This window comes from Streptomyces sp. NPDC059989 (genome assembly GCF_042736975.1).
Classification (GTDB): Bacteria; Actinomycetota; Actinomycetes; order Streptomycetales; family Streptomycetaceae; genus Streptomyces.
This window is the reverse complement of record NZ_JBHWUO010000024.1, coordinates 1-111770: the sequence shown is the minus strand read 5'-3', so window position 1 is coordinate 111770 and position 111770 is coordinate 1. Positions and strand designations below refer to the sequence as shown.

Annotated in this window: 109 protein-coding genes, 1 tRNA gene and 4 pseudogenes (1 of these 114 running past the window's edge); 61 read left to right on the top strand and 53 right to left on the bottom strand. The window is 70.3% G+C overall.

The genetic code is table 11. From position 1 onward, the window contains the following. From ACFWBN_RS22535 to ACFWBN_RS22520, 4 genes and pseudogenes are all read left to right on the top strand, one after another. Positions 1-212 carry the 3' portion of a DUF3052 domain-containing protein gene (locus tag ACFWBN_RS22535; protein WP_385178673.1) on the top strand. The gene continues 199 nt to the left of window position 1, outside the view, so only the last 212 of its 411 coding nucleotides appear in the window; its start codon lies beyond the left edge, outside the window; it ends in the stop codon at positions 210-212. 140 nt (positions 213-352) lie between these two features. Further along, positions 353-683, top strand: a pseudogene (locus tag ACFWBN_RS22530) (PaaX family transcriptional regulator); the annotation flags it as partial. A 170-nt stretch (positions 684-853) separates the two neighbouring features. Continuing rightward, on the top strand, positions 854-1201 hold the full coding sequence (locus ACFWBN_RS22525) for a hypothetical protein (protein ID WP_385178672.1): 348 nt from the start codon (positions 854-856) through the stop codon (positions 1199-1201). Positions 1202-2267: 1066 nt separating this feature from the next. Beyond that, a complete protein-coding gene (locus ACFWBN_RS22520; RefSeq protein WP_385178671.1) occupies positions 2268-2435 on the top strand; it encodes a hypothetical protein in 168 nt (55 codons plus the stop codon). Positions 2436-3390: 955 nt separating this feature from the next. Here the strand turns inward: ACFWBN_RS22520 and ACFWBN_RS22515 are convergent. Continuing rightward, positions 3391-3918 (bottom strand): hypothetical protein, encoded by a 528-nt coding sequence (locus ACFWBN_RS22515; RefSeq protein ID WP_385178670.1) that lies wholly within the window; start codon positions 3916-3918, stop codon positions 3391-3393. Positions 3919-4259: 341 nt separating this feature from the next. Then, positions 4260-5195 carry an AraC family transcriptional regulator gene (locus tag ACFWBN_RS22510; protein WP_385178669.1) on the bottom strand — a complete coding sequence of 312 codons (936 nt, stop codon included), beginning with the start codon at positions 5193-5195 and terminating at the stop codon, positions 4260-4262. 93 nt (positions 5196-5288) lie between these two features. On the opposite strand from ACFWBN_RS22510, the gene ACFWBN_RS22505 reads away from it, so the two are divergent. The 7 genes from ACFWBN_RS22505 (at position 5289) to ACFWBN_RS22475 (ending at position 12284) form a co-directional block, all read left to right on the top strand. Further along, on the top strand, positions 5289-6221 hold the full coding sequence (locus tag ACFWBN_RS22505) for an NADP-dependent oxidoreductase (RefSeq protein ID WP_385178668.1): 933 nt from the start codon (positions 5289-5291) through the stop codon (positions 6219-6221). 424 nt (positions 6222-6645) lie between these two features. Further along, complete coding sequence (locus tag ACFWBN_RS22500; protein WP_385178667.1) at positions 6646-7185, top strand: ArsR/SmtB family transcription factor; 540 nt, start codon at positions 6646-6648, stop codon at positions 7183-7185. A gap of 17 nt (positions 7186-7202) precedes the next feature. Beyond that, the gene (locus ACFWBN_RS22495) at positions 7203-8495 is read left to right on the top strand and encodes an MFS transporter (protein ID WP_385178666.1); all 1293 of its coding nucleotides are present in this window, start codon (positions 7203-7205) and stop codon (positions 8493-8495) included. A 293-nt stretch (positions 8496-8788) separates the two neighbouring features. Then, positions 8789-8863: transfer RNA gene (locus tag ACFWBN_RS22490), tRNA-Trp, on the top strand. Positions 8864-9306: 443 nt separating this feature from the next. Beyond that, positions 9307-10491 (top strand): FG-GAP repeat domain-containing protein, encoded by a 1185-nt coding sequence (locus tag ACFWBN_RS22485; RefSeq protein WP_385178665.1) that lies wholly within the window; start codon positions 9307-9309, stop codon positions 10489-10491. Between the two features lie 167 nt (positions 10492-10658). Next, positions 10659-11555 carry an alpha/beta fold hydrolase gene (locus ACFWBN_RS22480; RefSeq protein ID WP_385178664.1) on the top strand — a complete coding sequence of 299 codons (897 nt, stop codon included), beginning with the start codon at positions 10659-10661 and terminating at the stop codon, positions 11553-11555. 183 nt (positions 11556-11738) lie between these two features. Next, complete coding sequence (locus ACFWBN_RS22475) at positions 11739-12284, top strand: GNAT family N-acetyltransferase (protein WP_385178663.1); 546 nt, start codon at positions 11739-11741, stop codon at positions 12282-12284. 38 nt (positions 12285-12322) lie between these two features. On the opposite strand, the gene ACFWBN_RS22470 is transcribed toward ACFWBN_RS22475, so the two are convergent. Then, positions 12323-12877, bottom strand: a complete 555-nt coding sequence (locus ACFWBN_RS22470; RefSeq protein ID WP_385178662.1) for a TetR/AcrR family transcriptional regulator — start codon at positions 12875-12877, stop codon at positions 12323-12325. Positions 12878-13193: 316 nt separating this feature from the next. Here ACFWBN_RS22470 and ACFWBN_RS22465 point away from each other — a divergent pair, with 316 nt between their 5' ends. The 9 genes from ACFWBN_RS22465 to ACFWBN_RS22425 all read left to right on the top strand — a co-directional run bounded on the left by ACFWBN_RS22465 (position 13194) and on the right by ACFWBN_RS22425 (position 23052). Next, on the top strand, positions 13194-13724 hold the full coding sequence (locus tag ACFWBN_RS22465; protein WP_385178704.1) for an HPP family protein: 531 nt from the start codon (positions 13194-13196) through the stop codon (positions 13722-13724). Between the two features lie 108 nt (positions 13725-13832). Continuing rightward, on the top strand, positions 13833-14471 hold the full coding sequence (locus ACFWBN_RS22460; RefSeq protein ID WP_385178661.1) for an HD domain-containing protein: 639 nt from the start codon (positions 13833-13835) through the stop codon (positions 14469-14471). A 94-nt stretch (positions 14472-14565) separates the two neighbouring features. After that, a complete protein-coding gene (locus ACFWBN_RS22455) occupies positions 14566-16080 on the top strand; it encodes a vanadium-dependent haloperoxidase (RefSeq protein ID WP_385178660.1) in 1515 nt (504 codons plus the stop codon). Then, entirely contained in the window at positions 16073-16486 is a 414-nt protein-coding gene (locus ACFWBN_RS22450; protein WP_385178659.1) for a cupin domain-containing protein, read from the top strand. Before ACFWBN_RS22455 ends, ACFWBN_RS22450 begins: the two co-directional genes overlap by 8 nt. Before the next feature lie 152 nt (positions 16487-16638). Beyond that, on the top strand, positions 16639-17115 hold the full coding sequence (locus ACFWBN_RS22445) for a cobalamin B12-binding domain-containing protein (protein ID WP_385178658.1): 477 nt from the start codon (positions 16639-16641) through the stop codon (positions 17113-17115). Beyond that, the gene (locus ACFWBN_RS22440) at positions 17112-18491 is read left to right on the top strand and encodes a methylaspartate mutase (RefSeq protein ID WP_385178657.1); all 1380 of its coding nucleotides are present in this window, start codon (positions 17112-17114) and stop codon (positions 18489-18491) included. The genes ACFWBN_RS22445 and ACFWBN_RS22440 overlap by 4 nt, the downstream gene beginning before the upstream one ends. A gap of 5 nt (positions 18492-18496) precedes the next feature. Next, positions 18497-20389: an FAD/NAD(P)-binding protein gene (locus ACFWBN_RS22435; protein WP_385178656.1), complete on the top strand. Its 1893-nt coding sequence runs from the start codon at positions 18497-18499 to the stop codon at positions 20387-20389. Next, positions 20386-22059, top strand: a complete 1674-nt coding sequence (locus ACFWBN_RS22430; RefSeq protein WP_385178655.1) for an AMP-binding protein — start codon at positions 20386-20388, stop codon at positions 22057-22059. The genes ACFWBN_RS22435 and ACFWBN_RS22430 overlap by 4 nt, the downstream gene beginning before the upstream one ends. Before the next feature lie 96 nt (positions 22060-22155). Next, complete coding sequence (locus tag ACFWBN_RS22425; RefSeq protein ID WP_385178654.1) at positions 22156-23052, top strand: LysR family transcriptional regulator; 897 nt, start codon at positions 22156-22158, stop codon at positions 23050-23052. Positions 23053-23212: 160 nt separating this feature from the next. Here ACFWBN_RS22425 and ACFWBN_RS22420 read toward each other — a convergent pair whose 3' ends face one another. The 6 genes from ACFWBN_RS22420 to ACFWBN_RS22395 form a co-directional block, all read right to left on the bottom strand. Then, positions 23213-24055 (bottom strand): SAM-dependent methyltransferase, encoded by an 843-nt coding sequence (locus ACFWBN_RS22420; RefSeq protein WP_385178653.1) that lies wholly within the window; start codon positions 24053-24055, stop codon positions 23213-23215. A gap of 199 nt (positions 24056-24254) precedes the next feature. Then, the gene (locus tag ACFWBN_RS22415; protein ID WP_385178652.1) at positions 24255-24848 is read right to left on the bottom strand and encodes a hypothetical protein; all 594 of its coding nucleotides are present in this window, start codon (positions 24846-24848) and stop codon (positions 24255-24257) included. A gap of 38 nt (positions 24849-24886) precedes the next feature. Beyond that, positions 24887-25108 carry a helix-turn-helix domain-containing protein gene (locus tag ACFWBN_RS22410; RefSeq protein WP_385178651.1) on the bottom strand — a complete coding sequence of 74 codons (222 nt, stop codon included), beginning with the start codon at positions 25106-25108 and terminating at the stop codon, positions 24887-24889. Then, positions 25108-25593: a DUF2975 domain-containing protein gene (locus ACFWBN_RS22405; protein WP_385178650.1), complete on the bottom strand. Its 486-nt coding sequence runs from the start codon at positions 25591-25593 to the stop codon at positions 25108-25110. The genes ACFWBN_RS22410 and ACFWBN_RS22405 overlap by 1 nt, the downstream gene beginning before the upstream one ends. Before the next feature lie 62 nt (positions 25594-25655). Next, positions 25656-27116 (bottom strand): PE-PGRS family protein, encoded by a 1461-nt coding sequence (locus ACFWBN_RS22400; RefSeq protein WP_385178649.1) that lies wholly within the window; start codon positions 27114-27116, stop codon positions 25656-25658. Between the two features lie 101 nt (positions 27117-27217). Continuing rightward, positions 27218-27880 carry a deoxynucleoside kinase gene (locus ACFWBN_RS22395; protein ID WP_385178648.1) on the bottom strand — a complete coding sequence of 221 codons (663 nt, stop codon included), beginning with the start codon at positions 27878-27880 and terminating at the stop codon, positions 27218-27220. 711 nt (positions 27881-28591) lie between these two features. On the opposite strand from ACFWBN_RS22395, the gene ACFWBN_RS22390 reads away from it, so the two are divergent. Then, a complete protein-coding gene (locus tag ACFWBN_RS22390) occupies positions 28592-29431 on the top strand; it encodes a hypothetical protein (RefSeq protein ID WP_385178703.1) in 840 nt (279 codons plus the stop codon). Positions 29432-29481: 50 nt separating this feature from the next. On the opposite strand, the gene ACFWBN_RS22385 is transcribed toward ACFWBN_RS22390, so the two are convergent. Further along, positions 29482-30201 (bottom strand): hypothetical protein, encoded by a 720-nt coding sequence (locus ACFWBN_RS22385; RefSeq protein WP_385178647.1) that lies wholly within the window; start codon positions 30199-30201, stop codon positions 29482-29484. 154 nt (positions 30202-30355) lie between these two features. After that, a complete protein-coding gene (locus tag ACFWBN_RS22380) occupies positions 30356-31189 on the bottom strand; it encodes a hypothetical protein (RefSeq protein WP_385178646.1) in 834 nt (277 codons plus the stop codon). Positions 31190-31379: 190 nt separating this feature from the next. Between ACFWBN_RS22380 and ACFWBN_RS22375 the strand changes: the two genes are divergently transcribed. The 3 genes from ACFWBN_RS22375 to ACFWBN_RS22365 all read left to right on the top strand — a co-directional run bounded on the left by ACFWBN_RS22375 (position 31380) and on the right by ACFWBN_RS22365 (position 35167). Next, on the top strand, positions 31380-32636 hold the full coding sequence (locus tag ACFWBN_RS22375) for a hypothetical protein (protein ID WP_385178645.1): 1257 nt from the start codon (positions 31380-31382) through the stop codon (positions 32634-32636). A 74-nt stretch (positions 32637-32710) separates the two neighbouring features. Then, entirely contained in the window at positions 32711-33442 is a 732-nt protein-coding gene (locus ACFWBN_RS22370; RefSeq protein WP_385178644.1) for an SMI1/KNR4 family protein, read from the top strand. A gap of 1089 nt (positions 33443-34531) precedes the next feature. After that, complete coding sequence (locus ACFWBN_RS22365) at positions 34532-35167, top strand: DUF7003 family protein (RefSeq protein ID WP_385178702.1); 636 nt, start codon at positions 34532-34534, stop codon at positions 35165-35167. Positions 35168-35513: 346 nt separating this feature from the next. On the opposite strand, the gene ACFWBN_RS22360 is transcribed toward ACFWBN_RS22365, so the two are convergent. From ACFWBN_RS22360 to ACFWBN_RS22350, 3 genes are all read right to left on the bottom strand, one after another. Beyond that, positions 35514-36236: a hypothetical protein gene (locus tag ACFWBN_RS22360; protein WP_385178643.1), complete on the bottom strand. Its 723-nt coding sequence runs from the start codon at positions 36234-36236 to the stop codon at positions 35514-35516. Between the two features lie 113 nt (positions 36237-36349). Beyond that, a complete protein-coding gene (locus ACFWBN_RS22355; protein WP_385178642.1) occupies positions 36350-36787 on the bottom strand; it encodes a hypothetical protein in 438 nt (145 codons plus the stop codon). Between the two features lie 353 nt (positions 36788-37140). After that, positions 37141-37563 (bottom strand): DUF6223 family protein, encoded by a 423-nt coding sequence (locus ACFWBN_RS22350; RefSeq protein ID WP_385178641.1) that lies wholly within the window; start codon positions 37561-37563, stop codon positions 37141-37143. A gap of 196 nt (positions 37564-37759) precedes the next feature. On the opposite strand from ACFWBN_RS22350, the gene ACFWBN_RS22345 reads away from it, so the two are divergent. Continuing rightward, complete coding sequence (locus ACFWBN_RS22345) at positions 37760-38887, top strand: sensor histidine kinase (protein WP_385178640.1); 1128 nt, start codon at positions 37760-37762, stop codon at positions 38885-38887. Continuing rightward, positions 38884-39546, top strand: coding sequence for a response regulator (locus ACFWBN_RS22340; RefSeq protein ID WP_385178639.1), 663 nt, complete (start codon positions 38884-38886; stop codon positions 39544-39546). Before ACFWBN_RS22345 ends, ACFWBN_RS22340 begins: the two co-directional genes overlap by 4 nt. A gap of 87 nt (positions 39547-39633) precedes the next feature. Here the strand turns inward: ACFWBN_RS22340 and ACFWBN_RS22335 are convergent, their stop codons facing one another. After that, entirely contained in the window at positions 39634-40293 is a 660-nt protein-coding gene (locus ACFWBN_RS22335; protein WP_385178638.1) for a TetR/AcrR family transcriptional regulator, read from the bottom strand. Positions 40294-40390: 97 nt separating this feature from the next. Between ACFWBN_RS22335 and ACFWBN_RS22330 the strand changes: the two genes are divergently transcribed. Then, on the top strand, positions 40391-41320 hold the full coding sequence (locus tag ACFWBN_RS22330; protein WP_385178637.1) for a zinc-binding dehydrogenase: 930 nt from the start codon (positions 40391-40393) through the stop codon (positions 41318-41320). A gap of 103 nt (positions 41321-41423) precedes the next feature. After that, the gene (locus ACFWBN_RS22325; protein ID WP_385178636.1) at positions 41424-41927 is read left to right on the top strand and encodes a GNAT family N-acetyltransferase; all 504 of its coding nucleotides are present in this window, start codon (positions 41424-41426) and stop codon (positions 41925-41927) included. A gap of 28 nt (positions 41928-41955) precedes the next feature. Here ACFWBN_RS22325 and ACFWBN_RS22320 read toward each other — a convergent pair whose 3' ends face one another. The 6 genes from ACFWBN_RS22320 to ACFWBN_RS22295 all read right to left on the bottom strand — a co-directional run bounded on the left by ACFWBN_RS22320 (position 41956) and on the right by ACFWBN_RS22295 (position 45600). Further along, a complete protein-coding gene (locus tag ACFWBN_RS22320; RefSeq protein WP_385178635.1) occupies positions 41956-42432 on the bottom strand; it encodes a hypothetical protein in 477 nt (158 codons plus the stop codon). A 22-nt stretch (positions 42433-42454) separates the two neighbouring features. Then, a complete protein-coding gene (locus ACFWBN_RS22315) occupies positions 42455-42955 on the bottom strand; it encodes a MarR family winged helix-turn-helix transcriptional regulator (protein ID WP_385178634.1) in 501 nt (166 codons plus the stop codon). Positions 42956-43021: 66 nt separating this feature from the next. After that, complete coding sequence (locus ACFWBN_RS22310; protein WP_385178633.1) at positions 43022-43408, bottom strand: hypothetical protein; 387 nt, start codon at positions 43406-43408, stop codon at positions 43022-43024. A 75-nt stretch (positions 43409-43483) separates the two neighbouring features. Continuing rightward, positions 43484-43633 (bottom strand): hypothetical protein, encoded by a 150-nt coding sequence (locus ACFWBN_RS22305; protein ID WP_385178632.1) that lies wholly within the window; start codon positions 43631-43633, stop codon positions 43484-43486. 190 nt (positions 43634-43823) lie between these two features. Further along, on the bottom strand, positions 43824-44801 hold the full coding sequence (locus ACFWBN_RS22300; RefSeq protein ID WP_385178631.1) for a teichoic acid biosynthesis protein C: 978 nt from the start codon (positions 44799-44801) through the stop codon (positions 43824-43826). 220 nt (positions 44802-45021) lie between these two features. Beyond that, entirely contained in the window at positions 45022-45600 is a 579-nt protein-coding gene (locus ACFWBN_RS22295) for a nucleotidyltransferase domain-containing protein (RefSeq protein WP_385178630.1), read from the bottom strand. Positions 45601-45747: 147 nt separating this feature from the next. Between ACFWBN_RS22295 and ACFWBN_RS22290 the strand changes: the two genes are divergently transcribed. Then, the gene (locus ACFWBN_RS22290) at positions 45748-46806 is read left to right on the top strand and encodes a hypothetical protein (RefSeq protein WP_385178629.1); all 1059 of its coding nucleotides are present in this window, start codon (positions 45748-45750) and stop codon (positions 46804-46806) included. 103 nt (positions 46807-46909) lie between these two features. On the opposite strand, the gene ACFWBN_RS22285 is transcribed toward ACFWBN_RS22290, so the two are convergent. From ACFWBN_RS22285 to ACFWBN_RS22260, 6 genes are all read right to left on the bottom strand, one after another. Beyond that, positions 46910-49867 carry a hypothetical protein gene (locus ACFWBN_RS22285; protein ID WP_385178628.1) on the bottom strand — a complete coding sequence of 986 codons (2958 nt, stop codon included), beginning with the start codon at positions 49865-49867 and terminating at the stop codon, positions 46910-46912. Further along, positions 49868-51727, bottom strand: coding sequence for an HSP90 family protein (locus ACFWBN_RS22280; RefSeq protein ID WP_385178627.1), 1860 nt, complete (start codon positions 51725-51727; stop codon positions 49868-49870). Positions 51728-52060: 333 nt separating this feature from the next. Then, entirely contained in the window at positions 52061-52939 is an 879-nt protein-coding gene (locus ACFWBN_RS22275) for a hypothetical protein (protein WP_385178626.1), read from the bottom strand. Between the two features lie 362 nt (positions 52940-53301). Next, complete coding sequence (locus tag ACFWBN_RS22270; RefSeq protein WP_385178625.1) at positions 53302-53811, bottom strand: hypothetical protein; 510 nt, start codon at positions 53809-53811, stop codon at positions 53302-53304. 174 nt (positions 53812-53985) lie between these two features. Then, positions 53986-55548 (bottom strand): multicopper oxidase family protein, encoded by a 1563-nt coding sequence (locus tag ACFWBN_RS22265; protein ID WP_385178624.1) that lies wholly within the window; start codon positions 55546-55548, stop codon positions 53986-53988. 94 nt (positions 55549-55642) lie between these two features. After that, the gene (locus tag ACFWBN_RS22260; protein WP_385178623.1) at positions 55643-56284 is read right to left on the bottom strand and encodes an SRPBCC family protein; all 642 of its coding nucleotides are present in this window, start codon (positions 56282-56284) and stop codon (positions 55643-55645) included. 167 nt (positions 56285-56451) lie between these two features. Between ACFWBN_RS22260 and ACFWBN_RS22255 the strand changes: the two genes are divergently transcribed. Then, positions 56452-57108, top strand: a complete 657-nt coding sequence (locus ACFWBN_RS22255; RefSeq protein WP_385178622.1) for a TetR/AcrR family transcriptional regulator — start codon at positions 56452-56454, stop codon at positions 57106-57108. A gap of 23 nt (positions 57109-57131) precedes the next feature. On the opposite strand, the gene ACFWBN_RS22250 is transcribed toward ACFWBN_RS22255, so the two are convergent. Both ACFWBN_RS22250 and ACFWBN_RS22245 read right to left on the bottom strand, forming a co-directional pair. After that, entirely contained in the window at positions 57132-58352 is a 1221-nt protein-coding gene (locus ACFWBN_RS22250; RefSeq protein ID WP_385178621.1) for a cytochrome P450, read from the bottom strand. A 241-nt stretch (positions 58353-58593) separates the two neighbouring features. Further along, complete coding sequence (locus tag ACFWBN_RS22245) at positions 58594-59541, bottom strand: GlxA family transcriptional regulator (protein ID WP_385178620.1); 948 nt, start codon at positions 59539-59541, stop codon at positions 58594-58596. Positions 59542-59790: 249 nt separating this feature from the next. Between ACFWBN_RS22245 and ACFWBN_RS22240 the strand changes: the two genes are divergently transcribed. The 3 genes from ACFWBN_RS22240 (at position 59791) to ACFWBN_RS22230 (ending at position 62129) form a co-directional block, all read left to right on the top strand. Then, positions 59791-60837 carry a nuclear transport factor 2 family protein gene (locus tag ACFWBN_RS22240; protein WP_385178619.1) on the top strand — a complete coding sequence of 349 codons (1047 nt, stop codon included), beginning with the start codon at positions 59791-59793 and terminating at the stop codon, positions 60835-60837. A 187-nt stretch (positions 60838-61024) separates the two neighbouring features. Then, complete coding sequence (locus ACFWBN_RS22235; protein WP_385178701.1) at positions 61025-61588, top strand: hypothetical protein; 564 nt, start codon at positions 61025-61027, stop codon at positions 61586-61588. A 136-nt stretch (positions 61589-61724) separates the two neighbouring features. Further along, positions 61725-62129 carry a hypothetical protein gene (locus ACFWBN_RS22230; RefSeq protein ID WP_385178618.1) on the top strand — a complete coding sequence of 135 codons (405 nt, stop codon included), beginning with the start codon at positions 61725-61727 and terminating at the stop codon, positions 62127-62129. 29 nt (positions 62130-62158) lie between these two features. Here ACFWBN_RS22230 and ACFWBN_RS22225 read toward each other — a convergent pair whose 3' ends face one another. Both ACFWBN_RS22225 and ACFWBN_RS22220 read right to left on the bottom strand, forming a co-directional pair. Further along, positions 62159-62281: a hypothetical protein gene (locus tag ACFWBN_RS22225; protein ID WP_385178617.1), complete on the bottom strand. Its 123-nt coding sequence runs from the start codon at positions 62279-62281 to the stop codon at positions 62159-62161. Between the two features lie 348 nt (positions 62282-62629). After that, positions 62630-63760: an FAD-dependent oxidoreductase gene (locus ACFWBN_RS22220; RefSeq protein ID WP_385178616.1), complete on the bottom strand. Its 1131-nt coding sequence runs from the start codon at positions 63758-63760 to the stop codon at positions 62630-62632. 296 nt (positions 63761-64056) lie between these two features. On the opposite strand from ACFWBN_RS22220, the gene ACFWBN_RS22215 reads away from it, so the two are divergent. The 3 genes from ACFWBN_RS22215 to ACFWBN_RS22205 all read left to right on the top strand — a co-directional run bounded on the left by ACFWBN_RS22215 (position 64057) and on the right by ACFWBN_RS22205 (position 66487). Next, positions 64057-64500: a hypothetical protein gene (locus ACFWBN_RS22215; protein ID WP_385178615.1), complete on the top strand. Its 444-nt coding sequence runs from the start codon at positions 64057-64059 to the stop codon at positions 64498-64500. A gap of 74 nt (positions 64501-64574) precedes the next feature. Continuing rightward, positions 64575-65699, top strand: coding sequence for a hypothetical protein (locus ACFWBN_RS22210; RefSeq protein ID WP_385178614.1), 1125 nt, complete (start codon positions 64575-64577; stop codon positions 65697-65699). 65 nt (positions 65700-65764) lie between these two features. Then, positions 65765-66487, top strand: coding sequence for a DUF6461 domain-containing protein (locus ACFWBN_RS22205; RefSeq protein WP_385178613.1), 723 nt, complete (start codon positions 65765-65767; stop codon positions 66485-66487). A 9-nt stretch (positions 66488-66496) separates the two neighbouring features. Here ACFWBN_RS22205 and ACFWBN_RS22200 read toward each other — a convergent pair. Beyond that, positions 66497-66901, bottom strand: a pseudogene (locus tag ACFWBN_RS22200) (alpha-L-fucosidase); the annotation flags it as partial. 484 nt (positions 66902-67385) lie between these two features. Here ACFWBN_RS22200 and ACFWBN_RS22195 point away from each other — a divergent pair. Both ACFWBN_RS22195 and ACFWBN_RS22190 read left to right on the top strand, forming a co-directional pair. Next, complete coding sequence (locus tag ACFWBN_RS22195) at positions 67386-68369, top strand: alpha/beta fold hydrolase (protein ID WP_385178612.1); 984 nt, start codon at positions 67386-67388, stop codon at positions 68367-68369. A gap of 115 nt (positions 68370-68484) precedes the next feature. Next, entirely contained in the window at positions 68485-69594 is a 1110-nt protein-coding gene (locus tag ACFWBN_RS22190; protein ID WP_385178611.1) for a winged helix DNA-binding domain-containing protein, read from the top strand. A 206-nt stretch (positions 69595-69800) separates the two neighbouring features. On the opposite strand, the gene ACFWBN_RS22185 is transcribed toward ACFWBN_RS22190, so the two are convergent. Together ACFWBN_RS22185 and ACFWBN_RS22180 are read right to left on the bottom strand one after the other, a co-directional pair. After that, entirely contained in the window at positions 69801-70295 is a 495-nt protein-coding gene (locus ACFWBN_RS22185) for a hypothetical protein (RefSeq protein ID WP_385178610.1), read from the bottom strand. A 22-nt stretch (positions 70296-70317) separates the two neighbouring features. Then, positions 70318-71481 carry a PP2C family protein-serine/threonine phosphatase gene (locus ACFWBN_RS22180; protein WP_385178609.1) on the bottom strand — a complete coding sequence of 388 codons (1164 nt, stop codon included), beginning with the start codon at positions 71479-71481 and terminating at the stop codon, positions 70318-70320. Positions 71482-71612: 131 nt separating this feature from the next. Here ACFWBN_RS22180 and ACFWBN_RS22175 point away from each other — a divergent pair, with 131 nt between their 5' ends. From ACFWBN_RS22175 to ACFWBN_RS22155, 5 genes are all read left to right on the top strand, one after another. Continuing rightward, positions 71613-72305, top strand: coding sequence for an MFS transporter (locus ACFWBN_RS22175; protein ID WP_385178608.1), 693 nt, complete (start codon positions 71613-71615; stop codon positions 72303-72305). A gap of 132 nt (positions 72306-72437) precedes the next feature. After that, positions 72438-73115: a serine/threonine-protein kinase gene (locus ACFWBN_RS22170; RefSeq protein ID WP_385178607.1), complete on the top strand. Its 678-nt coding sequence runs from the start codon at positions 72438-72440 to the stop codon at positions 73113-73115. After that, positions 73027-74061 carry a WD40 repeat domain-containing protein gene (locus tag ACFWBN_RS22165; RefSeq protein WP_385178700.1) on the top strand — a complete coding sequence of 345 codons (1035 nt, stop codon included), beginning with the start codon at positions 73027-73029 and terminating at the stop codon, positions 74059-74061. Before ACFWBN_RS22170 ends, ACFWBN_RS22165 begins: the two co-directional genes overlap by 89 nt. Beyond that, a complete protein-coding gene (locus tag ACFWBN_RS22160) occupies positions 73986-75437 on the top strand; it encodes a WD40 repeat domain-containing protein (protein WP_385178606.1) in 1452 nt (483 codons plus the stop codon). Before ACFWBN_RS22165 ends, ACFWBN_RS22160 begins: the two co-directional genes overlap by 76 nt. A 188-nt stretch (positions 75438-75625) precedes the next feature. Next, the gene (locus tag ACFWBN_RS22155; protein WP_385178605.1) at positions 75626-76033 is read left to right on the top strand and encodes a hypothetical protein; all 408 of its coding nucleotides are present in this window, start codon (positions 75626-75628) and stop codon (positions 76031-76033) included. Between the two features lie 130 nt (positions 76034-76163). Here the strand turns inward: ACFWBN_RS22155 and ACFWBN_RS22150 are convergent, their stop codons facing one another. Beyond that, complete coding sequence (locus ACFWBN_RS22150; protein WP_385178604.1) at positions 76164-76952, bottom strand: SDR family NAD(P)-dependent oxidoreductase; 789 nt, start codon at positions 76950-76952, stop codon at positions 76164-76166. Between the two features lie 131 nt (positions 76953-77083). On the opposite strand from ACFWBN_RS22150, the gene ACFWBN_RS22145 reads away from it, so the two are divergent. The 3 genes from ACFWBN_RS22145 (at position 77084) to ACFWBN_RS22135 (ending at position 80021) form a co-directional block, all read left to right on the top strand. Beyond that, the gene (locus ACFWBN_RS22145; protein WP_385178603.1) at positions 77084-77680 is read left to right on the top strand and encodes a TetR/AcrR family transcriptional regulator; all 597 of its coding nucleotides are present in this window, start codon (positions 77084-77086) and stop codon (positions 77678-77680) included. A gap of 168 nt (positions 77681-77848) precedes the next feature. Beyond that, positions 77849-78127, top strand: coding sequence for a hypothetical protein (locus ACFWBN_RS22140; protein WP_385178602.1), 279 nt, complete (start codon positions 77849-77851; stop codon positions 78125-78127). Positions 78128-78248: 121 nt separating this feature from the next. After that, positions 78249-80021, top strand: a complete 1773-nt coding sequence (locus tag ACFWBN_RS22135) for a hypothetical protein (protein ID WP_385178601.1) — start codon at positions 78249-78251, stop codon at positions 80019-80021. A gap of 72 nt (positions 80022-80093) precedes the next feature. Here ACFWBN_RS22135 and ACFWBN_RS22130 read toward each other — a convergent pair whose 3' ends face one another. Further along, positions 80094-80936: an EamA family transporter gene (locus ACFWBN_RS22130; RefSeq protein ID WP_385178600.1), complete on the bottom strand. Its 843-nt coding sequence runs from the start codon at positions 80934-80936 to the stop codon at positions 80094-80096. 184 nt (positions 80937-81120) lie between these two features. Between ACFWBN_RS22130 and ACFWBN_RS22125 the strand changes: the two genes are divergently transcribed. After that, positions 81121-82008 carry a LysR family transcriptional regulator gene (locus ACFWBN_RS22125; RefSeq protein WP_385178599.1) on the top strand — a complete coding sequence of 296 codons (888 nt, stop codon included), beginning with the start codon at positions 81121-81123 and terminating at the stop codon, positions 82006-82008. Between the two features lie 55 nt (positions 82009-82063). Here the strand turns inward: ACFWBN_RS22125 and ACFWBN_RS22120 are convergent, their stop codons facing one another. Continuing rightward, positions 82064-82546: a MarR family winged helix-turn-helix transcriptional regulator gene (locus tag ACFWBN_RS22120; protein WP_385178598.1), complete on the bottom strand. Its 483-nt coding sequence runs from the start codon at positions 82544-82546 to the stop codon at positions 82064-82066. A gap of 105 nt (positions 82547-82651) precedes the next feature. On the opposite strand from ACFWBN_RS22120, the gene ACFWBN_RS22115 reads away from it, so the two are divergent. The 3 genes from ACFWBN_RS22115 to ACFWBN_RS22105 all read left to right on the top strand — a co-directional run bounded on the left by ACFWBN_RS22115 (position 82652) and on the right by ACFWBN_RS22105 (position 85174). Further along, positions 82652-83401: a dienelactone hydrolase family protein gene (locus ACFWBN_RS22115; protein WP_385178597.1), complete on the top strand. Its 750-nt coding sequence runs from the start codon at positions 82652-82654 to the stop codon at positions 83399-83401. Positions 83402-83453: 52 nt separating this feature from the next. Next, positions 83454-84083, top strand: a complete 630-nt coding sequence (locus ACFWBN_RS22110) for a class I SAM-dependent methyltransferase (RefSeq protein ID WP_385178596.1) — start codon at positions 83454-83456, stop codon at positions 84081-84083. 767 nt (positions 84084-84850) lie between these two features. Continuing rightward, positions 84851-85174, top strand: coding sequence for a hypothetical protein (locus ACFWBN_RS22105; protein WP_385178595.1), 324 nt, complete (start codon positions 84851-84853; stop codon positions 85172-85174). A 463-nt stretch (positions 85175-85637) separates the two neighbouring features. On the opposite strand, the gene ACFWBN_RS22100 is transcribed toward ACFWBN_RS22105, so the two are convergent. The 3 genes from ACFWBN_RS22100 to ACFWBN_RS22090 form a co-directional block, all read right to left on the bottom strand. Then, entirely contained in the window at positions 85638-85769 is a 132-nt protein-coding gene (locus ACFWBN_RS22100; RefSeq protein ID WP_385178594.1) for a hypothetical protein, read from the bottom strand. Positions 85770-85888: 119 nt separating this feature from the next. Further along, a complete protein-coding gene (locus ACFWBN_RS22095) occupies positions 85889-86506 on the bottom strand; it encodes a hypothetical protein (RefSeq protein ID WP_385178593.1) in 618 nt (205 codons plus the stop codon). Between the two features lie 249 nt (positions 86507-86755). Continuing rightward, positions 86756-89806, bottom strand: coding sequence for a CHAT domain-containing protein (locus ACFWBN_RS22090; RefSeq protein WP_385178592.1), 3051 nt, complete (start codon positions 89804-89806; stop codon positions 86756-86758). Between the two features lie 34 nt (positions 89807-89840). On the opposite strand from ACFWBN_RS22090, the gene ACFWBN_RS22085 reads away from it, so the two are divergent. Then, complete coding sequence (locus tag ACFWBN_RS22085) at positions 89841-90188, top strand: hypothetical protein (protein ID WP_385178591.1); 348 nt, start codon at positions 89841-89843, stop codon at positions 90186-90188. Between the two features lie 4 nt (positions 90189-90192). Continuing rightward, positions 90193-91104 (top strand): hypothetical protein, encoded by a 912-nt coding sequence (locus ACFWBN_RS22080; protein WP_385178590.1) that lies wholly within the window; start codon positions 90193-90195, stop codon positions 91102-91104. 96 nt (positions 91105-91200) lie between these two features. Here ACFWBN_RS22080 and ACFWBN_RS22075 read toward each other — a convergent pair whose 3' ends face one another. Beyond that, entirely contained in the window at positions 91201-92205 is a 1005-nt protein-coding gene (locus ACFWBN_RS22075) for a BtrH N-terminal domain-containing protein (RefSeq protein WP_385178589.1), read from the bottom strand. A 388-nt stretch (positions 92206-92593) separates the two neighbouring features. Between ACFWBN_RS22075 and ACFWBN_RS22070 the strand changes: the two genes are divergently transcribed. The 3 genes from ACFWBN_RS22070 to ACFWBN_RS22060 all read left to right on the top strand — a co-directional run bounded on the left by ACFWBN_RS22070 (position 92594) and on the right by ACFWBN_RS22060 (position 94827). Beyond that, entirely contained in the window at positions 92594-93325 is a 732-nt protein-coding gene (locus ACFWBN_RS22070; RefSeq protein ID WP_385178588.1) for a hypothetical protein, read from the top strand. 105 nt (positions 93326-93430) lie between these two features. After that, positions 93431-93946, top strand: a complete 516-nt coding sequence (locus ACFWBN_RS22065) for a hypothetical protein (RefSeq protein WP_385178587.1) — start codon at positions 93431-93433, stop codon at positions 93944-93946. 65 nt (positions 93947-94011) lie between these two features. Then, positions 94012-94827 carry a hypothetical protein gene (locus ACFWBN_RS22060; RefSeq protein WP_385178586.1) on the top strand — a complete coding sequence of 272 codons (816 nt, stop codon included), beginning with the start codon at positions 94012-94014 and terminating at the stop codon, positions 94825-94827. Between the two features lie 31 nt (positions 94828-94858). Here ACFWBN_RS22060 and ACFWBN_RS22055 read toward each other — a convergent pair whose 3' ends face one another. From ACFWBN_RS22055 to ACFWBN_RS22045, 3 genes are read right to left on the bottom strand one after another with little or no spacing between them, the layout of a single operon-like run. After that, entirely contained in the window at positions 94859-95176 is a 318-nt protein-coding gene (locus tag ACFWBN_RS22055; RefSeq protein WP_385178585.1) for a hypothetical protein, read from the bottom strand. Next, positions 95173-95658, bottom strand: a complete 486-nt coding sequence (locus ACFWBN_RS22050; protein WP_385178584.1) for a hypothetical protein — start codon at positions 95656-95658, stop codon at positions 95173-95175. The genes ACFWBN_RS22055 and ACFWBN_RS22050 overlap by 4 nt, the downstream gene beginning before the upstream one ends. 4 nt (positions 95659-95662) lie before the next feature. Continuing rightward, entirely contained in the window at positions 95663-96253 is a 591-nt protein-coding gene (locus ACFWBN_RS22045; RefSeq protein ID WP_385178583.1) for a DUF998 domain-containing protein, read from the bottom strand. A 298-nt stretch (positions 96254-96551) separates the two neighbouring features. Between ACFWBN_RS22045 and ACFWBN_RS22040 the strand changes: the two genes are divergently transcribed. From ACFWBN_RS22040 to ACFWBN_RS22030, 3 genes are all read left to right on the top strand, one after another. Continuing rightward, positions 96552-97022, top strand: coding sequence for a hypothetical protein (locus ACFWBN_RS22040; protein WP_385178582.1), 471 nt, complete (start codon positions 96552-96554; stop codon positions 97020-97022). Positions 97023-97236: 214 nt separating this feature from the next. Continuing rightward, positions 97237-97725 (top strand): GNAT family N-acetyltransferase, encoded by a 489-nt coding sequence (locus tag ACFWBN_RS22035; protein ID WP_385178581.1) that lies wholly within the window; start codon positions 97237-97239, stop codon positions 97723-97725. A 231-nt stretch (positions 97726-97956) separates the two neighbouring features. Continuing rightward, positions 97957-98679, top strand: coding sequence for a DUF4232 domain-containing protein (locus tag ACFWBN_RS22030; RefSeq protein WP_385178580.1), 723 nt, complete (start codon positions 97957-97959; stop codon positions 98677-98679). Between the two features lie 124 nt (positions 98680-98803). Here the strand turns inward: ACFWBN_RS22030 and ACFWBN_RS22025 are convergent, their stop codons facing one another. Beyond that, positions 98804-100135: a hypothetical protein gene (locus tag ACFWBN_RS22025; RefSeq protein ID WP_385178579.1), complete on the bottom strand. Its 1332-nt coding sequence runs from the start codon at positions 100133-100135 to the stop codon at positions 98804-98806. A gap of 258 nt (positions 100136-100393) precedes the next feature. Here ACFWBN_RS22025 and ACFWBN_RS22020 point away from each other — a divergent pair, with 258 nt between their 5' ends. Continuing rightward, positions 100394-101011 (top strand): hypothetical protein, encoded by a 618-nt coding sequence (locus tag ACFWBN_RS22020; RefSeq protein WP_385178578.1) that lies wholly within the window; start codon positions 100394-100396, stop codon positions 101009-101011. A gap of 10 nt (positions 101012-101021) precedes the next feature. On the opposite strand, the pseudogene ACFWBN_RS22015 reads toward ACFWBN_RS22020, so the two are convergent. Beyond that, positions 101022-101791 (bottom strand): annotated as a pseudogene (locus ACFWBN_RS22015) (phosphotransferase). Positions 101792-101935: 144 nt separating this feature from the next. On the opposite strand from ACFWBN_RS22015, the gene ACFWBN_RS22010 reads away from it, so the two are divergent. Then, positions 101936-102289, top strand: coding sequence for a VOC family protein (locus ACFWBN_RS22010; protein ID WP_385178577.1), 354 nt, complete (start codon positions 101936-101938; stop codon positions 102287-102289). A gap of 185 nt (positions 102290-102474) precedes the next feature. Next, positions 102475-102636, top strand: coding sequence for a hypothetical protein (locus ACFWBN_RS22005; protein ID WP_385178576.1), 162 nt, complete (start codon positions 102475-102477; stop codon positions 102634-102636). A gap of 82 nt (positions 102637-102718) precedes the next feature. Here ACFWBN_RS22005 and xdhC read toward each other — a convergent pair whose 3' ends face one another. The 7 genes and pseudogenes from xdhC to ACFWBN_RS21970 form a co-directional block, all read right to left on the bottom strand. Then, on the bottom strand, positions 102719-103528 hold the full coding sequence (xdhC, locus tag ACFWBN_RS22000) for a xanthine dehydrogenase accessory protein XdhC (protein ID WP_385178699.1): 810 nt from the start codon (positions 103526-103528) through the stop codon (positions 102719-102721). Position 103529: 1 nt separating this feature from the next. Beyond that, the gene (xdhB, locus tag ACFWBN_RS21995; RefSeq protein ID WP_385178575.1) at positions 103530-105962 is read right to left on the bottom strand and encodes a xanthine dehydrogenase molybdopterin binding subunit; all 2433 of its coding nucleotides are present in this window, start codon (positions 105960-105962) and stop codon (positions 103530-103532) included. Further along, positions 105959-107422: a xanthine dehydrogenase small subunit gene (locus tag ACFWBN_RS21990; RefSeq protein ID WP_385178698.1), complete on the bottom strand. Its 1464-nt coding sequence runs from the start codon at positions 107420-107422 to the stop codon at positions 105959-105961. The genes xdhB and ACFWBN_RS21990 overlap by 4 nt, the downstream gene beginning before the upstream one ends. 437 nt (positions 107423-107859) lie before the next feature. After that, complete coding sequence (locus tag ACFWBN_RS21985; protein ID WP_385178574.1) at positions 107860-108213, bottom strand: UBP-type zinc finger domain-containing protein; 354 nt, start codon at positions 108211-108213, stop codon at positions 107860-107862. Next, positions 108210-109709, bottom strand: coding sequence for an ATP-binding protein (locus tag ACFWBN_RS21980; protein WP_385178573.1), 1500 nt, complete (start codon positions 109707-109709; stop codon positions 108210-108212). Before ACFWBN_RS21980 ends, ACFWBN_RS21985 begins: the two co-directional genes overlap by 4 nt. Then, positions 109706-111382, bottom strand: a complete 1677-nt coding sequence (locus ACFWBN_RS21975; protein ID WP_385178572.1) for an FAD-dependent oxidoreductase — start codon at positions 111380-111382, stop codon at positions 109706-109708. Before ACFWBN_RS21975 ends, ACFWBN_RS21980 begins: the two co-directional genes overlap by 4 nt. 304 nt (positions 111383-111686) lie before the next feature. Continuing rightward, positions 111687-111770 (bottom strand): annotated as a pseudogene (locus ACFWBN_RS21970) (lytic transglycosylase domain-containing protein); the annotation flags it as partial.

Genomic DNA, 111770 nt, shown 5'->3' with positions numbered 1-111770 from the left:
ACGGAGACCTCGTCGATTGCCTGGTCGACGCCGCCGACGGCCTTGAGGGCGGTGCCTTCATGTGGCTGCTCACCCCCAAGGAAGGCCGCCCCGGTTACGTGGAGCGTGAGGACGTCGAGGACGCCGCCGCGTCGGCCGGATTCCAGCAGAGGAGGTCTGCCACCCCCTCCCCCGGCTGGAACGCCTCCCAGCTGATCGCGCCCAAGCGGTAAGCAACAGCCCCGCACCGGCACGACGGTGCCCGCCCACCAGCCCTGAGGGTGGGCGTCCGCCCTTGGTGGCGGAACCCGCCCAGATCTAACCAACCGCTGCCACCACACCACCCATTCATTGGCCTGCTGGGCGCGGCACCGGCGTGGACGCTCCGCCTGTCCGCTAGTCGGTGTCCCGGCTGAAGCGGCGCGGTTTCCTGCCCGAGGGCGCGGCGGACGGCGCGGCCGCGTACTGGCTCTCCGAGGAGGCCCGCGAACTGCTGGAGGACGGCGACCGGCGGATCTACGGGGCTCCGCGCCGGTCCGAGGAGTGGCTGCTGGCCGGTCTTCTCCGTCCCCGAGCAGGAGCGCGCCAAACGGCACCTGCTGCGCTCCCGGCTCGCCCGGCTCGGCTTCGACACGGTCTCGCCGGGCGTGTGGATCGCCCCGGCCCACCTGTACGGGGAGACCCGGCGCACCTTCGACCGGCTGCGGGACGTCGGCGCCGGGTTCGTGGAACCGTATCCGCGGCCGGGGCGTCACCTGGTCCTATGACAGGAACCGAACACCCCCCGCACAGAGTCAGAGTCGAACCCATGCCCACGGATCCGGCGCCTGCCCCTGCCCCAGACAGGTCCCGCACGTGGCCGGGCGTCCTCTCGATGATCGCTTCCGGGCTGCTGGGCGCCGCGGCCGGATGCCTGGCGATCGCCCTCTCGTCCCGCGCACGCGCCTACTGCGACGCGGGCTGGGACTCCGGTGGTGTGGCCGAGCTGACCTTCCTGCTCCCGGTCCTGGTGGTGGGCTTCGCGGTGTGCGCCGTGGTGGTCGCGAAGCTCACGCCGCGCCGGCACCCGCTGCTGCGGATGGTGCCGGTGGTGCTCGTGCTGGGGTTGCTGGTCATCTGGTTCTTCGCCGTCGAGGGCACCCTGGACGGGTATCCGGGGGATTCGAGGCTGTGCGGGCCGGACAACGTGCCGCCGTGGTGGCCGGGGTGGCTGCCCGCGTGAGAAGCGGGTGCGGCGGCGTCGGACAGGTGACGCGTTCACCGTGCGGCAGTCGGCGCCGCTGACGTCCTGCGCGAACCTGTCAGCCGCCTGACGGTGGTCCGGGAGGCCGCTCAGACTGAGGCCGGCAGATCCGCCGTGCTGTCCGTACGGCAATTGCAAGCTCCGCTAGACACCCAGGTCCGCAGCGGACCGGACAAGCCTGAGCGGGGCACCGCGGCCGGCTCAGCGCCTGCCCCCAGCTCCCGTACGGAGTTCAGCTCGCACGCCTCTCCGGCCCCTCCACCGCCACTCCGCCCTCCAGTCGAACCAGTCGCCGCCCGGACCTACGGGCCGCCGACACCCAGACCGCCCCGGCGTACTCCCGGTGCAGCACGCTGGTGCGCGGCTCATGGAGCGACATCGGCTTCGGCCGCTCAAGGAGCGCCGCGTAGTGGTCGGCCGGCCTTTCGCTGTCCGCCGACACGACCGCAGAGGGGTGATCTTGTATTACGGCAGTTCGCGAACCTCCCGAGCTCGTCGCTCGCTCGCGCACCTTGTCGCCCTCGTCAGGAGACTCAGCGACGTCATCCTGAACACCCGCACCACCGCCACCGCAGCGGCGAGACGCCTCGCCGCCCTCTCCTCCACGACGACACCGCCACCCCCTGAAAGCCCAGACGCGTGTCCCAGTCGCGCAGGCCGGACCGGGCGGGATTGACGTCGAAGACCGGGAGATCGCACGCAGAACATCAAGTCAGTGCAGCCAAACACGCCTCGAAAACCCGCCCCGTCTGAAAAGGCACCAGCCCACCGCCCCGCGGGCAGAAGCCACCGGGCTCCGGACGAGCTGTAAAGCGTGACCTGATCCGCGCCGTCAACGGCTTCATCACCGCCTGCGCGGTGTCCGGGCGTGGAGCCTGGAGGCCATTCATAAGCCTGAGTGATCGGTTCCCGTGGAACTTTGGTGTTGATGAGCGCGGCGCGGGGCCCAAGGATCTACAGCAGGCCGAGAGCGCTGTTCGGGACGCCGTCGATCACGTCGCCCTCGCGGCGCGTCGCTCACTCACCTACAGATCCGGAGCACGCCTTGACCACCGTCGACACCGAAGACATTCCCGCCACGTCCGCCGACGAGAGGGTGCCTCTCCACCACACCTTCACCGACCAGGACACCTCCCTCCTCGACGACCTGGTCGCCGGCGACGGGACAAAGGTCCACTGGAGATACCGCTTGGGCGACGGGCTCGGCGGCTGAAAGGGCGGTCCGTAACGCATGGAGCAGTAAAGGGTGACGTGAGATCCGGCTCGTCCACCGGCAGCCAGGTGACGAAGACGTCCATGTCGCCCTCGCGGAGCCTGGCGAAGGGCTCGACGTACGGCGCCCGGCGCAGCTGCAGTTCCCACTCCGGATGGCGGCTCCGGAAGGTCTCCCAGTAGCGGTGGAGGGCGGGCACGTTGAAGGGCAAGCATCCCGACGCACAGACGCGCGGTCTTGCCTCGGGCGGCCATCCGAGCGCGGTTCGAGGCTCTCGTGCAGGCTGACGTAGACCGGCTGCAGATCCGTACGCAACTGTCGGCCGACCGGGGTCAGGCCGATCCGGCGTCGGTTGGAGCGGTCGAACAGCAGGCCGCCGAGTTGTCGCTCCTGACGAGTTAGGCGCGGGCCAGGGTGCCGATGCTGTCGATATGGACGATGTGCGGGTGAGCTAGCGCGCCGACGATGTCGGGGAACCCGTCGGCGGGCAGGGCCGCGGCGACGGCCACGCAGCACCTCGGCCCAATTCAGCGGCCGGCCAATGGTCCAGGGGCTAGAGAACAAGCTCAGTGCTTCCTGGGGATGTCGGTTCCGGACGGGCATACCGCGCCCGGACTGCTTCCACGATGTCGTGCTTGTCTGCTCAGTTGCCGGTAGCACGTAGGACACCCAGTGGCGTCTCTGACGACCGTATCTAGGCGTCGGGGTCCAGCGACGGCTGGGGTAGGCGACGAGTCGGAGAAGGTGCAGTCAAGAGGTCAGCGCACACATGGTCCGGACTGGGACGGGGCTCAGGTGGCGAGGGCGGGGCGTGGGGGTGCTCATCAGCAGGGGCCGTAGGCGTGGGCCGTCGGAAGGTTCGGCCGGCAGGCGTCACGCCGCGCGGTACGAGGCCGCAAGGGAAGTCGGCGGACCCCGGCCCGGGTGAGGCTGGGGTCCGGTGGGGCAGTGCGGGTCAGCGGGCCCGGATCGCTCCGCGGTCGATGAGGTCCTGGATGTAAGCCGGCCAGTCCCCCTCCAGGCTCGTGGTGATCGCGGCGTGGACGTCGGCCCGTACCTGTGGGGTGACGTGTTCGACTTCGCCGTTGCTGTAGTGGAGGCGTAGGCCCTCGCGGCTGGCGTCGCACAGGATGGCGTGGGCCTTCTGCATCAGCGTCATGTAGAGCTGCGGGACCTGGGCCCCCACCAGTTCGTCGATGACGGCCTCGTAATCGATCCCGAGCGCACGCCAGTCCTTGCCGTGCCTGTCGAGCCAGAGGGTGATGTCGGAGAAGAAGACGGCCTTGCCCGGCCCGTCGGCTCGGTCGCGGGCCAGACCCGTCGCGAGGTCGAGCGCGGTGCCGGCCTCCTTGCCGACGAGGTTGCGAGGGATCGTCTGCGGGGCGATGGCCAAGGCGCACTCTCCCCAGCCATCACGGGTCTGCTCCGGCCAGGGCAACCCCAGCACGAGCCAACCATCCGGATACAGCAGCGTGTTGCTCACCGTATTCTTCCCCCTCGGTGGTGATGGTCCGTGTGCTGGGTCGATCCTTCCGCGCGGCTGTGGCGTGGACAAGACGCCCTCCGGCCGCCCGGTCTGGAACCCGCCTCTGCCACGGCGTCGCCTGGACGCTCGTGCACCTGATCGAGACTGCTCCCGGCCCGGTGCCGTCAGCAACGAACACTGCACTTCGGGTCTCATGCCCGAATGATCGTCGCCCCCTGTCGTTCCTGGACAAGCTGCCCCGTTCCGTTCACCTGGCGGCCTTTCCTGCCGGCAGCGGCTCTGTGGGAAAGGCGATCGCTTCGTCAAACGGGATGCGTGCTCAGGTTTGCCGCTCCGGATCAACTGTTCCGCCGGTACGCTCCGGGTGCGGTCCCGTGCGTGCGTTTGAACGCGTTGGCGAAGGCGAACTCGGATGCGTAGCCCACCTGGGCAGAGATGGATCTCAACGGTGCGTCCGAAGTGCGGAGCAGGCGTGCTGCCGTGGCCATCCGCCACCAGGTCAGGTAGCCGAGGGGCGGTTGGCCGATCAGCAGGGCGAAGCGTCTGGCGAACGGTGCCCGGGAGAGTCCGGCTTCCGCAGCGAGTTTCGCCACGGTCCAGGGTGCTGCCGGGTCTCGGTGGATGGCGTGGAGGGCGGCGGTGACCGGTGGGTCGTTCAGTGCGCCGGCCCATCCGGTGGTTTCTCCTCGGGCGGGCTGTTCGGTGAACCAGATGCGCAGGATGTACAGCAGCAGTGTGTCCAGGAGGGCGGGGACGATTGCGTCCGTGCCCAGACGAGGGTTCTCCAGCTCGGCGGCCAGGAGTTGCACGGCTGAGCGCAGTTCAGGATGACGGCCCGAGTGTGCCGGCAAGTGGATCAGATCCGGGAGGGTCAGCAGCAGCGGGTGGGTGCGGGACGGGTCGAGTTGGTAGGCCCCGCAGAGCACTACGGTGACCGGACCGCCATCTCCGCTCCGGTCGACGCTGTCCGCGGCGTAGGCGTCGTACGGCTCGCGGTCGTCGGGTCCGCATGCGGGAGCCGTCACGAGGGATGCGGGGCTGTCGGCCAGGGTGTGCCCGCTGCCGTGGGGAAGGAATACCACGTCGCCCGCGCTCAGTTGGACGGGTTCCCCGTTCAGAGGCAGTAGCCAGCAGGACCCCTGCAGGATGACCTGGAAGCCCGCCGACCCGGGGACGGAGGCGAACTCCTGTCCCCACGGGGCGTGCCACCGCACATGCGCCGACCGGGGCCGGCCGGTCCGTGTCACCGCGACTATGTCGCTGAGTACATCCATGCGCCGAGAGTACGGGTGGGTGCGAGACGCACGCGCATGAACTGGGCAGTCTGGCACATGGATCGTCTCCGAATGCGGTCGTAGATTCGCGGCATGACGATGATGAAGACCGCGCGCATCCACGAGTATGGCGATACCTCCGTGATCCGCTACGACGCCGTCCCCCGTCCGCGGCCCGCCTTCGGTGAAGTGCTTGTCCGTGTCGCCGCGACCTCGTTCAATCCCACCGAAGCCGCTCTGAGAGCCGGGCTGTTGCAGTCGTTCTTCCCCGCGGAACTGCCTTACACGCTGGGCTGGGACCTCGCCGGCACCGTGACCGAGATCGGCCCGGGGACGGAGGGCTTCGCCGTCGGCGACCAGGTCATCGGGCGACTCGACGGCGGGGGTGCGGCTGCCGAGTACGTCCGCGCGCCCGCTGCCGTGCTGGTCGCCGCGCCGGCTTCCATCCCTCTCGCGAACGCTGCGGCCCTTCCCGTGGCCGGTCTGACGGCCTGGCAGGCGGTGTTCGAGCACGGGAAGGTGGGCGCTGGTCAGCGGGTGCTGGTGAACGGCGCGGGTGGCGGCGTCGGAGGCTTCGTGACGCAGCTTGCCACGTATGCGGGGGCGGAGGTGATTGCCACGGCCAGCCCTCGGAGCACCGAGGTGGTCCTGCGGCATGGGGCGGACCAAGTGATCGACTACACCGCAGGGCTGGTGAGCGCCGCGCTCGACGGCCCGGTGGACACCCTGCTCAACCTGGTCCCGCTGAGCCCACCGGCCGCCGCAGCTCTGCCACCTCTGGTGAAGCGCGGCGGGAGGATCATCTCGATCGCAACCCCGATCGAGCCGGCTGCCGACGCCGGGGTGAGCGCGATGCACATGGTCGCCCGCAACGATGTCGCACATCTTGCGGCGCTCGTGGAACTCGTAGACGCGGCCACGCTCAGCATCGACATCAGCGAATCACGGCCACTGACCGACCTCGCAGACGTCCACCACCTCAGCGAAACCGGACGGACCCGAGGCAAGGTCATCATCATCCCTTGAGCCCAGGTGACCGGCCCTTGATCTCGGGTCCCGCGCCGGCCGGTCGCTGGGCACGTTCCCGTGTACCTGGCCGAGCAAGGCCGAGCACGGCGCCGGCTCCATCAACCGGCCCCCGCCCGACCAGCTCGCACCACCACACATCCTCAGTAGACCGGGCGGAAGCCGTCGACAGATCGGGCCGTCTGGGTCGGCGGGCGGCCAGGTTGATCGGCGTCTCTTCGCCGGCGGCGCGGCCGGCCGGAAGGTTCTGGGCCGAGGTGGCGATCAGGTCGGTGGGCGTGCAGTCGAGGATGCCGCAGTCCCGGTGCGCACGAGTGGCTCGGAGGGCGCGGGAGCGAAGGCCTCGCGTACTGAACAACCGATTCCGGAAGCCCGAACGAAAATTCCCTTGCCTAATGGTCAAGAAGTGTTGACCATTGGGGACATGCCTACCGATGATCTTCCCGAGACGTTCCACGTCACCACTGACGAGCAGCTACGCGCCGTTTCCAATCTCACGCGCCACCGGATCATGGCCGTGCTCCGCTTCGAGCCCGCGACGATTACGCAGATCGCCGAGCGAGTGGGCCTCGCGAAGGGGAGTTCCAGCTACCACGTACGGCTGCTGGAGCGGGCCGGCCTGGTGAAGGTGGTGCGAACGCGGAAGGTCCGGGGGGTCACCGAGCGGTACTACGCAATGGCCGCGCGGGCGATCGTGCTGCCGGATCCGGGCGAGGGAGGGCCGGATGTGCTGATGCGGCATGCGGTGGCGGACCTGGAGGCAGCGCCGGTGGATGGCGAGCGGCACGTGCGGATGGCGCATCTGCGGCTCACCGAGGAGCAGTTCGCGGAGCTGGGGGCGCGGCTGCAGGCGCTGGCGGACGAGTACCGGGAGCTGTCCGATCCGTCGCTGCCGGACGCGTCACTCGTCTTCGCACTGTTCCACCCGGCATCGCGCGAGCAGGTCGAGGGGGACGCCAAGTGACTTCAGACGTTCGGAAGTTGCCGACCGGGTTCGGACGGCTGTGGACCGCGCAGACAGTGTCCTCGCTCGGTGACGGGGTGACGCATGCCGCGCTGCCGCTGCTCGCGCTGACGTTGACGCGGGATCCGATGGCGCTCGCCGTCGTCGCGGCCGCCGGAACGCTGCCGTGGCTGCTCTTCGGGGTGCTCGGCGGTGCGCTGGTGGACCGCTGGGACCGTCGGCGCACGATGTGGGTCACGGACGCGGCACGTGCGGTGCTGCTCGCGATACCGGCGGCAGCGGTCGCGCTCGACGTGCTGAGCATCCCACTGCTCGCGGCCGTCGCCTTCCTCCTCGGCCTCGGCGGACTCTTCTTCGACACCGCCGCCACGGCCTTTCTGCCGGATCTGCTCGGCCGCGACCCCGCGCTGCTGGAGCGCGCCAACTCCCGCCTGCGCGGCACCCAGACCGCCGCGTCCGGCTTCGCCGGACCGCCCGCCGGCAGTGCCCTGCTCGCGCTCGGGCGGGCGGTTCCGCTGCTCGCCGACGCGGTCTCGTTCGCGGTCTCCGCACTGCTCGTACGGTCGCTGCCTGCCGTACCCCGGCCCGTACCGCAGGCCCGTGAGTCGCTGCTGCGGCAGGCGCGGGCCGGCGCCTCGTACGTATTCCGGGATCGGTTGCTGCTCGGACTCGCGCTGCGTCCGGCGGTCGGGAACATCGCCTTCGTCGCCATGGAGACCGTCCTCGCCCTCTTCGCCCACGACCGGCTCGGCATCGACACCTTCGGCTTCGGCCTGCTCCTCACGGCGGAGGCCACCGGCGGTCTGCTCGGCGCGGGCATCGCCTCCTTCCTCGGCCGACGACTCGGCACCGGCGCCGCGCTGACCTGCACGGCCGCAGTCGAGGGACTCGCCATCCTGGGCCTTGCCGCCGCCCCGAACCCGTACGTCGCCGGCCTCGCCCTCGCCGTCTGCGGAGCGGGCGTGGGTGCCACGATGGTGCTCGCCCCCTCCCTCCGGCAGACGATCGTCCCCGCCCATCTGATGGGCCGGGTCGCCTCCACCTCCCGCATGCTCGGCATGTGCGCCGCCCCGTTCGGCGCCTTCCTCGGCGGCTGGCTGGCCACCGCCTACGACGTACGCACCCCGCTCTACACTGCCGCCGGCCTCCTCCTCACCATGACTGCCGTCACGTCGACCATGACGAGCAACCGCCGGGTTGAGGCGGCGCTGCGTGCCGCCGCCCAGGCCGATGATCCAGATCACCCGAACTCCCGGGATCGCGTTCAGGAGCGTGCCACCTCTCCAGGGGCGTCAGTCGATCAGGCTTGAGGCTTCGGCGACTACGGGAATGTCGCACGCTTCACATGACGCCCCCCACCAGCTGGACAGACGCCATGGAGTGCGGCACGGCGCGAGGCGTACGCCAACGACCAGGACACCGGGGGGGCCGGCACGCCCCAGTGGGGGCACCCGCCCGGTTCTCTACGGGCGGCATCATGATCCCCCGAAACCGGCGCGCCTGCCGCGACCGGCTCGACGCCGATCGGCTCCGCGCACTCGCCAAGCCGGGGATCGTCTGGGCACGGTGAGGACGGTGGGTCTGCCTAGGATGTCGGGTGGGCGGAGCCGTAGCGCAGAGGTCGACGCGCGCGGTCTCCAAAATCGCGAGGACGCCGGTTCAAATCCGGCCGGCTCCGCCCACACCGGGCTGGACGGGACAGGGCCGGCCCAGCCCAAGCGCCCAGGGCCTGGATGTGCCCAATTGGGCACAAGCGATCATGCGGAGCGGCAGCGGGTTTCGTCGGCCACACCCCGTGCGGTGCCCCGGCGTCCAGCAGTACGGGCAGCCGTGGCCCCGTGGGGGACTTCTGGCCCGGCAGCTTCGCCACCCCGAACATCACGATCCGCCTTCAGTAGCCGCATCCAACGCTCCTGGTCCGCCTTCGCCCGAGCGCCTGACGCCAGGCGCCGGCCGGCACCAACACACAAAACCGCACTGTCTCTCAAACCACTGTCACGAAACGAAACCGAGAGATCGCAACGGATGGAGGGGGGGGAACCGTTCACGCATGGGTGCGTGTCTCCGAGCACACAGCAAGACGTGTCCGGGCGGGCCCCGGCTCGATCCTCAGGGGGGATCTTGACTTCATCGCACCGCGGACGACTGCGTGCACTGGCCGCCGGCGGCGTACTCGCCCTGGCCGCCGGCGTCCTGGCCGCCGCCCCGAGCAGCGCAGCCCCGCAGCACCTCATACCCGGCTCCGCCCCCGCCCGGCCCGCGGCGGGCCCGGCGGCGGATTCGGACTCCGAGGCCGCACCGCGCAGCGACCGCCAGTACCCGAGCGTCGTCCTGCCCGGCCGCGCCACGCCCCTCGCGCGGGTGGCCGCCGCGGCCCCGCCGCGGCATGACGTCGACGGCGACGGCATCAGCGACATGATCGTCATGGAGTACGACCAGAGCACGGGCGTCTACCTGTCGTCGATCTCGTCCTGGAGCGACTACGCGATCTACAAGACCGATCCCGAGTCCTCGTTCAAGGACCTGCTGCCGGTCGGCGACGTCGGCGGCACGACCAAGGCCGAGCTGCTCTCCCTCTCCTTCGACGGCGTGCTCACGCTCTACGAGGCCGGTCTGAAGAGCACGTCGGCGCCCCTGTGGTCCGGCCGCGGCTGGCAGAAGTACAACCGCCTCGTGGCCACCGGCGACGTGACCGGGGACCACCGCCCCGACCTGCTGGCCCGCGACCACGCCGGCGACCTGTGGCTGTACACCGGCACCGGGAGCGTCAGCAACCCCTTCAACACGCGGGTCAAGGTCGGCTCCGGCTGGGGGATATACGACCAGATCGTCGGCGCCAGCGATGTCGACGGCGACGGCCTCGGCGACGTCCTCACCCGCACCCTGACCGGCGAGCTGTGGTTCCACAAGGGATCCGGCAGCGCCACCGCCCCCCTCAAGGCCCGCGTCAAGGTCGGCACCGGCTGGAACGCCTACAACGCGATCGTCGGCGCCGGCGACTACTCCGGCGACGGGCGGCCCGACGTGCTCGCCCGGGACACCTCCGGCCGGCTGTTCCTCTACAAGGGCACGGGGACGTCCACCGCGCCGTTCGCCGCCCGGGAGCAGGTCGCCACCGGCTGGAACGTGTACGACATGCTGGTCGTGCCGGGTGACATCGACGGCGACAGCAAGGGCGATGTGCTCGCCCGCCTCCCGAGCGGCGACATGTACCTGTACACCTCAACGGGCAACGCCGGCACCGCGACCTTCACCGCCCGGGTGAAGTTCGGCACCGGCTGGAACATCTACAAGAACATGATCTGAGTCGCGTCGCCGCCCGGTCGCGAAGCGGCGACGGCGCGGGCCCGTCCACCGGCACCAGCCGGCGGGCAGGCCCGCGTCCGTTGGGCTGCCGTGGCCCGTGGCCCGTGTCCGTGTGCCCCGAAGAAATTGCACCGGAGTGCGATGCGGGGCCGTGCAATGATCACGCGATGACCTTCTCATCATCAGGACGGGTTGCGACCCCGGTACTGGACATCGCCTACGAGTACGCGGGCGAACCCGATGCCACGCCGGTGATCCTGCTCCATGGATTCCCCTACGACGTAAGGGCGTTCGACGGCGTTGCCGCGGACCTGGCCGACCAGGGTGCCTACGTCCTCGCACCGTATCTGCGTGGCTTCGGGCCGACCCGGTTCCGTGACGGTACGTCGGTGCGCTCCGGACAGCAGGCAGCGCTCGCCCAGGACCTGTTCGACTTCATGGACGCGCTGGACATCGGCAGCGCCGTCGTCGCGGGCTACGACTGGGGCGGCCGGGCCGCGTGCATCGCTGCCGCCCTGCGTCCCGAGCGCGTCCGCGGCCTGGTCACGGTGGGCGGCTACAACATCCAGGACCTCGCCCACGCCGGGGAACCGTCGTCCCCGGAATGGGAGCGCACCTACTGGTACCAGTACTACTTCCACTCCGAGCGCGGGCGCCTCGGTCTGGAGCGCAATCGCGATGAACTGTGCGAGCTGCTCTGGCGCACCTGGTCGCCGACCTGGGCCGGTGCGAGCGCGGCCTTTGCCGCCAGCTCCGCGAGCCTGCACAATCCCGACTTCGTCGACGTGGTGATCCACTCCTACCGGCACCGGTTCGGCCTGGCCGAGGGCGACCCCCGCTACCAGGAACTCGAAGACCTCATCGCCGCCCAGCCGCCGATCTCCGTGCCCACCGTCGTGCTCGAAAGCGGCGACGACGGCGTATGCGGTCCGAGCGCGGCAGAGGACCGCGACCACTTCACCGGGCCGTACGAACACCGGCTCCTGCCGGGAGTGGGACACAACGTTCCACAAGAGGCCCCCGCAGCATTCACCGACGCCGTGGCCGGCCTGCTGGCCCGTTAGGCAGGCCGCGTCGACCGCGTTTGCGAGTTCGTCTCTTACCTACTCGGGGGAACCTTGCCTTTCACGCACACGGCCGAGGCCGCACGAGCATGGGTCCACGGTTGGACCGCTTCGCGCAGCGCAGCCGAACCTGTGCCCCATGCCTGGGGTTTCACCATCGACGTCGGCCTACCCGGACACGTCATGCGCCACGTCCTGCATTCCGCGGACGAAGCGACCGTTCGCAAGGTCACCGAGCACGCCACCGCGCCCGGTGTCTGGCTGAAGGCATTCGTCCCACCGGAAACACTCGAACCCTGGCTTGCCCCCGGCTGGCACCTCGCCGGTGGAGCCGGCTACCTGATGTCCGCCCCGCTACCCAACGCCCACGCCCGGGCCCGGGCCCTGACCGAAACACCCGACGGTTACCGGGTGACCACCTGGACTCGTGCCGGCGTCACCCGCGCCCTGGTGCGCACCGCCGACGGCGCATTCGCCGCGCGCGGCCAGATCGCCGTCACCGGGCTCAGCGCCGTCGTCGACCAGGTGGAGACCGACCCGTCCCACCAGCGCCGCGGCCTGGGACGCCTGGTGATGCATCGGCTCACCGCCGCCGCCGCGGGGCAGGGGGCCACGGCAGGCGTACTGGGCGCGACGCCGGAAGGCCGAACCCTCTACGAGACGATGGGATGGCGCACACTGGCCCCGCTGACGGGCGCCATGCGGGGTCCGGACTCGTCCGAGACCTGATCGAAGATCAGAACCTGGGGGCACGGAAAACAGCCCGCTCAACGCCGGCACAGCAGCTCCGCCATCTCGCGCGCCTGCCGCGCCGGCAGGGGGCCGGGTGAGAGTGCCGCCACCGCCGTCGCGCCCTCGAAGAGGATCAGCAGCTGGTCCGCCAGCTCCGGAGAGCGGGAGCCCGGCTCCACGATCCCGGCCAGCACGGAGCGCAATTCCGCCCTGTGACGGCGTACCACCTCCAGCACACCGGCCGGACCGGAACCGAGTTCGCCCCACGCGTTGAGGAACCCGCAGCCTCGAAAGCCGGGTTCCGAGCACCACTCGGCCAGCCAGTCGAAGACGGCCGGCAGCGGATCCGAGGGCCGGGCCGCCACCGCTGCCCGAAGGCTCGTCGTCCAGCGGGCGGCGCGGCGCTCCAAGTAGGCCGCGACCAGTACGTCCTTCGCCGGAAAGAGCCGGTAGAGCCGCTTGAGGGGGACCCCCGAGGCCGTGCGGATCCGGTCCATTCCCACGGCTCGGATGCCATGGGCGTAGAACAGTTCTTCCGCCGCGTCCAGCAGGCGGGTCCGGGCCTTGTCGTCGTCTTGAGGGTCGTTCATGGGGCGTCAGCGTAATACGAGTCCCGCCGGGAAGAATGAACCTTCTGCCGTAGCGGCGCATAAGCGGAGTGCCCCATTGGGGCAAGCACAGGGAACCGCGGAAAAACCTATGGCCTGAAACATCTATGCCCCCCATCAGGCTCCCTATTTGCCCACCCGGAGCGTTTCGATCTAGCTTCAAGGAGCGGAACAGCCGAGGTCGGCGGGACATTGTGGTCCGGTCGCCGATTCCCGGCCGAGGTTGCCGGGCCGGTTCGTTCGGCCACCGGCAATCGGTATTCCGCATTCCATTTCTGCTCGAAAAGGGAGAGGTGTCATCAGCGTGCCCAGCACCCAGACCGCATCAGCGGCGGACCGGACGGCACTGTCCAGCAAGGCTCCGCCCCGGCCGCCGTGGGCCACGGTGGCAGTCGCCACCGCGGCGGCGGTTTCGGGGCTGGTCGCCCTGGTCGGTCTCGGGTTCGTCATGGGACAGGCCCTGCTCATACCGCCCCTCGCGGCGAGCGCGGCCCTCGTCTTCGGCGCACCCGCCCTGCCGCTGGCGCAGCCACGCAGCGTGATCGGCGGTCAGCTGTTGTCCGCCTGCGTGGGGTTCGCCGTGTACGCGGTCGCCGGGAGCTCGCTCTGGGCGGCTGCCGTCGCCGGCGGTATCTCCCTCGGGGTCATGATGGCCGCCCGAACCCCGCACTCGCCGGCGGCGGCGACCGCCGTGATCGTCGTCCTCACGCGGCCGGACGCGTTCCTCTACCTGCCGCTGCTCGCCCTCGCGGCAGCCCTGCTGGTCCTCGTGGGCGTGCTCGCCGCACGGCTGCGCCCGGGGCCCGCGTACCCCACGTACTGGTGGTAGCAGGCGGCCCCTGTGCGGCCTCTGCCCCGGGCCCGGCCTTCCCCCAAGGGCCGGCCCCTCCCCCGCGCCCATCCCTTCCGCTTACAACCAGTCAAGAGGTAGTCGACTATGACCCTTCGTATCGCAGACGTCGAGATCCCGGACAGCCGGCTCGCCAAGGAGGCCACCGAGCTGATCCGTGAGGCGACCGACGACCTGATCTACCACCACTCGCGCCGCGTCTTCCTCTGGGGCTCCCTCCAGGGACGCAACCGCAACCTCGCCTTCGACTCCGAGCTGCTCTACGTCGGCGCCATGTTCCACGACCTCGGCCTGACCGAGCCCTACCGCGACAACGACCAGCGCTTCGAGATCGACGGAGCCGACGAGGCGCGCAAGTTCCTCCTGGCCAACGGGATCGAGGAGGACCGGGCCCGGGTGGTGTGGGAGGCGATCGCACTGCACACCACCCCCGAGATCCCCACCCGCATGGCCCCCGAGATCGCCCTGGTCACCGCCGGAGTCGAACTCGACGTCCTGGGCATCGGCTACCACGACGTGTCCGACGAAGTCCGTGCCGCGGTCGTGGCGGAGCACCCCCGCCCCGACTTCAAGCGGAACATCGTCCAGGCGTTCAACGACGGCATCACCCGTCGCCCGGCCACCACCTTCGGCAACATCAAGGCCGATGTGCTGGAGCGCCTCACCCCGGGCTACGTTCGCCCCAACTTCGTGGAAATCATCGAGAACTCCCCCTGGGCGAACTGAAGCCCCTGGCGACCGAAGCCCACGAAATTCCGTGGGCCCCGATGAATTCCGCATGAACTCCGTACCTACTCTCTCCAAGGGATTTCCGAGAACCATGGCAACTCGCCACGCCACCCTGTCCCGCAGAATGAGCTGGGGCGTCTCCTCAGCCATCGCGGCCGCCCTGCTCACCACCACCCTCACCTCACCGTCCTACGCGGGCACCCCGGACGCGTCCCTCGACGGGCGCGGCGGCGACAACGCGGTCCTGATCTGGAACCGGCAGATCGCCACCGCCCTGAACGTGAACAACCAGGGCTCACCGCACCCCACTCCGCCCCCCGTCGGCGCACGCACCTTCGCCGTCGTCCACACCGCGATCTACGACACGTGGGCCGCGTACGACCGCCGGGCCGTGGGCACCCAGCGCGGCGGGGAGCTGCGCCGCCCGTGGGCGGAACGTACCGAGGCCAACAAGCGGAAGGCGGTCAGTTTCGCCGCCCACCGGGCGCTGAGCGACCTCTTCCCCTTGCAGCAGGCCTCGTTCGACGAGCAGCTCCGCGCGCAGGGCTACGACCCGGCGGAGGCCAAGTCCCAGGCCCCGACGCCGGGTTCGCCGGCCTCCGTGGCGGCGACGGCGACCGACGCACTCCTCACGGTGCGCCACGCCGACGGATCGCAGCAGAAGGCGCAGCCGGCGTACGCCACCCCCGAGGGCTACTACCAGCCGGTCAACCCGCCCCAGGACATCAACGCGTTCGACAAGGCGGCCCTGGTCGCTCCGGACCGCTGGGCTCCCCTGACGGTCGGCGGCTCGACCCACAAGTTCATCACCCCGCACTTCGCGACGGTCAAGCCGTTCGCGATCGACGACCCGGCCGCGTACGTCCCGCCCGCGCCGCCGAAGTACGGCTCCGCCGAGGCGAACGCAGCCATCGACGCACAGATCCAGCGCAACGCGAACCTGACCGAACGCCAGAAGGCCATCGCCGAGCACTGGCAGTACCGGGGCAGCAGCTCCTCCTCGATACCGCAGGAATGGGCGGCCTTCGTCTCCAAGCGCGACCGCCACTCGCTCGACGAGGACGTGAAGATGTACTTCGCGCTGAACCTCGCGCAGGGCGACGAGGCAGTCGTCGACTGGAAGACCAAGGTCGACTACGACTACGCCCGCCCGATCACGATGATCCGCTACGCCAAGGCCGGCGAGCAGATCCAGGGCTACGCCGGCCCGGGCAAGGGAACCCAGACCATCGACGGCTCCCAGTGGCGGCCCTACCTCAACACGCCCGCCTTCGCCGCGTACGGATCGGGCCACAGTGGCTTCACCGCTGCCGGGGCCGAGACCCTGAAGCAGTTCACCGGCTCCGACCGCTACGGCGCCACCGGGACGATCAAGGCCGGCAGCTCCAAGATCGAGACCGCTGCCCCCGGCCAGGACATCGGCCTGAAGTGGAACACCTTCAGCGCGGCCGCGCAGGAGGTCGGAGAGTCCCGCCTGTGGGGCGGTGTGCACTGGGAGTTCGACCACACCGTGGCCGACGAGCAGGGCCGCAAGCTGGCCCGTGACGTCTGGGCCAAGAGCCAGAGCTACATCAACGGAACGCACAAGGAGACAGTCGGTGGCTGAGATCGAGTACATCAAGAACGTGTTCCGCAGCGGGTTCGAGCTGAAGGACATCGAATGGTCGACCTGGGCCGAGCCCGGCCGGGTCGGAGTCGAACACCACGTCCTGTGGGCCCCCGACGCGGAAACCGGCGAGGACTCCGTGGGCCTGCTCCTGCGCTTCCCGCCGACCGCCCACGGCGACTTCCACGAGCACACCGGCTACGAGCTGATGCTCGTACTGGACGGTCAGCTCGACCACAGCGACGGCACGTCCTTCGTCAAGGGCGACCTCGTCGTGGAAGGCCCGGGCACCGAGCACCAGATGTCGAGTAGTTCGGGCTGCACCGTCCTGGCCATCCGGACCCGCCCGGCCGAGGCCCGCGAGCCGCAGAAGCCCATCCGCGAGGTCGTCTCCGCCGCTTCCTGACCTCGTACACAACCTCGTGAACATCGTTGTACACACCGCCTGAGGTCCCTCGGGACCGGCAGGTGAGAGCGGCGTGCTCCGGGCGTCCTACCGCCCGGGGCACGCCCCATCGACCGGACACAGCACCACGGCATCCCTGGGAAGTGACACACATGATTCTGGACAGGCCCCCACAGGATATCTCCCCGACCCCGGAGCGGAAGAGACGAGTTCTGGTCTCCAGCACCTCATCGGACTCCCACACGTGGAACCTCGTCTTCCTGCAGATCCTGCTGGAGGAGATGGGCCACGACGTGGTCAACATAGGCGCCTGCGTGCCCGACGAGCTGCTCATCGCGGAATGCGAACGCGTCCAGCCGGACATGGTCGTCATCAGCAGCGTCAACGGCCATGGATTCCTCGACGGCAGGCGCCTGATCTCCCGCCTGCGCCGCACCGAATCGGTGTCCCGGCTGCCCGTCGTGATCGGCGGCAAGCTCGGTACGCGCGGAAGCGAAGGCGAAGGCTTCGGCCCCGCGTTGATGGACGCCGGATTCGACGCGGTCTTCGAGGACGGCGAAGGCATCGGCAGCTTCCGCGACTACCTCGCCATGACGGGGGCGCCCGGAGTTCTGGAGCCCGTCGCGTGAGCGTCGTCGCTCCCACGGAGCCGCCCCCCTTCCCGCGGGTACGGTTCGGCTCCGCGGTCCGGACCGCCGCGCAGCAGGGCCGCCTCGTCGTCCAGCCCCGCATGGGCATGCCGACCGTGGCCGAGATGCGCCGGGGCCTCGCCGCCGTCCAGGCGGCCCGCGCCACCACGGTCGGCACCATCACCCTCGACAGCTACACGAGGGTGGGTGACCACGCATCGGCACGCCAGGCCCTGGCCGCCGGCAGCGACCTCAACGGCTTCCCGATCGTGGCCCACGGGGCCACGACCACCCGGAAGATGATCGACAGCCTCGGCGATCCCGGGTTCGCCATCCAGGTGCGCCACGGCTCCCCGCTCCCGCTGGGCATCGTCCGCGCGCTGCTCGACGCGGGACTCGACGCGACCGAAGGCGGCCCGGTCTCGTACTGCCTGCCCTACAGCCGGACCCCGCTCCACGAGTCCGTCGATGCCTGGTCCCGTAGCTGCGCGCTCCTCGCGGAACGCGTCGAAGGGGCCCACCTGGAGAGCTTCGGCGGCTGCATGCTCGGCCAGCTGTGCCCACCCTCCCTCCTGGTCGCCCTGTCCGTTCTGGAAGGCATCTTCTTCCGGCACCACGGACTGACCAGCATCTCCCTGAGCTACGCGCAGCAGACCAGCTTCGGCCAGGACGTGGAGGCGCTCGCGGCCCTGCGTCGGCTGGCCGGGGAATTCCTCACCGGCACCGAGTGGCACGTCGTGCTCTACACCTACATGGGCGTCTTCCCGCAGACCTCCGAGGGCGCCCTGGACCTGCTGCGCAGCAGCGCCGTTCTGGCCCGGGTGACGGGGACCGAGCGGCTCATCGTGAAGACCCCGGCGGAGGCCCACCGGATCCCCACCATCGCCGACAACGTACAGGCGCTGGAGGAAGCCGCCCGGGCCGCCTCGACGGTCCTCGACGGCGCCGCCCCGATCAAGACGCCCGGCCTGCTGGGCGCCGACCCCGTGAGCGCCGACCCGGCGGTGACCGACGGAGCCGAAGCGATGTACGAGGAGGCGCGCGCCCTGGTCGACGCCGTCCTCGAACTCGACACGGACCCCGGCCCCGCCCTGCTCAAGGCCTTCCGCCGCGGCTACCTCGACGTCCCGTACTGCCTGCACGCCGACAACGCGCAGCGCTCCCGCGCCTACATCGACGGCGAGGGCCGGCTGCAGTGGCTGTCCGCGGGCGCCATGCCCGTCCGCGCCGTCCCCCCGACCCGCGCCTCCCGGCTCACCGCCGACGGGTTCCTGCGCATGCTCGGCCACGTGCAGCGCAGTTTCGACGGACCTGCCCTCGACCGCGCGGACGCCGGCCGGCACGCGCTGGGCCCGTCCCATTCCCAGAAGGGCTGACCCCGATGACCAACCATACGACCGCCCCCCTGACACTCGCGGTGATCGGCACCGGACCGCGCGGGATTTCGGTCCTGGAGAGCCTCGCCGTCCAGCTGGCCGCGTCGGATCCGGCGCGCCCGGTACGGATCCACGCCATCGATGGTGTCGAAGTGGGCGCCGGCCGTGTCTGGCGCACCGACCAGGACGACTGGTACACGATGAACACCGTGGCCGGCCAGATCACCATGTACTCCGGCAGCCCGGACGGCGGCCCGTGGCGGCCCGGAGCCGGCCCCTCCCTGGAGGAGTGGTCGCGCGCCGAGCCGGGTGAGGTCCCGCTCCACACGGACGGCTACGCCACCCGCCGCACCTACGGGCGCTACCTGCGGTCGGTCTACCGGACCATCGAGGAGCACCTGCCCGCCCATGTCGAGCTCATCGGCACGAAGGCCCGTATCACCTCGCTCGCCGCACGCCCGGTGGGCGGCTGGTTCCTCGAAGTCGACGCCCCGCCCCACCTGATCGCCGCCGACCAGGTGCTGCTGGCCACCGGCCACCCGAGGAACACCCCCGACGCCTTCGAGCAGCGGATGCTCGACTTCGCCGCCGGACAAGGCGGCCGCGTCCGGTACGTGTGCGGCGACTCCGCCGCCGACATGGACCTGGACGAGAGCACCGTCGCACCGGGCAGCACGGTGGCGATCCGCGGCCTCGGCCTCTCCTTCTACGACGTGATGCTCGCGCTCACGGTCGGCCGTGGCGGGGAGTTCAAGCGGACCGCCCGAGGAGACCTCACTTACCTGGCGAGCGGCCGCGAGCCGCACATCGTGGCCGGCTCCCGCAGCGGACTGCCGATCCCGGCGCGCGGCGTGAACCAGAAGGCTCCCGACCACACGCACCGCCCCCGGTTCCTGACGAAGGAGGCGGTCGCCCGGGCGCGCACCCGCCGTGCCGGCCGCACGGGCAGTGGCCAGTTGTCCTTCGCCGAGGACGTCTTCCCCCTGCTCCTGCTGGAGCTGGAGGAGGTCCACCGTGAGGTGTGGCGGCGCAGCGGCGCGGATGGCCCGCCCCCCGAGCTGGACCTGCGAAGGCTCGCGCGCCCCTTCGAGGGAGAGACCTTCGCCGGCCCCGGCGAGTTCACCGACCGGCTCCTCGCGCTGATGCGCGCCGACCTGGCGGAGGCCGCTCTGGGCAACAGCCACGGACCGCTGAAGGCGGCTCTCGACGTCCTGCGCGACATCCGCAACGTCGTCCGCGAGGCGGTGGACTTCGGCGGGCTGCTCCCGCGGTCCCACGAAGAGGAGTTCGTGCTGGACTTCCTTCCCGTCAACGCGTTGCTGTCCGCCGGCCCGCCCGCCGAACGGGTCGAGCAGCTGGTGGTGCTGATCGAGTCCGGAGTGGTGGAGGTGGCCGGTCCCGGGACACAGTTCACCGCCGACGAGGAGAGCGGCCGGTTCCGGGTGGGCTCCGCGCAGGTCGAGGGCTCGGTCCGGTTCGCGACCACCCTGATCGACGCCCGCATCCCGACTCCGGACCTGCACCTGGACGGTTCCGCGCTGATGACCGGCCTGGTGACCCGCGGCATCGTGTCGGAGTACTTCCGCACCGGCCCCGACACCGGGCCGCCCGTCCCGACCGGCGGCCTGAACGTGACCACGGCGCCCTTCCGGGCCATCGCGGCGGACGGCAGGGTCCACGACGGGCTCTACGCACTCGGGATACCCACCGAGCACACCCGCTGGTTCACCCAGGTCGGCAGCGGCAAGCCGGGCTTGAACACGCTGTTCCGCCAGGACGCGCAGGCCATCGCCGAGGCGATGCTGCACCCCCTCGCCCCGGCGGCCGAGCCACCGGCACCCGCCGGCCGGGCCACCGACGACCACCGGGTCCTGCTGGGCAAGGGGCAGACCTCATGACCACCTTGACCGCGACCGAGCGCTTCCGCGCCGCGCGCGACACCCTGCTGACGCACCGCACCGACCTGCAGGCCGCCCGAGCCGCCTTCGCCTGGCCCGAGCTGGTGCGGTTCAACTGGGCCCTGGACTGGTTCGACGTCGTCGCCCGCGACAACCACCGCACGGCACTGCACCTCATCGGCGACGACGGCGACACCCTGCTCACTTACGCCGCGCTGTCCCGGCGCTCGGATCAGGTCGCCCTGTGGCTCCGGGAGATCGGAGTCAGGCGCGGGGACCGGATGCTGCTCGCCCTCACCAACGTGCTGCCCCTGTGGGAGACGATCCTCGCGGCGATCAAACTCGGCGCCATCATCGTCCCCACCTACCCGAACGCTCCGCCGGCCGACCTGGCCGACCGCATCCACCGCGCGGGCATCAGCCACGTCCTCACCGAGAGCGCGCTGACGGGGAACTTCGCCGACATCTCCGGAGGGTGGACACGCATCTGCACGGGGCCGCCGGTCGCGGGCTGGGCCTCGTACGAGGACTCGTACGGCGCACCGGAGGGGCCCTTCGTACCGGGGGCGCCGACCGGGGCCGACGACCCGCTCTTCTGCTACTTCACCTCGGGCACCACGTCCAAGCCCAAGATGGTCGTCCACACCCATACGAGCTACCCGGTCGGCCACCTCTCCAGCATGTACTGGAACGGAGTCCAGCCCGGAGACGTCCACCTGAACATCTCCGCGCCCGGCTGGGCCAAGCACTCGTGGGGTTCCCTCTTCGTGCCCTGGAACGCCGAAGCCACCCTGCTCGTTCTCTCCTCACCGGAGGCCGGCCCGTCCGACATCCTCCAAGCCCTGCGCACGCGCGGCGTCACCACCTTCTGCGCACCGCCCACCGTCTGGCGCGGGATGGCGGCCGCGGGCCTGGGGAAGCGACCGGACGCCCTGCGGGAGGCCACGTCGGCGGGGGAACCGCTGGAGGCCGCGCTGATGGACCAGGTCGAGTCGTCCTGGGGCGTCGTGCTGCGCGACGGTTACGGGCAGACGGAAACGACCTGCCAGATCGGCAATCCCCCCGGGCACAGGCCCCGCCCGGGGAGCATGGGCCGGCCGATGCCCGGATACGAGGTCATCGTCGCCCAGTCGGGCAGCGGGACCCCGGCCCCTCCCGGCGTACCGGGCGAACTGTGTCTGGACCTCGCCAACCGGCCGGCCGGCATGCTCAGCGGCTACCTCGGTGACGGAGCCAAGACCGCGGCGGTCTTCGCCGGAGGCCGCTACCACACGGGCGACCTGGTCACCCAGGACGAGACCGGCGCCCTGCACTACGCGGGCCGCAGCGACGACATGTTCAAGTCCTTCGACCACCGCATCGCTCCCCTGGAGCTGGAAGCGGTCCTGTTACGCCATCCGGCGGTCAGGCAGGCCGCCGTCGTGCCCGTACCCGACCCGATCGGGATGTGGATCCCCAAGGCCTTCATCACCATGGCCCCCGGCCGGGAGGCGACGCGGGCGACCGCCCTGCAACTGCTGAGCCACGCCCAGCACGACCTCCCGGAAGAGAAGTCGGTCCGTGCCATCGAATTCGCCGAGGAACTGCCCATGACCGCCTCCGGAAAGATCCAGCGCAGCGTGCTGCGCGCGGCGCGGACCCTGGGCGGTGAGGAATTCCGTCCCGCGTGACGGAACAACCGCCGGTAGCGGCCGGTTGTTTGGAGAGAGCATGGAACACGCCGCAGGGCGCGCCATGCACAAGGCCGACCGGGGGAGCGGCCTTCTATGCAACTGCTGTGGCTCCAAACATTCATGGCCGTTTACCACACGGGGTCGTTCACCAAGGCGGCCCGCCAGTTGGGGATCACCCAGCCCACCGTGACCCAGCAGGTCCGGGGACTTGAATTGGAATTTGGCCTTCCGCTCTTCGAGCGCAGCCCGCGAGGGGTCGTGCCCACACCCAGCGCGACCGTCCTCGCCAAGGACGTCCAGGACTCTCTGAAGAACCTGAGCATCGCCATCGGCCGCCACTTCGGCGACGGGGAAGAGAACCGCCCGCTCCGGATCGGAGCAACACCGGAACTGGCCGCCGCACGGCTCATGCCCGCGTTATCCCGGCTGGCGGCAGGCGGAATGGACATCAAGACGTCGGTCGGAGTGAGCTACGAACTCCTCGACCGCCTCTCCGAGGGCTTCCTCGACCTGGTCGTCTCCACGATCCGGCCGCGTAGACGCGGACTGGAGGCGACCCCCCTGGCCGACGAGGAACTCATTCTCGCCGCCTCGCCCTCGATGGCACAGGAGATGTTCCCGCAGGGGGTGACCGAGGACGACGTGGATCTCGTCTCCAAGGCCCCGCTCATCGCGTACGCCGAAACGCTGCCGCTGATCCGGCAGTACTGGAAGGACGTCTTCGACGCCACGCCGACGGCGGCGCCCAGCGTCGTCGTACCGGACCTGCGCGCCGTCATGTCCGCCGTCATCTCCTCGGCGGGCATCTCGGTCCTGCCGCGCTGCCTGTGCTCGGCCGCCCTCTCCTCGGGGGCCCTCGTCACCCTCCTGGAACCGGAACTGCCACCCATCAACACCCTATACCTGGTGGTCCAGTCCGGAACCCTGGCCGACTACCGCCTCTCACAGGTCCACAGCCAGCTCCTGCGCAGCGCCCAGATGTGGGCCTGAGCCGCAGCCCCGCGCGAAGCCGCGCCGCAACGATGGTTGCGGGTGCCGGCTGTGTGTTCTGGTTGAACCCGCTGGGCCGTGGGACGAGGTCTGTGCCCACCGGCCCAGCGGGTTGCGCCTGGCACCGTCGGCGGCGCTGCCGATCGTTGGACGGCCGCTGTCACGGGTAGCGGCAGTGAAAGATTCCCCAGCTCGTGAGGCCGCTGCGGCATGCCTCCACCCAGAGCGGGAGATTCTCCAGGAGCCCCTCCAGATAGGCGGGGCGGATGACGCTGCCGAGTTCCCCCACGCGCTGCCCGGTCTCCTCGGTCAGGCGGAGGTAGTGGGTGAGCATCTGGTCGGTGCGGTCGTCGAAGTCGATGCGGCTCAGACCGAGTCCAGTGATCGTCCGACGGTAGAAGGCGGGAGTGGCGAACCCCTCCACCTCAAGGCGGGCCACCGCACGTCGCAACGCGTCGGGAGGGGCTGTGTCGGCTGCCATCAGATCGGTGAAGACCATCTCTCCCCCGGTCTTGAGGACGCGAACGGCCTCGCCGAGGAGCTGTTCGCGGTCGCCGCTGTGGCAGAAGGCCTCCTGTGACCAGACGACGTCGAAGTGGTCTTCGGGGCAGGGGATGTCCTGGAAGGATCCGGTGACGACCTCGATGAGCCCGTCCAGGCCCCGCTCGGCGTTGGTCCGGCGGTGGCGGTGGTTCTGCGATTCGCTGATGTTCAGCGCCACCACCTTGCAGCCGAACGTCCCGGCCAGGTAACGGGCGGGGCCGCCGTATCCGGAGCCCAGGTCCAGCACCGTGCTCCCCGGAGCGAGGCGGCCGGCGACCTTCGCCGCGGCCAGCTCCACCGTCCGCCTGGAGGCCACTGCGACCGACTCGTGCCGGTCGGTGTATACACCGGTGTGGATGTCCTCCCCGCCCCACACCTCGGCATAGAAGGCATCGACATCACCCGTCCCGTAGTAGCGGCGCGCCGCCACCTCGGCCCTCGCCGCACTCTCAGAACTCACAGCCGCCACCCCGCCGTCCGGATCCGGAACCGCCTGCCTGCCTGCCTGCCTGCCGGCCTGCCTGCTCAAAGCCACCCAGGTACCTCACCGTGACATTAGCCGGGCATCCCACAAGAAGTCAGGAACACCAAACCGGCCACCCCGCCTGCCGGGCCCGCCCCGGCGGGGGCGCGGAAGCCGGGGACCCTGCTCTCCGGCATTACCTGGTGGGCGGGCTCACAGGGTGCTGAAGGTCCAGGATGACCGCGGTTCCGGCCACGGATCGGTCCTCGTACATGGTGATCACCTGGCCGACCTGAAGATGTCGCCACTGTGAGGCATCGAGGGGAGCGAGTCGTACCGAGGCTCGCCCACCCGGCTCCAGGAAGGGCGTGAGCTCCACCCAGAGGCGTGCGATGTCGAGCACCGTTTCGCCGGTCGGGGTTCGGTTTCCGATGTTCCACATCGGCCTCAGGACGCCGGCTCCGGCAATGGGCGTCTGCCGTCGGGCTTCGGCAGCCGGACGGAGCGTGAGGTCGGCTCGGATGATGCCGTTTCGGGTCTCGTAGCTGCGCCAATGACACCAGGCCGCACTGGTCTCGAGCCGCATCTGCTCGGCGGCTGTAGCCAGGGTTTCCCAGAAGCCGAGGGGAAGCGGCTCGACGCCGCCGAGTTCCTCCAGCAGGCCGAGAGCCACTTCCCACTCGTCATGGGCGAGGTGGTCCCAGACGTCGTTCACCGTGATGTCGTTCTCGGTCGCGGTCTCTTCGGGCACCAGCAGGGAAGCGGCTTCCAGCAGCTTGGGGACGTCCATGCCTTGATTCTGGACCTCATGCCCGCCCTGGGACGACGTCATCCTTCGGCGGCGTCCTCGTCCTCCCAGCGGAGCAGGTCGCCCGGCTGGCACTGGAGCACCTCGCAGAGCGCGGCGAGCGTCGCGAACCGTACCGCCTTGGCGCGGCCGTTCTTGAGTACGGCCAGGTTGGCGGGCGTGATTCCCACCCGGTCCGCGAGCTCGCCCACGGACATCTTCCGCCTGGCCAGCATCACGTCGATGTCGACGGCGATGGGCATCAGATCACCTCGTCCAACTCGGCCCGCATCTGCGCCGCTTCGACGTCGCGCGCGACGGCCTGGGCGAGCAGCATCCGCAGCACGAGCACGATGAGCGCGACCCCGAGAATGGCCAGGCCCACTCCGCCCATGATGACGGTGACGCCCGGGTCTTCCCGCTGGCCCGGCGCATTGATGGCCGTGACCGCGAACCACAACAGGGCAGCCGCCACGATCGCGCCGATCACGGCGTCCACGTACCGGAAGGCGGCGTGTGAGAACACGGTTCCGCGTCGCACCATCGTCACCAGCCGCCATACGCAGACCAGGGCGACCTGCGCCGACACCATGCCCAGGATCACGATCACGCGCAGCGGGGTCAGCGGGAGCGACCCGTCCTCCGGGTCGGTGGCCAACGCCCACACCATCAGTGCCTGTACGAATACGGTGCCGGTGAGCACCACCGCGAGCACGGCGCGCAGCGCGCGCACTGTCAGCTTCCCCATGACCCATCCTTCCATCGACTCACGATGGGAATCTATCGATTTTCGATAGATGAAGCAAGGGCTCACTTCGCCAGCAGGTCGACCATCCGGCGCATCACGGGCACGGGCAGTGCGGGGTTTACGGCGGCCGCACCGGCGGTGTGGGAGTCGAGCAGCAGCCGGAGCAGGACGTCCTGCGGGAGGGCGGGATTGCGGGCGGCGAGGGCCCGCACGGAGGCGTCCGGGTCCTCGAGCAGGCGTACCGCGTCCGAGGGAGCGAGCCTCGGGTCCTGCGCCGCGTCCTCCCGGACCTCCTCGGACTCGTCCCGGCTGAACTCCTCGACCAGCTCGGGCGTGGATTCGGGATCGCTCAGGGCGAGTCGGCGGAGCCTCGGGTTCGGGTCGCCGGCGTAGCGGAGGAGTCCGGCGCACGGGAAGTTCGGGTGGGTGCGTGGGCGCCCGGGGAAGCTGAGGCTGCCGGTCCACCAGTGCCAGACCTCCAGGAGCATGTCCGGCGGCGCGTCGTCGCAGGACTCGGCGAGGAAGAGCCGCACCACCCGGTCCTCATCCTTGGCGAGGCGCGCGACGACGTCCGGTGGCAGGTTTCGGGCGCGGGCGACGCTGCTGCGTACGTGGGGATGGCTGGAGGCGGCGAGCCGGCGCATGGCCTCAGGGTCTTCGTGAAGGTCGGCGACCCAGAGCAGGACCATCGAGCGCCCGTCGCTCGGATCGAATTCGAGGCGGATGGCGGCCCGCTGCTCCTCGGTCAGGTCGGCCCGCACGGCGAGGGTGTGCCGGACCTCCCCGTCCTCGTCTTCGGCGAGGACTGCGATGGCCGCCGGGTCGAGACGGGGGCTCTCCGCCAGCCTCTCCCGGACTTCCTGAACCCCGTGCGCCGCGAGCCACGTTGCCAGTCCGGGCTCGAGGCGACAGATGTCGAGGGCCCGGCCGGCCGTGCCACCGAGCCGCTCGAAGCCGGCCGCATCCAGGGGGTGGTCCTGGTGGTGGCGGAGCCGGGCGGCGGTACGGACGTGCTGGTCGGAGTCGGCGAGCAGCCGTTCCCGTGCGGGCGGTGGGATATGGGGCCAGGCGGGGTCGCAGGCGGCGGCCCGGACGGCGGGAACGGGATCGGCGGCGAGGGCACGGAGCAGGATCACGGGCAGTCCGCTCAGCCCGGCGGCCTCGGCCCGGACCGACGGGGACTCGTCGGCGGCGAGCGCCTCGCACTCGGCGACGGACAGCGCTGCGCCCGCCCACACGGCCGCCTCCACGAGAAGAGCCCGGCGCGCACCGCTCGTCTCCGCCAGGAGGAGTCGGTTCCACTGGTCCGCGGTCAAGTCGTGTCTCGCCTCGACGAGCCGGCCCCGTACGTTCCGGTCAGGGTGGGCGACCGCGGCATCGAGGACCACGGCCGGAAGGTCCTGGCGCCACAGGAAACCGGGAGCAACGTCGAGCAGCCGGACCAGCAGGTCCTCAGGAGCCGCCCGGTTGTAGCCCAAGGATCCCCAGCCGTGGACCGGCCACACCACGTCGTCGAATGTCATGAGCACCATCCTGCCTGGCCGGCGGCCGACCCCGCTCCCATGGCCGTGTCCGCTGCGGGCCCTTGCACGCGAGTGTCTCGTCGCACCCGCGCGGAACGGCTTCAGGCCCGGAGCCTGGCCTCCGCCAGGGCGTCCTTGACCTCACGCACCACGCGGGCCGCGTCCTCGGGGTTGTTCACCACATCCGTGTGGTTCATGTCGACGACGAGGACCTCGCTGGCCGAGTAGTGCTTGTGCACCCAGTCGTCGTAGCCGGACCACAGCGTCCGGTAGTACTCGACGAGGCTCTCGTCCTGCTCGAAATCGCGGCCCCGCAGCCCGATGCGATGCAGCACCGTCTCGAAGTCCGCCTTGAGGTAGACCATGAGATCGGGTGCCTTGCGGTACGGCAGGCCGTCGATTTCGCGCATCATCTCGTCGAGCAGTCCCTCGTACACCCGCATTTCGAGGGAGCTGATCCGGCCCAGGTCGTGGTTGACCTTGGCGAAGTACCAGTCCTCGTAGATGGACCGGTCGAGGACGTTGTCGCCCTGCTTGTACGCGTCCTTGATCGAGGCGAACCGCGTCTGCAGGAAGTAGAGCTGGAGCAGGAAGGGGTAGCGCTTCGCCTGGATCTCCTCGGGGCTCGCCGTGTAGAAGAGCGGAAGGATCGGATTGTCTTCCACGCTCTCGTAGAAGACCTCGCTACCCAGCTCCTTGGCGAGCAGCTCGGCCACGCTCGTCTTCCCGATTCCGATCATGCCTCCGACGCAGATCACCGGCATACCTCACTTCTCCCTGGGGCTCTTCTGTTCACGGGGGGGCTGGGCGTCCCACCGCTGATACGCGTGGCGGCGGTCACTGGATTCCCCGGGATCTTCATGATCGGCGTCATGTGGTCCCCGTCTCCCCGTCCGGACGAAGGCCCCGACGCGCCCTCCCCGACCGGCGGCACTGACCGTAACGCGGTTGCCGCGTACAGCGACGAGCCACCGCCCGCGGCCGCCTCGAAGCATAAATGACGCCCCGCCCCACACCGGCCAGAGCACCGGCACACTCCTCACCTCGCTCTCCGGCGCCATCACCGTCGCCCCCCTCTTCTCCCCCACGCGAGGGAGGCGGGTGGCCCGCGCGGCGGATGTGACCGGTATGAGTGCTGGGGATTCTTGAGTGTCGGCAACGCGGAACCGGAGGTCACGGTGGCTGTTCCTACGCAATCACACACCCACACCGCCTCCAGCCCGCCGTTGCGGGACGCGGGGTGGGGGGTGTGGGCGCGGCGCTGGCCCACGTGGGTACCGCACGCGGCCGCGGTGTGGGGCGTGTTGTTCGCAGTAGTCCAGGTCACATGGGCCGCATCCGGCGCCACCGTGCCCTGGTCGCCGGATGCCGCGTACGCGCCGACGGTCCAGCTCCTCCTGGCGGCCCTCGCCGTCCTGGCTGCCGCGGCCTGCCTGGCCACTACCCGAACGCTTGCCAGGCCCGGCCGAGTGACGATGGCAGCGGCACTGATCCTGACGGTCCCCGTGTTCGTGATGGGCATGGTCAGCCTGCCGGCGCATTTCGTGACGTTGGCGTCGTTCTCCGGGGTGGAGAGTGTCACCGGCCTGGCGCATGTCCTGTTGAGCGCGGTGGGCTCCGCTCTTCTCATCCTCGTCGCGGTGTCGTACCGCCGACGGATGCGAGGCAGGTGCCCTCGGTGCGGACAGAACCACTCGGGCGGTTTTGACGGTGCGCTCGCCCACCCTGACCCCTCCCGCGCCTCGAAGCGAACCCGGGTCGCGGTCTTCCTGCTGATGTGCGGGCTCCTGCCGTGGGCGGGGGTCAAGACCATCTGGACGCTGGGTGGCGATGCGATCGGCGTCACGGCCCACGGGTGGCGGGAGATGAACGCAGGCGAGTCGGAACTCGCAAAGGACCTTGCGTCGGTGGGAATCGATGTCACCGTGCTGGCCGCGATGACCGCGATCTTCCTCCTGCTAGGACTGCTCTACCCCTGGGGACAAGCGTTCCCCCGATGGACCCTGATCCTCTCCGGGCGGCGAGTCCCACGCCTACTGCCCTTGCTGCCGGCGTGGTTGAGCTCCGTTGGCCTGTCGGTGTACGGAGTCTTCCTGCTGATCTACGCCTCGCTCAGCGCGACCGGGGTGGTGCCGAAGCCGAAACCGTCGGGGGCGTTCACCACCGGTTCCGGGATCACCTGGATGATCGCCTTCGGCGGTCTGGCCTTCGCCGGCCTGGGCTTCGGCCTCATCGCGGCCGCCCGTTCCTACTCTGCCCGGACCCTCCCCATCTGTGCCGGTGCCGCCGCCCGCGTACCGGCACCGCCGGCGTAGCGATCGAGCTCCGCCGGCCGCCGGCGGCGCGATCACGATCTACGGCTGGATCAGGTGGCCCAGGGCAGTCGTACGGCCTCGATTTCGGTGTCCTTGAGGAGGGCATCGACGAGCGGTGCTGGGCCGGCAACCTTGGTGGCCCGCAGGTCGTAGTCCGTGCAGAGGACCCAGGACCGGTCCTGAGCCCAGAAGTTGGTCGGGCTGGTGAACTCCCCGTCGGGGTGGTCGTACAGGGCCTCGGCGTCTGCGAGCCGGCCGGCCCGGACGCGCAGGTTGTCGAAATCCTGCTCCTCGAGCCCGAGCACCAGCGGGGTGTAGTAGGCGAGGCAGCGGGTGTCCTCACCCTGCGGACTGTGCTCGAGGAGGATCTCGACCAGCCGGTTCCAGTCGGCACGGTCCATGCTGCCCTCGGACGGCGACGCAATGCCGACCGGCCAGCCGCCCGTCATCTTGGTGCGGAGCGAAGGGAAGAGGTCGTAGCCGGGCAGGTGCCCCTCGGGCGCCACGGGATCACCGGTCCGCCGTGCGAGCTCCGCCCACCGCAGGCGGCGCCAGCGTGGCCCGGGGTGCTCGCCCGCGCTCATGGCGAATACGTCCGAGGGGTCGACGAACACCTCCGCGGGGTCGAGGCCCGGGATGATCTCGGGTCCGGTGCTGCCGCCGATCAGGAAGGCCTGTCGGTACTCGACGTACGACATGTCGGTCGGCCCGAGTTCGTGTTCGTACATGGAGTGGAGCACCCAGGCGGCGTCGGGCAGCGCAGGCGGCATGAACCCGGTGATCCCGTGGTCGTCGGCAAGTGCGCGCAGCCAATCGGCCTCCTCGGAAGCGGCGACCGCCCGGTGGCCAGAGCGGCGGATGTCTCGTACATCCGCTCAGGGTCTCACCCGCGCCGAGCGCCGCTGCCGGCACCTCCCCGGGCGGTCAGCCGATCGGCTGCCGGGACTCGGCCCGCACCTTCAGGGTGGTCTCGGCGACCTTGGCCAAGTCGACGGACCCGGGCTTCTGCTGCGCGATCTCCGGGGTGAAGACGCCGACCGAGGCGCCGGTGTTCCCATCCGCCCAGGCGCACATCGGCAGGGAGCTCTCGGCACCGCCCTGCCTCATGGTCAGCACCTGGCAGGACACGGTGACGTCGGAACCGGCGGGCGTGATGTCCCTGGCGGGGACCGCCAGGGACGCGCCTTCGGCGTCCGCCGCGCCGTCCAGCATCTTCCTGCGGGCGCCCTCGGGGTCCTTGAACTGGCCGTACATCCCGGAAATGACCAGGGCGCTCACTCCCTTCGGGGAGTTGGAGGTGTACTGGCCGACGACCGGCTTCGGATTGCGGATCTTCGAGTCGAAGGTGCCCTTCAGGGCCTTCTTGCCCTCGGTCTCCGAAAGGTCCTGGACCAGCTCGTACTTGCCGTCCAGCATGGTCTTGGGAACGGTGAGCCGGTACTGGGCCTCGGGGAAGCCGGCTCCGCTCGCCAGGGAACCGGCGCCCGTCAGCAGGTTCACGCCGAATCCGAGCGCGCCGAGCGCCACGAGCGAGCCGGCGACGATCCCGATCACCAGGCCCGTCCGCCTCTTGGGCGGCGGGCCCATCGGGGGCTGGCCCCACCCTCCTGGACCGGGGTACGGCTGCGGCGGGTGGGGGTGCCCCGGGTACGGCTGCTGGTGCGGGTGGGCTGAGGACTGCGGGGCGTGCGGGTGTCCACCGTACGGATTCGGGGGCTGCGGGGACCCGTAGGGGCCAGGGGGCTGCGGCATGCTCATGCCCGAACGCTACGTCAGCCCTGCGTGCCGGAGCCGATCCAGGGTGCGCCGGACGCCGTTCCTCGAGCTATAGCCATGTCTGGGTCACCACCTCGATCCCCGTCATCGGAAGGCCTCCGCCCCTGCCCGGCCTTCACCGCGCCGCACCCCGACTACCCTCAACTGCGAGAAGCCACTTCAGGAGCGGGCGATGGACAACGAGATTCAGCTGATCAGTGACGGTGATGGACTGGCGGTCATCGGGAATGCGGCGGATGTCGAACGCTTCCTCGTCTCGGAGGGACTGTCGTCGAAGGACCTCGGACTGCAACGGCTCAAGTCCGTTGTCGGTACCGGGGCTGTAGTCGCGCAGGCAGGTTCGGAGATTGCCGCCCACTCCGGTCGCTGGGTGAAGCTGACTCGGGAGTCGGCACAGCTCGTCAAGAAATACGGGCTGAGGGAAAGCTCGAAGACGGGTCTCAGTACAGGTGTCGTGAAGGGGCACAAGGGCCAGGTCAGGGGATTCGTCGAGTTCGCGAAGGGGCGCCGATCGCCTCTGACGAACCCGGCGAATCTTGCTGGTGCCGCGGGGATCATGGCGCAGGTTGCGATGCAACAGACCATGGGCGAGATCACCGCCTATCTCGCCACGATCGAAGAGAAGGTCGACGACGTGCTGCGCGCCCAGAAGGACGCTGTGTTGGCCCGCGTGATCGGAGTGGGTTTCGTCATCGAGGAGGCCGTGACAGTCCGAGAGAAGCGGGGCAGGGTCGACGAGGTTACGTGGTCGAAGGTGCAGGCCGCGCCGGCGACGATCGCGGAAACCCAGGCGTACGCACTGCGCCAACTCGACGCACTCGCCGAGAAGATGGAGCGCAAGACCAAGATCGGTGATCTCGCCACGGTGGCCAAGGAAGCCGAGTCCAGGGTTCGGGAGTGGCTCGCTGTTCTGGCGCGATGCTTCCAACTGCAGGACGCGATGGCCGTGCTCGAACTCGACCGGGTGCTGGACGCGTCTCCGGAGGAGCTGGACGGGCATCGCCTCGGACTGAAGGCTGCCCGGCAGGGCCGGCTGGAACACATCTCGCGCAGCACCGAGCGTCTGGTGGCCAGGATGAATGCGGCGGCCGGCACGGCCAACGCGAAGGTGTTGCTGCACCCGACCAAGTCTCCGGCTGTCGTCCAGTCGAGCAACCATGTCGCAAGCGGCGTCTACGACTTCCACGGGCGGCTCGGGATTGAGTCCGGTCGCCAGTCATCGGAGGGGAGACGATGGGTGGACGCGGCCGCGGAGGCGAGGGACAAGGCGCTCGAGACGGGAGCGAAGGGCCTCGATGCCGCCAGAAGCCTCGGCAACGAGACCCTCGACCGGGCCGGCTCGGTAAAGGGCAAACTCTCCAGCGGGATCGCCGGGCGAGCGCGTCGTCTGCGCGGGGACGAAGGGGAACGCGACGACGAGGACGGCTGAGTGAGCGCCGGTCGTCAGCCGCGCGTACAGCCCGACTGCACTCTCAACTGCGAAGAGCCCGATATCGTCCTGGCATGACACGTGAGTTCGATTTGGTGCGGGCGCTCGCTGCGGGTGTTGAAGGCCGCAGAGGTGCCTGGGAGTTCATCCGCCGGTTCGTTGCGAACTGGTCGGTCGCGCTTGGTGATGGCGACGGCTGGGACGAGGCGGATCTCGTGGCCGCGGAGGAGAGGCTCGGCTTCCGGCTGCCGCCGGCGCTTCGAGAGGCGTATCTGCTGCTCGGCCGCCGCCGGGACCTGACCGGCAACCATGACGTCCTGCTCGGCCCGTCCGAGTTGTATGTGGACGAGGCCAAGGAAGCGCTGGTCTTCCGGCATGAGAACCAGGGGGCCTCTTCCTGGGGCATCCTCCTCGACGAGCTGATGGACGAAGACCCTGCCGTCTTCATCAGAGCCGACTTGGCCGACAAGGCTGCCGAACACTGGGAGAGCTGGCTGGAGCGGCTGTCCCTGTGCTTCATCGAGATCGTGCTGTCGGAATCCCTGCAGGCCGATGACGAGCTCTGCGACTTCCTGAGCGACTTCGACGACTCCGGCGTTGACCTGCTGGAACGGAATTGCATCCGGCTGCCGTTCCCGGCCTATCCGATGGGCGACGAAGAGCACGCCATCCGCTGGTTCCTGGGCCATGACGTGCTCCTGCGAGACGACGACGGCACGGCTCTGCTGGCACGTGGCCGCACCGAAGCAGCCCTCGACGCCATGCGTGACCTGCTCCCGGGCGATTGGCTGAACGACTTCCGGTAGATCATGCTCCGACTTCTGTCAGCCGCCCGGCGCGGCGCCAGTGATCGTGCTCGGTCGTCTGCGGGGAGTCAGTCGGCCGCGGCCCGCTGCTCGGCGGGTGATCTCCTGGTTCGCACGAACACCGCAATCTGGCAGTCGGCGAACATCCGGCTCCCTGGTGGAGCCTCCGGCTTGATCGGTCCTCGGCCATCGCCCCCTTCATCCGGGCACCGCCTCCAGCAGCAGCGCCGGGAACCGTCGACTTCCTCAGCACCGGGGTGCTGTCAGCGCCTGCGCAACCTCTGCAGCCCGGCGCAGACTCTCCGTGGGGTGAGGCAAGCCGTCGAGCATGGCCATCCCCCTATCGAAGGCTTCCTGGGCCACCTCGTGGAAACCAAGCGGCACAGCAGCCTGTGTGATGAGGAAATATTCCTCGGTGACCCGCAGTCCCAGTCCGAGCCCCCGCCAAGGGATGGCCGGGCAGAGCGGTTGCGGTAGACCGAGATCGAGCGCCAGCTGATCGGTAGGCGGCGGTGGCGGCGGGCCGTCGAGTACGGTGAGCGTATGAGCGCGGAGTGGGCCAGTTCGGTCTGCCCCTGGCGGCGGGCCAGCGCCGTCCAGGTGAGGTTGGCCTCGTCGTGGGGATCCCGGCCGTAGTTCGACGGGTCGAAGTCGGCCGCCCACTGGGAGAGTGCCGTGCGGAGCCCGGGAAACCGCCGAATAGGAAGTGGACATCGGGGTCGGCCTCCCGCAGGGACTGCAGCAGGAGGTGGTCCTCGTCCCCGCAGGAGTGGTCAGCCCGCATCCGGACCAGATCGGCCCGGCCCGGGGCGAGGACCGCCTGCCAGAGGGGCGGACGCCGAAGGCGGTCCAGCAACTCGTACGCGCAGCCTTCGTCCGCGTTCAGCAGGAGGTACTCCGGCTCGGTCCGCAGCAGCGATTCCTGGAGCCTCCGCAACAGTTCCCGCTCGGGGAGCCGGCGCAGACCCAGCCCGCTGAGCAGCGTGGTGCGATCGGCGTCCAGCTGGGGGCCGTAGGAGCTCCGAATCTCGTCTTCACCCGGACCGTAACAGCTACCGCCACAACGGGGGGCCTAGGGTAGGGCCCGTGATGACGACCTCGTCGATACTCGGACAGTTCGATCTCTGCGCGGACAAGTCGGGGTTCCCCAACCTGGACAACGGCTACTACTACCCGGTCGATGTACGGATCCACCTGTTCGGCGACACCACCCGTTGGGCCATGGTCGCCGAGTTGCTCGGCTACAACCCTCGCGGCGCCAATCTCATCGACGTCATGTACTGCTTCGGCAACTGCCTGACACGCGGCGAGCCCGGGTTCGGTGACTTCCTGGACCGCATCGACAACATGGACGAGATCGATCCCGACGGGGACGAAGTCTTCGCCGGAGGAGTCCCGGTGGTCGTACGCGGGACTGCACTGGCATTGGATGCCGACGCCGGCACCCCTTTGCAGGACGTATTCCGTCTGCTCACACCGGCGCAAAGGGGGCTTCTGCTGGCCACGGAGGAGGAACTACGGGCCAACATCCCATCCGACCTGCCGGTGCTGCTACGGCTCGACGAGTGGCACCAGCCGGAAGACCTCTGGGAGGTCATGCCCAGTCGGCACGAAACCTTCCAGATGATCGCGGAGGTGTTGGACTCCCGGGACCCCGCCCGCTACAAGCCGACACTTCCAGCGAACACACACTGGTCTCACTGGCCGGACGCCGGAACCTTGTAGCGTCTGTCTGCCTCGCTTCCACGCCGGACGTGACCTTCGACGGCAGGAAGCCGCGTCGGTCCAGGACTCCGGCCGGCCGGCGTTCGTTCGCTGGGGCGAGGACCCCCGAGCGGCAACAGCATCGACGCCGGACGCCCGGAGCTTGCGGGCCAGGAACTCCATCTCGGGCATCGTGCCTGAGTGGGCGCCCGCCATGACCTCCCTCAGCACGGTGAGGTTGGACGACAAGCTGAGTCATGGCGAAGCTCACCGCCGCGAGGTCCTGGTCCCGGTGGCCATCCTTGTCGTCTCACCCGTGCTGCTGAGAGCTGGAGCGCCGGTCCGTCGCCGACGTTGAACGGCAGGTTCAGTGGCTGTGGCCGTCGTTGTGGGCCGGGGTTGTGGAGGCCGGCTTCGGCCGGGAGGAGACGGTCGGTGCCGGAGCGCCTGTGGTGGAGGGGCTGGTGGCGGGGGCGTGGTCGTCTGCGGCGGGCTCCTCGGCGGTGCCGTGACTGTGGCCGCCGCCGGGCGTGGTCTCCATGGATGCCGCGACCTCGCGCAGGCCGAGGAAGGCGAGCGCCGCCACCGCCAGGACGGTCAGGCCCAGGAGGCTGAAGATGCGGCGATTGGGGGTCTCGGCGTCCTTGATGACGTAGGCGATGAAGGAAACGACGATCCCGGCGGGGACGAGGACGGCGCCTCGGGCGGGGAAGTCGTCGAAGTGCTGGAGGCCGCCGCTGAGCATGCCGATGCCGAACGACAGCAGCAGCGAGGATCCGATCACCACGAGCATGCGCGCCGGTCCGGGGCGCTCGCGGGTCAGGAGGAACTCGTTGAGGACGGTCGCGGCGAGGAAGACGAGCGCGCCGTACCCGGCGATGCGGGTGTAGCGGTCGGGGTCGAGGGGGTGGTGGACGACGGCGCCGCTGATGAGGCCGGCGCCGACGAAGTAGCCGACGTAGCCGAGATAGCGGGCGGCCAGCGAACGCTTGCGGGACGAGTGGGCCTTGCGTCGGGCGGCCCGGCCGCCGGCGGGAGCGTCCGGGGCGGTCTCTGGGGTGCGGGCGTCGAAGAGCTGGGCGGAGGTCATGGGCTTGGGTTCCTTGGGTGGTGCGTGCGTGGCTCATCAGCCGGCGCACCGCCTTGGGGGCGGTCTGCGGTCGACGATGAGAATCAGGACAGATCGGGGCGAATGGCCCGGATCTATACCTGCTGCACCACTGAGCTGAGGGAACTTCGCAAGGGGGGAAGGCCGCAGGGCAGGGTCTGGGTCCAGGGCTGCGGCGTCACCGCGGCGAAGGCGCCGGTCCGCTCGTCGAGGGGAACCAGGTTGGGGCCGGGCAGGTCACAGCCCTGCTGCGGGTGGCCGGACGCGCACGCCTCCGCAGGGTGGGAGTGCCCGTCGGCATCGTCACGGCTGTCGGGCTGTCGTTCGCCATGGTGATCGGCGCCATCTCGGTCGGCGGGCGCCAGGTGGGGCACGGCGGTTGCGCCGCCGGTGACGTGCGCTGAGGCGCTGTCGGCTCCGGCGGCGTGGGTGTAGAGGAAGGCGAACAGCAGGGCGGCCAGCCACAGCAGCTGCAGCGGGCCCGCCGGTCGGCGGATCCGCGTCGCGCCGAAGGCAGCCCGGGCCGTGATCACCCGGCGACCCTATCCGGTGGCTGGAAGACGCTGTCCAGGGGCCCCGTTGTCGATCACACGAAGCGGCGATCTCGGCGGTTTCACGGGACCGGGCGCAGGCTGTCGAGGGTGACGGTGACCGGGGCGCCACTGCCTGGACGCTCGCCCCGCACGAGGACCGACCGCGCGGATCATCCCGGTCGTCGGGCCGGCCGGCTGGCTCGTCCTCCTCCTCGCATTCACGCTGCCGGCCTCGTCCGTGATTTCCGGCGCCGCGGTGCCGGCCGCCGGCCGCCGGCGCCGCTGCCTACGCGGTACGGCGCGCGGTGACCGCCCGCAGGGCGTGACCGCGGCAGAACACGTATCCGCTGTGGTCAACGGGTGCGGCGGGAGCGGGTCAGAGCTCGCCCGCCCAGTGCAGTGCCGGTCAGCCCGAGCAGCAGGGCCACGTAGGCTCCGCCCAGCCCGTTGCCGGTGCCGAGTCCACCGTCGGCGGTGGCCGCGACCAGCCCGCCGAGAGCCATGGCGATCAGCCCCGCGACCACGGCCGCCGTGGCGCCGAACGATCCGTTGGCCATGCCGAGTCGACCGGCGGGTCGTCTCAGCGCGAGCACGGCGATGACCACGGCGGCCAGCCCCAGCAGCCCGCCGGTGGTGGCTCCGAGCCTTCCGAGGCTGAAGTCGGTGACACTGGCGGCGAGCGGCTGGACCGAGGCGTGCGCTGCCGCTGGTGTGGCAAGACCGAGCCCGGCGAGCAGGGCGGTCGCGGAGGCGGCGAACAGGCGACGAGCGGACATCAGGGTGCTCCTTCTCTTCCCACGAGTGGATGTGGTTCGAGCATGTCGGCCGAGCCGTGGCAGGTCGTCCGGCAGGCGCAGGCACTTCGCGCTACCACGGACGCGGCAGGTGCTGCGGAGCTACTGCGTGCGTGGTAGTCGGCCGCTCGTCCGCGAGCGGGATTCGCCCGTGGCACCCTCCGGCTACGGTGCGCGTATGAGCAAAGGACGGTTCCGCGTTCGGGCCGGTGTCAGAGACTGGCTGATCGCCGTAGGCGTGGCGGGGGCACTGCTGGTCACCGGGCTGTCCGGGCAGCACTCCGCCACGGGCCTCGGCCTGCTCGGCTACGTGCTGTTGGCGGTGGGCGGCCTGGCGCTGGCCGCGGGCCGGCGGGCTCCGGTTGCCGTCCTGGCCGTCACCGGGCTGTGCGCGGTGGGGTACCAGGCGGCGGGGTTCGATGTGGCTGCCGTCGCGTTCCTCTTCGCGGTGTACGCGGCCATGCGGGCGGGACACCGCATCGTCACGGTGGTGGTGAGCGTGGCCGTGCTGGCCGCGCTCCCCCTCGCGGCCCTCGCCTCGGGCCTGCACGACACGGGCGAGGCGTTCGCGCAGGCCCGGGGCGCCCTCCAAATCGCCTGGCTCATCGCCGCCGGCGCCGCCGGTGAAGCCCTCCGGCAGGCCGAGCAGCGGGCAGAGGAAGCCGAACGCACCCGGGAGGAGACCGCGCGGCGCCGCGCCGACGAGGAGCGGCTGCACATCGCGCGGGAGCTGCACGATTCGCTCACCCACCAGATCTCGGTGATCAAGGTGCAGTCCGAAGCCGCCGTCCATGTGGCCCGTAAGCGTGACGAACCGGTCCCGGAGGCCCTGCTGGCCATCCGGGAGGCCGGCCGGGAGGCGTCCCGGGAGCTCCGCGCCACCCTGGAGGCACTGCGCGACGACGACACCACCCCACCGCACGGCCTCGACCACATCCCCGAACTGGTGGAACGGGCAGGCAAGACCGGTGTGCGGGCCACACTGACGAGCCAGGGCCGGCAGCACGACGTACCGGCCGCGGTGGGCCGTACGCTCTACCGGATCGTCCAGGAGTCCCTCACCAACATCGCCCGTCACGCGGACGCCACCACGGCATCGGTGCACATCGACTACTACCCGGACGCCGTCGCCCTGCAGATCGACGACAACGGCAAGGCGACGCCGGACACCACCCCCGTGCCCGGCATCGGACTGCTCGGGATGCGCGAACGCGTCACCGCCCTCGGCGGTCGCCTCCGGGCAGCACCGCGTGACGAGGGCGGCTTCAGCGTCCGGGCCGAACTCCCCGTGGAGCGTGCCTCGTGATCCGTGTCCTCCTGGTCGACGACCAGCCGCTCATCCGCAGCGGATTCCGCGCGTTCCTCGACCTCGAAGACGACATCAAGGTCGTGGCCGAAGCCGCCAACGGCCAGGAAGGCCTGGAGCTCGCCCGAGAGCACCTGCCCGACATCGCACTCATCGACATCCAGATGCCGGTCCTCGACGGCATCGAGACGACCCGGCGCATCGCAGCCGACCCGGCACTGACAGGCGTCCACGTCGTCATCCTCACCAACTACGGCCTGGACGAATACGTCTTCGACGCCTTGTCCGCAGGCGCCGCCGGATTCCTCGTCAAGGACATCGTGCCGGAGGACTTCCTGCACGCCGTACGCGTCGCCGCGCGCGGCGACGCCCTCCTTGCCCCCTCGATCACCCGCAAGCTGATCAACCGGTACGTCAGCCGGCCGCTCCCCAGCACCACAGGGCCCGCGCTGGAAGAACTGACCAGCCGCGAACGTGAAGCCGTCGTACTGGTCGCGCAGGGCCTGTCCAATGACGAGATCGCGGACCGCATGGTGATCAGCCCACTGACCGCGAAAACCCACGTCAACCGGGCCATGACCAAGCTCCACGCCCGCGACCGCGCCCAGCTCGTGATCCTCGCCTACGAATCCGGCCTGGTAACCCCACGCAACTCCTGACATCCACTCAGCAACAGCGGTCACGGCTCTCGGCGTCGCCCCCGATCCGCGAGGCGCTTTCGTGCCGGGTGCGCCCGTGTGACGTGCCTATGGGGTCCGCAGGGTGGCGGTCAGTGTGAGGCTTCCGGGGAGCGCGGTGAACGCGTGGCGCATGTCGGTGGCCAGGTCATCGCGGGTGGGGGTGTCCGGTCGGGACGTCCATCTGTCGAGTGCGCAATGGAAGGCGGCCACCAGCATGTCGAGGGCGAGTTGCGGTCGCAGGTCGTCGGGGGCGGCGAAGTGGAACCGCCGGTGCAGGGTATCGAGCGCCGTACGGCTGGTCTCGCGGCAGAAGTGCAGGCCGTGCGCGTCCATGGACGGGGTCTCCCTGGCCAGCCGTTGGCTGAGCAGGACGCGGCGGGCCCAGCCCTCTTCGGCCATTCGCTCAACCGCGGCGTACAGGGCCTGCTGAAGCATCTCCGCCAGGAGGCGACCGTCAGGCTCGCGGGTTTCCAGTTCGTCGAGGAAGGCCCGCCACAAGTCCTGCGTCGGCGCCATGGCCACGTCTTCCTTGCTGGCGAAGTAGCGGAAGAACGTGCGCTTGGAGACGTCTACGGCATCGCAGAGCTCGTCGAGGGTCACGCCGCTGAAGCCCCGCGTGGTGAACAGCTCCAGGGCAGTGTCGATCAGCGCCTGTCGCGTGCGCAGCTTCTTGCGCTCGCGTAGCGGGAGCCGGTCGTTGCCGGTTGACGGAAGCTCAGCGGTCATGACCCCGATCGTACCCGAGGGGCAAGCGCCTCTTGCGCGCTTATGCCACTGAGTGGCATAACTGTGGTTCTTGATCCTTATCGAAGGGTGCACCCCCATGCGTGCTCTGCTCGTCGACCGTTCCACGCCCACCGGACTGCGCCTCGGCCAGGCGCCCGATCCCGTACCGGCTCCCCACCAGGCTCTGATCCGGGTGACGGCGACCTCCCTCAACTACGGCGAAGTGCGCTTCGGCCTGCAAGAAGCACCCGACGGCGCCGTCCTGGGCTGGGACGCGGCCGGGGTGGTGGAACGACCCGCCGCCGACGGGTCCGGCCCGGCGGCCGGCACCGCCGTCGTCACGCTCGGCATCGACGGCGCATGGGCCGAACTCCGCGCCGTGGACACCGACTGGATCGGCACGGTCCCGCCCGGAGCCGATCCAGGAGCCGTCAGCACGGTCCCCGTCGCGGGAACCAGTGCCCTGCGCGCTCTGCACCGCATTGGCCCGATCCTGGGCAGGCGCATCCTGGTCACCGGCGCCACGGGCGGCGCCGGCCGGTATGCCGTGCGGCTCGCCCGCCTCGGTGGAGCGCACGTCATCGCGTCCACCGCGGACCCCGACAGGCATGGCGACAGCCTGCGGGCGAACGGGGCGCACGAGGTGGTGACCGGGCCGCTCTCGGTCAAGGAGCCGGTGGACGGCGTCGTGGACCTGGTGGGCGGCCGGCAACTCGTCGACGCTTACGGCACGCTCGCTCAGGGAGGCACTCTGGTCGCGGTCGGGCACTCCGCGCACCAGGGCGAAGACTTCCCCTTCGGCGCCCTCTTCGGAGACCAGGGTCGGCACAACCGCTCGATCGTCTCGTTCTTCCTGCCCGCATGCACGGGTCTCGCGCCCGATCTGACCTGGCTCGCCCACCGCGTCGCCGCCGGCGAACTCGACCCGCAGATCTCATGGCGCGGCAGCTGGGACGGGGCCGCCGACGCCATTGACGCCCTTCTCCAGCGCCGACTCCACGGCAAGGCGGTCCTGGACATCGCCTGACACCACATCGGAACAGGCCCCTACGGTGGTTGCGTCCGGTTCATCGTGGACTGCCTGATGCTCCAGTTGCAGCTCGCGATGATCCGTGGGGCAGAGTAGGGGCATGTCTACGTACGAGACGATGTCGTTCCACCTTGAGACCGAGCGGCTGACACTGCGGCCGTGGGCGGAGTCGGACGCGGCCGAGTTCTGCGCCCTCCTCTCCGAACGCGGCAACGGGACGCCCACGGTTGAGCACATTCGGACGGCCATCGCGAAGCTGCTCGCCGCGACGGCGACAACGGGGATCGCCCTGCTGCCCATCCAACGCCGTGACGAAGGCGACTTCATCGGCTATTGCGGGTTGATCATCGGCCGCACCACCCTGGAGGAGCCCGAAATCGCGTATGAGCTGTTCCAGCACGCGCATGGGCGTGGCTACGCCACCGAGGCGGCCGGCGCGGTGCTCGATGCGGCCATAGCGACCGGGCGGAAACGGCTCTGGTCGACCGTCGGCACATGGAACACACCGTCGCTGCGCGTCCTTGAGAAGCTCGGGTTCGAGCGGGATCACGTTTCCACGGAGGACAGCGGTGAAGTGGCTTGGCTCACACGCGCGTTGCCGTGACGCGGGGTCGCGCCGCGGGACTTCACGCTCACGTGATCGAGTGCCGCTCAGGCAGACCAGGCCGCTTGACGGCGGTGGTGGCCGGCTCGGGATCGGGCTTGGTGGCTGCCTCGTCGGGGGTCGGTCCGACCGCGGACATGATGGCCTGCCAGGGGGCGGAGTCGAAGAGGAGCGCGATTGAGGTGATCCGGCCGTCGCGGAGCCGGAAGTGCTCGGCCGTGTGCTGCGTGATGCCGATGGCCGGGGCGGTGTGGACGTCGTAGACCAGGGTGGCCTCGGTGTCGCCGTACAGTTCGCTGATCAGCTCCACGCCGGTGACGATGCCCAGGAGCCCGTCCAGGCCGTCGAGGTGGCCGGTCGGGCTGTCGGAGGTGATGAACGGGCTGCGGAAGCTGAAGCCTTCGCCGATCTGGGCGGCGGCCGTAGTGACGTCTCCCCGGAAGCGGGCCTCGTGGTAGGTCCTGACGGCACGTTGGGTGGCTGTCTGGGCTGAGTCGGTGGTCATGCGGTGCTCCGTCGTTGTCGGTTCAGGAAGCCGGCGGCTGGTTCTGCCGGGCCGCGTTCAGGTACTGCTCGATGCGTTGCTGGTTCTCGACCATGCGCAGGCACAGGTCGCGGAACCGGGCGAGTTCGTCTTCGGTGAAGTTCTGGAAGACGGCGGACATGGCGCGTCGCGTCGGCTGCCGGAAGTTGTCCAGCCAGTCGAGGCCGGCTGGTGTGATCGTGGCTCGTACCGACCGGCGGTCGTGCTGGTCCTGGACCCGCTGCGCCAGTCCGTCACGCTCGAGCGTGTCGACCAGGCCGGTGACATTGCGGGAGCTCACCCCTGCCGCGCGGGCCAGTTCGCCGATGCTCAGCCCCTGGTCCGTGGCCGTACTCAGTCGTGCGAGGACATCGAGCGCCCCCGCGCTGAGCCCCCGTCCGCCCGCGCCGTGCGAACGCAGCCGGTCGACCGCTTGCGAGGCCGACCGGACGGCTGCGGCCGTCTCCAGCGCGAGGGTGCTGTCGCCTGCGGCGAATGCCTGCATGGAGTTCTCGCCTACGCAGCCACGCCGCCCCCAGCTATGCCGCGGTAAGCAGCGCGGCAGGGACGGTCAGTCGATCGGCCAGCCATGCTCTCTATGTGCAGCATCGGCTTCTTCTTCGCCAAGCCAGTCGAGACTGAACTGCTGCCCCCGTAGTCGAAAGATTCCGGCAGCCCAATCGGTAAGCTCCTCGTCGAGCTCCTCAGCCGAGACGATCCCGTCCTCGAAGGCGGGCAACTGCTGTGCTGGGCCGACACGAGACAGCGCCCACTCGGGAAGCTCTTGCGGATTCCCCCACCGCCTTCGCCAGAAGGGCCCTTCCCTCCACCACCAGGTGGTGACTCGAATCATGAGCACACCGATCTGTTCGTCCCCGTCCATGAGACGAGCAGCAGCGCGGCGGTACGGGTCAAGCCGGGCATCGGTCGGTGGCTCCGGCCACTCTCGTCTGAACACACCCTCATTCTGTCTGGCGCACTGCGCGCCACGGCGCCCCGCGGCCTACGGTCTTGCCGTTGGGAAAACGACAGCTCAGCCCTCGGGTGGATCCCAGGTGTGCGGCATGGAACTGTGGTGCTCCACCGGGTCTTCCGTGCCGAAGCGGGCCCAGAGCAGGAAGGCGCCAAGGCCCAGGGCGACCATGCCGCCCGGTATGAGCACGGCGAGAAGCCATTCGGGCATGCTGCCCCCATCCACCGCCGAGTCGGCAGCATGGTCTGCGGGGCCATGGCGTGACACCCGTCCAGGCGTAGGACGATCGTGGATGCCCGGGAGGTTCTCCGGCAAGCCGTCGATGTGCAGCGGGCGACGAACACGACGCCGCTGAACACCCCGCCCGGCTGCCTGCGACCGACCGCCGGGCGGACGTGGCTCAGACCAGCGCGTTCTTGTAGAAGATGCTGGAGCGGCGGTCGCCCTCCACGCCGGTGGCGAAGCCGATGAAGAGGCGGGCCTCGCCTGCGTCGGTGCGGTAGATCGCCAGGCCCTCGGGCTCGCGGTGGTGGAGGGTGGAGCCGGCCTTGGTGAGGACGGGGCCCTGCTTCGCCGTGCCCGTGTTGATGTCGATGCTGGTGACATAGGAGTTGCCGTCGCCGGTGGGGGTGCCGTCACCGGGGTACGCGTCGCCCGTCAGGTAGTACATGTACGAGCCGTAGAGGGTGTAGCCCTGCGGGGTTCCGGGGATCGTCGGCTGCTTGAAGTCGACCAGCGGCGAGCCGAAGCTGCGCGTCTCGAAGGCGGAGAGGGGGTACACGGCGATGCGCTTGCCGGCGCTGGTGTGGTAACGCACGATCATGCGCTCGTAGACGGGGTCGACGGAGCAGGTGTACTCGGTGGCCCCGGCGATCGGCCGGTAGGCGGCCGTGGCGGCCGGCGAGCCCAGGGTGGTGTTGGCGGTGTAACGGATGGGGGCGAGCGCGGTGCCGTACCCGGCGGTGTTCGCGTCGCACTCGATCCACAGCTCGGTGCCGGAACCGCTCGGCAGCGCGGCGAAGGCGACGCCGTGGCCGAAGCCGTTGAGGTGCATGTACGAGAGGTAGTTCCCGTCGAAGTCCATCTTGTTGATGCACAGGTCACCGTCGGACTCGGCGCTGCCGCTCCGCTTGGTTGCCACGAACAGGAACTTGTTCACCCAGTCGAAGGCGAAGCTCTGCTGGACCCGCGCACCGTGCGTGTCCTTGGACCGGAACAGGTCGTAGGACGGCTCCGTGAGATCGAACCGCTTGGTCGCGGTCACATCAGCCGAAGCGGTCTGCGCGCCGGCGGCAAGCCCGAGCGCGGCGAGCGAGGCCCCAACACCGGTGCGTATGAGGCCGCGACGGGAGAGGGGGAGGCCAGGGGTGCGGTTCATGGGGGGACTCCTGGGTCATGGGGGGAGGGCAGGGCCACGGCATGCTATCCGTCGCAGAGGTGGTCGGATGTACCGGGTCCCGGTGGGCAGTTGGGTGTCCCATGGCCCGGGGGCCAGGCGCGAAGGGGCGTCGTCCGGGGCCGCCCCGGTACGGGCTCCGCCCCCGAAGGCGGACGGTCCGACAGGGACGCCCGCGGTGCCGGACGCTGTTGCGCAAGCCTCATGCCGGGCGTGTGCCCTGCTCGCGCAGGGCCGCCTCCAGCCGGGTGATGTCCTCGGCATCCTTCCTGCGGCGAGGTCGTCCCGGAACCCAGACCGGCATCATTTGCTTGATCTCGATCTGGGCGCGGGGACTGATGATCTGGCACCGCAGTGGCCCGATACGCCCAGGAAGAGCATCGAGCATGCCCTCGGGCCACAGCTCACCGGCCCAGGGGCCGCCGGCGACCACAACGCGCCCGAGCCGGTCCTTGCCCAGCAAGGCGAAACTGCTCTCCAGGCCTTCCTTGCGGAAATCGAGCTGCTGGTCAGAAGGCGGCCCGGGCAGCGGCTCATAGCCGGATCGCAGCAGTGCGTCGGTCAGAGCGGAGGCGTCATCCGCCCAGGCGAACCAGTCGATGTCCTCGTGGTCACGTGTGGGCTCGCCGATGAAGAAGTCCATGGCCCATCCCCCGCGGAGCCACACCTCCACACCGAGGGCCTTCGCGATCTCCACCGTCTCGCCGATGAGCCGAAGCTGCCGAAGCTGCCGAAGCTGCCGAAGCTGCCGAAGCTGCTGAGCACTGTGTTCCCTGTCCACAGCCGTGCAGGCTACGCGGCAACCCCGACCGCCGCAGCTCGATTAGCGGCCCCCGTCTCTCATCATGTCCTGAGGGGCGGGCGCGGCGGGTGTCGGAGGCATAGTGCATGATCAGGAGCCTTTGCACCGTTCCCTGGGGGGATTTTGATGAGACGCTCCGTACCCGCGGCCCTGGCCGTCCTGCTCGCAGTCGGCGGCGCGGCCGGCTGCGGCGGGCCCGCCTCGGAGGCGGGCGCCGACGGCGCGACCACGCCGACCGGCGGCGCCGCGACGAGCAGCCCGGCGGCTCCGGTCAAGGCGGCCCCGCTCACCGAAGAGGAGGCGCGGAGCGTCGTCAAGGACCTCACCCTGAAGGTCGAGGCCGACAACTTCGACGCCGAGTACTGGAAGGGCATCACCGAGGGCCCGCTGCTGGAGCAGCAGCTCGCCGTCGTGGAGACCGGCAAGAAGTACGGCACCGAACGCGAGTCGAGGCCCGCCAACTCCCCGAAGACGGACCCCGCGGTGCACACGTGGACCACCGGCAAGGACGACGGCAGCGACCGGTGGATCCTCGGCGCCCACGAGGTCCAGGGCTACACCGTCGGCGACACCGACAAGGAGGCCGTGCTGCGCTGGTCGCTCTTCCACCAGCAGCGGGCGGGCGCACCCTGGCTCGCGGCCTTCGTCGCCCGCGCCCCCGAGACGACGGCCCTGCCCCAGGTCGCGGTCGGGCCCGACGGCCGGGCGGTCACCGGCGGGGACACGGCGGGACTCGCGGCCGACCCGGCGAAGGTCTGCGGGCAGTACGGCGACTACCCCGGTGACGTCGGCGTGAAGTGGAGCCAGGACATCGTCGAGGCGAAGGCCGCCTCGACGGCGGGCCTCTCGCGCATGCGCGAGGCCCTCGGCAAGGGCGGCAAGCTCGACTTCCGCATCGATGTCACCCGCATCCCGCACGGCCCCGTCTGGCGCACCACGGACGGCGGGGCGCTCGTGGCCTGCACCGCCGTGAGCAAGGTGTACTCGGAACTGGCGCCCGGAAGGTCGACCACCTTCAGCAGCAGCGGCTGGGCCGGTACGACGGGCATCCCGTGGGCCTCGTACACCCAGCGGATCATGGGCCTGACCGTGCTGAAGGTGCCTGCGGGCGCCTCGGGCGAGGTGTCCGTCGCGGCCGAGTCGAACCTGCCGTACTCCTTCGAGGGCACCAAGTTCACCGGCTGACGACCGCGCCGGGCCAGGCCGTCTGACGGACCTCCGGTCCGGACGTCGAGCCGCATGCCCTGCCGGAACACCGTCCCCGGCAGGGCATCGCTGATCGCCGGTGCTACCGCTTCGTGTAGTCCTCGCGGAGGGCGTCGAGGATGCGGGCGGCTTCCGGGAGGTCGGCCGCGCGGCAGCGGGCGGCGGCTGCCGTCAGGCGGGCCACCGCCTCCTTGAAGCGGGCGAGGCCGTTGCCCTCGATGAGGGCCGCGATCCGGACCGCTTCGGCGCGCGGTACCTCGCCCTGTTCCCCGCCTTCCTCGTGGGCGGCGACGGCGGCCTCCGCCTCGGCCAGGGCCTGCTCGAAGCGCTCGGCCTCCGCGAGGACCCGGGCGCGGCGGTAGTGCACGTTGCCGCGTTCGTACCAGACGGCGAAGTCCTCGGTGTCCTGCGGTACGGCGGCGAGGAGCGCGTCGGCCTGCGTCAGGTGGTCGAGGGCCGTGTCCAGGCCTTCGGGTCCCCTGGCCTGGAGGGTGAGCCGGGCGAACTCGCACATCATGTGGATGATCAGGGGCGGGTTCGGTGCCTCCGCGTGCGCGGCGACGGCGCGCTCGTACGCCGTCGCCGCCGCGTCCCACCGGTCGGCCATCGCCAGCGCGGTCGAGGCCTCCGCCGCCACCAGGGTGAGGACCTGGCGGTCGTCGTCGTCCTCCCACCCGGCGACGGCGTCCGCGAGCCGCAGGAACTCCTCGGCCGCGGGCAGGTACTCCCCCAGTTCCCGCAGTCCGCGCGCCAGGGTCAGGCGGGCCTGGGCGAGTGCCCGCTCGTCGCCCGAGGCTCCATGCTCACCGGCCAGGACGGATTCCAGGACGGCGACGGCGTCGGCCTGTCGGCCGCCCCGGGCCAGGACGTCGGCGAGCTGGAGCCGTACGTCGGTGGCCTCGTCGTGCGCGCCGTCCTGGTCGAACCGGGCGGCCGCCTCCGACAGGTGGCGCACCGCGCCGTTCAGGTCGTCGAGGCGTGAGGCCGCGTGCCCGAGGAGGGCGTACGACGGGGCCACCGCGAAGTCGGTGTCGTCGTACCGGGCCGCGTCGGCGAGCGCCCGGTGCAGGAGTTCCACCGCCTCGGCCGGCTCGCCCTTGCCGAGCATCAGCTGGGCGAGCAGGGCGCGCGGGCGCGAACCGCGCCAGGGCCGGCCGGAGGCGTCCACAGCCGTAAGAGTGGCCCGCAGGCCCTCCTCGGCGCGTTCGGAGTCACCGCTGCGGGCGGCCAGGTCCGCGGCGAACTGGAGCGCGTTGGCCACGTGGTGGGGCGCCGACAGGCGCTCCGCCTCCGCCCGCAGCGTGCCGGCGCGTTCCTCGAAGGACTCCGTGGCGGAGGCCGTGGGCTCCGGCAGGGTCCGCGCCGCCTCCTGGTAGGCGGCGTAGGTGGCCGCGTACAGCACGGTGAGGTACTCCAGCTCGACCTCCGACGGCTCCTCGGGGGCGTCAGCCGAGCCGGTGGCGGGCGTCAAGGGGGCTTCGGTCTTGAGGAGTTCGGCCTCGGCCAGAACGGCGTCGAGGGCGGTGCGGCTCGCCTCGTGGTCGGCGTCGTCGGAGGCGCTGAGCCAGGCCAGGCTGCGGGCGCGTGCGGAGAGCGCGTGCCAGGGCATGCCCAGTCCCGCGTACAGCTCGGCGGCCCGCTCCAGCTCGGCGGTGCTCTCCGCGTCGCGGTCCTCCCTGGACAGCCGGTAGGCACGCTGCTCGGCGAGTTCGGCCCGCAGCAGTTCCTCCGGGCCGAGCTCGTCGTCGTACGCGGTGCTGCCGTCGGCGAGGCGTTCCTCGATGCGGGCCCAGAGCCGGTTCTCCCCGGGATGCCCCGCGCGGGCCAGGCGGCGTGCCTCGCGCACCAGGGCGGCGAAGTCCTGGGGGACGTCGGTTCCCGCGGAGGAGGCGGGGGCGGCGGTTGCCGTGGCGTTCGCCGCGGCGGGACGGGTGAGGGACGTACGCAGGCCGAGCGGCAGCGGCTCGGCGAGCAGCGGGCGCTGCGCGAGGCGCCCCCGGCGCGCGTCCCCCACGGCGGTGGTGGCGTTGCGCGCGTCGAAGGCGGTGATGAGCCGGTCCGCTTCGGCGCGGACGTGGGCGAGGAGTTCGCCGGCGGTCCAGTTGCGTCCGGGCGGGCCGGCGACGGCCGTGTCGGTGTGTCCGTCCTCGGCGAGGCGGGCGAGCAGCACTTCGGCGCCGGTGAGGAAGCCGAGGCGGGCCAGGGGTGCGCCCGTCGCCTCGAACAGCGGGCGGTTCTCCGCGAGGATCTCCAGCCCCCGCCCCTCGTTGCGGGAGAGGGCACAGAACTCGAGGTGGAAGCCGACCTCGTCCTGCATGCCGGTATTGCCCCGGACCCGGCGGTAGCCGGTGAGGTGGTGGGAGCGGGCCTCGTCGGTGCGGCCGGCCCGCAGCAGCGGCAGGAGGGCGCGCGCCTGGCTCATCTGCGGTTCCTCGGTGCAGCTCATGCCCCCGTCGAGGACCGGCTGCCAGATGTCCAGCGCTCCGGCGTCGTCGCCCGAGGTCACCCGGTGCTCGGCGAGGTGCCGGGTCTCGCAGGCCTCGCAGTCGCTCAGCTCGGTACGGGGGCGGGTGGCCCAGAGGTCGTAGGCGTCGGCGATGCCTTCGCCCGTGTGGTGCGCGACGTGGTAGCGCATCGCCGCGACGGGCTGCATGCCGTGGTCGGCGTCCGCGTAGCGGGTGCGCATCTGCTCGATCCACCCCTGGATGGTGGCCAGGGGCATCTCGGGCACCTGGAGCAGGGAGGTCGTCACCCACTTGAAGCGCCAGAAGACCTGGTGGGCCTCCCACTGGCTGAAGGCTTCGGGGGCGGTGTCCCAGAGCTTGAGCAGCCGGGCGAGCACGACGGGCGACTTGCGGTGCTCGCCGGTGAACTCGTACGCCTCCATCAGTTCCAGCAGGGCGGTGACGAGGACGTCGGGCTTGTCGAAGGGTTCGGCCGCCTCGACTATCTCCTCGGCGGTGATGGTGCGCGGCAGGCCGTGGGGGCGGTCGTTGTTCTCGCGGAGCGCTTCGACGACGGCCTCGGGGGTGTCCAGCATCTACAGTTCCTTCCGGGGCTCGGAGCCGGGTGCCGCCGTACCGGTGTGCATGGCGTGGGTGAGCAGGCCGATGAAGGCCCGGTTGAGCAGGGCGCTCTCGCTCGCGCGCAGGGGTCGGCGGCTGAGGAGCAGGGCCTGGCCGTAGAGGGCCTCGGCGGTCGTGACGGCCAGTCCGCGCTCGGTGATGGTGCTCGCCTGGCGGACCAGCGGGTTGAGGTGGTTCAGGACGAGCTGGGCCCGCGGGGTCTCGTGGCGCAGCGAGCCGAGGATGTCGGCCCACAGGCCGTCGCTGTCGGCGGCGAGGTTCGACCTGGTCCGCTCGTGGCGCGCGTCCCGGTTGTCGAGGAGCAGGGCGGGGGCGGTGACGGGCTGGAAGTCGCGCAGGACGACGTCGCAGTCGTGGACGCCGATGGTCTCGCGGGCGACGGCGAGGAAGGCCGCCGCGCGCAGTTCGGCGGACGGGTCGACGGCGTCGAGGTGGGCGGTGACGGTGGCCGGGTCGAGGTCGGTGACGGCCGTGCCGGGGCGGATCTCCGGCAGCCGGTGCACCAGGTCGCGGTCGTAGGTGTAGCCGCCGTTGACGACGCCCAGTCCGGCGGCCGAGGCGATGGGCGCGACCTGGCGGAACTCCTCGACGCTACGGGTGACCAGCAGGGTCGGGTGCGTCCGCGCGAACTCCTCCAGCGTGACGTTGCCGTCGGTGGTCTCGAACGGCAGCCACGGCAGCACGATGCGCAGCAGCTCGTCGTCGTAGCGGGCGAGCGCCTTGACGGCCAGGTGGTGCGTGTCGATGAAGCGGTGCAGCAGGGAGGGGTCGCTGGCGGCGAGCCCGGTGAGCCAGTCGCGGATCCGGTCGCCGAGGGCGTCCCGTACGGCGGACAGGGTGCCGTCCTCGTACAGGGCCTCGCGGGAGGCGGTGGGTCGCAGGCTGGTGGTGTCGACGACGCAGCGTACGAAGAACGCCCACTCCGGGAGCAGTTCGGGCGCCTGGTCCGTGAGGAGCATGCCCTTGAGGTGCACGCGGTGGCCGGCGCGCTGGGCCGGGCTCATGGCCGTGGGCAGGACGTAGGCGACGCCGCGCAGCCCGGCGGCCGGCAGGTCGAGCTCGATGGTGTCGAGGGGGGTGAAGTCGAAGAGGCTGCGGCAGTAGGCGGTCATCGCCTCGCGGCGGGCCAGCGGGGAGCGGTGGTTCCCTTCCCACGGGGGTGTTTCGTTGATCTGGTGGGTCTCGCCGTGCGGTCCGACGACGGTGACCTCGTGGCGCAGCAGTCCGCCGTAGTGCCGGGCCAGGGAGACGACCTGCTGCGGGCTGGTCCACTCGGCGTTGTCGGCGCGCGGGGTGAGGCGGACGGTGGTGCCCGGCTCGGGCACGGCCGAGGCGGGCAGGGTGCGGATGGTGTAGCGGCCGTCGGAGTGGCCGCGCCATTCGACGGCGGGCGCCGAGGGGTCGGCGGCGGACCGGCTGACCACGGTGATCTCGTCGGCGACGACGAAGCAGGCGAGCAGTCCGATGCCGAACTGGCCGATGAAGTCGCCGCGGGCGGCGTCGAGGCCGGCGCCGTCCAGGACGCCGTCGGGGGTCCGCTTGGAGCTGCGGCCGATGGTGGCGAGGAAGCGGTGGACGTCGGCCTCGGTCAGTCCGATGCCGGTGTCCGTGACGGTGAGGGTGTCGCCGGTGCGCACCGTGATGCTGGCGGGCGCGCCGGGGGCGACGGCCTGCCGGGCGGTGATGGCGTCCACGGCGTTCTGCAGCAGCTCGCGCAGGTAGACGCGGGGGCTGGAGTAGAGGTGGTGGGAGAGCAGGTCGACCAGGCCGCGCAGGTCGACCTGGAAGGTGTGGGCTGTCTCTGAGTTGGGCACCTGGCGGAGTCTTTCGGTGGGCGCCGTGCGCCGCGGGCGGCGTGGGCGGACGGAAGGGGTGCGCGGAGGGGCGGAGCGGTGGAGGTGGCGGGCTGCCGGGAGGGCGCGGAGCGACGGCCGTCAGGGCCGGGGCACTCGCTGCGGGGCGGGGTGGCGGGCCGGGGTGGCGGGCCGGGGTGGCGGGCCGGGGTGGCGGGCCGGGACGAGGGGCGACGGGGTGGCGGGCCGGTGGCCGGCGGGGCCTTCGCCGCTCCCGCGGCTCGCCGCCCCGTCGCCCCTCGTCCCCGTTGTCCCCGTCGCCCCGTTGTCCCGTCGCCCCGTCGTCCCCGTGTCTCAGCGTCCGATCGAGGAGCGCTGCTCGCGGTAGGCCGCGGCCGGGTTGGAGCCGTTCAGGTAGTACCAGGGGAACTCGGTGACGCGGCCGTCGGTGATGCGGAAGCACTCCCGCGCGGCGTCACGGTCCCCGGCCAGCGAGAAGGCCATCGCGAAGGTGTTGAGGACCTGGACCCACCCTCCGCCGCGAACGAAGTCCGGGTGACGGAACGAGTGGTCGGCGGCCTCTCGCAGGGACACCGTGACCTCGGGCCGGCGCATGTAGGCGGCGTCCGGTCCGGCGTCGAGGGAGAGCCAGTGTTCGAGGTGGGCGATGGCGACGAGCTGGCCCAGCTGCGTTCCCGCGGGGGCGCCGAACGCGGACGCGCGGGCGAAGGCGTGCATCTCCTCGTGCGAACCGCTCCACTTCTCGCAGACCTGCTGCAGCTGCTGCTGGTGTGCTCCCAGGTGGTACGGGTCGCGGCGCACCGTCGCCTCGAAGCGGCGTCGCGCGGTCGTCTGACCGACCTGGAGGCCGCGGCCGGTGATCTGGAGGCCGTACCAGGGCGAGGTCCACTGGGGCTCGCGCTCGGCGACCTCGTACAGGTACTGCTCGGCGGTACGCAGCCGCGCGTGGAAGACCTCGAACTGCTCGCGCGAGACGTCCTTGGCCCGGGCCCCGGTCCGCGCCTCCCAGCCCCAGCTGATGTGGCGGATCCCCGCCACGAGCCGCGGCAGGGCGGCGTCGGGATCCGCTTCGAGGACTCCGGCGATCCACCGCTCCACCCCCGCGGTGTCGCCGACGGCCCACAGCAGCTCGGTCCGGTCGTCGCTCTCGGGACGCGCTTCGAGCACCTCGCGTACGGCGTCCCAGTCCGCTGCCGCGGCGGCATCGCGCACGCGCCGCACGGCGGGATCGCCCGAGTCCTCCTGGACCCGCGCGACGGGTCTACCCGCCCATTTCCCCAGCGTGAGTCCCCATTGACGGAGCAATGTCATGCCCCCCACCCCTTGATACGTTCGAACGGGGAGAGCGTTGATCACCTCCCGTGAGGGTAGTGACTATCACGCCGCACCGATATTCGCACACCCGTTTCCCGAGGCCCGCCTCACGTCGGCCGTCGGTTGCCGCGGTGGCGGGGCGAGCGAGCCGAGCACATCGGCCCGGCCGGGCCCGCCCCGCCCCTGCGGTCGGGTGTCGTGCGCGCCGTTCCACGGTGCCGAGTCCGCGGCCGTCCGTAGCGCTTGCCCGGTGTGGGCGGTCAGCAGCCGCCGCAGTTGTAGTAGAGGACGTCCCAGTGGTTGCCCTCGTCGGCGTAGATGTTCCCCGAGCCCGACTTCCACTGGGGTGCGCCGTCGCCGCGCAGACCGATGTAGGTGAAGGTGCCCTTGATGTAGTTGGTGACGCAGGTGCCCTTGGCGTAGTCGAGCTTGTAGCCGTTCCAGTGCGAATAGGTGCCGGAAGCGTGGCCCGTCTCGGTGCCGCCGGTGATGTTCAGGGCGCAGCCGGTGGCGCGCTTGAGCGTCTGGGCGCCTTGAGCGGTGGCGAGGTTGAGTTGTTCGAATGACGTACAGGTGGGGTTGTTCCGGTCGGAGCAGTTGCCCGACGAGGACCACGTGATGCCGACCTGGCGGAACATCGAGGTGGCGGTGGCGTGGCTGATCTTGCCGGCGGCGTGGGCGTCGGTCGTCGTGACCAGGACTCCGAAGCCGGGTGCGAAGAGTGCGCCGAGGACGAGTAAGAGAGTGGTGAGGACGGAACGGGTCTTCACGGAAGTGCCTCCTGCCGGTGACCGCTGGCTGTGGCGCTGGGTGCTGTGCAGGTGGAGCACACTGATGGTGCCCGATGGCTACGCGCGTACGCCAGACGGCGTACCCGCTCCCCCGGGTGCCACTGGCGGTGGCCGCGGCCGCTCGGGGGACCCGTTCGACCTCCCGGGCCTGGGCTAGTGCCGGTGTGAGCCGGACGTGGGCGGGGGCTTCGGGGCGGCGGCCGACCCACCGGGGTCGACCACCACGAACTGGCCCATCATGCCCTGGTCCTCGTGGTACAGCAGGTGGCAGTGGTACATGTACGGGGTGTCCGGGTCCGCGGGGCCGTCGAAGCGCAGGGCGATGCGCACCGTCGAACCGGACGCGATGAAGACGGTGTCCTTCGGCCCGCGCAAGGGCGGTGGCGGGGCTGCGCCGTTGATGTCAAGGATGCGGAACTGGACGTCGTGGACGTGGAAGTTGTGCGGCATCCCGTCGTTGTTGCGGAGGGTCCAGGTCTCGGCCGTGCCGCGGGTGACCGTCTCGTCCACCCTGGACATGTCCATCTTCCGGCCGTTGATGCCGGACATCTTGAGCTCGAAGAAGCGGCTGCGGGCCGAGTCCTCGCCGGTGGGGAGCGCCGATGCCACCAGCGTCCCCGGCAGCTCCGCCGACGGCCTCAGGGTGGGCGCCGCGCGCAGCTGCATCACGTCGAAGGAGTCGTCGCCGCCCCCGAAGCGCTGGTTCCAGAAGTCCAGGCCTGCGTCCAGGGGGTAGGAGCGCAGGACCCTCCGCTCGCCCGGCTGCATCCGTATGACGACCTCCGCGCGCTCCCCCGGCGACAGGCGCAGGCGGCCGGTCGTGTGCGGGGCTTCGAGGAGGCCGCCGTCCGAGGCGATCTGCCGGAAGGTGCGGCCGTCGTCGAGGCCGAAGGTGTAGACGCGGGCGGTGGAGGCGTTCAGCAGGCGCAGCCGGACCAGTTCGTCCTGGACGGTGACGTACGGGGCCGGCGTGCCGTTGACCATCGTCCGGTCGCCGAGGAAGCCGACGTTGCGCATCAGCTTGTGGCCGTGGTCGAGCTTGGCGCCGTCGAAGGTCACGTCCTGGACGATGACCGGGATGTCGTCGACCCCGTACGTCCCGGGCAGGGGCAGGGCCGCCGACTCCGCGTCGTCCAGGAGGAACAGGCCCGCGAGGCCGCGCTGGACGTGCGTCTCGGTCGCACCGTGCGGGTGCGGGTGGTACCAGAGGGTCGAGGCCGGCTGCTGGACCGTCCACTCGGGGGCCCAGCTGCCGCCCGCCGGCACCATCTGGTGCGGGCCGCCGTCCATCGCGGCGGGCAGGTGCATGCCGTGCCAGTGGACGGTGGATTCCTCCGGCAGGTTGTTGGCCACCTTGACCCGGACCTTCTCGCCCTTCGCCGCGCGGAGGGTGGGGCCGAGGTGGCTGCCGTTGAAGCCCCAGGTCGGGGTCCTGGTCCCGGGGGTGAACTCGGTCTCCCCCGCCTGCATGCGCAGGTCGAAGACGCGGGTCCCGTCCGCCTCCACGGTGGACGCGGCGAGGGGCGGCACCGCGAGGGCGTTGCGGAAGTCCACCGCGCCGACCGTGGACACCTTGGCCCCGGTGTAGAGCCAGGTGAAGAGCCCGCCGATGACGAGGGCGAAGCCCGCGATCAGCGAACCGAGGATCAGCAACACCCGCTTCCCACGCGGCATCCGACGCTTGCCGCCGGTCCCGTTGTTCCCGTTTTTCGACATGGCCATGACGCTACGGACGGCGCTCGGGCCCCACATCGGGGGCCGACCCGGAGCCGGCCCCGACACCGCCCCCGAGGCGGTTCGGGGGCGCGGGTCAGTTCGGCCGGTTGCCGGCGCGGGCCTCGGCGGTGGCCTTCAGCTCGCTCAGCCATGTTTCGAGTCCCTGGCGGAGGATGGCTGTCGCGGTGGGGACGTCCGCGTCGACCTGAGGACCGGTATGGGTCTCCTCGGTGCTCACCCGGACTCCGCCGCGGGTCGCGGTGAGGTTCCACACGTGGACGCCGTCGATGTGCAGTCCCTCGCCCGTCGCGGGGCCCGTCCAGCGGATGCAGGAGTGGTGCCGGAGCTGTTCGACGGTCGAGGTGATCTCCAGGCTGGTGGCCGGAGTCGGGTTGGGGGGTACCGGGGTCGTCCACCGGAAGACCGAACTCTGGCGGAGAGGGCCGTCGTCGAGGCGTTCCGCGGTCGTCACAGGAGCCTGCCAGGACGGCCAGCGCTCGACGTCGGTCTGCAGCTTCCAGACCGTGCGCAGCGGCGCGTTGATGAAGATCTCGGCGCGGTGCCGGACGCGCGCGTCGGGGTCGACGCCGGCCCCGCGGCAGGTGAGTGACTTGGCGGGGCGGGGGCCGGGGGAAGCCGCTGCCCCGGCGGGTGCCGCGATGGTGCCGAGGAGGCCGACGGCGAGCGGGATGGTGAACAGGGCGGCGCGGAGGGAGGCGGGGCGGATGCCGGACATGAGTTCCCCTTTGGCGTTCGGTGGGCGGGCCTTGCCGATCGATAGAGGCTCAATCGATTGTTAGAGGCTATAACCCTCCTGACTGAGGGGCAATAGGTTGCGTGATACCTTCTAACTCACTTGAGATGGTTGCCTGGTTGCCGGGTGCACGGGGAAGGCGGCTGGTCATGGCGGGAACGGGCACAGAGACCCCGCGGGAGCGATACCGGACCCAGGTACGCGCGGAGATCAAGGAGCACGCCTGGGAGCAGATCGCCGCGGCGGGGGCGTCCGCGCTCTCCCTCAATGCGATCGCCAAGCAGATGGGCGTGAGCGGACCGGCGCTCTACCGCTACTTCGCCGGCCGGGACGAACTGATCACCGAACTCGTCCGGGACGCCTACCGAAGCCTCGCCGACACCCTCCGCACGGCCTCCGCCGCCGGCGCCGACCTGGCCGGACTGGCACACGCCCTGCGCGACTGGGCCCTCGCGGACCCCCAGCGGTACTTCCTGATCTACGGCACCCCCATCCCCGGCTACCACGCACCCGAGGACACCACCGCCATCTCCGCCGAGATCATGACCACCCTGCTCGACGCCTGCACGACACCGGGTGCCCCGCCCTCCCCCGCGACGCCGTTCACCGCCCATCTGGCGGAGCACCGCGAATGGGCCGCCGGCCACCCCGCCCCGCCCGAGGCCCTCCACCGCTTCCTGGCCTTCTGGACCCGCCTGCACGGCGTCCTGTCCCTCGAACTCGCCGGGCACTTCGCCACCATGGGCTTCGACCCCGCCCTGCTCTTCACCGCCGAACTCGACGACCTGCGGGCGCACGGCAGCTGACGTTGCGGCAGCCGGGTCCGGTGTCAGCCGCCGGGGGTGAAGGTCACCGGCAGGCTCTCGGGGCCGCGTAGTCCGCCGCTGCGCAGGCGCAGCTCCTCCGGTCGTACGGCGAGGGCGAGTCCGGTGAGCCGGCGCAGGACGGTGCCGATGGCGATCTGGCCCTCCAGCCGGGCCAGCGGCGCGCCCAGGCAGTAGTGGATGCCGTGCCCGAAGGCGAGGTGGGCGTTGTCCTGCCGGGTGATGTCGAGGCGGTCGGGGGCCGGGAAGCGTGCCGGGTCGCGGTCGGCGATGGCCGAGGCGATCAGTACGGTCGCGCCGCGCGGGACGGTCACGCCCGCGATCTCGACGTCTTCGCGCGCGAACCGGGTGATGCCGGGGCTGACCGGGCCGTCGTGGCGGAGGAACTCCTCGATCGCGCCCGGCAGCAGCCCGGGGTCGGAGCGCAGCAGGTCGAGCTGGTCGGGATGGGCGAGCAGGGTGGCGATGCCTCCGCCGATCAGGTTGACCGTGGTGATGTAGCCGGCCGCCAACAGCAGGAACACCATGGCGATCAACTCGTCCTCGGAGAGCTGCTGTTCCTCGTCCCGGGCGGTGATGAGGGCGCTGAGCAGGTCGTCGCCGGGGTGCGCGCGCTTGGCCAGGATCAGCTCCGTCACGTACGCGCGCATGTGCTGCCACGCCTCGTTCACGACGGCGGGATCCGGGAGCTGCGCGACCCGCGTGATCATGCGGTCGGTCCAGCGCTGGAAGTCGTGGCGGTCGTCCGCCGGCACCCCGAGCAGTTCGCCGATCACCGTGACGGGGAGCGGCAGCGCGAAGTCGGCGACGAGGTCGGCGCGGCCGGCCGGGACGATCGCGTCCAGCAGGCCGTCGGTGACGGCCTGGATCCGGGGCCGCATCCCGGCCACTCTGCGGGCGGTGAACGCCTTGGAGACCAGGCGGCGCAGTCGGGTGTGGTCGGGCGGGTCGCTGCGCAGCATGTTGCTCAGGATCGACTCGCGCTCCGTTTCCGGCAGCTGCGCCAGGAGGCGGGTGTCCGAGGCGTCGCGGACGTCGCTGCTGAGGCGGAGGTCGGACAGGGCCGCGAGGCAGTCTTCGTATCGGGTGACGAGCCAGGCTTCCAGACCGCCCGCGATGACCGCACGGTGCACGGGGGCGTCCTCGCGCAGTTGCCGGTACAGGGGGAAGGGGTCGGCGACGAAGGCCGGATCGGCGTAGGGCAGAAGGACGGGCCGCTCGCTCATGGTGCCTCCGGAAGTACGTCGACGTCGCCCTCACCGCTGAAGGGAGATATACACTGAAAGATCCGGCAACGCCGGGTCCGCTGACCGGTCGGCCTGTCGCCGGGCGGACAGGCGGACAGGCGGACCCATGCGGCCAGGCGGTCGAAGCCCTGACCGTGGAGTCGAGCCGTCCGCGCGTTCTGCGGGTGCAGGGCGCGCCCGTCGGCCGGCACTCACGAAGGTGCCGGACGTCGCATCTTGCTCAGCGGGGCGAGTTGAACGTCTCTCGGTACGCGCGGGGCGGCACTCCGACGTGGGCTTTGAAAAGGGTCCGGAAGTTGGCCGGCGTGCCCAGGCCGCAGCGTCGTGCGACCGCTTCCACCGTCAGGTCGCTCGATTCCAGGAGCTCCCGTGCGAGGCGGAGCCGTGCGTCGAGTAGCCAACGCATGGGCGGGCGGCCGGTGTCGGAGTGAAAGCGGCGGATGAGAGTGCGGCGCGACATCCCGGCCTGGCGCGCCAACTGGTCGACGGTGAGCGGCTGGTGCAGGTTGCACAGGGCCCACTCGTACACCGGCGCCGGTCCGTCATCCGGGTCGGGGGGCACCGGCAGGTCTGTGAACTGGGCCTGACCGCCCGTGCGGTGAGGCGCGGCGACCAGCAGACGTGCTCGCTGGTTCGCCAGTCGGGTGCCGTGATCGCGGCGGATGACGTGCAGGCACAGGTCGAGGCCGGCGGTGACGCCGCCGGAGGTCAGCACGTGGCCTTCGTCGATGTACAGAGCCTCCGACTGCACCGTCACCCGTGGGTACTGCTTCGCCAGTGTCGCTGCGTACTGCCAGTGCGTGGTGGCCCGTCGGCCGTCGAGCAGACCGGCGGCGGCAAGGGCGAACGCGCCCAGGCAGATCGACACCATGCGGCTGCCCCGAGCTGCCGCCTCCGCGAGCGCGGCGCTGACCGCGGCGGAGGGTGTGGCGGGCTCGTAGTACCCCGGGACCACCACGGTGTCTGCGGTAGCGAGGGCGTCCAACCCATCGACGACCGACAGCACGGGGCCGCCGTGCATCGCGACGAGCCCGGGCCGTTCCGCGCACACCGTCAGCGTGTAGGGGCCATCCGGCCAGCTCCCGAAGACCTGCAACGGGATCCCGATGTCGAGTGCGAGGACGTTTTCTAGAGCCAGCACGACCACGCGGTGCTTTTCGCCTGACATCTCACCTCCCGCGGTGATGGCACGATCCTATCGCTGCATGGCACTCATGCCAATGACTGCTTCGCCCGGATCGCGCCTACGGTCGTCTCATGACCGATGCCGGCGATATCGCCAGACCGGGGACCTGCACCGCGAGACGTCCCAGACGAGCGTCATGGACAAAGATCGTGGCCGCGCAGGTCAGCCCATTCGCCACCCGACTGCACGCACTCCGCCTCAGTCGCACAGTCCGAACGAAAGGGCCACACCATGACCACTGACGCACCCCCGCCCGTCTTCGAGCAGCTCCGCCTCCCCGACACGCACCTCACCCGGGACGCCTACGCCTACGTGGCCAGGGCCACGCCCGACTTCGTCTTCCATCACAGCGTGCGCAGTTACGTCTTCGCCCGAGCCCACGCCCAGAACCAGGGCTTGAACGCCGGCGCCGACTACGACGACGAACTGCTGTTCCTCAGCTGCGTCCTGCATGACATCGGGGTGAGCGAGGAGGGCAACGGCGACCAGCGATTCGAAGTCGACGGCGCCGACACCGCAGCGGCCTTCCTCCGCGAACGCGGCGTCGAGGAACGGCGCATCGCCATCGCCTGGGACGCCATCGCCCTGCACACCTCGAACGGCATCGCCGGGCGGAAGGGCACGGAGGTGGCGCTGGCGCAGGCCGGCATCGGCACCGACATCCTCGGAATCCGGCGTGAGGACCTTCCGCCCGGCCTCGCCGACGAGGTGCACGCGCTGCTCCCCCGCATGGACCTGGGCTACGCGCTCAGCGACGCGATCGTCACCCAAGCCAAGGCCAAGCCGCACAAGGCGTCCCCGATGACCTTTCCGGGCACCCTGCTCCGCCACCATCTGCCCTATGGCGCCCATCCCGACTGGTACGACCTGCTCGCTGCGGCGGGCTGGGGCGACAAGCCCGTCGGCGTCTCGGCCCGGCGCCGCGCCGAGACGCCCGAGCAGGTGGGGGCCATGTTCATGGAGTACCTGGAGGCGGGTGACATCGAGGGCCTGGTGTCGCTGTACGAGCCGAACGCCCACTTCGTCCCCACCCCTGGAACCCACCTGGTGGGCGCCGCGCCCATCCGGAAGGGCTTGCAAGAGCTGATCGACACGGGCGCCCGCCTCACGCTCGAACTGCGCGACATCCGACGGGTGGACGACATCGCCCTGGTATCGAACACCGCCACCCTCACCGGTGTCGGCCCCGAGCCGGTCATCTCCACCACCACGGAGATCCTCCGACGCCAGCCGGACGGCGGCTGGGCCCACGTGGTGGACGACCCCTTCTTCAGCTAGAGCCTGGGGCTGGGTTGGCCGGAGGCTCGCGAGTACGGGGTGGGTTGGGCGGTACAGGACACTGACATCTGCCTGTGGCCTTGATCGGGGGGAGGGGGAAGCTCGTGGTCCAGCTGCGTGCCGAAGCGGTCCGGTGGGTGGATGACGAGCCCTTTGACCAGCCCGCCCGCCGAGGGCGAGCGTGAGCATGCAGCAGTGGAGCTATCGCTACGTCGGACCAGCGGAGTTGAGGACCCTTGTCCGGCAGGGCGGCGAGGGTCGGAGCATCCATTCGTCGGCCGACTTCAACGAGTGGGCCGCGACTCAGACGGCGCAGGAGTTGGCCGAGCCCTTCACCTTCGTTGTCGATACGGCTGGAGTCCTGAGGCTCGCGCCGCGGCGCAGCGAGCACGTGGTGTGTGCTGCTGGAGACGAGGTACTGGGCGCTGGTGAGATCAGCTTCAGCGCGGAGTCCGGCAGGTGGGCGGTCGACGAGGTCAGCAATCAGTCGACCGGATACTGCCCGGACGTCAGCTCCTGGCCGGCCGTCGCCAAGGCCCTGGACCGGGCCGGGATCGTTCGCCCTTCCGGCTTCACGCACGAGGTGGTGTTCCGGCGCTGCCCTGCCTGCCGGCAGCTGAATGTCGTGCGCGACGGCGACTTCGTCTGCGTGTTCTGCGACGAGGCCCTGCCGCTGGAGTGGAACGTGGACCGACACGCGTACGCGGTCACGAACACCGCCCGCATCCGCCGTCCCCATCGGGAATCGTGACCGCTGACAAATAGCCAGTGGAGACGTCGGTGAACGACTCACCGCCGTCCCCGTAGCGGTACGGGCTCAGGTCCTCACGGAATGACTCTTTGGGGTCGCCTCCTCGTCGTGGGGTGTTGTCGGGCAGCATGGGGCGATGCACTTCGATCAGCCGTTGCCTCGTGAGGTGAAAGTCGTCGATTCGGCCTCGCTGTTCAGGCTGGAGGAGCGGGCGCGTGACCTCGGCCTGAGCCAGCGGCTGGACCCGGCGTGGGTGCAAGCGAATGCGGCGCCCGACGGAACCCACTACTTGTGGCCGGCCCTCTGGCACAGCCTGTCCCACCGCCCGGACGTTCCACGTCAGCTGCGGTGCGAGCTGTTGATCACTCTGCGCGCGGGAGACCGTGTGCTGAGCCTGCTGGACGTACTTCCCGAAGACTTCACCCCGCTGCCGAGGGTGACCTCACGCGAGGAAGGCATGCAGGTCAGACAGCTCCTTGACCATGCTCCTTCGGTCAGGGAATGGCTACTACGCGAGGGCGAGGGCTCGGGTCGGCTGTGACAGGCCTCACCAGCAGATGAGTGCGGTTGTCAGGCAAACCACCAGACGGCGATGGCGAGCACGGCCAGCAGGAGAAGGAGGGTGACCAGGAGGGGTGCCTTGCTGCGTCGGACGCGGCCGGGTGCGGGGCGGCGCGCGGGGGCGGGCCGCATCGAACAGTAGCTGGGCGAATTGGTGATGACGCCGGTCGTGGTGTGATGTGGAGGCCGAGGATGGCCTGGTTGCTGGGATTCGCGATCTTCGGTGTGGGGTGGCCGACCCTGCGTGAATACCGGAAGGCACGATCGTGATGTTCGTTTCGATCATCGATGCCTGGGTGAGGTCGTTCCTGCGCTCGGCGGCGCGGGCCCGGTCCTCAAGGCGTTCTTCCTGCGGAGTCGCGAGGATTGTGGAGCCGTTCGTGGAACGGTCACGGTGACCGTTCCACGAACGGAAGTCATGGGGCGGGTGAGGGACCGGAGTAGGAGGTGACAGCCGCCGTCGTGACCTCGGCTAGCGGCTCATCGGCCCTTCTCGGTGCTCATGTCGATCAGCCGCTGGGCTGCGTTGTCGCCCGAGATGATCTCGGAGAGCTCGGCACTGTCGAAGGCGACGTCCTCGGCGCTGCGGAGGAACATGGCCTGCTCGTACTCGGTGAGCGCGGCCTCGATGTCGTCGTGGTGCTCGGCGAGGGCCTGGCCGAGTTCGGCACCGTCGAGCATGGCGAGGTTGGCGCCTTCGCCGTTCGGGGGCGCGAGGTGGGCAGCGTCGCCGATCAGGGTCACCCCGGTCACCCGGTCCCACCGGTGTTCGGCGGGCAGAGCGTACTGGGGGCGCAGGACCGGCGCGGTGTCGCCGTCGGTGATCAGGGCGGTGAGTTCCGGCGCCCAGCCGTCGAACTCCCGGGCGATCCGCGCCGTGGCCGCGGCGGCATCGGTGAAGTCGATGGCGGCGAACCAGTCCTGCGGCCTGGCCAGCGCCACGTAGGTGTGCAGGGTGTCGCCGGTCTCCCGGTGGGCGAAGATGTCCTTGCCGGGCGCGGGCGCGATCAGCATCCCGCCGCCGACCGCCTTCGCGGCGGCGGGATGGCGGGTGTCGGCGTCGAAGAGATAGGTCTCGACGTACGAGGTGCCGGCGTACTCGGGTGTGGCGGTGGAGAGCAGCGGCCGGACCCGTGACCAGGCGCCGTCCGCACCGACCAGCAGGCCGGTGACGACGGCGGTGCCGTCTGCGAACGTCACCTCGTGGCGGCCCTCGCCGAGGGCGCGGGTGCTACTTGCCTTGTGCCCCCACCGGACGGTGCCGGCCGGAAGCGAGTCGAGCAGGATCTGTCGTAACTCGCCGCGCTGCACCTCGGGGCGTCCGCCCGTGCCGTCGTCGGCTTTGTCGAGCAGGACGGTTCCGTCCCGGTCGAGGACCCGCATCGCCTGGCGGCCCTCCAGGACGATGGCGTGGAACTCGTCCATCAGGCCGGCCGCCTTGAGGGCGAGCTGTCCGTTGTAGTCGTGGATGTCGAGCATCCCGCCCTGCGTGCGCGCCGACGGGGAGGGCTCGGCCTCGTAGACAGTGGCCGGGATTCCGTGGACGTGCAGGACACGGGCCAGCGTGAGTCCGCCGAGTCCCGCGCCGATGATCGTGACGGGCGTGTGCATGGTGGTGGCTCCTTCGGGATCGGGCCGCCGGTGAGCTCCGGCCGACCGTCTCTGGAAAGGTGTCAGGGCCCGCCGACGAGCAGCCGACATCGGACCTACAGCCCCCGACAGACGACCGACACCGCGGCTCTGCCGCCCGATCACCCCTGGTCAACGCGCCGATCAGCCGGGAGCTGCCTAGCGCGCGCTTCGGCGGCTGACCGGACTCCGCCCCGGCAAAGCGGAACCCGGCGGCCGACTTCTGTCCGCGGATAAAGGTCGGCCGCTCCCGCATCAAGCCGCGTACCCTCGGCCACGTGCCTCGCCATGCGAAGAAACCCCGCCCGCTGGTCGCCGACGGGCGCCCGTACATGTGGACGATGCGCCACAGCCACCGAAAGGACAATGACGGCCGGTCCGTGGACTGCCGCCAGATCCTCACCTTCTCCCCGCAGCCGGCCGGTACGGGCGGCCCGCTGCGCATCGTTTTCACCGAGGGGCCCGGCCGGTACGTCCCGGGTGGGGCCTACACGGGCTCCGGGGACGTGGGCTTCACCCAGGGCGCAGGCCTGAACCTGCACGAGCCGGGCGCCGCCCGGGCCCTGCTCGGCGTAGCGCTGGCCCGTGGGTGGCAGCCGGAGGAGCGGCGGCCGGTGGAGCTCGACGGCTGCCTCCTGCTGGAGCCGGCCGCCGCCGCGCGAGCCGCGTACGCCGGCGGCCCCAAGGAGTCGGAGGGAGACTTCTCCCCCTCCGGGACCTGACGCGGATCTCGTGATGGCCGCCATGTCGGCACTGGCAGTTGGGGTGCCCGTTGGTGATCGAGGATGATGCGGGGGTGACTGACCAGCTTCCCGCCGTGATTCCGGCGATGGTGTTCGATGCGGAGTGCATACCCGACATGGTCGGCGACTCTGCGATGGCCGGGCGCTTCACGGCGGGTGGTGCCGACGTCGTCATAGGCCCGTCCGGGATGCTGATCATCGCGGAAGCGGGTGACGACCCGGCCAGGAGCGGTGTGTGGAACGCGGAAGAGGTCCGTGTGTACGGTCCCGCCCCGGCGCCGGTGACCGATCGGCTCTTGGCGTCGCCCTGGGGTTCGGACGAAGGCCCGTTGCCGATCCACGTCGCGGTCCGCGTAGAGGAGGAAGAGGTCCTGTACCTGGGCACCGCCCAGGTGGGCCAGGTCGGCACAGCAGACGGTGTTCTCACCGACTGCCAACTGCGCCTTGGGTCACCGTTGACCAGGGAAGTCCTCGACCGGGTCCGTCCACCCCGTCCCCCCGTGAACCTTCCTGGCCTGGACTGGCTCAGGCATGTGAACGGCGACCGTGCGGCAGCGCTGGAGGAGTTCGTCACCGGCTGGTACCCCGCCCTCGCCGACGCCGAACCGCCGTCCGCCCGCTCCGTGTCCCCTGTGCCTCGTGGACTGGATCAGCTCTACCGGCTCGCGGAGCAGCGGCCAAAGGTCCTCGGAGTCCAGAACAGCATCCTGCGCGAGCCCGAGCTGCACACCGACCCTCTCGGGGAGATGCTCGTCTTCGGCGTCGAGAACCAAGGCGGCTTCTTCTGGTCGCTCCTGTGGACGCTTGACGGTCCTGAGGCCGATCCGACCGTCTGGTTCCGTGAGTTCGACGAGGAGCCGATTGCAGAACAGGAACCGCTCAGTGGCTTCCTGATCCAGTTCTCCCTCTTCGAGGCTTCCATGGGCGCCGACTACCTGGCCCTGCCCCGCAGACTTACGGCGGCACAAGTCGACCACTTCACGCAAGCCCTGCACCTCGTGCCCCTGCGCCCGTTCTGGCCCTGGGTTCCCACCCGTTTCTACGTGGCGCCCGGCCTGGTCATGTATGTCAGCACCGAGGACGGCGAGGAGTTCGATGCCTGGTGCGGCGCCACCCACCGAAGCGCCCTCGCCCCGCTCGCCGAGCTCCCCATCGACTGGAGGCGCTTCGACGGCTGACCGTCACCGGATCAGCGGTGTGGACGAGGAACATGTATATGGCAGTCACTGACAGGATGTACGGCATGACCTCAGCCACCGCAGCCGACTACGGCTGGATACGCTCCTCGACCTCGCCGTTCCAGTACGCGCTGGAAGTCGGCTACACCCTGACGCTGGTACGGGGAGTCTCCCCCGCCGAGCTGTTCAGGATCGCGGGAGCGGAGCCGCGCGATCCGTGCGACGGACTCGACGAGCTGATCAAGGAGCACTCGGAGCTCTTCTACGGCAGCGAGGACTGGCCCGAGTCGATCCTCACGGGAGCATTCACCGTCCCCGGCACCGGTGGCCAGTGGACCCTCGCCCTGGAGTTCGGCGGTGAGCTGGGGATGCGGGAGAGCTTCATGAAGGCCCTCTCCTCCGGGACGCGGGCCGTCTCGCATTCCAGCAACGGCGGCAAGCCCATGGACTTCTTCCACTGGTACGAGGACGGGGTGCTGCGGACCACCTTCGAGTGGGCGGCCGACCGGACGGGCAGCACTCCCGACGATCTCAACGCCGTGATGCGGGAGCTCGGTCTCGACCCGGACGGCGACCCGGATCCCGGCACCGACACGAAGGCGGCGGTCCTCGCGCTGGCCGAACGCCTCACCGGCGTACGGCTGACCGCGGACCTGCTGGCGAACTCCGAGTACCAGTCGGCCGAGGTGCCGGAGGAGCCGGCCGCGGAGTGGGAGAGCGTCACGATCGACATCACGGACGCGCACGGCGAGCGGACGTACGCACACGTCCGACGCGACCAGCTCTGACGGAACGCAGTGGACCACGGTCGCGTAGTCGGGGTGGTTCCAGTCCGAGTGCGAGTAGTACAGGCCGACCTTGAGGCCCTGCTCCCGCAGTGCGTCCGCGTAGCCAACCAGGAGGTCGCGGCCGGCGGGCGTGTGGCGCACGACGTTCAAGTCGCCGTGGTCCGTGGCCCACAGGGCCACCCCGTCGTGGTGGCGCGCGGTCAGTACGGCGTACCTGGCGCCTGCTCGGGCGAACAACTCCGCCCAGGCCTGCGGGTCGTACCTGGAAGCCGTGAAGCCGTCCAGCTGCCGCATGTACTGGTCGTGCGGCACTTGCCCGTTGTAGAACGCCCAGGACTCGGGGACTCCGTCGACAGCGTAGATGCCGTAGTGGATGAAGATGCCCAACTTGGCATCGGAGAACCAGGGCTGCATGGGCGTGGGGTCTCCTCGGTGCGGGACGGCGAAGGATGGCGGCCGCTCGGCGCCACCGCTCGAAGCTATGCCGGGCCGCCTGTTCCGCGCATGGGTTCCCACTCACCATTGCTGGTCTGTTTTCACCCGACGCGACTGCTACACCTGGCTGGAGGTCGTGCTCAACGGGCGCCTGGTCAGCCGTTGCCCGGCGGGATGATCCGGTGATCCGGCTCCCGCGCCTACGGCACTGCCTGCGTCCGCTGCCCCCTCCTGCCGCCGGCTGGTGGAGATCCGCGAAGATTGCCGGACCCACGACGCGCTTTAGGACCGTTTCTGTCCGCAACTCGCCCTAGCGTGATTCTCGTAAGCCGGACGCGCCCTGGGTTCGACATACGCCTCCAAGAGTGGATGTTTCAGCCCTGGCCGAATCTGCTGGGGAGACCCGGCGCACCGGCTTGACTACCCTTTGTTACTTCATGTGCATCCTTGGAGGATGATCCTCATGGCGAACAGCGCCACCACCGAGCCGGTCCACCGCACCATCGCGGGCCCTGCGGGTCGGATCCACCTGGTCGAGCAGGGCGCCGGGCCTCTGGTACTGCTGCTGCACGGCTTTCCGGAGTGCTGGTACTCCTGGCGCCACCAGCTCCCCGCGCTGGCCGCGGCCGGTTACCGGGCCGTCGCGATCGACGTGCGCGGCTACGGCCGTTCCTCCAAGCCCTCTGACGTGTCCGGCTACCGCATCGGGGACCTGGTCGCCGACAACGTCGCCGTGGTCAAGGCCCTCGGCGAGGAGCAGGCCGTGATCGTGGGCCACGACTGGGGCTCGGTCATCGCCGCGAACTCCGCGCTCCTCGCCCCGGACACCTTCCGCGCCGTCGCCCTGATGTCCGTCCCCTACGCGCCGGCGGGCGGACCGAAGCCGATTGAGATGTTCGCTCGCATGGCGCCCCCGGAGCACGAGTTCTACGTGGCCTACTTCCAGGAGCCCGGCCGCGTCGAGGCCGAGATCGAACCCGACGTACGGGGCTGGCTGCGCGGCTTCTACGCCTCCATGTCCCCCGACACCATGGCCGGCCCGACCGAGCCCCCGGCCGTGCTGGTCCCCACCGGCCACCGGATGCGCGTGCGCTTCCCCCAGGCGCAGCCCGCATGGCTGTCCGACGCCGACCTCGACGTATATGCGGGCGAGTTCGAACGCACCGGCCTGGTCGGCGCGCTGAACCGTTACCGCAACTTCGACCAGGACTGGGAGGACCTCCAGCCGTACGCGGGGGCCCCGATCACCCAGCCCTCCCTGTTCATCGGCGGCGCCCTGGACGGCACCCTCATCATGCAGGGCGAGGTCATCAAGGCGTTCGAGCACACCATGCCGAACATCCACGCCACCCACATCCTCGCCGGCGCCGGCCACTGGCTCCAGCAGGAACGCCCCGAGGAGGTCGGCAAACTGCTGACCGAATGGCTCGCGGCCGTGGACGGCTGACCCCCGCCCACCGCTCCCGCGGCCCCGGGCGTCACCACCGTCCGGGGCCGCCCCGTCTGTCCGCTCCGATCTGAAGGGACAGCCAGCGGCGGCCACGTGCCGCCCGGCGCCTGCCATGACCCCGGCTCGACCGAAGATCACCGATGAGCACCGTCGAAGGCTGCTCACCATCCGCCATCAGCTCACCCCCGCAACACGTGCGGCCACTCCCGAACAGGTCGCCGATGCCATGGTCGCCCTGCATGCCACGGACCCCGCCGGCGTCCACCTCAGCCTGGCCGCCCGCCTCGCCACCCCCTCGGTCTCCGAGGTGGAGCGGGCCCTGTACACGGACCGGAAGCTGGTGCGGATGTTGTGCATGCGCCGCACCATGTTCGTCGTCCCGCGCGCCCTGGCCCCCGTGATCGACGCCTCCACCGCCCGCACCGTCGCGGCCCGGGAACGCCAGAACCTCCTCAAGGTATTGACCGAGCAGCTCGGCCATGACGCACGCTGGCTGGCGGCCACCGAGCAGGCCGTGCTCGCCGCGCTCGCGGAACGCGGCGAGGCGTCCGCGACCCAGCTCGCGGACGCCGTACCGCGGCTGAGAGAGCAGATCGTCGTGGCGCCGGGCAAGCCGTACGAGTCCAGGCCCCGCCTCACGAGCCGAGTCCTGTCCGTCCTGGCCGCCGAGGGCCGCATCCGCCGCGGCCGCCCGCTGGGAACCTGGGCCTCCTCCCAGTTCCGCTGGACGATCGCCGAGCCCCACCCCGAACTTCCCGCCGGCCAGGCCCGAGCCGAACTGGCGACCGCCTGCCTCACCGCCTTCGGCCCCGCCACCACCGAGGACCTCAAGTGGTGGACCGGCTGGACCCTCGCCGACACCCGCAAAGCCCTCGCCGGCACCAACGCCGTCGGCGTGGACCTGACCTGCGGCCCAGGCCACGCCCTGCCCGCCCACCTCGACGCCCCCGCCGCCCCCGAGCCGTCCGCGGCTCTGCTGCCCGCTCTCGACCCGACCCCCATGGGCTGGCGCCACCGCGACTGGTACCTCGACCCCGCCCACGTCCCCGAACTCTTCGACAGGTACGGAAACATCGGCCCCACCCTCTGGTGGCACGGCCGCATCATCGGCGGCTGGGCCCAACGCCCGACGGCGAGATCGTCACCCACCTCCTGGCCGACACCGGCATCGGCACCGGCCGCGACGCCCACCGCGCCATCGCCACCGAGACCGCACGCTTGACCGCCTTCTTCGGCGACATCCGCATCCGCCCCAGCTTCCGCACCCCACTGGAACGACGCCTGTCGATCCAGGACAGCACCTGATCCCCTGAACCGACACATCCACCGGACAGCCGCCGGGTGAGGCTGACGGCCACGATGTCGGCCCGGGTGCCGCCCCGACCGCGCCCGCCACACGTTGACACCGGAACCGTGGGACGCAGTCCCTCAGACCCCGGCTGTGCAGAACACGCACGCCTCCCAGAACGGCAGTGCGTCCAGTACCCGGTGGCGTACGCACGAGGCCATCGCCGCCTCCTGCGGCCCGGGCAGGACGCCCGTACCGGCCTTCGCCGTCGCGGGGTCGAACTCCTCCACCATCGCCCGGTACGTGCGCAGGTATCCCTCGACCCGGGGCGGCTCGTACGTCAGCTCCTCCCACCGGTGGCGGGACAGTGCCAGATCGAGGACGCGCAGCAGGAAGTCCTTGGCCGCGGCCCGCTCCTGCGGCGTGTCCCCCCAGTCCAGGTCCGCCAGGCCGAAGCCGACCACCCCGCGTCCCATCACGTTCTGGTCCTGGAGCGTCAGCAGGGCGGCGAAACGGAAGTCCCACGGCTGGTGGGCCAGCGAGGACACGGCGAGCATCAGCACGTCCACGAACACCGCCGTGCCGCCGTTGGTCATCTCCAGGTACCGACCGTTGCCGCCGTCAAACACGTTCATGTCTCGAGGGTAATGACCCTCCTCATGCGCGCCGATCGATGAGGATCATCGCCACGTCGTCCGTCAAGCGGCCCTCGGTGTGGCGGATCAACGCCTGGTGCAGTTCGTCCAGGAACTCCTGTGGGGAGGTGCCGGCGGGTATCCGCTCCATGGTCTCCGGCAGAGGAAGGAAGTCGTTGTCACGGTTGCGGGCTTCGATCACACCGTCGGTGTAGAGCAGCAGCCTGTCACCGGGCAGGAACGGGTAGCTCTCGGGCTTGGCCGGCGGACCGTCGACCAGGTCTTCGAAACCGAGCGGCGGCAGCGGCGAGGCGGGCATCAGGGCCTGAACCCTGCCCTGGTGCAGCACCAGCGGAGGCGGATGGCCGCGGTTGACCAGGTGCACCACCTGATCGTCCGGTACCTGGGCGATGAGCGCGGTGGTGAATCCCTCCAGGAGGACCTCGGGAAGTTCGGCCTGGGAGTAGGTACCCGGTACGGTGGCCTCTCGCCGCAGCGCGGCAGCGCAGTGGTTCATGACCTCCTGCACTTCGTCCTCGTAGTGAACGGCCTCCCGGAACGCGCCCAACGTCACCGCGACCGCGCGTATGGCGGACAGCCCTTTCCCCCGGACGTCCCCGACGATCAGACGGACGCCGTAGCGCGTCTCTACTGCCTCGTACAGATCGCCGCCTATCTGTGCCCCTGTCCCGGCCGCGAGGCACAGGCTGGCGGCCCGTACCGGGCCCAGGAGCTCGGGAACGGGCCGCAGGACGACTTCCTGAGCCGCCACTGCGATCCGCCGGACCTGGTCGAGCTCGCTCTGCCTGCGCGCGCGCACCGCGTTGCTCAGGATGACACTGGCCACGGACACCACGATGATCCCCAGGAAATTGCCGATGATCAGCTGGGTCTGGGTTCCCCACGAATGGTTGTAGGTCGCGGAGGTCGCGTTCACAGCCGCGGCGAGGACCGCCGCGGACAGCGTGCCCACCGGGCCCATCGTCAGTGCGGCCAGCGCCGGCGTCGTGGTCAGGACGGGGCCCGTGACCAGATCGTGTGCGGGCGAGAGCTCGATGCCCAGCACGCCCAGCGCGATCGCGAAGGGCGCACACTGCGCCAGCGTGAACAGGAGCTCGTGGTGACCGCCCGCTCCTGGTCGAGAGAACGCTCCAGGCAGAACGGGTGAGCGAGGATGTGACCTCATGGGAACAGCCTGCCTCGCGGAAACCGTTACGGCCTCCCGGAACCCGTGACCAGCCGCGACTCTGCGCTCCTACACATGCCGACTCGCACGCGTACGCCGACCGGAACGGACACGCTGAGTAGCCAGCTGTGATGCTCGGCCTGCCCTTCTCCACTCTGGTCGGGGAGCGGTTCGGCTGGCGCGCCGCGTTCTGGGCGATCACCGTGATCACCGTGGCCGCCGCTGCGGCCACCCTGCTCGGAGTGCCCCGTTCCGTGGGCACGGGGAGCAGCGTGGGCTTCCGCGAGGAGGCGGCCGCGTTCAGGAGGCCCGGGCTGTGGCGGGCCCTGTCGACGAGCACGCTCATCATCGGCGCCACGTTCTCCGCCTTCAGCTACCTCAACCCCATCCTCACCGGCGTCACCGGCTTCGCCCCCGGCACCGTCCCCCTCCTGCTGATCGCCTACGAAGCCGCCACCGTCGTCGGCAACAACGTCGTCGGGCGCTTCGCCGACGGTCGCACCACCGCCGTGCTCGCCGTCGGCCTCGCCCTCAACACGGCCTTCCTGGCCGGCTTCGCCCTCCTTGCCGACCCTGCCCGCCCCGGCCGTCGTCTGCATGATGGGCATCGGCCTGGTCGGCGTGACCATGAACCCGACCATGGTGACCCGTGTCCAGCGCATCGGCGGTGCCGGACCGCTGGTCAACACCGTGCACACCTCCTTCATCACCCTCGGCGTCATCCTCGGGTCCGCTGTCGGCGCCGCCGCGATCGATGCCTGGTCCGCTGTGGTTCGGGGCGGGCATGGCCCTGCTCGGTCTCACCGCCCTCTCCCCCGACCTGAGGCGCCGTTCCGCCATCGGGGCCGGCGAGGACGGCCCGCAGGGGAACCCAGAGGACCGCCCGGTCGTCGTACACGCTGCCGGACGGAGGCGGCTGAGGACGGGGAGGCACGGGTGACGGTTGGCGGGGCGGGGTGGACCCGGCGGACTGGCGGGTCGGGGACGTGATCGAGGGCCGGTACCGGGTTCTGCGCGTGCACGGGAACGGCGGGATGGGCCTGGTGTACCGGGTGCGCCACCTCGGCTGGGAGACCGACCTGGCGGTGAAGAGCCCCCGGCGCGAGCTGCTGCACGACGGCCGCGCGAGGGAGCGGTTCGTCGCGGAGGCGGAGAACTGGGTGACGCTCGGCCTGCATCCGCACGTCTGCGGCTGTCACTACGTCAGGACGATCGGCGGGATCCCCCGCATCTTCGCCGAGTACGTCACCGGCGGCAGCCTGCGCGAGTGGATAGACGACGGACGGCTGTACGAGGGCGGCCCCGAGCGGGCGACGGCCCGTATCCTCGACCTGGCCATCCAGATCGCCTGGGGACTTGGGCACTCCCACGCCCAGGGATTGGTGCACCAGGACGTCAAGCCCGCCAACGTGCTCGTCGACACCGCGGCCGACGGCACGGATCCCGTCGCCAAGGTCACCGACTTCGGGCTCGCGGCACGCGCAGGCGAGTTACAACGCCGGTCTGCTCGGGTGGCGGCGCGGCGATCTCACCGACGAGGGACTCCTGGCCCGCCTCGCGGCGCTGCGCGACGGCGCGGACGACCCGTCGGCGGCCGACCGCCTTTCCGCCCTGGTCCACCTGGAACGGGGTGACATCCCCGCGGCCCGCGGCCACCTGGCGCGACCGGCGCGGGACCACCCGGACGAGGCGGAGGCGCTGCAGGCCCGGGAGGCCCTGGACTCCGGGCAGGCCCTCGACGCGCGCTGCGTCGCCCGGTGGGACCTGCCGTGGCAGACGTACCCGGACGGAAGCACGCCGCCCGACCACGACCTGCGGGTCGCCCCCGACCTCCGGCTCGCTGTAGCCGGCGCCGCGGACCGTACGGTGCGGCTCTGGGACGCGCGCAGCGGGGCGCAGTTGCAGGCACTCGCCGGGCACACCGACCGGATCGACTCCGCCGACATCAGCGGGGACGGGCGCTACGCCGTCTCCACCGGCCGGGACCGGACGGTGCGGTTCTGGGATCTGCGGCAGGGTCGGTGGGTGCGGACCGTCCCCATCACCCGCTGGGTGGACGGCGAGGGCCCGGAGAACGCCCGGCGCTTCGACGGGCACAACGAACTGGACCGGCTCGCCGGCCGGGCCTTCACGACGGCGCACCGGGCACACCCGGACAGCCCGATGGTCAACACCGCCGCCGGCCCGGTGCGCCTCGACGCGGACGGGAGCACGGCGGTGTGGCCGGAGGCGGACGGCCGGATCCAGGTCTGGAACCTTCGCGCCGGCCGGCATCTGGCGACGCTGCGCGGGCACTCCGGCGGACAGCGGGTCACGGTCAGCGCGGACGGGCGCCGAGTGCTCGCCGGCAACGGCACCGAGCACGCGGTGATGGAGCTGTGGGACCTGGCCACCGGGCGGTCCGTCCGGCGCTGGGACGACTACCCGGGCCGGGTCGACCGGCTCTGGCTCGGGCGGAAGGGGGACCTCGCCGCCGTTCTGGGCCGGGACAAGGTCATCCGGCTGTGGGAGCTGTACACCGGCCGTTGCCTCCGGCTGCTGAGGCGCCGTCGGGCTTCCACGTCCGCTCGGCGGCGCTGAACGCGCACGCGGGCGCGCTGCTGGTCGGCGGCTGGGACGGGTCCGTCATGTACTGGCACCTCCGACTCGGCCGCTGTGTGCGGACCTTCCGCGGACACCAGGGGGCCGTCAGCGCGGTCGGGTTCTCCGCCGACGGGCAGTCCGCCTTCTCCGCAAGTCTCGACGGCACGGCCCGCCGGTGGCGTCTGCCCGGCCGCTTCACCGCCCCCACCCAGCTGAGCCGCCCGCGCCGACATCGCGAACTCAGCAATTTGGAAGGCCAGTTGAAGGCATTGATCGGGGCAGCCGAGGACGCCGCGGCCGCGGGCCGGGTCGCCGAGGCGCTTCAGGTGCTCGACCGGGCCCGCGCTCTGCCCGGCTGCGAACGCGCACCTCAAGTCCTCTCCGCACGGCGCTCCCTGGGCGCGCGCACCAGGCGCACCGGGCTGCGTGACGCCTGGCCGGCGCGGACCCTCGTGGCGCGCACCGGCGAGTACCGGGACGTCGTCAGCGGGCGGGCGGTCGATCTGACGGCGGACGCCCGGCTCGGCGTGTACAGCGACGTCGACGGGCAGATACAGCTGTGGGACCTCGCCGCCGGCACGCGCCGGCGGGTCATCGAGACCGGAGGTCGGCCGCTGAGCGTGCTGCGGCTGAGCGCCGACGGGACGCACGTCGTCTCCGCCGGCGGGGTGGGCATCCGGACCTGGTCGCTCTCCTCCGGCCAGTGCCTGAGTACGGTGCCGCCGGGGCGGGGGAACGGGAACCGGGTCGCGGTCGACCCGGCCGCGCGGCTGGCCATGGCCGTCGACCGCGTCGCGTCGACGATGACGCTGTGGGACCTGCACGGAGGTCGCCGGCTCCAAGTCCTGCCGATGCCGGAGAGGTTGCTCACGTCCCTGGCGTTCGACGCGGCGGGGCAGCGGCTGGTGTCGGCGGGGGACGAGAAGGTGGCCCGGCTGTGGGACCTGGCCTCGGGGCGGTGCGTGCAGGCCGTCGAGCTGGAGCCGTCCGGGTTCGCGACGGTGTCCCTGAGCCCTGACGGTGAGCTGATCGTGGCCGTCGAGTCGGTCAGGGCCGGCGGCGGGGAACCGCAGAGCCGGATCCGGCTCTGGGACGCGGCGGACGGCACGCACGTGCGCGCCTTCGAGCCGTATCCGCAGCAAGTGGCCCCGCGGCTGCGGTTCAGCGCCGACGGACGCTATCTGTTCGTCGGCGGCACGGGCTCGGCCGTGCGGGTGTGGGACGTCGCGACGGGCCGCTGCCTGCGGACCCTGGACGGCCACATGAAGACGGTCACGGCGCTGGCCGTCACCCCGGACGCCGGGTTCGCGCTGACCGCGGACCGGGACGAGTTGCTGCGCCTCTGGGAACTCGACTGGGACCTCGCCCCCTGACGGCACCGCGGGAGGTCGGGCGGCGGCGGGCGGAGCCTGTACCTGCACTGCTCGGGCTCCGGGAGCCCGACCGTGGTGCTGCTGTCCGGGCTGCACGAGGCCTCCGACCCGTGGTCGCTGACGGACACCACCCCGCCCGTACCGAAGGCCCCGGCGGTGCTGCCGGGCGTCGCCGCTTTCGCCCGGGTGTGCACGTACGACCGGCCGGGCACCATCCGCCACACGCAGCCGCCGACGCCCACCACCCGCAGCACGCCCGTGCGGGGCACCCGGTCCCTGCCGGCCATGGTCCGGGACCGTTCGAGCAGGTCGACATCGCGGCCGGCGTCACCGACATCGCTCGCGGCGGGCCGGTGCCGCCGGTACCGGTGGCGGTACTCAGCAAGACCGAGCCCTTCGCCGCGCCGCCCAGCATGGCCAAGGACCTGCCGGCGAAGCTGGAGCGGGCCGGGCCCCAGGCCCAGGAGGCACTGGTGGCCCTGCGGCCGCAGACCCCGCACCTGCTGGCGACGGGCAGCGACCACTACGTCCAGCTCCACGACCCGGATCTCACCATCGCGGCCATCCGCCTGGTCGCGGACCGGTCCGCGGCATAGCCGGGGCCGGCAGTGGATGCCCGCCAGGAGTTGTCGTCCAAGTGCCACGTGGCCGGCCAACAGGTACCGCCGGCCCTCAGCCCGCGGACCTCGGCCGACAACTGCTCCGCGCACCCGGCCCCGCCCCTGGTCACACGGTCTTTATCGCGCCTCCGTCGATGATGTGGTCCGCCCCGGTGGTACTGCCGGCGAGGGGCGAGGCGAGGTAGGCGACGAGGGCGGCGACCTCGTCAGGGCGGACGAGCCTGCCGGTGATCATGCCCGTGGCGGTCGGGAGATGGGCCAGGAGCTGCTCCTGTTCCAGGCCCATCGACTTGGCCAGCTCGGCTCCGTAGCCGTCGGGGCTCTCCCACATGTCCGTACGGACGGCACCGGGCGAGACGGTGTTGACGCGCACGCCCTGGGGTCCGAACTCCTCGGCCAGCGCCTTGCCGAACGCGGTCAGTGCCGCCTTGGCGGTGGTGTAGGGAATGGGGCCCGCGTGCGGGGTCCTGGCTCCGTTGGAGGAGATGTTGACGATGGTGCCGCGGCTGCGGGTGAGGTGAGGCAGCGCGGCCCGGGTGGTGCGGACCGAGGCGAGGAAATTCAGGTCGAACGCGTCGTACCACTGCTGGTCGGTGAAGGTGAGGAAGCCGCCCGTCTGGCCCTCCCCGGAGTCGCCGCCGCCGACGTTGTTGACCAGAAGGTCCAGCCCGCCGAGCTCGGCCTCGGCCCGGGCGACGAGCCGGGCAGGGCCGTCGGCATGTGAAAGGTCCACGGACACGCCGATCGCGCCGGTGGCCTTGAGCTCCGGTGTGATCGTCCGCGCCGCGGCCACCACCCGCATGCCCTCGCCCACCAGTGCGGAGACGATGGCCAAGCCGATCCCCCGGCTCGCGCCGGTCACGACAGCGGCCTTGTTGGTCAGCTGCAGATCCATGGAGCACCCCAATCCAGAGATGAGTCTTTGTCGATGCGCCAACCCTAGAACTTGCAACACCGATGTCGCAAGTTATGAATGAATGGCGACTGTCACGTACTCTTCTAGGAGAGTCAGAAAGAGGGAGCCTCGTGGATCGGAAGAGTCAGCAGCGGCCGCTGCGCGCGGACGCGGAGCGGACCGTGAGGGCAATCCTGGAAGCCGCCGAGCGCGTCCTCAGCTCCAATCCGGCAGCCACGATGGAGCAGATCGCGGAGGCGGCGGGCGTCGCCCGGACGACCGTGCACCGCCGGTTCACCAGCCGCGAGGCCCTGGTGGACGCGCTGACCGCCTGGGCCACGCGACAGTTCCACGAGGCCGTGACGAGCGCCCATCCGGACACCGCTCCACCACTGGTCGCCCTCTACCAAGCGACCGCCAACGTCCTCCGGGTCAAGATCGGGTGGGGGTTCGCGATGAGCAGGACCACACCGGAGGACCCCGACACGGCACGAGCACATGCCGACGTCCTCGCTCAGTGCGACCGCCTGTTCCAGCGCGCACGGGAAGCCGGCGTGCTCCGCCCCGACACCGACCTGGCGTGGGCTCGCCGCGTCTACTACGCCCTCATTCACGAGGCCGCCCAGAACCGCTCGGACGAAGCCGACGATGTCGATGAACTGGCAACCCTCGTCGTCGACACACTGCTGCGTGGCATGGGTCGGCAGGGCAGCCTCCTCAGCCCTTGACAAGTTCCCTGCACGTGTGGCCCTGCACCGGGTTGTTGCACGACTTGCCCTCACGGGCCGGCCGCACGCCTTGACCAGCCCAACACCCGGCGAGGAATGGGCGGTAGCCAACACGGCGGAGCCAAAACCGGCTGCGAACGGCGGAGAGCGACTGCGAGGATCCCAGACATGCCAAGCCCTACCGTGCAAGAACTCCTCGCCAACGTGCACGGACTGACACCCGAACGCGCACGACGGATCGGCGATCACATCGATGAATGCAGACGGCTGCTGAACACACATGCCGACATGGACTCCGTCCAGCAGCATCTGAAGGACGAAGGCGTCGGCATCATCGACGCCATCCTGATCACCACCAGACTGCTGGAGGACCACCACCCGAGCCGACTGCGCGCAGCCCGCGAGATCGTGGAGTGCAGCCCAGCCCGTACACACCACACCACCTGAACGCCTCGGGCTTGTAGGTCCGCCGAACGGACCGATCCGCGGAGTTCGCTCACGAGGCAGTCGCATAGGATTTTGTGAAGATCGGCTCAGGGGGGCCGATCCTGCTCTCGGGGGAATCCACATGCGCAAGACCAACCGCGCCCTGGCCGCGACGGCCGGGGCACTGCTGCTCTCCGGCCTGCTGCCGTTCCAGAGCGCACTGGCCGACGACACCGAGCCGTACAAGCTCTGGACCTTCTGCACGAACGGCTGGGGCGGCTCGCTGTTCGATCCGAAGGAGAAGCCGGTGACCGTGCCGGGCGGCGAGGACGCCGGCTCGGGTTGCTGGATCAGCTTCGGCAGTCCCGACTCCGGCAAGACCTGGATCGGGTCGGACCTGCAACTGACGCTCGCCGCCGAGTCGGTGGCGGCCTCGGGGTACTCCCCGCAGCAGCTGGCCCGGATGCTGCTGGTCCGCACCAACAACGAAGCCACCGAGTGGGCCAAGGACTGGGCCATGCGCCGCTGGACGGTCGCCCCGGACGGCGCGCTGACGCTGACGGTCCCCGCCTGCACCACCAACTGCACCGGGGTGTTCCTCCAGATGTCCGGCGCGCCCCGGAAGCAGGGTGTCGTGCTGAAGGCCGAGCTGAAGGCCACCAGCCCCGGCTACGACTCCACCCCGCTGCCGATGTCGTTCGACTACTTCGGCCGCGAGGGCACCGAGCCGGTCAGCTTCGGCACGCCCGGCACCTTCGTGCCGGTGACGCCCACTCGGCTGCTGGACACCCGCAGCGGCGCCGGCGCGCCGGCGGCCAAGGTCGGTGCCGGCCAGTCGGTCAACGTCAGGATCGCGGGGCGGGCCGGTGTCCCCTCGGAGGGTGTCACCGCGGTGGTCCTGAACGTGACGGCCACCAACCCGACCGCGGGCAGCTACGTCACCGCCCACCCGCACGGCGCCGCCCGGCCGACCGCCTCCAACCTCAACTTCACCGCCGGGCAGACCATCCCCAACCAGGTCACCGTCCCGGTCGGAGCCGACGGGACGGTCGACCTCTACAACTTTGCCGGAACGGTCGACCTGATCGCCGACATCAGCGGCTACTACCTGGCCGGGGACAGCGGGCAGCGCTTCACCGCCGTCAGCCCGAAGCGACTGCTGGACACCCGCAGTCCCTGGATCACCCCGGGCACCCCGACCAGGCCGTTCGGACCGGTCGGAGCGGGCGGGACCATCACCCTGGACGTCGCCGGGAGTTACCCCGGCGCCAAGGCGGTGACCCTGAACGTGACGGCCACCAACCCGACCGCGGGCAGCTACGTCACCGCCTACCCGCACGGCAGCGCCCGGCCGACCGCGTCCAACCTCAACTTCACGGCCGGGCAGACCATCCCCAACCAGGTCACCGTCCCGGTCGGAGCCGACGGCAAGGTCGAGCTCTACAACTTCGCCGGGACGGTCGACCTGATCGCCGACATCAGCGGCTACTACTCCGCCACCGGCTCGAAGTTCGTCCCGACGGGGCCCACCCGGGTGCTGGACACCCGGAACGCCCCGGGCGCGCCGCTCGGCGAGCGCAAGGAGCTGGACATCCAGCCCAACTCGTGGAAGTTCGGCATCCCGCCGTTCGGGGTCACCGGCGTGACCATGAACGTCACGGCGACCGGTGGCACGGCCGCCAGCTACCTGTCGGCGGCACCGAGTTCGGGCTGCGACCGGTACCACGGAATGTACCCGGAGTACTCGAACCTCAACTTCACCGCAGGGCAGACCATCGCGAACGCGGTGACCGGCCAGCTTCCCCCGCTGAACTACTGCGGGCAGCGCACCTGGGCCGACGCGGTGACCATCTACAACCACGCGGGCACCGTGGACGTGATCGCCGACGTGAGCGGCTACTTCCTCCAGGACTGACCCTGCACGGCGCCGGCCCCCGTACCCTCCCCGTCACGGGACCGGTACGGGGCCCTCGCGATGTCCGGTCCGTCAGAAGCCGAGTTTGCGCGGCTGCTTGTGTGAGCGGGCCGGTGCCGGAAGCTGCCCCGCGACGATCGCGGCGAGCGCGAGCCCGAACCCCACGAGCTGGACCGGACCGAGCATCTCGCCGAGTACGACGGCACCGAGAACCGCGGCGACCAGCGGCGAGAGCAGGACGAGAACCGCCACCGAGGCGACGGGCAGCATGGTGATGCCGCGGAACCACAGGACATAGGCGATCAGACCTCCGACGAGACCCAGCCAGAGGTAGCCGAGGGCGGCGGGTAGGTCGATCACGGGCGGTGCCCCCTCGGCAAGGAAGGTCAGGGGCAGCAGGAAGAGGCCTCCTGCCGTGAGTTGCCAGCCGGCGAAGCTGGTGGGACTGGCCTCGGCCGGACGTCCCCAGCGCTTGGTGAGCGTCACCCCGAGCGCCATGGAGGCCGCGCTCGCAAGGCCCGCCAGGATCCCGATGAAGTCGAGTGCCGCGTTCGGCCCGATCACCACCAAGCCGACGCCGACCACGCCGACCGCTCCCCAGGCGATACGCCAGGCGGAGGGGCGCTCGTGCAGGACGGCCACGGCGAGAGCGGCGACGACGAGCGGCTGGGCCGCCGCAAGGGTGGCGGCCACTCCCCCGGGCAGGCGCTCGGCCGCGACGAACAGCAAGGGGAAGCACAGGCCGATGTTCAGCACGCCGAGTACGGCGGCCTTCCCCCACCACACGCCACGCGGCAACGTCCGGGTGATCACCAGCGCGATCAGGCCGGCGGGCAACGCACGCAGGAGCCCCGCGAACAGTGGGTGCCCCTGCGGAAGGAGCTCGGTGGTGACGACATAAGTCGTGCCCCACACCACCGGAGTGAAGGCCGTGAGGGCGACGCGAGGCAGATTCCCACGGGGAGCACCGCTACCGGTACCGGCTCCGCCGGACGTCCCTTGCACTGCTGAACTTGTCATGCCCGCAGTCTCATCCGGCAGCGATCAATGAGTCCAACACATGGTTTTCATCTCATCGATCTCGATGCACGATGGATCCGTGGACCTCCAACAGATGCGCTACGTCATCGCCGTCGCCGAGACGAACAGCTTCACCCGGGCAGCCGAGCGATGTCTGGTCGTCCAGTCGGCCCTCAGTCACCAAATCGCCCGTCTGGAACGGGAACTGGGCGCGAGACTCTTCGAGCGCACCAGCCGCCGCGTGCGGCTGACACCGGCCGGCGCGGCGTTCCTCCCCGCCGCCCGCCAGTGCCTGGATGCCGCCGAGCGAGCGGCCGCCGAAGTCGCCGCGGCCGTCGGCGAGGTACGGGGGCGGCTCGCCGTGGGCCTGATCCCCACCGTCGCCGCGGTCGACATCCCGGGCGCACTGCGGGACTTCCGCCGGCAGTACCCCCACGTACGCATCAGCTTGCGCGTGGGCGCGAGCGACGAACTCGTCGAGCAGGTCAAGGAAGGAGCCATCGAAGTGGCCTTCCTCGGGCTGCCGACCACAGCGCGCCCCCACGGTGTCGACTCCCGTGAACTCGCCCGTGACCGCCTCGTCGCCGCGGTCGCGCTCGACCACCCCCTCGCCCAGGAAACAGCGGTCGACCTTCGCAGGCTCTCCACCGAGGTGTTCGTGGACCTGCCGGCCGACACAGCCGGACGTGCCCAATCCGACCAAGCCTTCTCAGCCGCGGGCCTCAGCCGCGACGTCGCCTTCGAGGTGACCAACGCGGACTACTTGGCCCGACTGGTCGGCCAGGGCCTCGGAATCGCCCTGCTCCCCTCCGCCTACGTACCCCAGCTCACCGGCATCACCACCATCGAGGTCACCGACGCGCCCGCCCGCGTCGAGTACGTCATCTGGAGCCGCGCCAGCCTGACGCCCGCGGCGACCGCCTTCCTCGCCGTTCTTGACATCCCGGCCATGCCCGGCGCGGAGTGAAACCCCGCACGGCACTCCGGGCTCCGGGCGGCCTTGATGGCGGATGCCACTGCATTCAGGAGGTCCGGGTGTGGTGCTCCAGCAGTCGGGTGAGCAACCGCACGAGCTGATCGCGTTCGGCCGGGCCCAGCGGCGCGAGCAGTTCGTCGTGGAGGTCGTCCAGGACCTCGTCTAGGAGGCGTAGGTGGCGGCGGCCCTGGGGGGAGATCGTGATGATGTTGCGGCGCCGGTCGCCGGGATCCGGCGCCCGTTCGACGAGGTCACGCTCGGCCAGCTCGTTGAGCACGCCCACCATGTCGCTGCGGTAGATGCCGGTGCGCCCGCTCAGCACCGCTTGGCTCCCCGGCCCGAAATCCAGCAGTGAGGCGAGCACGGCGTAGTGCCACTTGTGGGCGTCGACCTGGGCCAGCCCCTCGTTGATCAACCGATCCGACCTCACGGACAGTTGCGACAGGAGTCGGCTCGCGCGTCGGCGCAGCCTGTCGGGGGTCTTGGGCGCCCCGTCGTCGGGCATGTCGGCGGCATCGGCTCTGCTCATGGCGCCGATCTTATCCGTTGCGTTAGTCGGACTAACGATATACGTTCGATCATGACAAACCGTTAGTGCCGTAAACGATTGAGTGAGCTCCAAGGAAGGAAAATCTTGCCCACCAAGAGCTTGCAGATCCCCACCGCAGACGGCCAGGCCGACGCTTTCGCCGCCTTCCCCGACGGTGGCGAGCGGCACCCGGGGGTGCTGCTGTACCCGGACGCCTTCGGCGTGCGGCCCGAGTTGGAGAACAAGGCCCGCGAGCTTGCCGGGCATGGGTACTACGTGCTCGTCCCCAACCTCTACTACCGGCACGGCGCGACGCCGGTGGTCGACCTTCCCGAACACATCAGCGAGGACAACCGGCCCGAACTCTTCACCCGGCTACTGCCCTTGGTCGAGGCCCACACCACCGAACGGATCCTGCGCGACGCCGACGCGTACCTCAGGTTCCTCACCGCCCAGCCCGAGGTCAGCGCCGGGCCCGTCGCCACGATCGGTTACTGCCTGGGTGCCGCCCTGGCGATGCGTACCGCAACGGCCCACCCCGACGAGGTCGCCGCCGTCGCCGGCTTCCACCCCGGCTTCCTGGTCACCGACGCGCCCGACAGTCCGCACCGCCTCTTCCCCAAGCTCACCGCCGAAGTCCACATCGGCCTCGCCGAAGGCGACATGGCGCCCGAGGTCCTCAGCGAGTTCAACCAAGCCCTGGACGCCGCAGGCGTCGACTACACCACCGAGATCTACCCCGACACCGTCCACGGCTTCACCATGTCCGACACCTCCGCCTTCAACCCCGCCGCGCTGCAGCGCCATTGGGACCGCTTGCTCCCCCTCCTGGGCCGCACCCTGACCAACAGCTGACGCTCCGTCCGGAGACCGAACCCCAACGTGCGCGGATGCTAGCTTCCTCCCCATGGTGGAGCACCAGGAGATAACCGGGGCGGCCTACGACGGGGTCGTCGAGCTGTATGCGTCGATGTTCGCCGATCGGCTGGAGACGCAGCCGTTCTCGCGGAACGTGATCGGCATCTTTGCCGAGCTGGTGCGGGGGACGGGGAACCTGCGGGCAGCCGATGTTGGCTGCGGACCCGGACATCTGACGGCCATGCTGCACGACTTGGGCCTGGACGCCTTCGGGCTGGACCTCTCCCCCGCCATGGTCGACCACGCCCGGCGGGCCCATCCGGCGCTGCGGTTCGACGAGGCACGGATGGAGGCCCTGCCGGTCGAGGACTCCGCGCTCGGCGGCGTGCTGGCCCACTACTCGATGATCCATACCCCGCCCGGGGAACTGCCCGCACTGCTCGCCGAGCAGGTGCGCGTCCTGGCACCAGGGGGCCTGCTCCTGGTCTCGTTCTTCGGGACCGACGGACCGGAGCCGGTCCGCTTCGACCACAAGGTGACGCCCGCCTACAGCTGGCCGGTGGACCGCTTCGCCGAGTTGCTGGACGGGGCCGGGCTCGTTACGTTCGCCCGGCTGCTCCACGACCCGGCCTCCGAACGTGGCTTCCTCGACGCCCACTTGCTGGCCCGCCTGCGCTGACCGGGACCTCGCCGGTCCGGCCGGCGAGCAGGCGCGGGGCGCTTTCAGTACCGGCGGATCAACGGCGCCGCCTGCCACCACCGGCCCGCCGCTGCTCCGAACCACACTCCCGCAACCGATGCGGACGGAAACCGATGCGCCATGATCGAGCCTTACGTCCAAGTGATCGTTCCGAAAAGCAACGCAGACCACCCTGACCGACACGGCTGGCACGTATTCACAGGCTGCCCGGCCTCAATGCGCGAGGCGCCACGAAACGCACGCCAAGCCCACGACGCCACCCTCGCCGCCCACGCGTCCGGTGCCGACGTCCTCCGCGAACGCAAGGGCGGCTGGACGGCACGCGCACTGCGCCCCGGCTGGCAACTCCACTGGCATCAGGCCACAGTCCTCGCCGGGAGGAACCCGGCCGACTGTATCCGGGCCGACGACTTTCGGTGGCCGGACATGAGCGAATGAGGGGACAGCTCGAACGGAAGGTCGCCGTCAGCCCACGGCTCACGCGGGCATGCGGGCGTGCGGGCGAGCGGGCGGCGCAAAGGCCGTGTCAGTAAGGCCGTTGCAGTCGTGGGGATTTACGGCGGAGCGACGGCCCCCACCGCTTCTTGGTTTTCTCTGCAAAATCAGCGTCCGATCCCTGGACCGGCCTGCATTCCTCGCCACGCGGGCACTACTCTCCCCGCCGTGAACATCAACATCAACGGCTTCACCCACCTCCCCCGGCCATCCGCGAGGAGATAGCCGACTTCCTCGACACCCGCCGCAAGATGAACCCCACCATGGCGGACCTCCTCGAGAACCTCCTCGACCGGCTCCTGGCCGACCACCACATCGAGGCCGGTACGAACGAGCCCACCCCCTACGTCCGCGTCAAGAACCCGGGCACGAAGTCCTTCGTCTACGTCAACGCCCCCGGCAAGGTGGACCTCCTGCTGGAGCCGCACGACGCCGACGAGTACATCGCCACCGGGTACGCCGAGGCCCAGCAGAACACGATGGGCTACCGCGTCACCGTCCAGCTCAAGAACGTCGTCTCCGTCCTCGTAGCCGCCGAACTCGCCCACATCGCCGCGGACAAGCAGCGCGCTTGACGCTTCGCGGTCCAGTCCCGCTCCCTGGGACGCCTCTGTCGTCTTTGACCTGCGGAAGCTACTGTCCGGCCGAGACATCTGACGACCCGTTCAACATGGCCGGCGACCTCGCCAAGGACCCCGAGCCCGGCAAGAAAGAGACCGAGCCGGCTGACGGCACCACCCAAGGCGCCAAGCCCGAGACGCCGCAGATCAGCGAGGGAAGGTGGATCGCCGCCTCCATCATCGCGGTCGTGCTTCTCGACGGAGTCGCCATCGCCAACGCGAGCGGCAAGGACACGAACGCGGAGCCCACCCCGTCGGCGTCGCCCAGCTGCGTCGGGACCGGGTGGGAGGCGTACGTGGAAGGCCGTGACTTCGGCCGGGCGAACGCGGAGACGGCCCACATACCCGCCGACAAGGCCCACAAAGCCAACACCCTCGGCGAGGAACTCTACGAAGCGGCCAACGGGCAGGCGAACAATCAGTCCAAGGACCTGATGGACGCCATGGCCGTCGACCGCGCCGACGCCCAATGGTGGTACGAGAAGAACATGCCCAGCGGGCTGCGCGCCAGGTACCGGGAGAACTGGAACGACCTGGTCAAGGGCTGCATAGGCGGCACGATACCCATGTTCGACCACCCCTTCGGATACCCCACCGCCAGCCCGACTTCCACCGGCGTACGGCTCGGCGCAGATACCGCCGGCGCTTCCTGCGGCGTCGGGCCACCCGCTAGAAGCGCTGGACGAACTCGCAGGTGTTGGGTACGACGAGGCTGTCGCGGGCGGTCCTATCGGCGAGCAGCACGTCGAGGCCGGGGCCGCAGTCGATCTGGTCGTAGCCGCCGTTGCGGCTGACGATGACGTCGTTGCCGCCGCGTCCGATCATGGTCACGGTGATCAGGGTCGGGCCGTTCCAGCCGTCGAAGTCGGTGAGCCGGTCGGGGCCGTCGCCGCCGATGAGGATGTCGTTGCCTTGCCCGCCCACGAGATCGCTCGGGAGATCGGTGTCGTTTTGAGCCGTGTCGTTCCGGTCGCCGAGGTTGGCGACGATCCGGGTCACGCCCTCGCCCGCGCAGAGCACCGTATGGCCGCTCCCGGAGCAACCTGGTCCCGCGGTGAGATTGCTCGTCGTGTCGGTGATCCGGAGGGTTCCTGCGCTGAAGGTGTCGAAGGTGACCTTGTTGGTCTCGCCGGGCAGGGCCGTAAAGGTGAGCCGGCCGTTGCTGATCGCCACGAAGGCGGGGCTCGCGGACGCGGGGCTCGCGAAGGCCATCGTCAGCGTGAGCGCGGCCACGGCGGAGGCGGCGACGCGGACAGCGGTGCGGAGACGTGAAGCGGTCGAGCTCATCAGTACTGGTCCTTGCGATCGGCGAGCACGGATCTGGTCCTGGATCCGTCGCCCCCTTCGCTACCCGGGGTGACAGAGCGGCTCACCCCTTCATCCCACAGTGACCTCGTGTGCCGCAGTAGGCCCCCCGTCCGGCCCAAGCACCACGCCCCTCGCCAGGGCCCGGTGCGGCCGGGCCGGCGGACGACATTCTGCCGGAACCGGCTCCACGAGGCGTGGCTCCGGATGGACAGGTGCTCGAGCGCCCGTTCATGGACCGCTGTGGACCAGTGAGGACCACAGGTCAGGCCGGTCCGGTTGGGCCTCACGGAGCTCCCGGGTGGCATGGTGCAGCGCGAGGGCGGCGCGGTCGGCGGCGGGTGTGTCCGGCAGACGGCGATAGAAGGCGTGGGCGGCGACGGCCGCCAGGGGATCGTCGAGCGGCCAGAGGCTGGCGATGACATGACGGAATCCGGCCAGGTGGAAGGCCGAGGCCAGATGGATCACCTCGTCTGCATGCTGCACGCCTCGGTCCGCGGTGGAGCAGGCGGACAGGTAGGCGAGTTCGGCGGCGGTGAGGTGCAGACGGCTGACGTCCGGGATGGAGAGGGTGCCGTCGGCCAGGCGGAGGCCACCGCGGGAGGGGGCAGCGAGGTCGGCGCTTGCGTGGCAGGCGAAGTGAGCCCAGGTGGCACTGTGCAAGGCGGTCAGCACGTTGTCGAGGTTGGCGTCTTCGCCGATCAGCGGCGGTGGGTCCGGTGCGTGTGCGTGCAGGGACGCGGCCTCGGTCACGGTGTGGGGCAGATCGGGTCGGCCAGGGGTCCGTTCGATGGCGACCGTGAGCTGCCGGCGCGTCGTCGCGGCGGGCCTGGAGCGGCTGTCCGCGAGTGTGCGCAGCGTCGGGGCGTAGGAGGACACGGCGTGGTCGAGCGCGCCGGGCCGTCCCGGGAGGCCGGCGGCGTGCAGGGGGAAGATTCCCAGCAGTCCGGTGGGCAGCCACCACAGACGGGGTTTCGACTCGACGGTGCCGATTGAGGTCGGCAGCGCGGTCAGCACCGGTTCTACGGTCGAAGTCCAGAGCCACTCGAGGATCTCCGGGATCACCCGCTGCTTGCTGAGGGCTGCGGTGAGGCTGCCGGCGCGCGTGGCGTCGAGCAGCTGCGTGGTGCGAGCCATGCAGTCCTTGAGGGTGAGCCGGTCCAGTGCGACCGGCACGGGCGCGGCGTCGGCGGTGACGATGATCGCGTCGCTTCTGCGGTAGCCCGTGTTCACCAGCACCACCGCTCCGCCCGTCGCCGCCGGACGGAGTTCGTCCAGCCGCGGTGGGAGGTGGAAGCGGTCGAAGCGGTCGTGCTGTCGGATCAGGGTGAGCAAGGCGTCGTGTTCGTTCCAGAGTTGCTTGCGGTCCGCGACCACCGAGGCGTTTTCGGCCGGCATGCGTCCTCTGCCGGCCGCAGTGGCGTTGAGTCGATTCCGGTTCTCCCGGAACCTCTGTGCGAGGACGGGATGTGCTTCTTCGAGCTCGGTGAGGTCGGTGCGGGTGTCGAGGTGGGCAGCCAGGAGGATGCCCCTCCCCATTTCGGCGATCTCCACCGCCCCCGTTGCATCCCCATTGGCGCAATGGGCCGCGATCGCCTCGCCGACCAGACCGAAGTGCTCCTTGAGGCGGTGCTCCTGATCGGCCCAGCCGGCCTCCCGGGGCACGACCGAGGGCAACAGCTTGACGGCGGCGTCCAGCAGTCTTTGGGCCGACGAGGGATCGTCCATCGCCTGGGCGAGCGAGCCGGCCGAGTGTCCGGCATGGACCCGATGGACCGGGGATGCGCCTGCCGTACGGGAGACCTGAGCCTCCAGGTGACGCAGCGCCGTGTACCCGATCCGCTCCCCGCCGGCATCGAACCGAAGGAAGTAGAGACCGGCGAGGTTGGACAGGTGCCTGGCTCGGTCGACGTGCTCGTCGGGTGTGGCGGCCACAGCCTGCTCCGCCAGCTCGACGGCCCGCGCCAAGTACCGGGATCTCTCGGCCTGGTCCCGCGACCCGTCATTCCGCTCGAAGCCCGAGCGGTACAGGGTCCCGAGATTGGAAAGGTACATGGCCCGGTTGACGTGATCGTCGGGCGTGGCTGCGAGGCCCTGCTCCGCGACCTCTATGGCCCGCTCCAGATACCGCGGCCCCGCACCGCGCTGGAACCCCGACCAGTAGGTGATCGCAAGGTTGGAAAGGTACTTGACCCGGCTGGGTTGACCGTCGGAGGTGGCCTGAACAGCCCGCTCGCCGAGCGTGACGGCCCGTTCCAGGTCGCTCGGCACACCGTCCCGATCGAACCTCGACCGGTAGGCCTCCCCTAGGTTGGAGCAATCCCCTCCTCCGTCCGGGTCGTCGTCCCGCGCTCCCACAACAGCCTGCTCGCCGAGCGCGATCGACCGGTCGAGATCGCTCGACACGCCATCGCGCTCAAACCGCAGCCGGTATGCGAGCTGCAGGTTGGCCAAGGGCAGCGACCGGGCGGGGTGGTCCTTCGGAGTGCCCGAAACCGACTGCTCGCCGAGCTCGATCGCCCGTTCCAGATCGCCGGGCCGCCCGTCGCGCTCGAATCGGTGCGCGTAACAGCTGGCGAGGTTCGTGAGGGCCAGTTCCCGATCGCGGCGGTCGTACGTGGCCGCCTGCTCGCCGAGCTCGATCGCCCGCTCCAGGTCGCTCGAACCTCCGCCGCCGAACTCGCACCTCGAGTGGTAGCTGCTGGCGAGGCTGGTCAGTGCGAACACCCGGTCGATGTGGCCCTCGGGGACCGCCGCCATACCCTCCTCGCCGAAGTCGACTGCCCTGTTGATGTCGCTCCGTACTCCGGTCCGCTGGAACCTGAGTTCGTACGCGCTTCCCAAACAGGCCAGGTACACGCCCCGGTTCCGGTGGTCGACGGGGGCGGCAGCCTGCGCCTCGGTGAGGAGGCTGATGGACACCTCGAGGAGGGCCGGCTCGGCACTGACCTGGGCGCGCTCGTGAAATCTGGCACCGGCCTCGGCTTGCTCCTCGTACTTCGCCTCCGGCCCGACGAGATCGCGCCACTCACGGGGAATCCGCTGGGTGGCACCGGCCTGCGGCTGCAACTGCCACAGCGCTCGTGCGGCTTCGTCGACGCCTGCGCCGCGGAGGGCGTCGAGCTTCCCCGAGACGTACCGGGCTGCCCTTCCCAGAAGATCATGGATCGCCACACCCCCTCGCCCCCTCACCCCTCCGCGCCCCGTGCTCCGGCGCGCCCCCCTGCGCGGCCACCAATCGCCGACACCCTCTGTCGGTAGCCGAATACGCACCGCTAGCATGCCTCCATCTCCGCGCCGGAAACAGGGGGAATGCATGGATCCAGAAGAGCGGCGCGCACTGACCGCTTTGTGTGCGGAGTTGATCGAGCTGCGGAAAGAATGCGCTCAACTACCCGATGACAAGCAACAGTTACTGTCGCGGATCGAAGTGGAGGCCAGGGCCCGGCGGCCGGTGCTGCCGCTGCTGCGCGAGTTGCTGGGCACCAGCCGCTCCGACCCGCTGCAAACACTCGGCGGCGGACTGCCGGGGGCGGGCCCGGGACGGGCCGATGAGGAACGGTTCGGCTGTCCGGACCGGGCTTGCGACCGAACGGCCACCACCTATCCGGCAGGACCGGTGCCCCGTTGCCGGCTGAGCGGCGAATCGATGAAACGGACGTAGATCCATGGGCAAGTTCTTCGAGGAACTGGCCAAGAAGCTGGCGGAGAAATGGGTCAGCCTCCTTCTGCTGCCCGGAATACTGTTCGCGGCCGCCGCATGGCTGGGTACGCGGCTCGGGCACCGGCACGCATGGGACCGCTCCCTGCTGAACCGCGCCGTGTCGGACACCGCGGCCGCCGTCGGGCGCCAATCCGCCGGAACCCAGGTGCTCCTGCTTGCCGGAGCACTCCTGGTGAGCACCGGCATCGGCCTGGCCGTACAAGCCATGGCCGGGCCCACTCGGCTGTTGTGGCTCGGCCAGTGGCCGCGGCCGCCGGCCTGGCCAGGCGCAAGGCTGGTACGGAACAGACGAGACCGTTGGCTCGCGCTCGTGGAACGACGGCAGGAGCTGGAGAACGCGGCTCCCGCCGAGTCGCGAACCCCCGCTCAGCAGTACGAGGTCGACCTCGCAGCGGCCCGCGTCAACCGCCTCGCCATGGCCATGCCCGGCCGCCCGACATGGATGGGTGACCGCATCCACGCCGTCGAGCAAATCGCCCGGGACCGCTACGGTTTGGACCTGGCCTTCGCCTGGCCCCGGCTGTGGCTGGTGCTGCCCGAGAACACGCGTGCCGACATCACCGCCGCGCACGCGGGGTTTGCCGCGGCCGTCGCCACCGGTACCTGGGCTTGGCCCTACCTGATCCTCGGCGCCGTGTGGTGGCCTGCGGCCCTCGCAGGCATCGGCATCGGCCTGACGGGGTGGACGCGCGCGCGTGCCGCCATCGCCGACGTCGGCACGATGTCCGAAGCCGCCCTGGACGTCCACGGCCGCGCCCTGGCCGTTGCCCTCGGCGTCGGCGCTCCGAACGCTGTGGGGCCGCTCACGCCCGTCGAGGGGGAGGCGCTGACCGGCCTGCTGCGCAAGGGGCGCTGACCTGACTGGCCTGGCGGGGGTGGCCCATCGGCGACGAAGCCTCCGCAGCTCAGGCCTGTGTCCCATAGATGATCCCGACCGCGCCGGGCCAGGGTGCTACTTCTCCAGCGCCCGCACCGCCTGCCGCTCCAGGTCCAGGCAGCGGTCCACGCGCTCCGCGCACGCGTCGAAGAGCGTTCGTCGCCCCTCGGCGCCGGCATCCGGGTCGGCATCGCGGGCGAGCACGGCCAGCTCCGACCAATGCAGGGCGGACTCCCTGAAGAGCGCGGCAGCCTCCGGGCGTCCGACGAGGTCGAGGAAGTCGGCGTACAGCGGCCGGGTCGCGCCCGGAGCGGTCCATTCCTCCTCCAGGCAGGCATACAGCCGCCCGGTGCCGAAACGGAAGGCCTCGGGCGAGCTGCCGAACCGACGCTCCCAGCCCACCTTGGTGGTGCTGTCGCGCAGCTGCGCGGCGAGCTTCTCCATCCCGGTGAAGCCGAAGTTCACGTCGAACTTGTTCCCCAGAACCGGCCCGGTGAGATGCGTGATGGTGGAGGCGATCGCCCCTGCCACATCCGGCTCCCCCTCGGGCGGCCCGGTGGGCACGATCAGCTGGTGGCGGCCCTCGCGGTGCGCGGTCCAGGCAGCACCGAACTCCTCGCGGTCGATCCGGTACGGGGTCTCGGCACCGTCCTCGATCAGCAGGTCGTCGCCGTCGTAGCCGGCGATGACAACGGTGTACGGGTCGGCGCCCGTCATCTCGGCGTCCGGGTCGGCTTCGTGCCAGGGCAGGGAGGAACGGTCGACCACGCAGAAGGCAGGCTGCCCCTGGTCGAGCGCGGCACGGACCCGGCCCCAGCGGGGCTTCATCGCGCGCGTGGCGTCGTACGGGATCCCCAGGCGACCGAGCGCGACCTGCACCCAGGGCTCGGGATGGGCCTGGGCCACGATCGTGGCGATGGGCAGCCGGCCCTCGTACTCGAAGACGAAGTACATGAAGCCGATGCCCCCGGCCAGGCCGGCAACGAACTCCTCGTCGTGGACACTGCCCAGGGCGTGGCGGATGAGGGAGGCCTCGCGGTGGCGTCCGGTGCCGAAGTCTTCGTACACGAGCACAGTCATGCGGTCACCCTATCCGCGGAAGCCACGCAGACCACGCGCGCCGGGTGTCAGTCGCCTCCGCCGCCACCACAGGAGGAGCCGCCACCGCAGGACACGCCGTCGCCGCAGGAGAAGCTGACGCCGTCGTTCGTCCACGATCCGGAACGCCGGCGCCTCCGCGAAGACCTGCCCCGGAACGCGCCGCCTCGCACGGCCTGGAAGAGCCCCCAGGCGAGACCGACCCCGACGACTATCAGGTATTCCATTTCCGTTACCCCCGTTTCCTCTCCATTCTCGCCTGTGACCCTGCCGCGGGTGCTTGCCGGCGGTCACCCAGCGCGGCACCCGCGCGCCCGGTGACGGACGCGCAGTCGCCTCGGAGCCCGGCGAGCGGTTGAATACCCGGGTGGTGAACTGGGCACAAACGCACGACTGTCACTTCGAGACCGATCGCGTCCCCGAGCTCTTGGAGCAGCTGGAGCGGGAGAGCGACGCAGAAGCGTGGAAGGAGCTGGGGTACAGGCTGGTCCTCGAGTACGACCTCGTCTCCCCCGCCGGCTTCGCCGCACTGCCCCGCCTGGTACGCCTCGCCTCCGGCAGCGCGGACGCACGCCGTCTGGCCGGAGAGATCATGGAGCGTGCGGCAGGGCAGCACGGCTGCGACGAGCTACTGGCGGACTGCGCTGATGCCATCGTGGAGTTCCGTGGACTGCTGCACAGGCACCTACGGACGAGGCCGGCCGACTACCTCGCAACCTTCCGTGCGCTGCTGGCGGTTGAGGAGGAGTACCACTGGGCGGCTGTCCTGGGAGACTTCTCGGACTTCTACCGACTGGACTGCCCCCACTGTGCCGTGGAAGTGACCGTCGCCATCGGCGACTACGGCCGGTACTCGGCGATCCGGGACTGGAACCTGGGCGATGTGGACCGGCGTGACCTGCGGCCGGCGCCCGCCGAGGGATTGTCCGGCGTCGGCCGATGGATGTACGAGATCGCTGACCGGGACGGGGAGAACGCACTGGCCAACGGAATCCTGCACCTCTTCGGCAAGGCGGAGTGCCCCGGCTGTGCCAGCGTCTTCCACCTCGCGGACGAGTACGCATCCGCCAACCGCCCGATGCCGATCGACTACACTATGTAGCACTCTGCATACGCTGTGTAGGATCTGGTGCGTTCGTACCAGGCTGGTGCGGTCTTGGAATGCTCGCCCGCGCGCCGTTCCGGCCCCTCATCACCGAGGAGATGCATGCGCAAGTGGAGGATGTCGGCCGCGGCCGCGTCGATGGCGATTGTCGGGCTCCTTGCCGGAACGTCCCCCGCCGCAGCAGGGCCCGACCCATCCGCCCCGCCCAGCGTCCCCGCGGGGCCGGCCGCCGACGACCCGGGGAGCGGCGTGGAAGCCGGGAAGGCCGGCTCGGACGCGGACGCGGCCGCCGTGATCCGCTGTGCGGGGCAGGTGCAGCGTCCGCACAACTCCACTCACGTACCCGGCACGGTGAACGTCGTTGTGACCGTCTCGTGCACGGCGGCCGTTCCGGAGATCACCACACGGGCCGCCCTCTACAAGAACGGACAGCTCGTCAACCAGTCAACGCTGCGCACCCAGCACAACAGCCGTTCGGCACAGAACAACGCGGCGGTCCGGTGCAGTCCCGGCAAGTACCGCGGCTGGATGTACTTCAAGGTCGTCTTCCCGCCCGGGTACAACCCGCCCACTGCCTCCGCCAACGGCCTCGGCCAAGAAGTGGCCATCAGCTGCTGATCCGCTGCCACCGGAAGGCAACCCCACGTTGCAGTGGGGTGCACGCCGGGAAAGGAGTTCCCGGCGTGCACCCCACACCGATCCGAGTCCTGGCCCGGAGAACTGCAGACCTCGACGCCTCGACGGATCCGAATGCCTCCGCCGATGCAGGGCTGCGCCATTTCACCTCGGTCATGTCGTTGTGGACCGAGCCCGAAACGGCTGCCCAAACCGGCGGCAGAAACGTCATCGCAGCCGCCGACGCGGACGAAGTGGCCGACAGTTGCGTGCTGTTGCGCCTTCTCTCACGCCACGAGCCGAGCCTCGTCCAGGGCCCCCTGGATCGCACGCGCCAGCACTGGATCGGCACCGGTCCCCACGAGCTGACGCCATCACGCCACCCCACCCTGGCCCGCGAACGGTTCACCACGCCCCGGGAGGCCCCGACTCGGCCACCCAGCACGAAGCCCTTCCACCTGGGTCTTTACACGTCCACGGCGCAACGCAACGGGCCGGGCATGTGGCGGATGTACCTGGACCAGGGCTCGAATCTCCATCCACCGCCGTGGCACACCTGGGAGCTCCACGTCACCGACCCCGCAGCCGCTGTCCTGGAGATCACAGGAGCCTGCGACTGGGCGGCTTTCGTCGGGCGATACGCATCCGTGCACGCCGACGCCGTCTTCCCCGACTGGGGCGAGGTCGCCGAGGACTACGCCGGGGTGCACGTCACCCTCCGCGCGATCCTTGCGACCCAGGGCTTCAGGTTCGCCGTCGAGGACGGTCTGACCGCCCCTCCCTACTGGGACATCGAATCCACCCTGTGGCTCCGCTGGTGCTTCTCCTCCATCCGCCTCGTGGAAGTAGCACCACCCGGCGCCCTATCCTGCGGGCCGGCTTGAAACACTCGTCTGGGCCCCACACGGCCAGTCGTCAGGACGTCAAAGGCAGTCGTACCGCTTCGATCTCGGTGTCGTTCAGCAGCGCTTCGAGCAGGGCGGGGGGCCCGGCGACCTTGGTGGCCCACAGGTCGTAGTCGGTACACAGGCACCATGAGCGGTCCTCTGCCCAGAGGTTGGAAGGGCTGAAGTCGGCCTCGGGGTTGTCGTACAGGACTTCGGCGTCGCCGAGGCGACCCGAACGCACATGGAGGTTGTCGAAGTCGGTGGCCCCGAGCATCAGCGGGTTGTAATAGGCCAGGCAGCGGGTATCCGGGCCCGCGGAACTGTACTCGGTGAGAATGCCGATCAATCGGCTCCAGGTCTCGCGGTCCAGGCTCCCTTCGGTCGGCGGGATGATGCCGAGCGGCCAGCTCCCCTCCTTCTTGGCTGAAGGGAAGCAACGGTAAGAAGGCAAAAGCCCTTCGGGCACGACAGGGTCGCCCATTCGCCGGGCGAGTTCCGCCCAGCGCAACCGCCGCCAGCCGCGACCGGGGTGCTCGGCGCGACCCAGTTCGCCTCCCGTGAGACGCCCACGGCTTCGAGGTCGATGCCCGCGACGATGTGGGGCTGTACGCTGCCATCCGCCAGCTGCACCTGACGGAACTCGTGGTACGAAACCTCGGCCAGCCCCTGCTCGTGCTCGTACATGGCGTTGAGCACCCAAGCCGCATCTGGCATCGCCGGCGGCATGAAGCCGGTCACGCCGTCGCCACACAGGTCCAGCAACCAGTCGGTCACACCGGACGGCGCCAGCGGCCACAGGCCTGGCAGCAGGTTCGATTCCTCGGGCATACGTTCATGATCCCAGTTGCGGCCGCGGTGCGGTGGCCAGACGGGCCGTCACTGCGGACAGCCAGACGAGGCCGAGGCCCGCGCCCGCGGTGAACGCCAGGACTGAGGCAGCCGAGGCCATGAATCCGGCGAGGACGGCGACCGGCGCGAGACGCGAGGCCACGGCCCAGCTGCGGCACCCCCGGGTGGCGAGCGGACGGGCCAGGACGAGGAACGCGGCACACAGTGCGAGGTAGCCGACCATCCCGGCGGCCATGTGGCCGGCTCCGTGCCCGCTCATCACCGTCGTGTCTGGGGTGCCGACGGGAAAACCTGCCCCGGCGTCGGCTGGGAGGGCCGCGGCGGCCCAGAAGGAGACACCGAAGATTCCGACCAGAACCGGGCCCCATGTGCCGCCCGCCCCACCGCCCAGCATCCGGCGCAGACCGGCCGCACCCGCGATCAACAGGGCGCCGGCGAGAAGGAAGTTCACCGTCTGGATCCAGCCCGCCGCGCCGAGAGCCAGCTGGCTGATCGCGTTGCGGGTGAAGTCGAACCCGTCCCGCGCAAAGCCCTGGAAGATGCCGGCGCCGAGGAACAACGGGCCCGCCGCCATGCCGCCAACCAGAGCCGGCCGTGCTCCAAGGCGCGATGCGGGTACGGGTTCGGGTGCGGCAGAGGCGACGTGATGGGGTGCGCTGAGTTTGTCGGACATGACCAGGCCTTCCTCGCGTCGATGCTGTCGCTCTTCTGACCGACGGCAACCGGCGAAGTCATCGCTCCCCATGACGTGAGCTGGATCACGAGTGCCCCGACCGCCCTACTTGGAACCTCGCGACGATGCGAACCCTGCATCTGGTCACGCCCAGAGCTCCTTGGCCACCCACAGCGCCATCCCATACAGTGCCGAAGGCATGACGGCACTTGCATCCTTCATCTTCGTGCGCCACATCGACGGGCTCCGCCACCACTTCGAACGCGACGGCGAGCGCAATGGCCGCCCCGCCTACCGCCGAACGGACGGAAACGTCTGGTGTGTCTGGTCGCCGACCGACGGCTGGCATGGCGAGATCGCTGACGGCCTCGTCACCGCCCATCCCGTCAACAGCCATGCTGACGGCGTCCCGGTGAGCGTGGTGTTGGGGAAGAAGTCGCGGGTGAACCGGGGCGACGGGCAGTTCACGGTTGCGGCGGCGGAGGTGGTGGTGCCTGCGGCGGTGATCAGCCCGCAAATGGTGGTGATGGCGGCCGGAGCGGCGATGCCGCGCAGTCGCCGGGGAGTTGTGGTCACGGTGCGAGGCCTGTCCGAGGAGGAAGAAGGACGGGCGGGTCATGTGGGGCTGATCTTCCGCCAGGCGGACTCTAACGTGCCGTGGCCGGGTTGAGCGAGGTAGAAGGCGACGAGGGCCCCGAGGGATCACGGCTGACGTTCCCGCTCACAGGTGGCAGCGCCCCTCCGGGCCACCGGAGCTGTACTTCTGCGTCGGAGCGGCTGCGGTGTACGGGTGATTCCTGCCGGCGGCCAGGACGTGTTCTGACAGAGCGTCATAGCCGGATGGGTAAGGATCCAATGGCAGCTGCACCCCTATACTTCAGCGCATGCAGTCCATAACGATCAGGCGTGCTACTGGGCAAGACGCGGACGGCCTCACCGCGCTGATGCAGGAGTCCGACGCCTACCGGGGGCAGTACGCGACGGTGATCGCCGACTACCGGGTCACGGCCGGCTACATCGACCGGCACCAGGTCTTCGCGGCGGTCGACACGACCGACCGGATCCTGGGCTTCTACGCCCTGGTGCTGGAACCGGCTGAACTGGACCTGGCGTTCGTGTCCGATGAGGCACAAGGCGCTGGGGTCGGCCGACTGCTGGTAGAGCACATGATCGACCAGGCCAGAGGAGCCGGCCTGGACTACGTACGTGTCGTATCGCACCCTCCGGCGGAGCAGTTCTACCGGCGCCTGGGCGCCGAACGGGTGGGGAGCGTTCCCCCCTCGCCGCCGAAGGTGACCTGGGAGCGCCCGGAACTGCGATTCGTCATAGGTGACCGGAGTGCCGCCCACACACGCGACACGGCCACTCCTTGATCGGAGCGGTGACGACGATGGCCCCGGCGCGGATCGCGAGCCTGATCGGCTGGTCCCGGAATGGTGTGACGGCTCCCGCGCCGACGCGGATGGACGCATGCCCCGCCCTCACGACGGAACTGTCACCGCCGCATACGCGAGCTGTAACGGTCCCTGCGGGGGCGTGAATCCGAAACCAGGACGGGCATCCTCTCCAGACCAATCCCAGCACGTCAGCAGCCACGGGGGCTCATGATGCGCAGTTTCCGCAAGACCACCCACGCCCGTACGCTCGGCGCCCTTGGCCTCGCCGCCACCGCGCTCCTCGCCGCCACGGCCTGCGAGCCGAGCGACGACAAGGCCGGCGCCACCCCGCCGCCGAAGGCCTCCGCATCGCCTACCACCTCCCCTTCCGCGTCGCCTTCCGGCTCGGCGTCCGCGCCGGGCACTCCCTCGAGCTCCCCCGAGCCCTCCACGTCCCCCACCGCGCCGGGTCGTCCGGGCGAGGCCGAGGACGACCCCACGGGCATCGACGGCAACTGCCCCGACGAGTACACCGACGTCAAGGTGGAGTGGGCCGTGCCGCCCACCAAGGACGACTCGAAGCTCCTGCTGACCGTCACCAACACCAGCACCGAGCGGTGCAAGCTGCGGAACTATCCGGTACTCCGCCTGGAGGACGGCCAGGGCCGGCTCGTGGGGGTCTTCGAGAACTCCAAGCCGCCGACGGAGGTGACCCTCGCCCCCGGCAAGGAGGCGTACGCCGGTCTGCTCCTGCGCCAGAGCAACAAGGACGTCAGCACCCTCGTGAAGAACATGGCGCTCGCGCCGCACGGTCAGAGCCCCAAGAACAACACGGGCGAGGGCGTGCTCCTGGAGATGCCGAAGGGCGGCGTGTACGTGGATGACAAGGCCCGTGTGACGTACTGGAACAGCAGCTCGGAGGCCGCCGTGACGCCACTGTTCCCCCACTGACGGGGCCGCCTGGGAGCCAGGAGAGCCGGGCCTGGTACGCCCGACACATCGGCGAGAGCTGTCAGCGTGCGACCGGCTGTTGGCGGGCGCGGCGCGTCGGATCCTCGCCGATGGGTCACGGCCTTCAGCGTCGGCTCGGCGCGCGGTGCAGGAATTCCAGACGGTGCTGGGCGAGCTGCAGGTGCCGGGGATCGAGGGCCGGCAGGGTGCGCAGGAGGCGGATGAGATCGGGCCCCGTATCGAGGGCCGCGCTCGGGTCCTTGAGTTGGGTCCAGCAGTAGAGCGCGCCGGCGGCCGCGGCGTGCACCTCGACAGCGTCCGCGGCGTGCAGGCCCAGACGGGTGCGGGCGGCACTGGTCCACAGCTGGACCGCGAGCCGGAAGTCGCCCGCCATCCGGGCGAGGTCGGCCCGGATCTCCACCCAGTGCAGGGCCTCGGCCGACGCGGACCCATGCGTCTGATGGACGTACTGCTCCCACGCCTGCGCGAGCATCGCCGCCTCGGAGTGCCGGCCCGCGGTGGCCAGGGCGTGAATGTGCGGGCGCGGATCGTCGATCGGGGCCGCGGGTGGGGCCTGCTGCAGCGGTGAGTGCTCCTGTCCGGGCTGGAGCCCACCACCGGGAAGAGGTACGGGCGGTGCCGGTTCGGCGCCGACCGGGTGCGGGCCACGAACCGACCCCTGGCCGGCAGCGGGCGGGACCTGATGGGTGTCCGCGGGACCGTGGCCGGGCGCCGAACGCGCGGACACCGCAGGCGAAACCGCTCCGGGCGCCGTCGTGACGCCGAGCTCGCGGGCGCCGGGAAGGACCATGACACCGGGCGGCAGGGTGGCCGCGCCCACTGCGAGGGCATGCAGCTGCAGGTTGGTGGGCCGGTTGGGGCTGGCCCTGAGCTGGTCGATCCAGGACCGGGTGTAACTGCTCACGACCGGGCCCGGACCGGTCCATCCGGGTGGGCAGATGACGCCGTACACCTCCGCGGACGGGGAGGCGGGCAGGCTGCCGTACTCCTGGAGCAGCGGCCACGCCGCCTTGTCCGCCACGAGATCGAGCAACACCGTCGTCACCCCGGCCGGACGCTCACGCAGCTCGGAGCCCAGCCACTCCCAGGGCAGCGCCGCGTAGCGGACCGTGGCGGCCGTCGTACCGGCCAGCGCCAGATGCAGGCGGTTCGCCCGCCGGTCGACGGTCAGCCGGCCTGAGAGGTACACGAGCAGCGGGCCTGGTGTGGCTGCGGCCGTACGGAGCCGCATCAGCACCGTGTTGGGATCCCGCGCCCCGTCCAGGTATGTCGTGTCACATGCGACATCACTGTTCAGCAGTGCAGACGCGGGCACCACCCCCAGCGCGGCCAGGTTGGCGCTCGGCGCCACCTGGACACCGCGGCGCCTCACGGCGACGTCCCCCGCTATGAGGAGCACGTGGCCCCGCTGCTGTCCCAGCCCGAAGTTGTGCATGAACAGACGGTACTCACTTGCCGCTCCCCTGGAGTTGCCAGCCTGGTTGTCCGTCGGCTCATCGGCGCGGATTGCACAGGTACAGGATCGCGACGACCGGCACGACTTCGACTGCGCGGGCCCCCGCGCGGCCGGCCCGCGCCCCCGAGCCCAGCGATGAGAGCACGTACGCCGTGCGTATGATCGAGCACTGGCCGCCCTCCCTCCTCCCCCCTCGAACACCACCGCCTGCGGGCACGACAGACCAAGGACCACCACGTGAGACTCCTTCGGTACGGAGCGACCATCGCCTCCGTGGCGGTGATCGCCCTGCTCGCCGGCTGCGAGAGCGGCAGCGGCGCGGCGCCGCTGAGCCTGAGTGGGCTCACCAAGACCGCCGAAAGCCTCGGGACCAAGGGCGCGGGCACATGCCCGCTGCCCTACGACATCGCCAAGGCCACGAAGGCCGCCGGCGTCGACGCGTCGGCCGGGACCGGATCCGTGAAGGACGCCGACGAGCCCGTCGCCACCGGCGAAGTGCGGAGCGACAACCCCGTCGCCCTGGTGAGCTGCACGTTCCACATCGGCGAGGAGAGCGTGCACGTGCACACGGCCGCGACGGACAAGCCCCAGGCGAACGCCCAGCTCGCACCGCTGATCCAGTACCTGGCCGGACTCTCCCTGAACGACCTGATCGCCTACACGAAGAAGGCCGGCGAGGCCAAGGCCGGTGAGCCGGTCCTCACCGACGGCGGCACGGTCGCCGTCGTCCGGCTGAAGCTCGACGGTGAGGGGGACGCGACCCTGCTGGTCGGCGTCGGGGAGAGCGGACACAGTGCCCTGAGCCGGGACCAGGTCGGCAAGCTGGCCAAGGCCCTGACCGCGCAGGTGCAGTAGCCGCTCCCGATCACGTCGCCGTTGCCGTTGCGGTGAGGCGTTGCAGTGCGGCGTGGGCGGGCGGGCCCCAAGTCGGCTTACCTCCGGGGCGGCCGTGCACGCCGGCGTCTGCGATGTGAATGCCGGAAAGGGCGCGCAGCACCGCCCAGCCGCGGGCGCGGCGTAGGGTCGCGGCGTCCGGCCCTGGCTGGTAGGTCTCGTGGAAGCGCTCGACGGCGCCGTCCGGCAACAGGATCCAAGCGGCAGCGAGGTCGCAGGCCGGGTCGCCGGCGAAGAGGTCGCCGAAGTCGATCACGCCGGAGAAGGTGCCGTTCGTGGTCAGGACGTTGGCCGGATGCAGGTCGCCGTGTAGCGAAAGCCTTGGGCCTGCCCAGTCCGGCGCGGCGGCAGCGTCTTCCCAGACCGCGCGGACGGCGTCCGGGTCGCCAATCAGCCCCAGTTCGGTGGCCGAGGTAAGCCCTCGGGTGAAGTGTTCGGCGGTGTCGGCCAGCGGACCACCGCGGTCTCGGCCTGCCGGCGCCCCGTCGGGGGCGGGACGGGGACCTGGAGAGGAAGGTGCGGGGCGAGGAGGGGCAGCCAGGCGTGTTCCTTGCGCAGCAGCGCGTCCGCCGACTGCGCCGCCCAGGGCAACCGGACGGCGAGGTCGTCGCCGAGCCGCCACACTTGGTTGTCCCAGCCGAGCGCTCCGAGTTTCAGGGGGCGATCCGCCAGGTCGGGGTGCTGCTCGCGCAGCAGATCCCGGATCACGTCCTCGGTGATGTCCATCTCGGTGGCTGTCATGTGGCGCAACGGTAGTCGGGCGGCGGCCTGCCCGGCTTCGGGTGAATCCGAGTCGAATTCAGGCGTCGAACGCGCTCAGCTCGAGTTGTCCCAGACCGGGGCGGCGGTCTGTTTCTGAAGTTCTGGCAGGTTTAAGCTCGGCGGATGGCCTTGGAGTGGGAACAGGTAGTTGTCGACTCGGTAGATCCGGTGGCTTTGGGGCAGTGGTGGGCTGCGGCTCTTGGTTGGGTTGTGGTCCACTCCTCCGCTGAGGAGTTCGAGATCCGCCCCGAGCCCGATCGCCTGCCGGGGTTGCTCTTCGGCCGGGACGAGGGAAGCAAGACCGTGAAGAACCGGCTGCATCTCGACTTGAGGCCTGATGATCAGGACGCCGAAGTGACTCGCCTCGTGGCTCATGGTGCACGGCGTGTTGATATCGGCCAAGGTGATCAGCCTTGGGTCGTTTTGGCGGACCCGGAAGGCAACGAGTTCTGCGTCCTTGGCCGGCGGCGTCAATGAGCGGCTGTTCCGATCCTGAACGAATACCTGATTCTGACCTGCCTCCGCCCCGGTCGGACTGGCCGAGCAGCTCACCGGGTGCGTCCCGCCGGTACACCTGCGCCACCGCCACCATGGCGGTCGCCGGCGTCCCGGAACCGGACTTCTCGTCCGGGAGGTCGCAGTGGGGCCACGCCGGAATCTGGGTGCCGCTCCACGCCGGCATCGAGGGGTGGGTGGAGGCGCTGACCGACTCCCTCATCGCCATCTACCGGGGCGAAGCCGAATTCATGGAGGCGCCGCAATGCCGGACCGCCACCGTCTACGCCGGACTCGACGAATGGGGACTCAGAGGACTCGGCGCGTAACCACTGGCAGGCAACGAAAGGGTGCCCCGCGTCCGTGCGTTCGCACGGGCGCGGGGCACCCCTCGTCGATCCGGTGGGAGAGTCAGTTCCCCTCGGTTTCGAAGGCGCGCAGCAGATCGGCAGCGACGCTCACGGCAATGGTCGCGGGTTCCTTGCCGGTGATGTCGGCCAGCCCGATCGGAGTCTTGATCCGATCGATGGTGGCGTCGTCGTGGCCGCCCTCGGTGGCCAGGCGTTTGCGGAACCGCACCCACTTGGCCGCCGAGCCGATCAGCCCGATGGAGCCGAGATGTGTCGTGCGCAAGGCGGCGTCGCACAGAGCGGCGTCCTCGGCGTGATCATGGGTCATGATCAGGATGTGGGTGCCGTGCGGCAACTCCTCCAGGACCTCCTCCGGCAGCAGCGGCGTGTGGTGCACGTGCACCTGTGCCACCGCGTCCGCCAGTACGTCGAGCCGCTCCTTGGTGAGGATGTCCGCGCGGGTGTCGATCAGGTGGAGGTCGAGGTCCTGGCGTGCCAGGATGCGCGCCAGTTCCAGGCCGACGTGCCCGACGCCGAAGATCGCCACCGCCCGTACCACCGGCAGCGGTTCGAGCAGCACCGAGACCGTGCCGCCGCAGCACTGCACGCCGTGCGTGTTGACCACCTTGTCGTTCAGGGCGAAATCGATCAGCTCGGGCTCCGGCTTGGACGTGGTGATCATCTCCCGGGCCCGATCGATCGCGACGGCCTCCACATTGCCGCCACCGATCGAGCCCCACGTCTCGGTCCGCCCCACCACGAGTTTCGCACCGGCGTCGCGCGGGGCATGGCCGCGCACGGTCGCGACGGTCACCAGCACGCCGGACTCTCTGCGTGCTCGCAACCGCGCGACCGCGGCGACCCACGTCATATCAGGCACCACTCAACGCTTTTGCTTCGGTTCGGATCCCGCCGTCGGCGGCGTGGCCGTTGGAGGCAAACCCGTTACGGGCGTCTCCGTTGCCGGAGGCGTCGCTCTCGCGGGCCGCCTGGACCGCCCAGTACACCGCCTCCGGCGTCGCGGGCGCGGCCAGCTCGACGCTGACCCCGCTCGGACCGAACGCGGCAGCGGCCTGCCGCAGCGCTTCGCGCACGCAGAACGCCAGCATCAGCGGAGGCTCACCCACGGCCTTCGAGCCGTACACCGCGCCTTCCTCGGTGGCGTTCTCCATCAGCGTGACGTTGAACTCCTCGGGCATCTCCGAGAAGCTCGGCAGCTTGTACGTGCTCGCGGCCTGGGTCAGCAGCCGGCCGCGGTTCGGCCCGTCACTGGTGTCCCAGCGCATGTCCTCGAGCGTCAGCCAGCCCGCGCCCTGTACGAAACCGCCCTCGACCTGACCGATGTCGATCATCGGGGACAGGCTGTCGCCGACATCGTGCACGATGTCCACCCGCCGGATGCGGTACGCGCCGGTGAAGCCGTCCACCTCCACCTCGGCCGCCGCGGCGCCGTAGGAGAAGTACTTGAACGGGGAGCCCCGGAACGTCTTCGCGTCCCAGTGCAGACCCTCGGTCCGGTAGTAGCCGGAGGCCGACAGCTGAACCCGCTGGAAGTACGCGGTGCGCACCAGGTCGTCCCAGGCCAGCTCCTTGTCGCTGCCCAGGGTGCGCGCGACGCCCTCGACGATGCGCACGTCCGAGGCGTTGGAACCCAGCTGGCTGGCGGCCACCTGCAGCAGCCGCTCGCGCAGCTGCTCGCAGGCGTTCTTCACCGCACCACCGTTGAGGTCCGCTCCGGAACTGGCGGCGGTGGCAGAGGTGTTGGGCACCTTGTCGGTGCGCGTCGGGGCGAGCCGCACCTTGTGCAGCGGGATGCCCAGGGTGGTCGCGGCCACCTGCAGCATCTTGGTGTGCAGGCCCTGGCCCATCTCGGTGCCGCCGTGGTTGATCAGGACGGAGCCGTCCTTGTAGATCAGCACCAGCGCGCCGGCCTGGTTGAAGGCCGTGAGGTTGAACGAGATGCCGAACTTGATGCCGGTGATCGCAAGTGCCCGCTTGGTGTTCGGGTGCGCGGCGTTGAAGGCGGCGATCTCGCGCTTGCGGTCGGCGATGCCGCCGTTGGCCTCGACCTGCTGCCAGGTGCCGGCGATCCGTTCCGCCTGAGGGACCGGCTGGCCGTACGGCGTCGACTGACCGAGACCCGGCTGGTAGAAGTTGCGCTTGCGCAGCTCCATCGGGTCCAGGCCGAGCAGCGGCGCGACCCGGCCCAGGATGTCCTCGATCACCAGCATGCCCTGCGGTCCGCCGAACCCGCGGAAGGCCGTGTTGGAGACCTTGTTGGTCTTGGCGATGCGACCGGCGACGCGCGCGTTGGGAATCCAGTAGGTGTTGTCGATGTGGCACAGCGCGCGGGCGCAGACCGGCTCCGACAGGTCCAGGCTCCAGCCGCCGTCCGCGGTCAGCGTGGCGTCCAGCGCCTGGATGCGGCCGTCGGCGTCGAAGCCGATCTTCCACTCGGCGTGGAACCCGTGCCGCTTGCCGGACATGGTCAGGTCCTGGGTGCGGTTGAGCCGTACCCGGACCGGCCGGCCGGTCAGCTTGGCACCGAGCGCGGCGATGGCCGCGAAGCCGTGCGGCTGCATCTCCTTGCCGCCGAAGCCGCCGCCCATCCTCAGGCACTGCACGGTCACCTCGTGACTGTGCAGACCGAGGACGTGCGCGACGATTTCCTGGGTCTCCGAGGGGTGCTGGGTGCTGCTCTGGATGAACACCTGCTCGGCCTCGTCGATGTAGGCCAGTGCGGCGTGCGTCTCCAGGTAGAAGTGCTCCTGGTCGGAGAACTGGAACTCGCCGGTGAACACGTGCGCGGATTCGGCGAAGCCGGCGTCGATGTCGCCGGTCTCCATCACGGGCCGGGCGCCGTGGAAGCTCTCGGCCGCGATCGCTTCCTCGAGCGTGATCAGGGAGGGCTGTTCGTCGAGTTCGACCTCGACGGCCGCGGCACCGAGCCGGGCCGCTTCCAGGGTCTCGCCGAGCACCCAGGCGACGGCGTGGCCGTAGAACATGACCTCGTCGGGGAACAGCGGTTCGTCGTGCTTCATGCCGGCGTCGTTGACGCCGGGCACGTCGGCCACGGTCAGCACGCGGACCACACCGGGCACGGCGAGCGCGGGCTCGGTGCGCAGTGCGGTGATGCGGCCGCGGGCCTTCATGACCTGGACCGGGTACGCGTGCAGCGCGTCCTTGGTCCGGTAGACCAGGTCGTCGGTGTAGAGCGCGGTGCCGGTGACGTGCAGGACGGCGCTCTCGTGCGGCAGCGAGACACCGACTACGGGCTTCTCGGGACGCTCGGACAAATGGCTCATGACGACACCGCCTCGGTGGTTTGCGCGTGCAGCTTCAGCAGGCTCTGGCCGAGCATCGCGGAACGGTAGATGGCGCTGGCGCGGTGATCGCTCATCGGCGTGCCCTCGCCCCGCAGCACCCGGGCCGCGGCTTCGACGGTCTCCGGCGTCCACGGCTTGCCCTCCAGCGCCGCCTCGGTGGCGAGGGAGCGGATGGGGGTGGCGGCCACGCCGCCCAGGCCGATGCGTGCCTTGCGGACGATCCCGTCCTCGATGTCGAGCGCGAAGGCGACCGCCACACTGGAGATGTCGTCGAAGCGCCGCTTGGCGATCTTGTGGAAGGCCACGACCGGCGACAGCGGCAGCGGGATGCGCACGGCGCGGATCAGCTCGCCGGGGCGGCGCACGCTCTGCCGGTAACCGGTGAAGTAGTCGGCCAGCGGGACCTCGCGCTCACCGTCGGCATCGGCGAGCAGCAGTGACGCCTCCAGCGCGAGCAGCACCGGCGGGCTGTCACCGATCGGGGAGCCGGTACCCAGGTTGCCGCCGAGGGTTCCGCTGTTGCGGATGAGCCGGGATGCGAACTGCGGGAACAGCTCGGCAAGGAGCGGGACGTCGCCGTCGAGGCGGCGTTCGATCTCGGTGAGCGTCAGCGCCGCACCGATCTCGATGTAGTCGGATTCGACGCGCAGCTCCCGCAGTTCGGGCAGGCGGTCGATGGCGACCACGCAATCCTCACGGCGGGAGCGGATGTTCACCTCGACGCCGTAGTCGGTGGAGCCGGCGACCACCACCGCGTCGGGCCGCTCGCGCAGCACCTGCAGCGTTTCGGCCAGGGTGCTCTTGCGCAGGAACGTGCTGTCGTCCTGGGCGTATTCGGTGACGGCCGGTGCGGGCGGGGCCTGCTCGCGACGCTGCGCCAGCGGGTCCTCGTCGGTGGGCGTACCGACGGCGAACGCGGCATCGCGAATCGGGCGGTAGCCGGTGCAGCGGCACAGGTTTCCGCTCAGCGCGTGCAGGTCGAATCCGTTCGGACCGTGCTCGGCGTCGGTGCTGTCGTCCGAGTCGGTGTGCGCGCAGCGGTCGGGCCGGTAGTACTCGGAGGCCATGCTGCAGATGAACCCCGGCGTGCAGTAACCGCACTGGGATCCGCCGCGGACGGCCATCTCCTCCTGCACGGGGTGCAACGTGGCCGGCGTGCCCGGTTCGCCGGCGGTGGCGAGGCCTTCGGAGGTGATGACCTCCTGACCGTCGAGCGCCGCGACCGGGACCAGGCAGGCGTTGACGGCCACCCAGTCGGTGGGCTTGTTCACCCCGGGACGCGCCACCAGGACCGAACATGCGCCGCATTCACCCTCGGCGCAGCCCTCCTTGGTGCCGGTGAGTCCACGCTCGCGCAGGAAATCCAGCGTTGTGGTGTGGGGCGCAGCCGGTGAAATCGGTGTTTCTTTGCCGTTGACCGTGATCCGAGCCCCTACCATGACAGGCCTTCGTTTCGGTGCGCGATCGGTCGATTCATCATGTTCGCCAATTTCAGGCAGCTTTCTGTGTTCAGACGCGCCACGCGAGAGAAGTGGGCGCAAAACGGCACGCGACAGCGACGTGCCGGAAGAGGGTGACGAGAAACCTGAAATGTGCCGCGGAAGGGCACATCAGAACGGCGTGCTCAGCAGCCGTGCGCGATCCGACCCGGAACCCAGACCGTGCACTGGGCGAGGCGACCAAGATCAGAGCTGGTGTACATCTGCGGGTCGCCTCCTTCCGGGGGTCATGGAACGACGTTTACCGCAAAAAACTAGTGGGTGGGGTCACAGGGGTCAAGAGGTTGACCTCGATCTTTCTGTAGGATCGACCGGATTCGAGGCTGGGGCGCCACCGTCGGCTGGTCAGCGTCCTGGCCGGCCGGCTGCCGGTCCGTTCAGTCGTGCAGCAGCCGCATCCAATCCTCCGGAACCCGGTCGGCCGGTCCCGGTGCCGGCTGGTCCGCGGGGTGGTCGCCCGGCGGCGTCAGCTCGGGCCCGGACTCGTACAACGTGCCGCTGCCGTAGTCCCAGAACCACTCCTCGCCCGGTTCGAAGCTCTGCACCAGGGGATGCCCGGTGGACTTCCAGTGGGCGGTGGCGTGCTGGGCGGGTGACGAGTCACAGCAGCCGATGTTGCCGCACTGGGCGCAGCGCCGCAGGTGGAACCACCAGCCGCCCACCGCGTCGCACTCGGCGCAGCCGGTGCCGGCGGGCGGGACGCTCGGGTCGATTCCGTTGATGTCGGTCATACGGGCTCCTCGGCGGTCTCGGTTCCGGGTGTGGCTTCGGGCGGGCTTTCGGGCGTGGTCTCGGGTTCCGGGGCGGTCAGCGGCAGCAGCACCTGGAAGCGGGTGTCGCCGGGTGCGGATTCGACCTGGAGGCTGCCGTGGTGCTTGTTGACGACGATCCGCCAGGAGATGTCCAGGCCGAGACCGGTGCCCTCGCCGACCGGCTTGGTGGTGAAGAAGGGATCGAAGATGCGGCTGCGGATGTCCGCCGGGATGCCTGGCCCGGTGTCTCGGAACTCCACCAGCAGGCGGTCCCCTTCCCGTGCCGTGCGGACCGTCAGCGTGCCGTCCTGGCCGGTGCTCGCGATGGCGAAGACGGCGTTGTCGATGAGGTTGGTCCACACCTGGTTGAGCTCCGCCGGGTAGGCGGGAACGTCCGGCACGGAGCGGTCGTAGTCCTTGACCACCCGGACCCGGGGGCCGATCTTGCCGGACAGCATCAGCAGGGTGCTGTCGAGGAGCTCGTGGACGTCGACGACCCGGTACGGGGCGCGGTCGAGCTGCGAGTACTGCTTGGCGGCGTCCACGAGGTGGGAGATGCGGGTGGTGGAGTCGTCGATCTCGTCCATCAGCAGCTCGGTCTCGACCGTGTAGTTGAGCCAGCCGATGGCCCCCGGGAGGATGTCGTCGGCCACGGTCGCCGCGACCTGCTCCAGCCAGTCCGTGTCCAGCCCGGCCTGCACGAACGTCGGTGCGATCCGCCAGCCCTCCGCGATGCCGTGGTCGTCGAGCCAGTCCGCGAGCTCGTCCTCCCGGTCGGAGGCCTCCAGGGGGCTCAACGTAGGCGCCTTGGCGACGCGTTCGGCGGTGCGCTCCTGGATCTCGATGAGCTCTGCGAGTGCCTCGCGGGAGTAGGGCCCGTGCGCGATGACGGCCAACTTGTGGCGCATCTTGCCCACTCGTTCCCGTAGCGCCGCGGTGGCCCGAACGGCCGCCGCGGCCGGGTTGTTGAGTTCATGCGTGAGTCCTGCGGACAGCGATCCGAGCGCCAGCAGGCGTTCCCGCTGCCCGATGGCCCGCTGGGTGTTCTTCGCGCCGAAGAAGAGCCCCTCCAGCAGGTGCGCGGCCATCGGGAACCACTCCCGCATGAAGTCCGCGAACGACTGCGCCGGCAGGACGAAGAACCGCGTCGGCTCGGTCACCCGCATCGAGTTGGTGTACGTCTGCGGAACCCGGTCGCCCAGGTAGGCCTGCATGGCTCCCGCGTACACCCCGCGCTGCGAGGTCCGGCTCACCTCCACGTCGTCGCCGCCGACCCGGCGGGACAGTACGACGGTGCCCTCGATCATCACGTAGAAGCAGGTCGCCGGATCGCCCTCGGTGTACACCGGACCGGCGTCGAAGCGCTCCACCCGCCCCTCGGCGCACAGCAGCCCGAGCTGCTCAGGGGAGAGCTTTTCGAACAGGAACAGCGAGGCGATCTCCTGCGGGCTGCAGGGCATCGCCTGCCCGCTCATGACTGCTCCAGGTACCGGTGTACGAGCATCACGGCCATGGCTCCTTCTCCGACGGCGGACGCGACGCGCTTCGCGGACTCGGCGCGCGCGTCGCCCGCCACGAACACGCCGGGGATGTTGGTCTCCAGGTGGTAGGGCGGCCGGTCCAGCTCCCACTCGGCCGGCGGGCGGCCGTCCGGTGTGAGGTCGGGCCCGGCCAGGATGAACCCGCGCTCGTCGCGCAGCACCGTGCCGGCCAGCCAGTCGGTCCGCGGGGCCGCACCGATGAAGACGAACATCCACTGGGCGTCGACGAGTTCGGTCGCGCCGCTGTCCACGTCGCGCAGCGTCAACTGCTCCAGGTGCCCGTCGCCGTGCGCCGCCTCGACGACGGTCCGGCTCCGCACCGAGATGTTCGACGCCTCCTCGATCTGCTGGACCAGGTAGTACGACATCGAGGCCCTCAGGTCCTCCCCGCGCACCAGCAGCGTCACCGATTTCGCGCCCCGTGCGAGGTACATCGCCGCCTGTCCGGCGGAGTTGGCGCCCCCGACGATGTACACGTCCTGGCCCTGGCAGGCGGACGCCTCGGTGAGCGCGGAGCCGTAGTACACGCCGCAGCCGGTCAGGTCGTCGCAGCCCGGTGCGTGGAGCTGCCGGTACGACACGCCGGTCGCCAGGATGACGCTGTGCGCGGTGACCGACGAGCCGTCGGAGAAGCGGACGACGCGCGCCGCGCCGTTTGCCTCCAGCCCCGTGACCTCGCGTGCGGTGAGGATCTCGGCGCCGAACCGGCCGGCCTGGCGGCGGGCGCGGTCGGTGAGCTGCGCGCCCGAGACGCCGTCGGGGAAACCGAGGTAGTTCTCGATGCGGGAGCTCTGCCCGGCCTGCCCGCCGGTCGCCGACCGCTCGATCAGTACCGTCCGCAACCCCTCGGAGGCCCCGTACACGGCCGCGCCGAGCCCGGCCGGGCCGCCGCCGATCACGACGAGGTCGTAGAAGTCGGCGGTCGGCGTCGTCGCGAGCCCGACGTGGGCAGCCAGATCGGGCGCCTCCGGCTCGATCAGCACGGTGCCGTCCGGGGTGATCACCAGGGGCAGCCGCTGTGCGTCGGCCCCGGCCGCCTCCAGCAGTCGCCGTCCCTCGGGCTCGTCGGAGGAGTACCACCGGTAGGGCACCTGATTGCGGGCCAGGAACTCCCGGACGTCGGAGGAGCGCGCCGACCAGCGGTGGCCGACCACCTTGGTGGCGGGGACCGGCCGGTAGTCGCTGGAGCGCCAGGCGGAGAGGAGGTCGTCCACGACGGGGTAGAGCTTCTCCTCCGGCGGGTCCCACGGCTTGAGGAGGTAGTGGTCGAGGTCGACGACGTTGATCGCGTCGATCGCCGCGTTGGTGTCGGCGTACGCGGTCAGCAGCACGCGCCGCGCGCCCGGGTACACGTTCAGGGCCTGTTCGAGGAACTCGATGCCGTTCATCTGCGGCATGCGGTAGTCGGCCAGGATCACGGCCACCAGGTCGCCCCGCAGCTTCAACTCGCGCAGCGCCTCCAGTGCGGACTCGCCGGACTCGGCGCGCACGATGCGGTACCCGGCTCCGTAGCGTCGCCGCAGGTCACGGGCGACAGCACGGGACACTCCCGGATCGTCGTCCACGGTCAGGATGACGGTCCGTGCTGTTTCGGCGACCTGTGCCATGCGTCTCCCACGAACGGCCTGGACCAGCGGCACGGCCAGCCGCCCGCGCCGGTTCCCGCCCATCGTACGTTCGTCCGTCCGGGTTCGCTGCGGGACGCCCCGGATGCCCATGCCCTTGGGGCACCGGCCGGGCGGGCTCGTTCGCGGGGGCTTGCGGCTCCCCGTCCGGACGCCATCCGAGCCCGCCCTTCATGGCGCCGGAGCCCGCCGCGACGCACGAGAGGCTCGGCGACCGCATACGCGAAGACGCCCGGCCGGGAAGTCCCGGCCGAGCGTCTTCGAATGTCTATTGCCCGCTGGTGGCTTAGTACCAGTGGTTGGCGGACCAGAAGTTCCAGGCGCCGACGGGGCTGCCGTAGCGCTCGTTCATGTAGTCCAGGCCCCACTT

Bases quoted from the DNA above. Each gene is read 5' to 3' on its own strand.
- ACFWBN_RS22150 (WP_385178604.1), bottom strand. From the start codon at position 76,952: ATGGATCTGCAGCTGACCAACAAGGCCGCTGTCGTGACCGGCGCGAGC.
- ACFWBN_RS22175 (WP_385178608.1), top strand. From the start codon at position 71,613: ATGCTCGGCCTGCCCTTCTCCACTCTGGTCGGGGAGCGGTTCGGCTGG.
- ACFWBN_RS22360 (WP_385178643.1), bottom strand. From the start codon at position 36,236: ATGACCTCCGCCCAGCTCTTCGACGCCCGCACCCCAGAGACCGCCCCG.
- ACFWBN_RS22350 (WP_385178641.1), bottom strand. From the start codon at position 37,563: ATGTCCGCTCGTCGCCTGTTCGCCGCCTCCGCGACCGCCCTGCTCGCC.
- ACFWBN_RS22065 (WP_385178587.1), top strand. From the start codon at position 93,431: ATGCGCAAGTGGAGGATGTCGGCCGCGGCCGCGTCGATGGCGATTGTC.
- ACFWBN_RS22330 (WP_385178637.1), top strand. From the start codon at position 40,391: ATGCGTGCTCTGCTCGTCGACCGTTCCACGCCCACCGGACTGCGCCTC.
- ACFWBN_RS22105 (WP_385178595.1), top strand. From the start codon at position 84,851: ATGAACCCCACCATGGCGGACCTCCTCGAGAACCTCCTCGACCGGCTC.
- ACFWBN_RS22475 (WP_385178663.1), top strand. From the start codon at position 11,739: ATGCGCCACGTCCTGCATTCCGCGGACGAAGCGACCGTTCGCAAGGTC.
- ACFWBN_RS22375 (WP_385178645.1), top strand. From the start codon at position 31,380: ATGGACAACGAGATTCAGCTGATCAGTGACGGTGATGGACTGGCGGTC.
- ACFWBN_RS22135 (WP_385178601.1), top strand. From the start codon at position 78,249: ATGCGCAAGACCAACCGCGCCCTGGCCGCGACGGCCGGGGCACTGCTG.
- ACFWBN_RS22075 (WP_385178589.1), bottom strand. From the start codon at position 92,205: ATGACTGTGCTCGTGTACGAAGACTTCGGCACCGGACGCCACCGCGAG.
- ACFWBN_RS22250 (WP_385178621.1), bottom strand. From the start codon at position 58,352: ATGAGCGAGCGGCCCGTCCTTCTGCCCTACGCCGATCCGGCCTTCGTC.
- ACFWBN_RS22455 (WP_385178660.1), top strand. From the start codon at position 14,566: ATGGCAACTCGCCACGCCACCCTGTCCCGCAGAATGAGCTGGGGCGTC.
- ACFWBN_RS22140 (WP_385178602.1), top strand. From the start codon at position 77,849: ATGCCAAGCCCTACCGTGCAAGAACTCCTCGCCAACGTGCACGGACTG.
- ACFWBN_RS22335 (WP_385178638.1), bottom strand. From the start codon at position 40,293: ATGACCGCTGAGCTTCCGTCAACCGGCAACGACCGGCTCCCGCTACGC.
- ACFWBN_RS22080 (WP_385178590.1), top strand. From the start codon at position 90,193: ATGGGCAAGTTCTTCGAGGAACTGGCCAAGAAGCTGGCGGAGAAATGG.
- ACFWBN_RS22445 (WP_385178658.1), top strand. From the start codon at position 16,639: ATGATTCTGGACAGGCCCCCACAGGATATCTCCCCGACCCCGGAGCGG.
- ACFWBN_RS22260 (WP_385178623.1), bottom strand. From the start codon at position 56,284: ATGTCCGGCATCCGCCCCGCCTCCCTCCGCGCCGCCCTGTTCACCATC.
- ACFWBN_RS22510 (WP_385178669.1), bottom strand. From the start codon at position 5,195: ATGGATGTACTCAGCGACATAGTCGCGGTGACACGGACCGGCCGGCCC.
- ACFWBN_RS22095 (WP_385178593.1), bottom strand. From the start codon at position 86,506: ATGAGCTCGACCGCTTCACGTCTCCGCACCGCTGTCCGCGTCGCCGCC.
- ACFWBN_RS22120 (WP_385178598.1), bottom strand. From the start codon at position 82,546: ATGAGCAGAGCCGATGCCGCCGACATGCCCGACGACGGGGCGCCCAAG.
- ACFWBN_RS22220 (WP_385178616.1), bottom strand. From the start codon at position 63,760: ATGCACACGCCCGTCACGATCATCGGCGCGGGACTCGGCGGACTCACG.
- ACFWBN_RS22265 (WP_385178624.1), bottom strand. From the start codon at position 55,548: ATGTCGAAAAACGGGAACAACGGGACCGGCGGCAAGCGTCGGATGCCG.
- ACFWBN_RS22240 (WP_385178619.1), top strand. From the start codon at position 59,791: ATGACCACTGACGCACCCCCGCCCGTCTTCGAGCAGCTCCGCCTCCCC.
- ACFWBN_RS22225 (WP_385178617.1), bottom strand. From the start codon at position 62,281: ATGCGGCCCGCCCCCGCGCGCCGCCCCGCACCCGGCCGCGTCCGACGC.
- ACFWBN_RS22290 (WP_385178629.1), top strand. From the start codon at position 45,748: ATGAGACGCTCCGTACCCGCGGCCCTGGCCGTCCTGCTCGCAGTCGGC.
- ACFWBN_RS22185 (WP_385178610.1), bottom strand. From the start codon at position 70,295: ATGAACGTGTTTGACGGCGGCAACGGTCGGTACCTGGAGATGACCAAC.
- ACFWBN_RS22505 (WP_385178668.1), top strand. From the start codon at position 5,289: ATGACGATGATGAAGACCGCGCGCATCCACGAGTATGGCGATACCTCC.
- ACFWBN_RS22405 (WP_385178650.1), bottom strand. From the start codon at position 25,593: ATGGGGAAGCTGACAGTGCGCGCGCTGCGCGCCGTGCTCGCGGTGGTG.
- xdhC (WP_385178699.1), bottom strand. From the start codon at position 103,528: ATGACGTGGGTCGCCGCGGTCGCGCGGTTGCGAGCACGCAGAGAGTCC.
- ACFWBN_RS22285 (WP_385178628.1), bottom strand. From the start codon at position 49,867: ATGCTGGACACCCCCGAGGCCGTCGTCGAAGCGCTCCGCGAGAACAAC.
- ACFWBN_RS22500 (WP_385178667.1), top strand. From the start codon at position 6,646: ATGCCTACCGATGATCTTCCCGAGACGTTCCACGTCACCACTGACGAG.
- ACFWBN_RS22255 (WP_385178622.1), top strand. From the start codon at position 56,452: ATGGCGGGAACGGGCACAGAGACCCCGCGGGAGCGATACCGGACCCAG.
- ACFWBN_RS22010 (WP_385178577.1), top strand. From the start codon at position 101,936: ATGGCCTTGGAGTGGGAACAGGTAGTTGTCGACTCGGTAGATCCGGTG.
- ACFWBN_RS22480 (WP_385178664.1), top strand. From the start codon at position 10,659: ATGACCTTCTCATCATCAGGACGGGTTGCGACCCCGGTACTGGACATC.
- ACFWBN_RS22470 (WP_385178662.1), bottom strand. From the start codon at position 12,877: ATGAACGACCCTCAAGACGACGACAAGGCCCGGACCCGCCTGCTGGAC.
- ACFWBN_RS22430 (WP_385178655.1), top strand. From the start codon at position 20,386: ATGACCACCTTGACCGCGACCGAGCGCTTCCGCGCCGCGCGCGACACC.
- ACFWBN_RS22230 (WP_385178618.1), top strand. From the start codon at position 61,725: ATGCACTTCGATCAGCCGTTGCCTCGTGAGGTGAAAGTCGTCGATTCG.
- ACFWBN_RS22030 (WP_385178580.1), top strand. From the start codon at position 97,957: ATGATGCGCAGTTTCCGCAAGACCACCCACGCCCGTACGCTCGGCGCC.
- ACFWBN_RS22180 (WP_385178609.1), bottom strand. From the start codon at position 71,481: ATGAGGTCACATCCTCGCTCACCCGTTCTGCCTGGAGCGTTCTCTCGA.
- ACFWBN_RS22380 (WP_385178646.1), bottom strand. From the start codon at position 31,189: ATGAGCATGCCGCAGCCCCCTGGCCCCTACGGGTCCCCGCAGCCCCCG.
- ACFWBN_RS22100 (WP_385178594.1), bottom strand. From the start codon at position 85,769: ATGCAGCCCTTGACCAGGTCGTTCCAGTTCTCCCGGTACCTGGCGCGC.
- ACFWBN_RS22235 (WP_385178701.1), top strand. From the start codon at position 61,025: ATGCAGCAGTGGAGCTATCGCTACGTCGGACCAGCGGAGTTGAGGACC.
- ACFWBN_RS22435 (WP_385178656.1), top strand. From the start codon at position 18,497: ATGACCAACCATACGACCGCCCCCCTGACACTCGCGGTGATCGGCACC.
- ACFWBN_RS22305 (WP_385178632.1), bottom strand. From the start codon at position 43,633: ATGCCCGAATGGCTTCTCGCCGTGCTCATACCGGGCGGCATGGTCGCC.
- ACFWBN_RS22315 (WP_385178634.1), bottom strand. From the start codon at position 42,955: ATGCAGGCATTCGCCGCAGGCGACAGCACCCTCGCGCTGGAGACGGCC.
- ACFWBN_RS22415 (WP_385178652.1), bottom strand. From the start codon at position 24,848: ATGGACGTCCCCAAGCTGCTGGAAGCCGCTTCCCTGCTGGTGCCCGAA.
- ACFWBN_RS22205 (WP_385178613.1), top strand. From the start codon at position 65,765: ATGACCTCAGCCACCGCAGCCGACTACGGCTGGATACGCTCCTCGACC.
- ACFWBN_RS22320 (WP_385178635.1), bottom strand. From the start codon at position 42,432: ATGACCACCGACTCAGCCCAGACAGCCACCCAACGTGCCGTCAGGACC.
- ACFWBN_RS21990 (WP_385178698.1), bottom strand. From the start codon at position 107,422: ATGGTAGGGGCTCGGATCACGGTCAACGGCAAAGAAACACCGATTTCA.
- ACFWBN_RS22410 (WP_385178651.1), bottom strand. From the start codon at position 25,108: ATGCCCATCGCCGTCGACATCGACGTGATGCTGGCCAGGCGGAAGATG.
- ACFWBN_RS22085 (WP_385178591.1), top strand. From the start codon at position 89,841: ATGGATCCAGAAGAGCGGCGCGCACTGACCGCTTTGTGTGCGGAGTTG.
- ACFWBN_RS21980 (WP_385178573.1), bottom strand. From the start codon at position 109,709: ATGAGCGGGCAGGCGATGCCCTGCAGCCCGCAGGAGATCGCCTCGCTG.
- ACFWBN_RS22090 (WP_385178592.1), bottom strand. From the start codon at position 89,806: ATGCTAGCGGTGCGTATTCGGCTACCGACAGAGGGTGTCGGCGATTGG.
- ACFWBN_RS22035 (WP_385178581.1), top strand. From the start codon at position 97,237: ATGCAGTCCATAACGATCAGGCGTGCTACTGGGCAAGACGCGGACGGC.
- ACFWBN_RS22040 (WP_385178582.1), top strand. From the start codon at position 96,552: ATGACGGCACTTGCATCCTTCATCTTCGTGCGCCACATCGACGGGCTC.
- ACFWBN_RS22025 (WP_385178579.1), bottom strand. From the start codon at position 100,135: ATGCACAACTTCGGGCTGGGACAGCAGCGGGGCCACGTGCTCCTCATA.
- ACFWBN_RS22345 (WP_385178640.1), top strand. From the start codon at position 37,760: ATGAGCAAAGGACGGTTCCGCGTTCGGGCCGGTGTCAGAGACTGGCTG.
- ACFWBN_RS22460 (WP_385178661.1), top strand. From the start codon at position 13,833: ATGACCCTTCGTATCGCAGACGTCGAGATCCCGGACAGCCGGCTCGCC.
- xdhB (WP_385178575.1), bottom strand. From the start codon at position 105,962: ATGAGCCATTTGTCCGAGCGTCCCGAGAAGCCCGTAGTCGGTGTCTCG.
- ACFWBN_RS21975 (WP_385178572.1), bottom strand. From the start codon at position 111,382: ATGGCACAGGTCGCCGAAACAGCACGGACCGTCATCCTGACCGTGGAC.
- ACFWBN_RS22325 (WP_385178636.1), top strand. From the start codon at position 41,424: ATGTCTACGTACGAGACGATGTCGTTCCACCTTGAGACCGAGCGGCTG.
- ACFWBN_RS22190 (WP_385178611.1), top strand. From the start codon at position 68,485: ATGACCCCGGCTCGACCGAAGATCACCGATGAGCACCGTCGAAGGCTG.
- ACFWBN_RS22045 (WP_385178583.1), bottom strand. From the start codon at position 96,253: ATGGCGGCGGGCCCGTTGTTCCTCGGCGCCGGCATCTTCCAGGGCTTT.
- ACFWBN_RS22390 (WP_385178703.1), top strand. From the start codon at position 28,592: ATGGCAGCGGCACTGATCCTGACGGTCCCCGTGTTCGTGATGGGCATG.
- ACFWBN_RS22400 (WP_385178649.1), bottom strand. From the start codon at position 27,116: ATGACATTCGACGACGTGGTGTGGCCGGTCCACGGCTGGGGATCCTTG.
- ACFWBN_RS22525 (WP_385178672.1), top strand. From the start codon at position 854: ATGATCGCTTCCGGGCTGCTGGGCGCCGCGGCCGGATGCCTGGCGATC.
- ACFWBN_RS22050 (WP_385178584.1), bottom strand. From the start codon at position 95,658: ATGCCCGAGGAATCGAACCTGCTGCCAGGCCTGTGGCCGCTGGCGCCG.
- ACFWBN_RS22245 (WP_385178620.1), bottom strand. From the start codon at position 59,541: ATGTCAGGCGAAAAGCACCGCGTGGTCGTGCTGGCTCTAGAAAACGTC.
- ACFWBN_RS22385 (WP_385178647.1), bottom strand. From the start codon at position 30,201: ATGCCGCCTGCGCTGCCCGACGCCGCCTGGGTGCTCCACTCCATGTAC.
- ACFWBN_RS22395 (WP_385178648.1), bottom strand. From the start codon at position 27,880: ATGCCGGTGATCTGCGTCGGAGGCATGATCGGAATCGGGAAGACGAGC.
- ACFWBN_RS22365 (WP_385178702.1), top strand. From the start codon at position 34,532: ATGACGACCTCGTCGATACTCGGACAGTTCGATCTCTGCGCGGACAAG.
- ACFWBN_RS22110 (WP_385178596.1), top strand. From the start codon at position 83,454: ATGGTGGAGCACCAGGAGATAACCGGGGCGGCCTACGACGGGGTCGTC.
- ACFWBN_RS21985 (WP_385178574.1), bottom strand. From the start codon at position 108,213: ATGACCGACATCAACGGAATCGACCCGAGCGTCCCGCCCGCCGGCACC.
- ACFWBN_RS22425 (WP_385178654.1), top strand. From the start codon at position 22,156: ATGCAACTGCTGTGGCTCCAAACATTCATGGCCGTTTACCACACGGGG.
- ACFWBN_RS22300 (WP_385178631.1), bottom strand. From the start codon at position 44,801: ATGAACCGCACCCCTGGCCTCCCCCTCTCCCGTCGCGGCCTCATACGC.
- ACFWBN_RS22195 (WP_385178612.1), top strand. From the start codon at position 67,386: ATGGCGAACAGCGCCACCACCGAGCCGGTCCACCGCACCATCGCGGGC.
- ACFWBN_RS22370 (WP_385178644.1), top strand. From the start codon at position 32,711: ATGACACGTGAGTTCGATTTGGTGCGGGCGCTCGCTGCGGGTGTTGAA.